This is a genomic window from Microbispora sp. NPDC004025 (assembly GCF_053604425.1).
Genome location: NZ_JBSGHN010000001.1, coordinates 827,525 through 915,826 on the forward strand (window position 1 = coordinate 827,525; position 88,302 = coordinate 915,826).

Annotated in this window: 75 protein-coding genes (1 of these 75 running past the window's edge); 49 read left to right on the forward strand and 26 right to left on the reverse strand. The window is 72.7% G+C overall.

The window, feature by feature from the left end:
- The 3 genes from ACWEQG_RS04055 to ACWEQG_RS04065 all read left to right on the forward strand — a co-directional run.
- Positions 1–380, forward strand: partial view of a PH domain-containing protein gene (locus tag ACWEQG_RS04055; protein WP_363470289.1) — the 3' portion only. The gene continues 70 nt to the left of window position 1, outside the view; the window shows 380 of its 450 coding nt (coding positions 71–450); its start codon lies off the left edge, out of view; its stop codon occupies positions 378–380.
- A 289-nt stretch (positions 381–669) separates the two neighbouring features.
- On the forward strand, positions 670–1,782 hold the full coding sequence (locus ACWEQG_RS04060; RefSeq protein ID WP_452281532.1) for a hypothetical protein: 1,113 nt from the start codon (positions 670–672) through the stop codon (positions 1,780–1,782).
- 92 nt (positions 1,783–1,874) lie between these two features.
- A complete protein-coding gene (locus tag ACWEQG_RS04065) occupies positions 1,875–2,360 on the forward strand; it encodes a hypothetical protein (RefSeq protein WP_452281534.1) in 486 nt (161 codons plus the stop codon).
- A gap of 127 nt (positions 2,361–2,487) precedes the next feature.
- On the opposite strand, the gene ACWEQG_RS04070 is transcribed toward ACWEQG_RS04065, so the two are convergent.
- From ACWEQG_RS04070 to ACWEQG_RS04090, 5 genes are all read right to left on the reverse strand, one after another.
- Positions 2,488–3,633 carry an LLM class flavin-dependent oxidoreductase gene (locus ACWEQG_RS04070; protein WP_452281536.1) on the reverse strand — a complete coding sequence of 382 codons (1,146 nt, stop codon included), beginning with the start codon at positions 3,631–3,633 and terminating at the stop codon, positions 2,488–2,490.
- Positions 3,630–4,622: an ABC transporter substrate-binding protein gene (locus ACWEQG_RS04075; RefSeq protein ID WP_452281537.1), complete on the reverse strand. Its 993-nt coding sequence runs from the start codon at positions 4,620–4,622 to the stop codon at positions 3,630–3,632. Before ACWEQG_RS04075 ends, ACWEQG_RS04070 begins: the two co-directional genes overlap by 4 nt.
- Positions 4,619–5,374, reverse strand: a complete 756-nt coding sequence (locus tag ACWEQG_RS04080) for an ABC transporter ATP-binding protein (protein ID WP_452281539.1) — start codon at positions 5,372–5,374, stop codon at positions 4,619–4,621. The genes ACWEQG_RS04075 and ACWEQG_RS04080 overlap by 4 nt, the downstream gene beginning before the upstream one ends.
- Positions 5,371–6,216, reverse strand: a complete 846-nt coding sequence (locus ACWEQG_RS04085; protein ID WP_452281541.1) for an ABC transporter permease — start codon at positions 6,214–6,216, stop codon at positions 5,371–5,373. Before ACWEQG_RS04085 ends, ACWEQG_RS04080 begins: the two co-directional genes overlap by 4 nt.
- 70 nt (positions 6,217–6,286) lie before the next feature.
- Positions 6,287–7,255 (reverse strand): helix-turn-helix transcriptional regulator, encoded by a 969-nt coding sequence (locus tag ACWEQG_RS04090; protein ID WP_452281543.1) that lies wholly within the window; start codon positions 7,253–7,255, stop codon positions 6,287–6,289.
- Between the two features lie 87 nt (positions 7,256–7,342).
- On the opposite strand from ACWEQG_RS04090, the gene ACWEQG_RS04095 reads away from it, so the two are divergent.
- Entirely contained in the window at positions 7,343–8,476 is a 1,134-nt protein-coding gene (locus ACWEQG_RS04095; RefSeq protein ID WP_452281545.1) for an epoxide hydrolase family protein, read from the forward strand.
- 33 nt (positions 8,477–8,509) lie between these two features.
- Here the strand turns inward: ACWEQG_RS04095 and ACWEQG_RS04100 are convergent, their stop codons facing one another.
- Complete coding sequence (locus tag ACWEQG_RS04100; protein ID WP_452281547.1) at positions 8,510–9,097, reverse strand: hypothetical protein; 588 nt, start codon at positions 9,095–9,097, stop codon at positions 8,510–8,512.
- A gap of 364 nt (positions 9,098–9,461) precedes the next feature.
- Between ACWEQG_RS04100 and ACWEQG_RS04105 the strand changes: the two genes are divergently transcribed.
- Positions 9,462–9,695, forward strand: a complete 234-nt coding sequence (locus ACWEQG_RS04105; protein WP_452281549.1) for a hypothetical protein — start codon at positions 9,462–9,464, stop codon at positions 9,693–9,695.
- Between the two features lie 131 nt (positions 9,696–9,826).
- The gene (locus tag ACWEQG_RS04110) at positions 9,827–10,105 is read left to right on the forward strand and encodes a DUF4031 domain-containing protein (protein WP_452281551.1); all 279 of its coding nucleotides are present in this window, start codon (positions 9,827–9,829) and stop codon (positions 10,103–10,105) included.
- Between the two features lie 14 nt (positions 10,106–10,119).
- Here ACWEQG_RS04110 and ACWEQG_RS04115 read toward each other — a convergent pair whose 3' ends face one another.
- Both ACWEQG_RS04115 and ACWEQG_RS04120 read right to left on the reverse strand, forming a co-directional pair.
- Positions 10,120–10,743: an HD domain-containing protein gene (locus tag ACWEQG_RS04115; RefSeq protein WP_452281553.1), complete on the reverse strand. Its 624-nt coding sequence runs from the start codon at positions 10,741–10,743 to the stop codon at positions 10,120–10,122.
- A gap of 65 nt (positions 10,744–10,808) precedes the next feature.
- Positions 10,809–12,134 (reverse strand): MFS transporter, encoded by a 1,326-nt coding sequence (locus ACWEQG_RS04120; RefSeq protein ID WP_452281555.1) that lies wholly within the window; start codon positions 12,132–12,134, stop codon positions 10,809–10,811.
- Positions 12,135–12,240: 106 nt separating this feature from the next.
- Between ACWEQG_RS04120 and ACWEQG_RS04125 the strand changes: the two genes are divergently transcribed.
- The 16 genes from ACWEQG_RS04125 (at position 12,241) to ACWEQG_RS04200 (ending at position 26,313) form a co-directional block, all read left to right on the forward strand.
- Complete coding sequence (locus ACWEQG_RS04125; protein WP_452281557.1) at positions 12,241–12,561, forward strand: ArsR/SmtB family transcription factor; 321 nt, start codon at positions 12,241–12,243, stop codon at positions 12,559–12,561.
- Positions 12,562–12,668: 107 nt separating this feature from the next.
- A complete protein-coding gene (locus tag ACWEQG_RS04130; protein WP_452281559.1) occupies positions 12,669–13,571 on the forward strand; it encodes an AAA family ATPase in 903 nt (300 codons plus the stop codon).
- A complete protein-coding gene (locus ACWEQG_RS04135; protein WP_452281561.1) occupies positions 13,564–14,736 on the forward strand; it encodes a vWA domain-containing protein in 1,173 nt (390 codons plus the stop codon). The genes ACWEQG_RS04130 and ACWEQG_RS04135 overlap by 8 nt, the downstream gene beginning before the upstream one ends.
- Positions 14,729–15,829: an XdhC family protein gene (locus ACWEQG_RS04140; RefSeq protein ID WP_452281563.1), complete on the forward strand. Its 1,101-nt coding sequence runs from the start codon at positions 14,729–14,731 to the stop codon at positions 15,827–15,829. Before ACWEQG_RS04135 ends, ACWEQG_RS04140 begins: the two co-directional genes overlap by 8 nt.
- Complete coding sequence (locus tag ACWEQG_RS04145) at positions 15,826–16,413, forward strand: nucleotidyltransferase family protein (RefSeq protein ID WP_452281565.1); 588 nt, start codon at positions 15,826–15,828, stop codon at positions 16,411–16,413. Before ACWEQG_RS04140 ends, ACWEQG_RS04145 begins: the two co-directional genes overlap by 4 nt.
- 81 nt (positions 16,414–16,494) lie before the next feature.
- Positions 16,495–17,295 carry an SAM-dependent methyltransferase gene (locus ACWEQG_RS04150; RefSeq protein WP_452281567.1) on the forward strand — a complete coding sequence of 267 codons (801 nt, stop codon included), beginning with the start codon at positions 16,495–16,497 and terminating at the stop codon, positions 17,293–17,295.
- 93 nt (positions 17,296–17,388) lie between these two features.
- The gene (locus ACWEQG_RS04155; RefSeq protein ID WP_363471972.1) at positions 17,389–18,423 is read left to right on the forward strand and encodes an LLM class F420-dependent oxidoreductase; all 1,035 of its coding nucleotides are present in this window, start codon (positions 17,389–17,391) and stop codon (positions 18,421–18,423) included.
- Between the two features lie 113 nt (positions 18,424–18,536).
- A complete protein-coding gene (locus ACWEQG_RS04160; protein WP_452281569.1) occupies positions 18,537–19,070 on the forward strand; it encodes a PadR family transcriptional regulator in 534 nt (177 codons plus the stop codon).
- On the forward strand, positions 19,067–19,816 hold the full coding sequence (locus ACWEQG_RS04165; RefSeq protein WP_452281571.1) for an ABC transporter ATP-binding protein: 750 nt from the start codon (positions 19,067–19,069) through the stop codon (positions 19,814–19,816). The genes ACWEQG_RS04160 and ACWEQG_RS04165 overlap by 4 nt, the downstream gene beginning before the upstream one ends.
- Before the next feature lie 5 nt (positions 19,817–19,821).
- Positions 19,822–21,612 (forward strand): FtsX-like permease family protein, encoded by a 1,791-nt coding sequence (locus ACWEQG_RS04170; protein ID WP_452281573.1) that lies wholly within the window; start codon positions 19,822–19,824, stop codon positions 21,610–21,612.
- Between the two features lie 46 nt (positions 21,613–21,658).
- Positions 21,659–22,720, forward strand: a complete 1,062-nt coding sequence (locus ACWEQG_RS04175; RefSeq protein ID WP_452281575.1) for an aminopeptidase P family protein — start codon at positions 21,659–21,661, stop codon at positions 22,718–22,720.
- Positions 22,721–22,745: 25 nt separating this feature from the next.
- Positions 22,746–23,306 (forward strand): elongation factor P, encoded by a 561-nt coding sequence (gene efp / locus ACWEQG_RS04180; protein ID WP_363471982.1) that lies wholly within the window; start codon positions 22,746–22,748, stop codon positions 23,304–23,306.
- Between the two features lies 1 nt (position 23,307).
- The gene (gene nusB, locus ACWEQG_RS04185) at positions 23,308–23,718 is read left to right on the forward strand and encodes a transcription antitermination factor NusB (RefSeq protein ID WP_346228514.1); all 411 of its coding nucleotides are present in this window, start codon (positions 23,308–23,310) and stop codon (positions 23,716–23,718) included.
- Between the two features lie 57 nt (positions 23,719–23,775).
- Entirely contained in the window at positions 23,776–24,498 is a 723-nt protein-coding gene (locus ACWEQG_RS04190; RefSeq protein ID WP_363471984.1) for a methyltransferase domain-containing protein, read from the forward strand.
- A 42-nt stretch (positions 24,499–24,540) separates the two neighbouring features.
- Complete coding sequence (locus ACWEQG_RS04195) at positions 24,541–25,785, forward strand: DNA polymerase IV (protein WP_363471986.1); 1,245 nt, start codon at positions 24,541–24,543, stop codon at positions 25,783–25,785.
- Between the two features lie 147 nt (positions 25,786–25,932).
- Entirely contained in the window at positions 25,933–26,313 is a 381-nt protein-coding gene (locus ACWEQG_RS04200) for a DUF3040 domain-containing protein (RefSeq protein WP_346228517.1), read from the forward strand.
- 134 nt (positions 26,314–26,447) lie between these two features.
- Here ACWEQG_RS04200 and ACWEQG_RS04205 read toward each other — a convergent pair whose 3' ends face one another.
- From ACWEQG_RS04205 to ACWEQG_RS04215, 3 genes are all read right to left on the reverse strand, one after another.
- Complete coding sequence (locus tag ACWEQG_RS04205) at positions 26,448–28,922, reverse strand: transglutaminase TgpA family protein (RefSeq protein ID WP_452281577.1); 2,475 nt, start codon at positions 28,920–28,922, stop codon at positions 26,448–26,450.
- A 35-nt stretch (positions 28,923–28,957) separates the two neighbouring features.
- On the reverse strand, positions 28,958–30,214 hold the full coding sequence (locus tag ACWEQG_RS04210; protein WP_363473270.1) for a DUF58 domain-containing protein: 1,257 nt from the start codon (positions 30,212–30,214) through the stop codon (positions 28,958–28,960).
- Positions 30,215–30,276: 62 nt separating this feature from the next.
- Positions 30,277–31,257, reverse strand: coding sequence for an AAA family ATPase (locus ACWEQG_RS04215; protein ID WP_452281579.1), 981 nt, complete (start codon positions 31,255–31,257; stop codon positions 30,277–30,279).
- Between the two features lie 479 nt (positions 31,258–31,736).
- Between ACWEQG_RS04215 and mraZ the strand changes: the two genes are divergently transcribed.
- The 18 genes from mraZ (at position 31,737) to ACWEQG_RS04305 (ending at position 52,847) form a co-directional block, all read left to right on the forward strand.
- Positions 31,737–32,168 (forward strand): division/cell wall cluster transcriptional repressor MraZ, encoded by a 432-nt coding sequence (gene mraZ / locus ACWEQG_RS04220; protein WP_079318531.1) that lies wholly within the window; start codon positions 31,737–31,739, stop codon positions 32,166–32,168.
- A 282-nt stretch (positions 32,169–32,450) separates the two neighbouring features.
- Entirely contained in the window at positions 32,451–33,374 is a 924-nt protein-coding gene (gene rsmH, locus ACWEQG_RS04225; RefSeq protein WP_452281581.1) for a 16S rRNA (cytosine(1402)-N(4))-methyltransferase RsmH, read from the forward strand.
- Positions 33,371–34,201 (forward strand): hypothetical protein, encoded by an 831-nt coding sequence (locus ACWEQG_RS04230; protein ID WP_452281583.1) that lies wholly within the window; start codon positions 33,371–33,373, stop codon positions 34,199–34,201. The genes rsmH and ACWEQG_RS04230 overlap by 4 nt, the downstream gene beginning before the upstream one ends.
- 827 nt (positions 34,202–35,028) lie before the next feature.
- Positions 35,029–36,759, forward strand: coding sequence for a peptidoglycan D,D-transpeptidase FtsI family protein (locus ACWEQG_RS04235; RefSeq protein ID WP_452281585.1), 1,731 nt, complete (start codon positions 35,029–35,031; stop codon positions 36,757–36,759).
- 79 nt (positions 36,760–36,838) lie between these two features.
- Positions 36,839–38,410: a UDP-N-acetylmuramoyl-L-alanyl-D-glutamate--2,6-diaminopimelate ligase gene (locus tag ACWEQG_RS04240; RefSeq protein ID WP_452281657.1), complete on the forward strand. Its 1,572-nt coding sequence runs from the start codon at positions 36,839–36,841 to the stop codon at positions 38,408–38,410.
- A gap of 63 nt (positions 38,411–38,473) precedes the next feature.
- Entirely contained in the window at positions 38,474–39,841 is a 1,368-nt protein-coding gene (locus tag ACWEQG_RS04245) for a UDP-N-acetylmuramoyl-tripeptide--D-alanyl-D-alanine ligase (protein ID WP_452281586.1), read from the forward strand.
- Positions 39,838–40,914, forward strand: a complete 1,077-nt coding sequence (mraY, locus tag ACWEQG_RS04250) for a phospho-N-acetylmuramoyl-pentapeptide-transferase (protein ID WP_363466934.1) — start codon at positions 39,838–39,840, stop codon at positions 40,912–40,914. Before ACWEQG_RS04245 ends, mraY begins: the two co-directional genes overlap by 4 nt.
- The gene (gene murD, locus ACWEQG_RS04255; protein WP_452281588.1) at positions 40,896–42,272 is read left to right on the forward strand and encodes a UDP-N-acetylmuramoyl-L-alanine--D-glutamate ligase; all 1,377 of its coding nucleotides are present in this window, start codon (positions 40,896–40,898) and stop codon (positions 42,270–42,272) included. The genes mraY and murD overlap by 19 nt, the downstream gene beginning before the upstream one ends.
- Entirely contained in the window at positions 42,269–43,741 is a 1,473-nt protein-coding gene (ftsW, locus tag ACWEQG_RS04260; protein WP_452281590.1) for a putative lipid II flippase FtsW, read from the forward strand. The genes murD and ftsW overlap by 4 nt, the downstream gene beginning before the upstream one ends.
- Positions 43,738–44,817: an undecaprenyldiphospho-muramoylpentapeptide beta-N-acetylglucosaminyltransferase gene (gene murG / locus ACWEQG_RS04265; protein WP_346228528.1), complete on the forward strand. Its 1,080-nt coding sequence runs from the start codon at positions 43,738–43,740 to the stop codon at positions 44,815–44,817. The genes ftsW and murG overlap by 4 nt, the downstream gene beginning before the upstream one ends.
- Positions 44,814–46,238 (forward strand): UDP-N-acetylmuramate--L-alanine ligase, encoded by a 1,425-nt coding sequence (gene murC, locus ACWEQG_RS04270; RefSeq protein ID WP_452281591.1) that lies wholly within the window; start codon positions 44,814–44,816, stop codon positions 46,236–46,238. The genes murG and murC overlap by 4 nt, the downstream gene beginning before the upstream one ends.
- Complete coding sequence (locus ACWEQG_RS04275; protein WP_452281593.1) at positions 46,235–46,906, forward strand: cell division protein FtsQ/DivIB; 672 nt, start codon at positions 46,235–46,237, stop codon at positions 46,904–46,906. Before murC ends, ACWEQG_RS04275 begins: the two co-directional genes overlap by 4 nt.
- Before the next feature lie 248 nt (positions 46,907–47,154).
- Positions 47,155–48,624 (forward strand): cell division protein FtsZ, encoded by a 1,470-nt coding sequence (gene ftsZ, locus ACWEQG_RS04280; RefSeq protein ID WP_452281595.1) that lies wholly within the window; start codon positions 47,155–47,157, stop codon positions 48,622–48,624.
- Between the two features lie 27 nt (positions 48,625–48,651).
- Positions 48,652–49,356: a YggS family pyridoxal phosphate-dependent enzyme gene (locus tag ACWEQG_RS04285; protein ID WP_363466989.1), complete on the forward strand. Its 705-nt coding sequence runs from the start codon at positions 48,652–48,654 to the stop codon at positions 49,354–49,356.
- A gap of 134 nt (positions 49,357–49,490) precedes the next feature.
- A complete protein-coding gene (locus ACWEQG_RS04290) occupies positions 49,491–50,018 on the forward strand; it encodes a cell division protein SepF (protein WP_363466953.1) in 528 nt (175 codons plus the stop codon).
- Between the two features lie 104 nt (positions 50,019–50,122).
- A complete protein-coding gene (locus ACWEQG_RS04295) occupies positions 50,123–50,389 on the forward strand; it encodes a YggT family protein (RefSeq protein WP_205829672.1) in 267 nt (88 codons plus the stop codon).
- 49 nt (positions 50,390–50,438) lie between these two features.
- The gene (locus ACWEQG_RS04300; RefSeq protein ID WP_142568625.1) at positions 50,439–51,302 is read left to right on the forward strand and encodes a DivIVA domain-containing protein; all 864 of its coding nucleotides are present in this window, start codon (positions 50,439–50,441) and stop codon (positions 51,300–51,302) included.
- A gap of 45 nt (positions 51,303–51,347) precedes the next feature.
- Entirely contained in the window at positions 51,348–52,847 is a 1,500-nt protein-coding gene (locus ACWEQG_RS04305; RefSeq protein WP_452281597.1) for a hypothetical protein, read from the forward strand.
- Between the two features lie 14 nt (positions 52,848–52,861).
- On the opposite strand, the gene ACWEQG_RS04310 is transcribed toward ACWEQG_RS04305, so the two are convergent.
- Both ACWEQG_RS04310 and ileS read right to left on the reverse strand, forming a co-directional pair.
- Positions 52,862–54,436 (reverse strand): GMC family oxidoreductase, encoded by a 1,575-nt coding sequence (locus ACWEQG_RS04310; RefSeq protein ID WP_452281599.1) that lies wholly within the window; start codon positions 54,434–54,436, stop codon positions 52,862–52,864.
- A gap of 255 nt (positions 54,437–54,691) precedes the next feature.
- A complete protein-coding gene (gene ileS / locus ACWEQG_RS04315) occupies positions 54,692–57,850 on the reverse strand; it encodes an isoleucine--tRNA ligase (protein WP_452281601.1) in 3,159 nt (1,052 codons plus the stop codon).
- 587 nt (positions 57,851–58,437) lie between these two features.
- On the opposite strand from ileS, the gene ACWEQG_RS04320 reads away from it, so the two are divergent.
- Genes ACWEQG_RS04320 through ACWEQG_RS04330 form a run of 3 tightly spaced genes read left to right on the forward strand, consistent with a single transcriptional unit; the run spans position 58,438 to position 60,339 of the window.
- Positions 58,438–58,833 carry a TraR/DksA family transcriptional regulator gene (locus ACWEQG_RS04320; protein WP_169978451.1) on the forward strand — a complete coding sequence of 132 codons (396 nt, stop codon included), beginning with the start codon at positions 58,438–58,440 and terminating at the stop codon, positions 58,831–58,833.
- The gene (gene lspA / locus ACWEQG_RS04325) at positions 58,806–59,417 is read left to right on the forward strand and encodes a signal peptidase II (protein WP_452281603.1); all 612 of its coding nucleotides are present in this window, start codon (positions 58,806–58,808) and stop codon (positions 59,415–59,417) included. The genes ACWEQG_RS04320 and lspA overlap by 28 nt, the downstream gene beginning before the upstream one ends.
- Positions 59,410–60,339, forward strand: coding sequence for an RluA family pseudouridine synthase (locus ACWEQG_RS04330; RefSeq protein ID WP_363466967.1), 930 nt, complete (start codon positions 59,410–59,412; stop codon positions 60,337–60,339). The genes lspA and ACWEQG_RS04330 overlap by 8 nt, the downstream gene beginning before the upstream one ends.
- Positions 60,340–60,348: 9 nt before the next feature.
- On the opposite strand, the gene ACWEQG_RS04335 is transcribed toward ACWEQG_RS04330, so the two are convergent.
- Together ACWEQG_RS04335 and ACWEQG_RS04340 are read right to left on the reverse strand one after the other, a co-directional pair.
- Entirely contained in the window at positions 60,349–61,956 is a 1,608-nt protein-coding gene (locus ACWEQG_RS04335) for a serine/threonine-protein kinase (RefSeq protein ID WP_452281605.1), read from the reverse strand.
- A 93-nt stretch (positions 61,957–62,049) separates the two neighbouring features.
- Positions 62,050–63,711, reverse strand: a complete 1,662-nt coding sequence (locus ACWEQG_RS04340; protein ID WP_452281607.1) for a serine/threonine-protein kinase — start codon at positions 63,709–63,711, stop codon at positions 62,050–62,052.
- Positions 63,712–64,037: 326 nt separating this feature from the next.
- On the opposite strand from ACWEQG_RS04340, the gene ACWEQG_RS04345 reads away from it, so the two are divergent.
- Together ACWEQG_RS04345 and ACWEQG_RS04350 are read left to right on the forward strand one after the other, a co-directional pair.
- Positions 64,038–66,866, forward strand: a complete 2,829-nt coding sequence (locus ACWEQG_RS04345) for a M14 family zinc carboxypeptidase (protein WP_452281609.1) — start codon at positions 64,038–64,040, stop codon at positions 66,864–66,866.
- Between the two features lie 31 nt (positions 66,867–66,897).
- Positions 66,898–68,328 (forward strand): M1 family metallopeptidase, encoded by a 1,431-nt coding sequence (locus ACWEQG_RS04350; RefSeq protein WP_452281611.1) that lies wholly within the window; start codon positions 66,898–66,900, stop codon positions 68,326–68,328.
- Positions 68,329–68,382: 54 nt separating this feature from the next.
- Here the strand turns inward: ACWEQG_RS04350 and ACWEQG_RS04355 are convergent, their stop codons facing one another.
- From ACWEQG_RS04355 to ACWEQG_RS04370, 4 genes are all read right to left on the reverse strand, one after another.
- On the reverse strand, positions 68,383–69,018 hold the full coding sequence (locus ACWEQG_RS04355; RefSeq protein WP_363466981.1) for a response regulator transcription factor: 636 nt from the start codon (positions 69,016–69,018) through the stop codon (positions 68,383–68,385).
- On the reverse strand, positions 69,015–70,166 hold the full coding sequence (locus ACWEQG_RS04360) for a sensor histidine kinase (protein WP_452281613.1): 1,152 nt from the start codon (positions 70,164–70,166) through the stop codon (positions 69,015–69,017). Before ACWEQG_RS04360 ends, ACWEQG_RS04355 begins: the two co-directional genes overlap by 4 nt.
- A gap of 79 nt (positions 70,167–70,245) precedes the next feature.
- A complete protein-coding gene (locus tag ACWEQG_RS04365) occupies positions 70,246–71,067 on the reverse strand; it encodes an AfsR/SARP family transcriptional regulator (RefSeq protein WP_452281615.1) in 822 nt (273 codons plus the stop codon).
- Between the two features lie 231 nt (positions 71,068–71,298).
- Positions 71,299–72,717 carry an aminotransferase-like domain-containing protein gene (locus ACWEQG_RS04370; protein ID WP_452281616.1) on the reverse strand — a complete coding sequence of 473 codons (1,419 nt, stop codon included), beginning with the start codon at positions 72,715–72,717 and terminating at the stop codon, positions 71,299–71,301.
- Between the two features lie 171 nt (positions 72,718–72,888).
- Here ACWEQG_RS04370 and ACWEQG_RS04375 point away from each other — a divergent pair, with 171 nt between their 5' ends.
- Positions 72,889–73,662 carry a MerR family transcriptional regulator gene (locus ACWEQG_RS04375; protein WP_452281618.1) on the forward strand — a complete coding sequence of 258 codons (774 nt, stop codon included), beginning with the start codon at positions 72,889–72,891 and terminating at the stop codon, positions 73,660–73,662.
- Between the two features lie 28 nt (positions 73,663–73,690).
- On the opposite strand, the gene ACWEQG_RS04380 is transcribed toward ACWEQG_RS04375, so the two are convergent.
- A complete protein-coding gene (locus ACWEQG_RS04380) occupies positions 73,691–75,790 on the reverse strand; it encodes a protein kinase domain-containing protein (protein ID WP_452281619.1) in 2,100 nt (699 codons plus the stop codon).
- Positions 75,791–76,081: 291 nt separating this feature from the next.
- On the opposite strand from ACWEQG_RS04380, the gene ACWEQG_RS04385 reads away from it, so the two are divergent.
- Entirely contained in the window at positions 76,082–77,020 is a 939-nt protein-coding gene (locus tag ACWEQG_RS04385; protein ID WP_452281621.1) for a chorismate mutase, read from the forward strand.
- A gap of 79 nt (positions 77,021–77,099) precedes the next feature.
- A complete protein-coding gene (dnaE, locus tag ACWEQG_RS04390; protein ID WP_452281623.1) occupies positions 77,100–80,621 on the forward strand; it encodes a DNA polymerase III subunit alpha in 3,522 nt (1,173 codons plus the stop codon).
- On the opposite strand, the gene ACWEQG_RS04395 is transcribed toward dnaE, so the two are convergent.
- Positions 80,584–82,791: a transglycosylase domain-containing protein gene (locus ACWEQG_RS04395; RefSeq protein ID WP_452281625.1), complete on the reverse strand. Its 2,208-nt coding sequence runs from the start codon at positions 82,789–82,791 to the stop codon at positions 80,584–80,586. The two genes, dnaE and ACWEQG_RS04395, sit on opposite strands and share 38 nt — an antisense overlap.
- Before the next feature lie 52 nt (positions 82,792–82,843).
- Positions 82,844–84,148: a UDP-N-acetylglucosamine 1-carboxyvinyltransferase gene (murA, locus tag ACWEQG_RS04400; protein ID WP_363472415.1), complete on the reverse strand. Its 1,305-nt coding sequence runs from the start codon at positions 84,146–84,148 to the stop codon at positions 82,844–82,846.
- A 101-nt stretch (positions 84,149–84,249) separates the two neighbouring features.
- Here murA and ACWEQG_RS04405 point away from each other — a divergent pair, with 101 nt between their 5' ends.
- Positions 84,250–84,735, forward strand: coding sequence for a hypothetical protein (locus ACWEQG_RS04405; protein WP_452281627.1), 486 nt, complete (start codon positions 84,250–84,252; stop codon positions 84,733–84,735).
- Here the strand turns inward: ACWEQG_RS04405 and ACWEQG_RS04410 are convergent.
- The 4 genes from ACWEQG_RS04410 to ACWEQG_RS04425 form a co-directional block, all read right to left on the reverse strand.
- Complete coding sequence (locus tag ACWEQG_RS04410) at positions 84,732–86,156, reverse strand: amidase (RefSeq protein ID WP_452281629.1); 1,425 nt, start codon at positions 86,154–86,156, stop codon at positions 84,732–84,734. The genes ACWEQG_RS04405 and ACWEQG_RS04410 overlap by 4 nt on opposite strands.
- Positions 86,157–86,232: 76 nt before the next feature.
- On the reverse strand, positions 86,233–86,730 hold the full coding sequence (ybaK, locus tag ACWEQG_RS04415; RefSeq protein ID WP_363472420.1) for a Cys-tRNA(Pro) deacylase: 498 nt from the start codon (positions 86,728–86,730) through the stop codon (positions 86,233–86,235).
- Positions 86,731–86,760: 30 nt separating this feature from the next.
- Positions 86,761–87,117, reverse strand: a complete 357-nt coding sequence (locus tag ACWEQG_RS04420) for an arsenate reductase family protein (RefSeq protein WP_452281631.1) — start codon at positions 87,115–87,117, stop codon at positions 86,761–86,763.
- A 37-nt stretch (positions 87,118–87,154) separates the two neighbouring features.
- Complete coding sequence (locus ACWEQG_RS04425; RefSeq protein WP_452281633.1) at positions 87,155–87,553, reverse strand: DUF222 domain-containing protein; 399 nt, start codon at positions 87,551–87,553, stop codon at positions 87,155–87,157.
- Positions 87,554–88,302: the final 749 nt, after the last annotated feature.

Consider the following 88,302-nt stretch of genomic DNA (forward strand, 5'->3'; position numbering starts at 1 on the left):
TGGCGGCGGTGATGGTGATCGGTTCGATCCTGATGGCGGTCGGCCTGCCGGAGCAGTTCAAGATCCCCGACCGGCTGGGCATGGTCGCCTTCGGCGTCGCGGTGGCGTGCGTGCTGCACCTGCTCGGCCGCCTCCGGGTGCGGGCGGACGAGAAGGGCATCACGGTGGTGAACGCGCTGCGGGTCCACCGCTTCGAGTGGGCCGAGGTGCTCGACGTCACGATGGCGGAGGGCGACCCCTGGCCCAGACTGGACCTCGCCGACGGCAACAGCCTGGGCGCGATGGGCATCCAGAGCACCGAGCGGGAACGCTCGCGGCGGGCGGTGGCCCAGCTCACCGCCCTCATCCGCGAACGCGGCGAGGCCCCCGACCGGCTTTAGGCGTTCCGGCAAGTCCCCCGCTCCTCCTAATGGTCGCTTGGATCGGAAATATCGGTGGTTCCGAAAATAAACGCCATGGCTCGCGTGGTGCTCGCCTCCTAGACTGTCGCCGTGTGGGGTCTAGGCGGGAATTCGCGGAATGAGCAACGAGCCTGACGCGGGCCATACAGCGAGATCCGCCCTTCCATGGGGTAAATCGCTGCAGGCCAGACGGCTGGCCTGTGATCTCAGCACCAAAGAGCTGGCCAAGCGGGCCAATTGCGATCCGGCGTTCGTCGTCTGGTTGGAAATGCTCCCGGTCCGGCCGTCGGCCGGCCTGGCGGAGCGGGTGGAGACAGTGCTGGATCTGCATCTCGATTCGGCGCCGAGGATCCGGCCCGAACCCGCCGCCAAGGGGCGGATGAGCAGGAGGGCCTTCACCGGATCGCTGGGCACGATGATCTATTACGCGGCGAGCCGCGGCGACTTCGCCGGCGCGGCCCTGGGTCCGCGGCTCAGCCGGGAGATGGTCGACGACTTGGACGCGGCCCGGCTGGCCTTCGTGGCGCGCGAGCGCGCCTTCGGCCCGGCCGAGTTGATCGCCTCGACCGCCGGTTACCTGTCGCTGATACGGCGACTGCTGCGGGAGAGCGCGCACGGCTCTCTCGGCCGTGAGCTGCTCAGGACCGGCGCCCAGTGGGCCGACTTCGCCGGCTGGCTCCACCAGAGCGCCGGCAACCCGGCCGCCGCGGCGGGCTTGGAGGATCTCGCCGTGACGTGGGCGCGAGCCGGCGGCAACGGTCAGCTGGAGGCGTACTTCCTCTGCCGTCGTTCCCAGATAGCCGTGGACGCGGACGACCGGCCGTTCGCTCTGTCGCTGGCGCGGACGACAAGGCAGGACGGCCTTCCTCCGACGATGGAGGCGTTCCTGTTGCAGCAGCGGGCCCACGCCTACAGCGGCATGGGAGTGCGGAAGATCGGCCTGCGGCTTCTCGACGAGGCCGACGACCTGATCGACGACCCGCGTGCGGACGACCACTTCGGCGGGAAGAACCTGATCAAGGCGGATTACGTGACGCACGCCTATCTCGCCGTGCAGCGAGGGAAGGTTCTGACCGACACCGGATTTCCTCGAGCCGCCATAGACGTGCTGGAGGCGGGCATGCGGAAGTGGCCGCAGGATTTCTATCACGAGGGAAGCCTGGTCTCCGCTCGCCTGGCGGTCGCCCATGCCGCTGTCGGCGATATGGAGGAATCCGCCCGTGCGGCTCTGCGGGCCGTGCGCATCGCGAGGGAAACCGGAGCCGGCCGGGCGATGGGAGAGCTCGCCGCCGTCATTCCGGTCCTGCGCGCTCATCGCCGGAAATCACGCTCGATCGAGGACTTCTTTCATTATCTGAACAGCCACGCGTTCACCACCTGACGCGATGCGAGGGCTCGCCGCGAACGGTGGCGTCACTCCTCGTGCGCGATCGACGAGACGTCTCATGCGGGTTGCCGATGTCGGAATTCTGGTTGGGGTTGGTCGGTGCGATCATCGGCGGGGCCTTCAGCACGGCCGGTTCGCTGTTGCAGGCGCGTGCCACCTACGGCGCGGTCATGCGGCAGGTCGTCGCCCAGCACGAGCTCGAGCGCCGGCTCAGGAGGGAGGACGAGATCCGGAGCGCGGCGACCGCCCTGCTGCACGGACTGTCGAGCATGTCCGCGCGGGCCCTCTCCCTCGCCGAGCAGCGGGCGTCGGGGCAGGGGCATGCCGCCGGGGCGGCGGGCGATCTCCCGCACGACCTCGCGAGCAGCGCGCGGGAGACCCGGTCGCTCGTGCTCGTGTACGAGGATCTGCTGGACGACGAGGCGGTCGATCGCGTGCTCGAAGCGTGCGCTGTCACGGCCGACCTGCCCTTCCAGCCCGAGTCGGCTCTCGGCGCGGCGCTGGAGAGGATCGATCTGGCGATGCGCACGCTGAAGGCCGTGAAGCGCGGAAAGCCTGTTCCGCCGGTATAGGGAGTGTCTGACGAATGCCGCCCGTCGCGAGCGGGCGCCCCTGGCCAGGATGAGTGGGCGGCGGCGACGCCGGCCGCTCCACCCATCCTCGGGCAGCCGCCGGTGCTCGAAGAGCACCGACGGGCCGTCAGGCGCTCAGCCGTACGGGCGCGGGCGCGTCGAGCAGGCCGCGCCGGCGCAGCTCGGGCAGCACGCCCTCGCCGAACCAGAAGGCCTCCTCCAGGTGCGGGTAGCCCGACAGGACGAACTCCTCGACGCCGAGCGAGGCGTACTCCTCGACGAGGTCGGCGACCTCCGCGTGGCTGCCGACGAGCGCGGTGCCGGCGCCGCCGCGCACCAGGCCGACCCCGGCCCAGAGGCCGGGATGGATCTCCAGGTCCCGGACCCTGGCGCCGCGAGAGCCTCCCCGGTAGCCCTCGTGGAGCGCGAGCATCCGCTGCTGCCCGACCGACTCGCTGCGGGACAGGACGGCCCGCGCCGACGCGATGTCCTCGGGGGAGATCTGGTCGAGCAGCCGCTTCGCCTCCGCCCACGCCTCCTTGGACGTGTCCCTCGTGATCACGTGCAGGCGTATGCCGAAGCGCAGCGCGCGGCCCTCGGCGGCGGCGAGCTCGCGCATCCAGTCGAGCTTGGCCGCGACCTGGGACGGCGGCTCGCCCCAGGTGAGGTAGACGTCGACGTGCCGGGCCGCCACCGGGCCCGCGGCGGCCGAGGAACCCCCGAAGTACAGCTCGGGCACCGGGTCGGGGCGCTCGGCGACCGTCGCCCCCTCGACCTCGTAGTAGTTCCCCCTGAAGTCGAACGGGCCGTCCCACGCGCCGCGGACGATCGACAGGAACTCATCCGTCCGCGCGTACCGCTCGTCCTTGCCGAGGTGGTCGCCGAACCGCCGCTGCTCGGCCGCCTCCCCGCCGGTCACCACGTTCAGCAGCAGCCGGCCGCCGGAGATCCGCTGGTAGGTGGCGGCCATCTGCGCCGCGAGCGTCGGGGACAGCGCCCCGGGCCGGAACGCGACCAGGAACTTCAGCCGGGTCGTCACCTGGGTCAGCGCGGCGGTGACCAGCCAGGCGTCCTCGCAGTAGGTGCCCGTGGGGGTGAGCACGGCCTCGAACCCGGCCTGTTCGGCCGCGCGGGCCACCTGCGCGAGGTAGTCGATGGTGGGCGGCCGGGACGCGGAGGCCGCCGCCTGCCCGTGCCGGCGCGCCAGGCCGTGCCCGCCGCCGGTGATCGCCCTGCCGTCGCCCGAGGTGGGCAGGAACCAGTGGAATCTCATCGCTGCACCTTTCCGACGACGTCGTTGAAGCGGTCGTCCACGAACTGGGAGAACGTGACGGTGCCCGGGATGAGGCCCTCGGCGGTGAACGCGTCGGCGATCTCCTGCTCGGAGGACACGACCGAGTCGTCGATCACGACGGGGGTGGCCACGGCGTTGGCGGCGGCCGCGTCCGCCACCTCGACCGGCAGCCCGGTCTCCTGCGCCCACACCTTCGCCCACTCGTCCAGGTGGGTCGCGGCCCAGATCCGCGCCTTGGCCAGCCGGGTGAGGAAGTCGCCGACGGCGGCGCGCTTGCCCGCGTCGCCGAGCGCGGCGGGAGCGGCGACCTGGAAGCCCAGGCCGTTGACGACGCCCTGACCGTCGACCAGTTGCCGGGCCTGGTGCTCGATCCTGGCCTGGGAGGCGAAGGGATCCCAGATGGCCCAGGCGTCGACGGTGCCGGACGAGAAGGCCGCAAGGGCGTCGGCGGGCTGCAGATACTGCGGCTGGATGTCCCCGAAGGACAGGCCGTCCTTCTTCAGGACCGCCAGCAGGTGGTAGTGGGCCGAGCTGCCCTTCGCCACCGCGATCTTCTTGCCCTTCAGCTGGGCCGTCGAGGTGATCGCGGATCCGGTGGGGACGAGGATCGCCGATCCCTTGGCGCTCTGCCGGTACGCCGCCACGATTTTGATCTTCGAGCCGGAGGCGGCCGCGAAGACGGGCGGGGTGTTGCCCACGCCGCCGATGTCGACGGCCCCGGCGTTGACCGCCTCCAGCAGCGGCGGGCCGGAGGTGAACTGCGACCACGTGATCGCGTACGAGGTGCCGCTGAGCAGCCCCGCGGCCTTGAGGAGGGCCTGCGATCCGGCCTTCTGGTCGCCGACCCGCAGCGTGACGCGGCCGGAGGCCTGTCCGTCCTGCCCGCCGGACGCGGCCTGGCCCGTCGAGGCGCAGGCCGTGCCCGCCGTCAGGACGAGCAGCAGCGCGGCGAGGAGTCTCCTGGTCATGCCGGTCCTTCCGGGGTGACGCCGAGCGCGGTCAGCAGCGCCGCGCGCAAAGTGAGCAGGTCGGGATGGTCGCGGTGCCGGGGGCGCGGGGCGGCGACGGTCCACTCGTGCGCCACGCGCCCGCCGTCGAGGACCAGGATCCGGTCGGCCAGCAGCAGCGCCTCGTCCACGTCGTGGGTCACCAGCAGCACGGCCGGGCCGTGCGCGGCCCACAGGTCCAGCACCAGGCGGTGCACGGTGATCCGGGTCAGCGCGTCGAGCGCGCTGAACGGCTCGTCGAGCAGCAGCAGCCCCGGCTCGCGGACGAGGGCGCGGGCCAGGCTCGCCCGCTGCGCCTCGCCGCCGGACAGCGTCAGCGGCCATGCCTCCGCCCGCTCGCTCAGACCCACCTCGGCGAGCGCCGCCTCCGCCCTGCTGACCGGGTCGGGTGCGGTCAGGCCGAGCGTGAGGTTGTCGCGCACCCGCTTCCACGGCACCAGCCGGGGCTCCTGGAAGGCCACGGCCACCGAGCCGTCCACCTCCAGGCCGCCCTCGACCTCATCGTCCAGGCCGGCGAGCGCGCGCAGCAGCGTGGACTTGCCCGACCCGCTGCGGCCGAGGAGCGCGACGAACTCGCCGCGCCCGATCGTCAGGTCGAGGCCGTCGAGCACCGTGCGGTCGCCGAAGCGGCGGGTGAGCGCGCGTACGGTGGCCTGCGCCGTGGCCTGCGCTGTGGCCTGCGCTGTGGCCTGGGCGCCCACCGGGACATTCACCGGGACAGGAACTCGCGCCGCCATACCAGTGCCCTCCTCTCCAGGAGCCGGACCAGGGCGTCGGTGAGCAGGCCGAGCGCGCTGTAGACCAGCAGGCCGACCACGATCACGTCGGTGCGCAGGAACTCCCGCGCGTCGTTGATCATGTAGCCGAGCCCGGCGTCGGCGTTGACCTGCTCGGCCACGATCAGCGCCAGCCAGGCCACGCCGAGGCTCTGCCGCAGCCCGACGAGCGTCTGGGGGAGCGCGCCGGGCAGCACGATGTGCCGTACGAGCGCGGCCCTGCCGAGCTTGAGCGTCCGGGCGACCTCGGCGAGTTTGCCGTCCACGCCCCGGATGCCGGCGAACGTGTTGAGGTAGAGCGGGAAGGAGACGGCGAGCGCCACCAGCAGCACCTTGGGCGTCTCCCCGATCCCGAACCAGAGGATGAACAGCGGGATCAGCCCGAAGAACGGCAGTGCCCGGAGCATCTGCATGATCGGGTCGACGGCGCTCTCGCCGGCCCGGCTCAGGCCGGCGACCAGCGCGAGGCCGACACCGGCGACCGCTCCGGCGGCGAAGCCGAGCAGCACCCGTTCGAGGGACACCGCGATCGCCGTGGGCAGCGTCCCGGTGCGCACGAGGTCGAGCGCGGTCGCGGCGATCTGCGACGGGGCGGCGAGCAGCCGGGCGGGCAGCAGCCCGGACGCGCTGGCGGCCTGCCACAGCAGTACGACGACGAGAGGGCTGACCCACCTGTGCCACCCCCTCCGCGGGCCGCGGGCCGTGGCGGAGCGGGGGCGCGGCCGGGGACGAGCCCGGACCGCACCCCCGAACTCGCCCTCGAGTTCGGCGACGGACATGAGACACCTCTCAGACGACGAAGGAAGATTCGTCACCAGAGTTGCCTACATTCCCTACCAAGTCAATAGGTTATGTCTCCGGGGTCCGGGCGGCGCGAGCGGCACGGGCGCCCAGGACGCGCAGATACGCCCGCAGCTCCGGCGGCTCGTGCACCTCGAACTCGCAGCCGAGCATGAGCAGGCGCGACGCGAGCCACTCCAGAGTGTCGGCCGGTCCGCGCAGGCGGCAGCTGTGGTCGTCGATCGGTTCGACGTCCCCCGCGGCGGCACCGAGCCGGCCCGTCACCTGACCGGCCGGAAGGCGCACGGTCGCCACCACCTCGTAGACGGGCGCGGACGAGTACAGCTTGGCGGCGACGAACTCGGCCGGGTCCTGTTCCGGCGGCACCCGGGCCGGGACCCGTACGCCGGTCGGGTGCGGGTCGCCGATCCGGTCGGCGCGGAAGACCCGCCAGTCGTCGCGGTCGTTGTCGTATGCCAGCAGATACCACCGGCGTCCGGCCGTGACCAGGCGGTACGGCTCGGTCAGGCGCCTGGTCTCGGTGCCGTCGCCGGACCGGTAGGCGAAGCGCAGGCGTTCGCGGTTGGCGGCGGCCCCGGCGAGCACCACCAGGGTCCGCGGGTCAACGGGCGGCTCGGCTCCGGCGAGCATCGGCACGGTCGCGGCGGCGAGCGCGCCCACCCGGTGCCGCAGCCGGGACGGCAGCACCTGCTCCAGCTTGGCGAGGGCTCGCACGGACGCCTCCTCGATGCCGTCCACCGGATGCGCGGCGGCCGTGCGCAGGCCGACGGCGATGGCCACCGCCTCCTCGTCGTCCAGCAGCAGCGGCGGCATGGCGGCGCCCGCGGCGAGCCGGTAACCGCCCACCGCGCCCATCGTGGCCTGAACCGGATATCCCAGCTCGCGCAGGCGGTCGACGTCGCGGCGGATGGTCCGGGGGCTGACCTCCAGACGCTCGGCCAGCTCGCTCCCCGGCCACTCGCGGGGAGTCTGCAGCAGCGACAGCAGAGCGAGCAACCGTGCGGACGTATCACTCATATATCAAGCATGCCGGTCATCTAGGACGTGTCCTGACCTACATGGCCTCTAGCGTCGATTCCGTCATCGTGACGCGACAGGAGAGACATGAACCCCGAGATCCGCCCGTTTCGAATCGAGATCGCCGCGGCCGACCTGGACGACCTGAACGACCGGCTGGACCGCGCCCGGTGGCCCCGTGAGCTGCCCGGCGAGGGATGGAGCCGGGGCGTCCCCGGCGCCTTCCTCCGGGAGCTCGCCCGCTACTGGCGCCAGGAGTACGACTGGCGCGGGCACGAGGCGCGGCTGAACGAGTTTCCGCAGTTCATGACCGAGATCGACGGTCAGGACATCCACTTCCTGCACGTACGCTCGGCCGAGCCCGGCGCCCTGCCGCTCGTCCTCACGCACGGCTGGCCGAACTCGTTCCTGGAGTTCGCCGAGCTCGTCGGCCGCCTCACCGACCCGCGCGCGCACGGCGGCGACCCCGCCGGGGCGTTCCACGTCGTGGTGCCCTCCCTGCCGGGCTTCGGCTTCTCCGCGCCGCCACGCGGCGCCGGCTGGACCGCGGCGCGCGTGGCGCGGCTGTGGGCCGAGCTGATGCGCCGTCTCGGCTACGACCGGTACGGCGCGCAGGGCGGGGACTTCGGGGCCTACGTCGCCCCGGAGGTGGCCAAGGCGGCGGCGGGCAACGTGGCCGGCGTCTACATCGTCAGCGGTCTCGGCTTCCCCGCCGAGAAGGACCTCCCGGAGATGACCGAGGACGAGCGGGCCGCCTATGCCCGGCTGATGGAACAGGACTGGATGAACGGCGTCGACCATCACGGGCTGCTGCGCGCGGCGCCGCAGACCTTCGCGTACGGCTGGCACGACTCACCGCTCGCGGCGCTGGCCTGGATGACCCAGAAGTTCCACGAGTTCAACGCCTCGGGCAGACCGCTGGAGCAGGTGATCGACCGGGATCTGTTCCTGACCAACGTGAGCCTGTACTGGTTCACCGGGACGTTCGGGACGTCGGCGTGGCCGTACTACGAGAGCACCGGCTTCGGCTGGCCGGAGGGCCAGACGGTCGCGCCGACCGGCGTGTACAGCGGCCCGCCCGGCATCCGCCGGCTCGCCGAACGCCACAACACCATCCTCCACTGGCCCGAGGACAACCCGGGCGGCCACCACTTCATCGCGATGGACCAGCCGGATCGCCTCGCCGCCGACATTCGCGCGTTCTTCGCCAAGGTGGGCTGACCGGGGCGGCCCGGCCGCGTCCTGTGGCGGAGGTCAGCTCGCGCCCGGGATGGTGACCTTCTGCTCCTTGAACCCGTAGCCGGTCTTCGAGGCGTCGCGCTGCAGGCCCGCCATCGAGCTCTTGCCGGCGTCGACGTCGGCCTCCGTGGCGGTGCCGTCGTGCAGCTTGCCGGTCAGCGCGGAGAACTGGTCGCTCACGCCCTGGACGGCCTTGCACAACGCCGGATTCGCCGCGGCGAAGCCCTTGGCGACTTTCAGCTGGTGCAGGGCGAAGGCGCCGGCGATCGCGGCCTTGGCGATCGTGCGCTTGCGTTTTTCCGCTCCGGCCTTGAAGCCGCCGCTGCGCAGTGGTTTGTAGATGTAGCGGTGGAAGGCGCCGAGGGCGAGACCCGCGTGCAGCGCGAACCGGGTCTTGGCGAACCGCTTGGCGTTGCCGCCGGTCGGGCACGGAGAGTTGTACTCGGTCTCGCCCGCGGTCGGCGTCACGAGCGCCGCGGGGGCGGCCATGGCGGCGTGCTCGGGCGCCGGGGCGGTGGTGCCGCCGCAGCCGGCGAGCAGCGCCATCGTCAGCACGGCGGCCGCCGCGATTGCGGTAACGGATCGGACAGTTCGTGCGCTCATCGTTCCCCCCTGTGGACGCTGTGGACACTGGACGCTGTGGACACTGACGCCATGACACTGGACGCCGTGGTCGCGGCGAGTGCGCGTCCCGGGCGACGGTTGCCGCCCCGCTGCCGACTATGCGGGCTTTTGCTGGGTTGAGGCGTTTTCATGCCATGGTCGGACGGATATTTGGCCGCCGCCTCACGGTTCGCGGAGGGCCGTGCCGTCATTCACCTATCCACGGCAATGGCGGGATGGGGATTCACATCGGATTCTCCCGGTGGCGGGAGATGGGCTGGACGCATCCCCGAAGCGATTCGGACAATAAAGGAGAAATCGCTCGATCTGCCGCATCGCGGCCTGATCGGAGAGGAGAAGGGCCATGCGAGGTGGGCGATTCAGCGTGATCATCGGTTCGGCGCTGCTCGGCACGGTCGCGCTCTGGCCGGCGTCGTCGGCGTCGGCGTCCACGGGCGCCGCTGAGGTCGCGGTCGCGCAGGCGGCCTCCGGCAGCTCGTACGCGAAGCCGAAGCCGCCCAAGTGCACCTACCGATGCACGAACCACCGGAAGTACAAATGCTGTCCCAAGTGCACGCGCGTGAAGGGGAAGTGCTGAGGGAGGTCCAGCCATGGCGGCCGGGGGGAACGCCGGGCGTCTCCTCGGCCGGCCGTGGCGCGGGGGCGGGCGGCGACGAGGTCGCGGCCCGCACCCCGGGCTATGCTCGCTCCCGGACAGGGGAGAGGTGCATGGCGGTGCTGATCGACCGGCCGAACTGGCCGGGGCCCCGTGGGTTGCTGTGGTCCCACCTGGTCAGCGACTCCTCGCTGGAGGAGTTGCACGAGTTCGCCCGCCTGCTCGGCGTGCCCGCGCGGGCCTTCGACCGCGACCACTACGACGTGCCGGAGACGGTCTACGACCGGGCCGTGGTCCTCGGGGCCGAGCCTGTCGGCAGTAAGGAACTGGTGCGCCGCCTGCGGGAGGCCGGTCTGCGCCGGCCGAAGACCCGTTCGAGATCTACATCGTAAAGGCGTCCGGCCGGTCATCGAACTCGGAGACGGGCCAGCTCCCCGGCGAGGTTCTCGCGCGCCCGCCGCTCCCACAGGTCGCGGCCCACAGGAGTGCCGAACAGGCGGGGCTTGCCGAGCAGCTCCCGCAGCACCGCGGCCCGTCCGGCGCGGAAGGCGTCGTCCGGCACGTGCCGGTACTCCTCGCGTACGGCCCCCGCGTACGCCTCGTACGCCCCGGGCGGCGCAGCGAGGATCGCCAGGTCGGCGTCGCACAGGACGGCCGCGTTCACGTCGCCGGGCTCGTAGGCGTGCCCCGCCGTCAGCCGCACGAGCCGGGCGACCTCCCGCACACGCTCCGCCGGCAGGCCGCAGGCGGGCAGCCGGGCCTGGGCGAGCTGGGAGCTGCGCTCCTCGTCCCACCCCGGCCGCCCGTCGTAGACGGCGTCGTGGAACCACGCGGCCAGCCGTACGGCGCCGGGGTCCTCCGCTTGGGCGGCGAGCGGCTCGATCGCGGTCAGGACCGCCCGCAGGTGCGCGGTCGTGTGGTAGCGCCGGTGCGGCTCCGCCCAGCGGGCGGCCAGTTCGGCGGCGAGGGCCCGCCCGGCCGGCGAGCGCGTGAGGCAGGCGGGCGGCGCCGGAGTCTGATCGTCGCTCACGCTCCGACCCTAAGCGTCCGGGCACTGGGTGTCCGGGCACTGGGTGTCCGGGGCACGTGCGGGCTTCAGGCCGTGCGGGCCGTGCGCCCCCGGACGAGGCCGGGCACCGCCGTGAGGAGGGCCAGGACGACGACCGCGCAGCCGTACACGGTCGCCGTGGCCCGCAGGCCGAGCGACGGCACCGCGAACCCCGCCGCGACCGCGGGCACGCTGAAGGCGAGGTAGCTGACGACGTAGACGGACGCGAACATCCCGGCCCGCTCGGCGGGGCCCGCCAGCGCCGCGAGCGAGCGGAACGCGCCGAGGAAGGCGCTGCCGAATCCGCACCCCGCGACGACCGTCCCGGCGAAGAACATCGGCGTGGACGCGGCGGCGAGCGCCAGCAGGGTCAGGCCGGTCCCGGCGGCGAGCACCAGCGACCCGCCCGTCATGACCCTCCTCGCCGGCAGAACGTGCACGACCAGCGACGCCACGGCCCCGGCGGCGGTGAGCGCGGTGACGACGAGCCCGCCGACCAGGTGGTCGGGAATGCGCAGGACGCCCGCCGTGAGCGAGCCGCCCAGCGACAGGTAGAGCCCGCCCATCGCCCACGTCGCGACCAGGCAGGGGACGGCCGCCGCGAACGCGCCGCGGGCGGGCCGTGGCACGGCCACCCGCGGGCGCAGGGAGACGAGCGCGTCCCGGCCCCTGCCGGGCCGGGGCGCGACCGGCTCGGGCAGCAGCGTCATCGCGGCCGCGAGCAGCGTGAAGACGGCCGTGAGCAGGACGAATATCGCCGTCGTCGGGGTGGCCGTGTAACGCACGAACAGTCCGGCGCCGAGCGCTCCCGCGGCCAGGCCGCCGGTCGGCGCGACGCCGTTGACCAGCGCGCCCAGCTGACGGACGCGGTGCGATCCCGGCTGCAGGTCCACCAGGCCCGCGCTGATCGCGCCCGTCGCCGCGCCGGTGGCCAGGCCCTGCACCGCCCTGGCCAGCAGCAGCGGCCCGACCCCGTCCGCGGTCAGGAACGCGACCATGGCGCCCGCCTCGGCCAGCAGGGCCGCGACCAGCACGGGCCGCCTGCCGACGTGGTCGGACAGCCCGCCGACGGTGAGCAGCGCGACCAGCAGCGCGAGGGCGTAGACCGCGAAGACGGCGGTCAGCGTGGCCGCCGAGAACCCCCAGCGCTGCTGGTAGATCACGTACAGCGGGGAGGGGACGCTCGCGGCGACCATGAACGCCACCAGGGTCCCGGCGAGCAGCCAGAAGCCGGCGCCGCGGGAGATCCGGCCACGAGCCCTCGTCCCCGCGGCGGCGTCATCGCCCCGTCCGGGTTCCGGACCCGGTGTCCGCGGGTCCTGATCCGCCTCCAGGATGGTCGCCGGCGTCGAGCGGTCCCCCGATGTCGTCATCACGGCACTCCCTTGGTCAATGGTTCCGGCGTGGTCGATGGTTCCAGAATTTTCGAACCGTCACACCGTACGACGAGGTGCCGAATAGTTCAACTATTATCGAACCATGCCTGGAGCCCGGGACCTGCCGCACCCCGACACCGCGACGCTGGTGCTGACCGACGTGCTGTTCGCGCTCAGCGACCCCTCGCGGCTGGCGCTCGTACGGCGGCTCGCGCAGGGGCCGCTGGAGGTGGCGGCGTGCCAGCCCACAGGGGGAGAGGTGCCGAAGTCGACCCTGTCGCACCACCTGAAGACCCTCCGCGAGGCCGGCGTGATCCGCAACGTCCCGGACGGCCGGCAGCGGTACGTGAGCCTGCGCAGGCAGGACCTGGACGAGCGCTTCCCCGGCCTGCTGGACGCCGTGCTGGCCGCGTCCCCGCAGTGAGGACGGGCAGATCTGTGCGATCGTGGCGACACGGGGCCCTGTGCCGCGCCCGGGTTTGGCGGATTCGGCCAGAGCCTCGCCGAACGCCCCCCGCGTAGCCTGTCCGTGTGCTGCGGCGGACGACCACCATCTCGGACATCGACGCGCCGGCGAGGCTGGCGGAGCTGCTCGACCACCACGACTACCTGGCCGACGAGGGCGTGACGACCGCGGCCTACCTCGCCCTGAGGATGGGACGGCCGCTGTTCCTTGAGGGCGAGGCGGGCGTCGGCAAGACCGAACTGGCCAAGACGCTGGCGGCGATCCTGGACGCGCCGCTGATCCGGCTCCAGTGCCACGAGGGCCTCGACGCCGCGCAGGCCATGTACGACTGGGACTTCCCGCGCCAGCTCCTGCACCTCAAGGCGGCCGAGGCGGCCGGGGTGGCGGACGTCGCGGCGCTGGAGGGCGAGATCTACGACCGGCGCTTCCTCATCGCCAGGCCGCTGCTGCGGGCCCTGGAGACGCAGCCCAGTGTGCTGCTCGTCGACGAGATCGACCGGGCCGACGACGAGTTCGAGGCGTTCCTGCTCGAAGTGCTGTCGGACTTCACGATCTCGGTGCCGGAGATCGGGACGATCAGCGCGGCGACCCCGCCGGTCGTCGTCCTGACCTCCAACCGCACCCGCGAGGTGCACGACGCGCTCAAACGGCGCTGCCTCTACCACTGGCTGGAGCACCCGGCGTTCGACCGGGAGGTGGCGATCCTGCGGCGGCGCCTGCCCGGATGCGCCGAGCGGCTCGCGGCGGACGTGGCGCGGGCGGCGGGCCGGATGCGCGAGGCCGGCCTGCTCAAGCCGCCCGGCGTCGCCGAGACCCTCGACTGGACCGAGGCCCTGCTCACGCTCGGCGCGGCGGAGCTCGACCCCGCCCTGGCGGCCGCCACGCTGGGCGCGCTGCTCAAGCACCGGGAGGACCAGGAGACCGTACGGGCGATGGGGCTGCTCACGCCGGGCGGCGGCCGTGGCTGACGGCGTCGCAGGCCGGAGCGGGGACGGCCCCGGGCCGGTCGCCGTGCTGGCCGGGTTCGCCCGGGCGCTGCGGACGGCCGGGGTGGCGGCCGACCACCACCGCACCCAGAGCTTCCTCGCGGCGCTCGGCCATCTCGACGCGGCCGACGGGCGCAACGTCTACTGGGCCGGCCGCCTCACGCTGTGCGCCGGGCCCGACGACCTGCCCCGCTACGACCGCTGCTTCGCCGCCTACTTCTCCGCGGCCTTCCCCGCGCCGCGCCGCGTGCGCGCGACCACCGTGTCCGTGACCCGCCCGGTGGCCACGCCGTACGGCGCGGGGGAGCCGGAACCCGCGGGCGAGCCCGGCGCCCCTCCGGCCACGGCGAGCGAGGCCGAGGTGCTGCGGCACCGGGACGTGGCGCGGATGAGCGAGGCGGAGCGGCGGGAGGTGCACCGCCTGCTCGCGCTGCTGCGCGGCGCGCGGCAGCCGCGCAGGTCGCGGCGGTACCGCCCGTCGCCCCACGGCGGTGCGACCGACGCCCGGCGCACGGTCAGGGAGATCCTGCGGCACGGCGGCGAGCCGGCCCGGCTGCGCTGGCGCGTGCGCCGGATGCGTCCGAGGCGGGTCGTCATGGTGGTGGACGTCAGCGGCTCGATGGCCGCGTACGCCGACACGCTGCTGCGCCTGGCCCACGCCCTGGTCCGCGCGGAGCCGAGGGCGACCGAGGTGTTCAGCGCGGGGACCCGGCTCACCAGGATCACCCCCGCGCTCCGCCACCGCGACCCCGGTCTCGCCATGGACGCCTGCTCGGCGGCCATCCCCGACTGGAGCGGCGGCACCCGGCTGGGGGAGGAGGTGCGGGCGCTGCTGCGCCTGCCCGATCCCCGGGGGGCCATCGTCGTGATCGCGTCCGACGGGTGGGAACGGGGCCCGGCCGACCTGCTGGGCGCGCAGATGGCCCGGCTGTCCCGGCTGGCCCGCCGCGTCGTGTGGGTCAACCCCCACAAGGGCGACCCGGCGTACCGGCCGATGACCGCCGGGATCCGCGCGGCGCTGCCGTACGTCACGGACTTCGTCGCCGGGCACAGCCTGGCCGCCTGCGAGGAACTGGCCGCGCTGCTGGCCGGCGACCGGCCCCTGCGAAGGGCCGGGGCCGCACGGAAGGAGGGCGCCGATGCGTGACGTGCTCGGCCAGGTGCTGCGCTGGTGGGAGGAGGGGCGGCGGTTCGGGCTCGCCACCGTCGTCGGCACCTTCCGCAGCGCGCCGCGCCCGCCCGGGGCGGCCATGGCCGTCCTCGACGGCGAGGCGGTGGGCAGCGTCTCGGGCGGGTGCGTCGAGGGAGCGGTCTACGAGCTAGCCGCGCAGGTCGTCGCCACCGGGACGCCGGTGCTGCAGCGGTACGGCGTGAGCGACGACGACGCCTTCGCGGTCGGCCTGACCTGCGGCGGGATCATCGATGTGTTCGTGGAGCCGGTCTCGAAACAGGACTATCCGGAGCTGGGGGAGCTCGCCGCCGACGTCGCCGCGCGGCGACCCGTGGCCGTGGCCACGATCGTCGCGGGTCCTGGCCGCGTGGGGGCGCGCCGCGTGGTCTGGCCGGACCGGGCGGCCGGCTCGCTCGGCTCGGCCCGGCTCGACGACGCCGTGGACGACGACGCGCGCGGCATGCTCGCGCAGGGCCTGACCGGCGTGCGGCGCTACGGCCCCGAGGGGGAGCGGCGCCTGGACGACCTGCGGGTGTTCGTGCGGTCGTTCGCGCCGCCGCCGCGCATGCTGGTCTTCGGCGCGATCGACTTCGCCGCGGCCGTCGCGCGGATCGGGCGCTTCCTCGGTTACCACGTGGTGGTGTGCGACGCGCGGCCGGTCTTCGCCACGGCCAAGCGGTTCCCCGAGGCCGACGAGGTCGTGGTGGCCTGGCCGCACGACTACCTGGCCGCCGCCGAGGTCGACGAGCGCACCGCGATCTGCGTGCTCACCCACGACCCGAAGTTCGACGTGCCGCTGCTGGAGGTGGCCCTGCGCACCCCCGCGGCGTACGTCGGGGCGATGGGGTCGCGGCGCACGCACGCGGACCGGCTGGCGCGGCTGCGCGAAGCCGGCCTGACCGAGGACGAACTGGCCCGGCTGCGGTCGCCGATCGGGCTCGACCTCGGGGCGCGCACACCGGAGGAGACGGCCGTGTCGATCGCGGCCGAGCTGATCCAGCTCCGCTGGGGCGGCAGCGGCAGGCCGCTGACCGAGACGTCGGGACGCATCCACGGTGATACCCCGTGAACGGCGGGGTGGTCGCCGGGCTGCTGCTGGCCGCCGGGGGCGGCAGCCGGTTCGGCGGGCCGAAGGCGCTGGTGGAGTTCGAGGGGGAGCGGCTGGCCGACCGCGGCGTGCGGGTGCTCGCCGAGGGCGGGTGCCGGCCGGTGCTCATCGTCCTCGGGGCCGCCGACGTGCCGGTCGCCGGCGCGGTCGTCGTGCCCAACCCCGGCTGGGCGGCCGGGATGGGCTCGTCGCTGCGGGCCGGGCTGCGCGCGCTGCCGCCGGCCGCCCCCGCGGTGGTCGTCGCGCTGGCCGACCAGCCGCTGGTGCGGCCCGAGGCGGTGCGCCGGCTGATCGCCGCGTTCGAGGCCGGCGCCCGCGTCGCCGTCGCGGCGTACGGCGGAGCGCCCCGCAACCCGGTGCTCATCGCGCGCGAGCACCTGGCGGAGGTCGCCGCGCTCGCCGAGGGCGACGTCGGCGCGCGTCCCTTCCTGCGCGCGCACCCGGAGCTGGTGACGCCCGTGCCCTGCGACGACGCGGGCGACCCGGCGGACGTCGACACCCCCGCCGACCTGTGTCGACTCCGTAAGGGGCGACTCCACAAGTAGCGATTCGCCCGATTCGCCGTCATCCATGGGCTCCGCCACAATGATCACGAAGGATGGTTCCGGCCGAGCGGGGAGCGCGTCATGACGGAGCAGGCACCCGGCGGGCTGGACGTCACCCGGCCCAACGTCGCCCGCATGTACGACTACTACCTGGGAGGCAAGAACCACTTCCCGCCGGACCGGGCGGCGGCCGAGCGGGTCATCGAGCTGTCGCACGGCTACGTCCGGGAGGCGGTGCGGGAGAACCGCGCCTTCCTCGGCCGGGCCGTGCGCTACCTGGCGGCCGAATGCGGCATCCGCGGGTTCCTCGACCTCGGCGCGGGCCTGCCGACACAGGGCAACGTCCACGAGATCGCGCTGGAGGAGGCCCCCGACTCGTTCGTGACGTACGTGGACAACGACGCGGTGGTGGCGGCGCACGGGCGGGCGCTGCTGGAGGGCGACCCGCGGGTGCGCTTCCTGCAGGGCGACCTGCGGCGGCCGGAGGAGATCGTGACGGCGGCGTCGGCCGCCGGCCTCGGCCTCGACCGGCCCGTGGCGGTGCTGCTGGTGTCCTGCCTGCACTTCGTCCCCGACGAGGAGGGCCCGGAGGCCGTCGTGGCGGCCTACCGCGACCTGCTCCCGCCGGGCAGTCACGTCGTCATCTCACACGTCTGCTCCGATCTCCTCCCGGAGGAGATGGCCCGGGCGGGCGACGTCTACGGCAACGCGAACGCGCCCTTCGAGGCCCGGCCGGGCGCGCAGATCGCCCGTTTCTTCGACGGGTTCGACCTGGTCGAGCCCGGCCTGGTCCCGCTGAACGAGTGGCGGCCCGGCGACGACGCGCTGCCGCCGCGCGGCGGCTTCCTGCCGGTGCTCGGCGGTGTCGCCCGCCGCCCCTGACGGTGGTCACGGTCCTTCTGGCTGGTTAGCCTTGGCATCCGTATACGGAACATCATTCGGTTACCGACGGGTTCACGCGGAAGGACGAGGCGGATGCGGATCGGAATGGCCCTCAACTACTCGGGGGGCTTCAAGGAGACCGTCGCCGAGCTGGCCGACTACGAGAAGGCCGGGCTCGACATCGTGTTCGTGGCGGAGGCGTACAGCTTCGACGCCGTCAGCCAGCTCGGCTACATCGCGGCGAGGACCGAGCGGCTGCAGATCGCCTCGGGCATCCTGCCGATCTACTCCCGCACACCGGCCCTGCTGGCCATGACGGCCGCCGGTCTCGACTACGTCTCCGACGGGCGGTTCACGCTCGGCCTCGGCGCCTCCGGTCCGCAGGTGATCGAGGGCTTCCACGGCGTGCCGTACACCGCGCCGCTCGGCCGCACCCGCGAGGTGATCGAGATCTGCCGCAAGGTCTGGCGGCGCGAGCGGCTGGAGTACTCCGGCAAGCACTACACGCTGCCCATGGAGGGCGGCACCGGCCTCGGCAAGCCGCTCAAGCTGATCAACCACCCCGTGCGCGAGCGCATCCCGATCGTGATCGCGGCCATCGGGCCCAAGAACGTGGAGCTCGCCGCCGAGCTGGCCGAGGGCTGGGAGCCGATCTTCTTCATGCCGGAGAAGGCCGGCGAGGTGTGGGGCCCCTCGCTCGCCGCCGGCCGCGAGCGCAGGGATCCCGTTCTCGGCGAGCTGGACGTGATCGCGCAGGCCGTGCTCGCGATCGGCGACGACGTCGAGGGCGTGCTGGAGCTGGGCCGTTCCATGGCCGCCCTCTACATCGGCGGCATGGGCGCCAAGGGCAGGAACTTCTACAACGACCTCGCCCGGCGCTACGGCTACGAGAAGGAGGCCGAGCAGATCCAGGACCTCTACCTGGAGGGCAAGAAGAAGGAGGCCGAGGCGCTGGTGCCCAGGGAACTGCTGGAACGCATGTCCCTGGTCGGCTCGGAGGGGCACGTCAGGGAGCGGCTGGCCGCGCTGCGCGAGGCCGGGGTCACCACGCTCAACGTCGCTCCCGTGGCCCGCACCCACGAGGAGCGCGTCGCGCTCATCGAGAAGATCCGCGACCTGGCCTCCTGAGCCGTCCGGCGGCGCGGGCGCCATGACCTGCGCCGCCGAGGGTCACCGCCGGAGTGATGTTTGACACTTCCTATGGGTAACGGCTATCTATTGGCTAACCGTTAGGGGGTGACATGCAGGACGCGGTGCTGGCGATGCTCGCCAAGGAGCCCTCGCACGGATACCACCTGCACGCCCGGCTGCGGCGCGTCCTCGGCCCCCTGGGCGAGTCGATGAACCGCGGTCAGATCTACGTGACGCTGGCCCGGCTGGAGCGCGCGGGGCTGGTCGTCTGCGAGCGGGCGGACGGCCTGCCCGAGCGGCCGGAGCGCAAGGTCTACGCGCTGACGCCGGCCGGGCAGCAACGCGTGGCGGCCTGGCTGGCCGAGGTGGGCTGGCCGAAACCGGACCTGGCGGAGTTCCATCTCAAGCTCGCCGCCGCCGCCGCGGCCAGGCTGGCCGACCCGGTGGAGCTGGTGGCGGCGCAGCGCCGGGAGTTGCTGCGTCACATGCGTGAGGCGCAGCAGGCGGCGCTGGCCGAGCCGGCGGGCTCGAGCGCCGGCCTGCTGCTGGAAGGGGTCGTGCTGCGGTTGCAGGCGGACCTGCGCTGGCTGGATGCCTGCGAGCGGGCCTGGTCCGAAGCCGACCGCGGAATCGAGGGCGGATGAACGCGCCGAGCGCCGTGGTCCGGGCCCGCGGCCTGGTGAAGACGCATGGTCAGGGGCAGGGCCGGGTCCGCGCGGTGGACGAGGTCGACCTGGAGGTGCCGCAGGGCCAGACGCTGGCGGTGATGGGACCGAGCGGCTGCGGGAAGTCGACTCTGCTGCACCTGCTCGGTGGCCTGGAGCGGCCCACCGGTGGCGAGGTGTGGATGGCAGGGCGGCGCATCGACACGCTGAGCGAGCGGGCGCTGGCGCGCATGCGGCGCCGGACGGTGGGGTTCGTCTTCCAGGCCTTCCATCTGGTGGAGGAGCTGTCGGCGGCCGAGAACGTGGAGCTGCCCGCGCTGCTGGCGGGGTGCTCGCGCCGCCAGGCCAGGCGCCGCGCGGGCCTGCTGCTGGAGCGGGTCGGGCTCGCCGACCGCGCCCGGCACCTGCCGTCGCGGCTGTCGGGCGGGCAGCGTCAGCGGGTCGCGGTCGCCCGCGCGCTGGTCAACGACCCGCTGGTCGTCCTCGCCGACGAGCCGACCGGCAACCTCGACACCGCGGCGACCCTCGACGTGCTGAGGATCTTCGAAGGTCTGCGCGCCGCGGGGCAGACCCTCGTGATCGTCACGCACGACGAACGGGTGGCGTCCACCGCGGACCGGCTGGTCTCGATGCGCGACGGGATGTTCGTCGACGACACCCGGCTGGCCGGCACCGGCACCGGGCGGCTCGGCGGGCTCGGCGGCCTGATCGGGCTGGAGGGCTGAACGCCGTGGGCTCCGTCGTGCTCGTCGTGCGTCTGGTGCTGGCCGACATGCGCCGGCACCGGGCCCAGGCCGCGATGCTCCTGCTCGCGGTGACCGCGGCCACCGCGACGATGGCGCTGGGCCTGTCCCTGCGGGGCGTGAGCGACGCGCTGTACGAGCAGACCCGCGCGGCCACCGCCGGGCCGGACGTGGTGGCGCTCTCCGGCGACACCGGGCCCGAGGTGACCTCGGCCCTGACCTCGCTGGCGGACGCTCCCGACGTGGTCGCCCACCATGGTCCCTATCGCATCGTCTACGCCGACCTCACCACGCGCGATTCCCTTTCGTCCCCGGTGGTGGTGCAGGGCTTCGCCGAGACGCCCGGCGCGGTCAACCGGCCGCTGGTGACCTCGGGCCAGTGGGTACGCTCCGGCGGCACCGTCCTCGAACGCGGTTTCGCCACCGCGCTGGGCGTCGGCGTCGGCGACCACGTCACCATCGCCGGCCGGTCGTACCCCGTCGTCGGGATCGCCGTCACCGCGGCCACCTCCATCTATCCCTGGGCGGCGCAGATCGGCCCGGGCGGCGGCCCCAGCGACTACAGCGGCCTGGCCTGGATGACCCGATCGGACGCCCGGACACTGGCGTCGTCCGAAGATCTCCCGGTGAGCTCGGCCCTGGACCTCAAGCTGCGCGACCCCGCCGCCGCCGACGCCTTCCGCCACGCCCATCGTGCCTCCGACATCAGGATCAACTTCCACTCCTGGCGGTTCACCGCCACACAGGACATGGTCATCCTCAGAGACAGCCAGCCGATCCTGGTCGTCGGCAGCTGGCTGCTCGGCTTCCTGGCCGTCACCGGAGTCGCGGCGCTGGCCGCGGGACGCGCCGTCGAGCGGACGCGCAGGGCTGGGCTGCTCAAGGCCGTCGGCGCCGCTCCCGGTCTGATCGCCGCCGTCCTGCTCACCGAGTACCTGGCTCTGGCGCTGGCCGGCGACGCGCTGGGGCTGGTGATCGCCCGCCTGACCGTGCCCGCCATCGCCAGTCCGACCGCCAGCCGGATCGGCGACGCGTACGGGCCCGGCGGCGCCACCGTCGCCACGGCGACCGTCCTCGCCGTGGCCGTGGCGGTACTGTCCACGCTGCGTCCCACGCTGCGGGCCATGCGTACGGCGACCGTCACGGCGCTGTCCGCCACCGCGCACCAGCCCCGTCACCGGCCCTGGCTCACCGCGTTGTCCGCTCTGCTGCCCACACCGCTGCTGCTCGGGCTGCGGCTGACCGCCCGCCGGCCGGGCCGCGCCGTGCTGCAGGCGGGTGCCACCGCCACCACGGTGATCGTGCTCGTCGCCCTGCTGACCCTCCACGCCCAGCCGGAGAGGGGCTACGGCCTGGACGGTTCCTCCGCCCTGCCCAACCTGCGCGGCGAGCACGACCGCCGGCTGATGCTCGCCGTCACCGTCCTGCTGATCGCGCTCGCTGTCGTGAACATCGTCACGTTCACCTGGACCACCGCCATGGAAGCACGGGCGAACATGGCCGTCGCGCGTACGCTCGGCGCCACCCCGGGACAGATCACCGCGGGGCTGTCCACCGCCCAGTTCCTGCCCAGCCTGCCCGGCGCCGTCCTCGGCGTTCCTTTGGGCGCCGGCCTGCTCTCGCTCTTCGCGGCCCGGAACGCGGTGGAACCACCTACCGCCTGGCTGCTCGGCGCCGCACTCGCGACTCTCCTGGCGACGGCGGCACTCACCGCCCTGCCCGCACGCCTGGCGGCCCGCCGGTCCGTGGCGCGGGTCCTCAGCGCCGAAACGGCGTGACCGGCCGGGGCATCAGGAGCGCCCGTGCGGGCGTAGAGTCCGGGGCGTGACGCACGCATCTCGCCGCGCGCGGCTGGCCGCGGCACTCCCCGGGCACGACACGGCCGCCGTTCTGGTCACCTGGCCGGTCAACGTCCGTTACCTCACCGGCCTCGCCAGCTCCAACGCCGCCGTGCTCGTCACCGCGACGGGCGAGGCCGCGCTCGCCACCGATTCGCGCTATCTGGAGACGGCCGAGGCCGTGTGCGAGGGCGTCGAGGTGATCGAGGGCCGCGACGTCGCGGGGGTGCTGCTCGATCGCGTACCGGACACCGCGCGGGTCGCGGTGGAGGCCGCCCACATGCCCGTGGGACAGTTCGGGCGGCTCGCCGCCGCGCACCCCGGTCTCACGCCGGTGGAGGGCCTCGTGGAGGCCGTCAGAGCCGTGAAGGACGAGGGGGAGATCGCGGCGCTGCGCCGCGCCTGCGCGATCACCGACGAGGCGTTCTCCCTGGTTATGGAGCGCATCGTCCCCGGTGTCACCGAGCGGCGGGTCGCCCGGTGGCTGGAGGCCGCCATGGTCGAGCTCGGCGCGGACAAGCCGGCCTTCGACTCCATCGTGGCGAGCGGCCCCAACGGATCGATCCCGCACCACTCGCCCTCCGACCGGCCGATCGAGCGGGGAGACCTGGTGACCATGGACTTCGGCGCCCGCTACGACGGCTACCACGCCGACATGACCCGCACGGTCGCCGTGGGCCCGCCCGCATCGTGGCAGCGCGACCTCTACGACCTCGTACGGCGGGCCCAGCGCGCGGGCCGCCACGCCGTACGGCCGGGGGCGACGGCGGACGAGGTGGACGCCGCGGCGCGCGAGGTCATCGCCGAAGCGGGTCAGGCCGAGCGGTTCGGCCACGGTCTGGGCCACGGGGTCGGGCTGGAGATCCACGAGCTGCCGTTCCTGGGCCCTGGCAGGACCGGTAGACTAGAGGATCGAGTTCCGATCACCGTCGAGCCGGGGGTCTATCTTCCGGGCAGGGGCGGTGTGCGCATCGAGGACACGCTGATCACGCGTGGTGACGGGCCGGAGCTTCTCACACTGACCACCAAGGAGCTGCTCGTCCTGTAGGGCAGCCGCACGCGGGAGACGCTACGTGGCGACGACGAACGACCTGAAGAACGGACTCGTGCTCAAGCTCGACGATGGGCAGCTGTGGGCCGTTGTCGAGTTCCAGCACGTCAAGCCGGGTAAGGGCGGCGCGTTCGTCCGCACCAAGCTCAAGAACGTCCTGTCCGGGAAGGTCGTCGACAAGACCTTCAACGCCGGCGTGAAGGTCGACGTGGCGAACGTCGACAAGCGGGACATGCAGTACTCCTACCTCGACGGCGACGACTTCGTCTTCATGGACACCGAGACCTACGACATGGTCAACATCCCGCGTTCGGTCGTCGGCACCGCCGCCAACTACATGCTGGAGAACACGACGGCGACCGTCGCCTTCAACGAGGGCAACCCGCTGTACGTCGACCTCCCGGCGGCCGTCGAGCTGACCATCTCGCACACCGACCCGGGCCTGCAGGGCGACCGCTCCACCGGCGGCACCAAGCCCGCCACGCTGGAGACCGGCGCGGAGATCAAGGTCCCGCTCTTCATCACCACCGGCGAGAAGGTCAAGGTCGACACTCGCACCGGCGAGTACCTCGGTCGGGCCTGACGTGTCGGCTCGGGGGAAGGCCCGCCGCCGCGCGCTGGACATCCTCTTCGAGGCGGAGGCCCGGCAGGTGAGCCCGCTCGACGTGCTCGCCGAGCGGGTGGAGCGGTCGGACCCTCCGGTCAACGAGTACACCTCCTTCCTCGTCGAGGGCGTGGTCCGGCACCTGGAGCGCATCGACGAGCTGATCTCGACGTACGCCGAGGGCTGGACGCTGGAGCGCATGCCGGCCGTCGACCGCAACGTCCTGCGCGGCGGGACGTACGAGATGCTGTGGTCGGAGGAGGTCCCGGAGGGCGTCGTCATCAGCGAGTGGGTGCACCTGGCCGCGGAGCTGTCGACCGACGAGTCGCCGCAGTTCGTCAACGGCCTGCTCGCCCGCTTCAAGCAGCTCAAGCCCTCGCTTTCGCTCTGAACCCCACCGCCCTCGGCACCGCCCGGCGGACCGACAGCCCCGACAGGGAGGCCGCAAGTGCGTGACGCCACACGCCGCGCCGTCGTCTGGGAGGCGTTGCGCGCGCTCCTGGCCGAGCGGACGGCCGCCACCGGGCGCGACACGCTCGACATCGTGGACGCCGGCGGCGGCACCGGCGGCTTCGCCGTGCCGCTGGCCACGCTCGGGCACGTCGTGACCGTGGTCGACCCGACGCCCGACTCGCTGGCCGCGCTGGAGCGCCGCGCCGCCGAGACGGGAGTCGGCGTGAAGGGCCTGCAGGGCGACGCCGCCGATCTCGGCGACCTGCTCGAACCCGGCAGCGCCGACCTGGTGCTGTGCCACAGCGTGCTGGAGTACGTCGAGGACCCGGCGGGCGCGCTGGGCGCGGTCCGCGGCATCCTGCGGCCGGGCGGCGTGGTGAGCGTGCTGGCCGCCAACTCGGTCGCCGCGGCCGTCCACCGCTCGCTGGCCGGCCACTTCGACGAGGCGCGCCGGGTGCTGTCGGACCCGGCCGGCCGCTGGGGGGACCGCGATCCCACGCCGCGCCGCTTCTCCCGGGAGACGCTGGCGGCGCTGCTGGAGGCGGCCGGGTTCACCGTCGGCGACGTGCAGGGCGTGCGGATCTTCGCCGACCTCGTCCCGGGCATGCTCGCAGAGAGCGATCCCGACGGCCTGGTCGCGCTGGAGCGGGCGGCGGCGACCCACCCCGTGCTCCGCGACGTCGCCACCCAGATCCACGTCATCGCGTACCGCGAGTAGAAACCATGTTCGGGTAGTGCGGTGCTCGGGTAGGGTGACGTCATGTCCCGGAACCAGCTGCTGCCTCGGGATCCCTCGCCTCCGCCGGACGGGCCGGTCGACGACAGCGGCTGCCCGATCCTGCACGTGGACATGGACGCCTTCTATGCCAGCGTCGAGCTGCTCGACCGCCCGGAGCTGCGGGGCGCCCCGGTCATCGTCGGCGCCACGGGCGCGCGCGGCGTCGTGCTCAGCGCCACCTACGAGGCGCGCCGGTTCGGGGTCCACTCGGCGATGCCGATGACGCGGGCCCGGCGCATCTGCCCGCAGGCCACGGTCATCCCGCCCCGCCACGCCAAGTACGCCGAGGTGTCCCGCGGCGTCATGGAGATCTTCCAGTCGATCACCCCTGAGGTGGAGCCGATCGCCTCCGACGAGGCGTTCCTCGACGTCGGCGGGGCCCGCCGCAGGCTGGGCAGCCCCGCGGCCATCGCCAGGACGATCCGCGCCCAGGTCGCCGAGCAGTACGGCATCACCTGCTCGGTGGGGGTGGCGAGCACGAAGTTCGTGGCCAAGCTCGCCTCGCGCCAGTGCAAGCCCGACGGCCTGCTCGTGGTCCCGGCCGGCAGGGTCGTGGAGTTCCTGCACCCGCTGCCCGTGGCCGCCCTGTGGGGGGTGGGGGAGCGCACCGAGCAGGCCCTCGTACGGCTCGGCATCCGCACCGTGGGGGACCTGGCCCAGGTGCCGGTGGCGACGCTCCAGCGTGAGTTCGGCGCCGTCGGCGCGCATCTGGCGGCCCTGGCCTGGGGACGCGACGAGCGACGGGTGGTGCCGCACGCGCCCGACAAGAGCATCGGCAACGAGGAGACGTTCCCGCACGACGTCGACGACCCCGAGACGATCAGGCGCGAGCTGCTGCGGCTGTCGGAACGGGTCGCCGCGCGGCTGCGGGCCGGCGGGCACGCCGGCCGCACGGTCAGCGTCAAACTCCGCCGATCCGACTTCACGACCATCACCAGGTCGCGTACGCTGCGCGAGGCGACCGACGTCGCGAAGGAGATTTTCGACACATCATGCGAGCTCTACGAGGCTGCGGGGCTGGAGCGGGTACGGCTGCGACTGGTCGGCGTACGCGTGGAGAACCTGGTCCCGGCCGCAGCGGCGACCCGCCAGATAAGCCTGGGAGAGCGGGAGACCGGCTGGCGGGAGGCCGAACAGGCCATGGACCGGGCGGCCCGCAGGTTCGGCCCGGACGCGGTGAAACCGGCGTCGCTTGTTCGCCGTCCATTTGGTCCAATAGGTCCATGACGTCACCTCCGGTTTGGACCGCGTTGGACGTTTTCTTTCGCCTACGTCTGAGGCCTCGTATTCTGGGGATAACCGACCGCGAGGTTCGGACACCCCGTGTCGTCCGTTGCCGTCTTCCCCTGAATGGGGCCGTCCTTGGGAGGCGCCGTGCCGCTGTCTGAGCACGAGCAGCGCTTGCTCGACCAGATCGAGCAGGCCCTCTATGCCGAGGACCCGAAGTGGGCGAACACCGTACGGATCAGCAATCCGCGCAGCCACTACAAGCGCCGCCTGGTGAAGGCCTCCATAGGCTTCGCACTCGGCGTGGTCCTGCTGATGGTCGGCGTCGTCGCGGCCCAGATCTGGCTCGGTGCCGCCGGCTTCGTGGTCATGCTGGCCACCTGTCTGTGGGGCCTGTCGAGCTGGAAACGCATGAGCGGGTTCGGCGACTCCCCGCCGTCCCGCGAGCGCGGCCGCCGTCCCCAGCAGCGGCAGAGCTTCATGGAGCGCATGGAAGAGCGCTGGCGCCGCCGCCACGACGAGCACTGATCCCCATCTGAGCCACCGCCGGTGGGCCCGCGAAGCGGGCCCACCGAGTCGTATGCGGCGAGAAATCCTCTCCCCGTGCGCCCGGCTGCCCCGTCACCCCGGCGGCCACGCGCCGGGGTGACGGGAGCGACAGGTCAGCGGCGGGCGCCGGTCAGAGTCCGGTCCTCTCCGGAGCCGGCGGGACGCCCGGGCGTCGTGGCGGTCCCGCGCTCCGGCGATGTCCCGTCGGCCTGCCCGGGCCCCGTCCGCCGGAGCCCCGTCCGCCGGAGCCCTGTCCGCCAGAGCCGGGGCCGCAGTCCCTCCAGCCGGTCGAACACGTCGAGCACGTTCTCGCCGGCCGACCGCAGCCGCAGCAGGACGGACATCGGGACCAGCGCGGCGCCCAGCCGCCGCCACCGTGAGGTCTTCGACGCCAGATCCCGCCTGATGCGGCGCAGGTCCGCGGGGACGGGGCCCGACGCCGCGGGCGCGGGGGCGTACCTGAGCCGTTCCTCCGACGTGACGACGCGGGCGAGCGACTCGGCGGCCTGCGGCCCGGGTGCGTACCGCTCGGCGATACGGCGGCCGAGCGCGCGCGGCGTCTCGCTCGGCTCCCCGGCCATGCCGAGGTCGGTGAGGATGTCGCGCAGCTCCGCCCAGGCGGCGTGGCCTCCCGCGGCCGGTCGGGTCAGCCGGCGCAGCCGCCGGCGGCGCACCAGGAGCCGCGCGGCGGCGGGCAGCAACAGCAGAGCGAGCGCGGCGGCGGCGCCGATGCCGAACGTGACCGCCGCGGGCGTGCCCGGGTCGGCCGCGATGGGCGTGCCGTCGAGGTCGCGGTCGAGCTGGCGCGGGTTGGGCCGGGCCGGCCCCGCGCTCTGGCCGGTGTCCTCGTCGTCCGACGACGGCCCCTCGGACGCGCCGGCGGTGGGCTCGGCCGTCGGCGTGACGGGCAGCGAGTACGTCGGCACCTGGGCCGTGCCCTGCCCGCCCGCCCCGGCGGGGGTGGGCTCGAACCGCAGCCAGCCGATGCCGTCGAAGAACAGCTCGGGCCAGGCGTGCGCGTCATGGGTGCGGACCGTCCACACGTCACCGATCTTGGTGCCGCCCGTGTAGCCGATCGACACCCGTGCCGGGATGCCGAGCAGACGCGCCATCACGGCCATCGCCCCGGCGAACTGCTCGCAGTAGCCCCTGCGGTCGCGCAGCAGGAAGCGGGACAGCGCCTGCGCGCCCGACCCGGACGCGCGCAGGTCGTAGGTGAACCGGCCGCTCCGGGTGAACCACTCCTGGAGCTCGACCGCGCTCTCGTACGGCGTGGCGGCGTCGGCGGCGACGCGGCGCGCGAGCGCCTCCACCCGGGGGTCGAGCCCGTCGGGCAGTTGCAGGTAGCGCTCGCTGTCGGGCAGCGTCACCGCCGTGCGCAGCTCCGTCGTGGTGGGCGCGGGCTCCTCGGTCACCACCCGATACTCCAGCCCGGCCGCCTCGTCCTCGGTGGAGAAGACCATCAGCGAGGACCGGTCGGCGCGCCAGTCGCCGTCCGCCTCGACCTGCCGGGCCGGATACGGCAGCGGCAGGAAGTTGAGCTCGTCGATGTCCTCGCTCATCGCGACCCGCATCTCGGCCCGCTTCAGCGTCACCCCGGGACGCAGTCCGGGAGGGGGCGGCAGCGGCCCCTCCGACACGCGGTCCTCCGGGCGCCCGCGCAGCGGGGCCAGCGTCCACTTCGTCCCGTCGAAGATGTCGAGGGAGTAGATCCTCAGGTAACGCGGCACGTCGTCGCTGCTGGTGTAGGTGAGCACGGTGCCGTTGCTCTGCTGCCTGAGCTGCCCGCCGAGCTTGGCGATGGCGTCGGGGATGCCGATGTTGCCGCCGCCCCCGCCGAGGCCGTTGCCCACGCCGAAGCCGAACAGCGGGTCGGGGCTGAGCGCCGGCAGCACCGCGGGCACCAGGATCGCCAGCGCGATCGCCGTGACGCCGATGCGCTTGCCCGACAGGGCGAGCCGCTCGGTGTCGGGGGCGGCGCCACGCGCCGAGCCGGCGGAACGGCGCACCACCACGACGCGGCCCCAGCGGCTCAGGCGGTCCCGCCCGTCGGTGACGAGCAGGCCGATGTAACCGAACGCCGCGACGACGAACGCGGGCCACCCGATCGGCTCCGTCATCACCGCGGCGGGCACGGTGAACAGGGCGAGCAGCGGCAGCCCGGCCAGCGCCGCCCGGCGCAGCCGTACCGCGAAGACGTCCACGAGGAGGGCGATCAGCGCCACGCCCGCCGTGGTGAGCAGGGTGATACCGGGCTGGACCGGCACCGGGGCGGCGTACCGCTGGATGTCGTCGAACCCGGAGCCGAGCAGCTCGGCGAGCAGGACGACCGAGTCCCCGGTGGGGACGGCCCGCAGCCACGCCTCCTCCGGCGTGAAGACGGCCGTCAGATAGAGCAGGACCGCGACGGGCGTCACCGCCGGCGCCACCCAGGGACGGGCGCCCAGCCGGGAGGCGGCCGCCCCGGTCAAGGTGGTGACGAGGACCGCACCCACGCAGGACCAGAACCAGGACCCGCCCTCGAAGAGGGGGTAGAGCGTGACTGTGACGGCCGACGTGGCCAGCCCCGCCGCAACCGGCAGTTTCATTGCCTCTTACCTTCCCTCCCGCCGGACCGGCCGGTTCAGGCCGCGCTCCGCTTGCTGCCGGCCTCCGGCCACACGCCGGCGAGCGAGGCGCCGGCGGGCAGGTCGAGCACCCGCCACCCGCCGCCGGTCAGCACGGACCGCGCGGTCCGCGCGTTCTCGGCGGCGGCGTCGTCCCAGGAGGCCCCGTTCCCGGAGGCCCGGTCCCAGGACGCGAGATCGAGCAGGACCGCGACGGCGGTCACGCCCGAGTGCCTGAGCTGCGCGAGGGTCCGGGCCTCCTCGGGGTCGAGCGCGCCGAGGACCGCGATGATGAGTCCCTCCCCGCCGCCCTGCCGCAGCGCGCCGACACCGTGCTCCAGTGACCGCGCCGTGCTCTGCCGGACGACGGCGAGCGTGTCGAGCAGGGACCACGACTGGCCGCTGTCCACCACATGCCGGGCGCCCTGGTCGGTGACCAGGCGCAGGGCGAGTCCCTCGGCGGACAGGTGCACGCCGATGGACGCGGCGGCCGAGACCGCCACCTCGAACGACGAGCGCGGCCCATCGCCCCGGTGCGCGTGCCTGCGGGTGTCGAGCAGCAGCGCGCCACGGCTCTGCCACTCCTGCTCCTCGCGCCTGACCATCAGCTCGCCGCGCCGCGCGGTCGAGCGCCAGTGGACCCGGCGCAGGTCGTCGCCCTGGCGGTACTCGCGGGGCGCCACGTCGTCGTCGCCCGCCGCCGCGACCGACCGCGTACGGCTGTCGCCGCCGCCGCTGTACTCGCCCGCGAGGCGCACCGGCGGCAGCGGCACCACCTCGGGGGTGACCACGAGTGTGTCGGTGACGGTGAACGACCGGGTCAGCTCGACCAGCCCGAACGGGTCGGCGATCCGCACGGACAGCGGCCCGATCGGGAAGCGGCCGCGCAGGTCCGAGCCCACCTTGTAGTCGATCTCCCGGACGCCGCGCGGCTCCATCCGGTCGAGGACGAACCTCGGCCGGGTGCCCAGCGCGTACTGCAGGGTGTCCTCCACCAGCAGCAGCCCGGTGGGCAGCCGGGTGACGTTCTCCAGGCGCAGCGTGACCGTGCTCTCCTCGCCGGTCTGCACCCGCGCCGGGCCGAGCCGCCGGGCGGAGGCCAGCCGGTATCGCGTACGCGCCACGACCATCGAGGCGAGCAGCGGCATCGCGATGATCAGCACGGCCACGCGGAGCAGGTCCTGCTCCCCGAGCACGAGGGCGCACAGCAGGGCCGCCACGCCGGATGCGAGGAACGACCGTCCCCGCGGAGTCAGAGCCTTCAGCCCGGTCATGGGCCCTCCGTCACTCGCTCACTGTCACTGCGCCGGGCGCGCGCCCGGCGCACTTGCGTCCGCTACTTGGCGTCGGGGACGGGAACGCGCCGCACCAGTTCGCCGACGATCTGCTCGGCGTGGCGGCGCTGGCCCTGCGCCTCCAGGCTCGGCAGCAGGCGGTGCGCCAGCACGGGGACGGCCAGGTCCTGCAGGTCGTCGGGGATCACGTAGTCGCGGCCGGCCAGCGCGGCGTGGGCCCGCGCGCCGCGCACCAGATGAAGGGTGGCCCGCGGGGAGGCGCCCAGTCGCAGCTCGGGGGAGTGCCTGGTCGCCGCCACCAGGTCGACCGCGTAACGCTTGACCGGCTGGGAGACGTACACCGCGCGGACGGCCCGGATCAGCGCGGTCACCTCGGCCGTGGTCGCGACGGGTTCCATCTTGTCCAGCGGCTGGGAGGCCCCGTGCACGTCGAGCATCTCCAGCTCGGCGGCCGTCTCCGGGTACCCCATGGCGATCTTCGCGGTGAAGCGGTCGCGCTGCGCCTCGGGGAGGGGATAGGTGCCCTCCATCTCGATCGGGTTCTGCGTCGCGATGACCATGAAAGGCGATTCCAGCGCGTACGTCGCGCCGTCGACCGTGACCTGGTGCTCCTCCATGCACTCGAGGAGGGCGGACTGCGTCTTGGGGGAGGCGCGGTTGATCTCGTCGCCCACGACGATGTTGGCGAAGATCGGCCCGGGCTTGAACTCGAACTCCCGCGTCTGCTGGTTGTACGCGCTGACCCCGGTGATGTCGCTCGGCAGCAGGTCCGGGGTGAACTGCACGCGCTTGACCGGGCAGTCGATCGAACGCGCCAGGGCCTTGGCGAGCATCGTCTTGCCGACGCCGGGCACGTCCTCGATGAGCAGGTGGCCCTCCGCCAGGAGCACGGTGAGAGTAAGGCGGACGACGTCGCTCTTGCCCTCGATCACTGATTCGATCGCGTTGCGGATCCGGTGGGCGGTGTCGACCAGATCCTCGAGCCGGGCTGCCGCATCGGTGACGTCGGGAGTTACTGCCACCAGGCCTCCATGAGGGTGCGTCCCCGAGAATGGGGCGTTAAACGTTCCTTTTCCATTCTGTGCACTGACCCTATGTCCCCTGTGCTTCTAGGGCGACTTTGTCCGGAAATCCGGGTGAACTGCCCACAGTGTTGTGGCCTCTCTTCACGATCGCGTTCCGTGCTCGTCCGAATCCCGTGACACGCGAACCCCGGGCCGCCCCCGCGCGCTCCACTCCGCTCCACCGGCCCCCGGCCCGGCGGTGGGAACCCCGTACGCGCCGGGGTTTCCGGCGGTGCCGACACGCCCGTGCGCGGGCCGGGGGGCGCCGCCGCGCCCCACTCCGACCCACCCCATTTCACCTGCGAAAACGCCGCGCTTTTTGAATGCGGACACGCTCAGAATCAGTTGACGGTGGGGAGAAGTGGAGTATGGTGGTGCGCAGTGGAGGGCAGGGGCTATAGCGCTGAGCGCTCCACAAGGCACAGGAGGTGGGTCCGGTGTTCCTCGGCACCCACCACCCGCGCCTCGACGACAAAGGACGGCTGTTCCTGCCGGCGAAGTATCGCGAGGAGCTGGCGGAGGGTCTGGTGATCACCAAAGGCCAGGAGCGCTGCCTCTACGTCTTCCCCGTAGAGGAGTTCCAGCGCATCACCGAGGCCCTGCGTACCGCTCCGGTTACGGCGAAGGCGGTCCGCGACTACAGCCGTGTCTTCTTCGCCAGCGCGTCCGACGAGGTGCCGGACAAGCAGGGGCGCATCACGATTCCCCAGACGCTGCGGCGATACGCCGGGCTGGAACGTGACTGCGTCGTGATCGGCGCCAACACGCGACTGGAGATCTGGGACGCCCAGGCATGGGACACCTACCTGGAAGCCCAGGAGCAGGCCTTCTCCGACCTCTCGGAGGAGGTGTTGCCCGGGATTCTGTAGACCGGTCCTTTCTTTCGATCGATTGACCCGTCGGTGACGTTCGGCGAGGTCTCCACCCGCTCCCAAGTGGCAGCTGATGCACCTTCCCCGGTGTCAGACGCCACGGCCGGCGACGCGGATGGGGACCTGGCCGGACGGGTCGGTTCCCCGGGAACCGGCATGGGTGGGGGTCCGTTGGGTAGTCACCGGCGGCACAGCCGCGAATCCGCGAGTACTGCGGCGTAATGGGGGTTGGAAGCGTTGTCGCACGAGCCCGGTCAGCCGGGTGGTCACGTTCCGGTCATGCTCGATCGCGTGCTGGAGTTGCTCGCTCCGGCGTTGTCCGGACCGGAGCCGGTGGCCGTGGACGCCAACCTCGGTCTCGGCGGGCACGCCGAGGCGCTGCTGGCCGCCCACCCCTCCCTCCACCTCGTCGGCATCGACCGCGACCCCACCGCCATCGAGCGTTCCACCGCCCGGCTCGCGCCGTACGCGGACCGGATCACTCTGGTGCGCGCCGTCTCCGACGAACTGGCCGACGTGCTCCGTGACGCCGGACGGCCCCGCGTGGACGCCGCGCTGTTCGACCTCGGCGTGTCCTCCCCTCAGCTCGACGAGGCCGAGCGCGGTTTCGCCTACTCCTACGACGCCCCCCTCGACATGCGGATGGACCGCGAGCAGGAGCTCACCGCGGAACGCGTGGTGAACACCTACTCCGCCGCGGATCTCACCCGCATCCTGCGCGACTACGGCGAGGAGCGCTTCGCGGCACGCGTCGCGAGCCTCATCGTCAAGGAGCGCGCCAAGGACCCCATCACCAGCACGAAACGGCTTGCCGATCTGGTCCGCGCGGCGATACCCGCCGCGACGAGGCGGACCGGGGGCAACCCGGCCAAGAGAACGTTCCAGGCGCTGCGCATCGAGGTGAACGGGGAGCTGTCGGCGCTCGAGCTCGCGCTCCCCGCCGCCCTCGACGCGCTGACGCTGGGCGGGCGCGTGGTCGTGCTCGCCTACCACTCCCTGGAGGACCGGCTCACCAAGCAGGTCCTCGCGGCGCGAACCAGGGACACCAGCCCTCTCGGGCTGCCGGTCCCCCTGGAGGCTCACCAGCCCCGGTTCCGCCTTCTGACGAGGGGAGCGGAGCTCCCGGACGACGAGGAGGTGGCCCGCAACCCGCGGGCGACCTCGGCCCGCTTGCGGGCGGCAGAGAGGATCCGCGAGGGATGAGGACAGAGCAGGAGAGCAGGAGGGCGGCGGGCCGCACGGCCGCACCGCCCCGCGTGCCGGGCCGGACCGCCGCGACGGCGGGCGAGGCCGTCACCGCTCCGAAGGAGCGTCGCGTCCGCCCCGGCGCGCCCACGGCCGGTGACGACCACCGGCGCGAGGCCGTCCCGGCCCCCCGCGTAGGCGGTACGGAGAGCCGTCGCCGCGAGGCCGTCCCGGCCTCCCGTCAGGGCACGGACGGCAGACGCCGGCGTGAGGCGGCTCCGGCCGCCGGACCGGGGGCGTCCACCGGATCCGTCGCGTCCCCGAAGCGTGACGGCTCCCGGACGCGTACGGCCGCTCCCCGCGCAGCCGCGTCCCGCACGGCCACCCGTCCCGCGCCGCCCGCCGAAACCCACAGCCTCACCGAGGTCGCGCCCGCTCCGCGGCGCGTCCGGCGCGGTGGTCCGGAAACCCGGCCGGCGACGTCCGCGCGTGTCACAATGGCGCGGCGGGCGTTCCGGCGGCCGCCGCGTGCGCCGTTCGTGCTGCTCGTCGTGGGTCTCATGTGCGGCGGCCTGGTGACCCTCCTGCTGCTCAACACGGTCCTCGCGCAGGACTCGTTCCGGCTGACCGACCTGCGGTCGAGCATCGACGAACTGCACGAGCAGGCCGCGGAGCAGGAGAACCAGCTCCGCCGGTGGACGCAGCCGGACGTCGTGGACGAGCAGGGCAGGGCGCAAGGCCTCGAGGAGGACAAGTCCGCGCCGAAGTTCCTCGACACGGACGGCACGGGCGGCACGGGTGGCACGGCGCAGGAGCAGGCCCAGAAGGAGGGCACGGACCGGTGAGAGACAGCGGCCGGAACCCGGGTCCCGGCCGCGGGGGTCCCAGCGGGCGAGGCGGTGGCCAGGGCCCGGGCGGTGACAGGAGGAGCCCGGGCTCCCCGGGGCGGCCGTCCCGCCAGGACGGGCCGCCGAGGCCGGGCCGTCCCGGCCGGCCGGCCGACCCCGGGCGTGACGAGGCGACGGGCGGCCCGGTACGGCGCGGCCGGAACGGCGGCGCCCCCGAAGGCGGCGGCCGGGCGGACGGCGCACGTGCGCCGCGCAGGGGTGAGCCCGGCGTGCCCGGCGGCGGTCCGCGCCGTGCCGGCGCGCAGCACCCCGGCGCAGGCGAGGGGCGTCCCCGAGGCGGCCGCGCGAGCGGACCGGGCGAGGCCGGCGACAGGCCGCGCGGCGCCGCGGCATCAGGTGACGACAAGCGGTCCGCGGCGGGATCGGGGCAGCCGCGTGCGGGCGCGCCCGGCGGCCCCGACCGGCCGCGTGGCGGCGTGCCGGGTCACGGCACGCGGGGAGCCGCGTCCGGCGTTCCCGGAAAGCCGGGCGCCAACGGCAGGTCCGGTGCCGCGGGAAAGCCGGGTGCCACGGGAAGGCCCGGTGTCTCTAGCAAACCCGGTGTCTCGAGCAAACCCGGTGTCTCGAGCAAACCCGGTGTCTCCGGGAACGGCGCTCCCGCGAACAGCGCCTCCATGACCGGTGCCCCCGGCAGGGCCGGCGCGGGCCGTCCCCGTCCCGGCGGCGCCCCGTCCGGTGCGCAGCGCCCGAATCCGCAGCGCTCGGCGGGACCGCCGCGGCCACCGGGCCCACCGCGACCGCCGGGCCCGCCGCGTCCGCCCGCCGTGCTCCGGCTGGGCAACCCCGCCCGCCGGCTGAGGGCGGCGCTGGTGGTGATGGCGATCGTGCTGTCGCTGTTCGCCGGACGGCTGGTCCAGCTGCAGGGCTTCGACTCCAAGGTGCTCCAGGCGAAGGCCGCCCAGCAGCGCGTGCAGCCGGAGACGCTGCCGGCGCGCCGCGGCTCGATCACCGACGCCGGGGGACACGACCTCGCGGTGACGGTCGAGGCCAGGGAGGTCTACGTCGACCCCAAGGACGTCGACCCGGCCAAGCGCGACCTGGTCGCCACCACGCTGGCACGGGAGCTGAACAAGCCCAAGGAGGAGATCGCCGCCGCGCTGGCCAAGACCGAGCAGCGGTACATCCCGCTGGCCCGCGACGTCGAGCCGCCGCGGGCCAAGCGCATCATGGGCTTCGAGCTCAAGGGCGTCGGCGTGAAGGAGACCTATCGCCGCCTCTACCCCGGCAACTCGCTCGCGGGCGGCCTGCTCGGCTTCGTCGGCGTCGACGGCAGGGGCCTGGAGGGCCTGGAGAGCGCGTACGACGACATCCTGGCGGGCAAGGACGGCAAGCAGAGCATCGAGCTGGGCGCCAACCGGCAGCGCATCCCGATGACGCGCAGCCAGCGCGAGGCGCCGGTGCCCGGGCGCGACGTGCGCCTGACCATCGACAGGGACATCCAGTGGGCCGCGGAGGAGTCGCTGGCCCGGCAGGTCCGCCAGACGGGCGCGCGCAGCGGCAGCGTGATCGTCATGGACGTGCGGACCGGTCAGCTCCTGGCCATGGCGAACGCGCCCCAGGCCAACCTCAACAGCTGGCAGTCCGTCCCGGCGGAGGACCGCGCCAACCGCGCCGCGTCGGAGATCTTCGAGCCGGGCAGCACCAACAAGGTCATCACGGCGGCGGCGGCGATGGAGGCCGGCGTGGTCGAACCCGACACCGCCTTCCGCGTGCCCGACCACATCCAGTGCGCCGACCGGCAGCTCAGGGACGCCCACCCGCACGAACCCGAGTTGCTCACGTTCACCGGGATCCTCGCCGAGTCGAGCAACGTCGGCACGATCATGGTAGCGGACAAGATCTCCAGCCAGCGGCTGTACGACATGTTCCGGTCGTTCGGATTCGGCGCGCGCAGCGGGGCGGGGATCCCGGGCGAGCAGGCCGGCCTGCTGCCGCAGTGGCAGACGTGGTCGGGCAGCCAGCGCTGTACCATCGCCTACGGTCAGGGCATCTCGGTCACCGCGCTGCAGATGGCCGGCGTCTACCAGACGATCGCCAACGGCGGAGTGCGTGTGACCCCCTCGATCGTGGCGGGCACCACCGACGCGCACGGGGCGTTCGTCCCCAGCCCGGCCGCCAAGGGCACCCGCGTCATCAGCGAGACCACCGCACGGCGGATCGCGCTGATGCTGGAGGCCGCGGTGGGCCACGAGGGCACGGGGGAGGAGGCCTCGATCGAGGGCTACCGTGTCGCGGGCAAGACCGGCACCGCCATGCGGTACGACGAGAAGTGCGCGGGATACTGCGGGTACACCGCCACGTTCGTCGGCTTCACCCCCGCGGACCAGCCCCGGCTGATGGCCCTGGCGGTCATCCAGGATCCGAAGAAAGGCCACTATGGCGGCGCCATCGCCGCCCCGGTGTTCAAGGACGTCATGACTTTCGCGTTGAAGAGCAGGAAGATCCCCCCGACCGGCACGAAGGCGCCCGAGATGCTCCTTCGCCCGGCGGAGTGACCGCGGAGTGACAGGAGTCGGAGTGGCCGGGACGAGCGACGGAGGGGGGTACGCTCTCGCCGTGCGTTCCCCGTCGTCCATGCGTCCCGAGGCCGTCCAGGCCCGCCCGCTGTCCGCGCTGGCGTCCCTGCTCGGCACGTCGTCGGCCGTCCCGTCGCCCGGCGCGCGTGCGGTCCGCGGCACGGTCACCGGTATCACCCTCGACTCGCGCCGGGTGCGGCGCGGCGACCTCTACGTGGCCGCGCCGGGCAACGCCCGGCACGGCGCGGAGTTCGCCGCGGACGCGCTGGCGGCGGGCGCGACGGCGATCCTGACCGACCCCGACGGCCGCGACCGTGCCGCCGCCACCGGGCTGCCGGTGCTCGTCGTGCCCGATCCGAGGGCGGTGCTGGGGCAGGTCGCCGCCTGGGTGTACGGGAAACCGGCGGCCGGCGTCACGCTCATCGGCGTCACGGGCACCAGCGGCAAGTCCACCACGACGTTCCTGCTGGAGGCGGGACTGCGGGCGGCGGGCCACCGCACCGGCCTGGTCGGCGGTGTGGAGATCCGCGCCGGCGACGTGCGTTTCACCCCCGAGCTCACCACCCCCGAGGCGACCGACCTGCAGGGGCTGTTCGCGCTGATGCGCGAGCGGGGCGTGAGCGCCGCGGCCATGGAGGTCTCCAGTCACGCCCTGGCCCTCGGCCGGGTCGACGGCCTCTTCTACGACGTGTCGATCTTCACCAACCTGTCGCAGGACCACCTGGACTTCCACCGCGACCTGGACGACTACTTCGCGGCCAAGGCCCGCCTGTTCACTCCGGAGTTCAGCCGGGCGGGCGTGGTGAACATCGACGACGCCCACGGACGCGAGCTGGCCGCCACGGCCAAGATCCCGATCACCACGTTCTCCGCCACCGGGGCGCCGGAGGCCGACTGGCGCGCCGAGGACGTGCGCCTCGGCCCCGCGGGCAGCCGGTTCCGCCTGGTCGGTCCCGGAGGGGTCGAGGCCGAGGTGTCGGTGGCCCTGCCCGGCCCGTTCAACGTGGCCAACACCCTCGGCGCGCTGGTGGCCCTGGTCGAGGCGGGGGTCCCGCTGCAGGCCGCGGTGACCGGCGTCCGCGACTTCTCCGGCGTGCCGGGCCGGATGGAGCGGGTGCCGGGCGCGGACGACGTGCAGGTGATCGTCGACTACGCGCACAAGCCGGGCGCGGTGGAGTCGGTCCTGCGCTCCCTGCGCGCGGTGCTCGGCGACGGGCCCGGCGGCCGCCTGGTGATCGTGCTCGGCTGCGGCGGCGACCGCGACCGCGGCAAGCGCCCGATGATGGGCGAGGCCGCCGTCCGCCTCGCCGACCTGGCCGTGTTCACCAGCGACAACCCTCGTACGGAGGACCCGCTCGCGATCCTCGCCGCGATGCTGGAGGGCGCGCTGCGGGTACCCATCGAGGAGCGGGGCCACGTAATCGTGGAGCCGGACCGGGCGGCCGCCATCCATCTGGCGATCCGCGGTGCCGCGCCCGGAGATGTGGTAGTTGTGGCCGGCAAGGGACACGAGCAGGGGCAGTATGCCGGGGGCCGGGTCGTCCCCTTCGACGACCGCGAGGTGGCCGCCGCGGCCATCGCGGAACGGAGCCTGGCACGGCGGGCGGCGCAGGAGGCCGCCGATGCGTGAGCCGATGCCGGGCAGTGCCCTGGCGGCCGAGTTAGCGACGCGAAAGAGAGCAGGAAAGACACCATGATCCCGTTGCCGCTGGCCCGGGTCGCCGAGATCACGTCCGGAACGCTGAACGCGGCGGCCGACCCCTCGGCCGTCGTCCGGGGACCCGTCGTGATCGACTCGCGGGCGGCCGGACCGGGCTCGCTGTTCGTGGCGATCAAGGGCGAGCGGGCCGACGGGCACGACTTCGCCCGGCAGGCCCACGACGCCGGCGCCGTCGCCGTCCTCGCCACCCGGCCCGTCGAGGCGCCGGCCGTGATCGTCGACGATCCGCTCGCGGCCCTGGCCTCGCTGGCCACCGCCGTGGTGTCGGAGCTGCCCGCCGCGACCGTGGTCGGCGTGACCGGGTCGGCGGGCAAGACCACGACCAAGGACCTGCTGGCGGGTCTCACCGCGCGGCTGGGCCCCACCATCGCCCCCGTCGGCTCGTTCAACAACGAGATCGGCCACCCGCTGACCGTGCTGAAGGCCGACGAGGCCACCCGGTTCCTGGTCCTGGAGCTGAGCGCCCGGAACGTCGGTCACATCGCCTACCTGGCGAGGATCGCCCCGCCCCGCATCGGCGTGGTGCTCAACGTCGGCGCCGCGCACCTCGGCGTGTTCGGCGGCAAGGAGGCGATCGCCCGGGCCAAGGGCGAGCTGGTCGAGGCGCTGCCCGCGGACGGGGTCGCCGTGCTCAACGCCGACGACCCGCTGGTGCGCGCGATGGCCGGCCGTACGCGCGCGCGTGTCACCTACTTCGGGCGCTCGCCCGAGGCGCACGTGCGGGCGGAGGACGAGACGCTGGACGCGACCGGCCGCGCCTCGTTCACGCTGCGCACGCCGTCCGGCACGGCGCCGGTCCGGCTGCGTCTGCACGGCGCGCACCTCGTGTCCAACGCCCTCGCCGCGGCGGCGGCCGCCCACGAGCTGGGGCTGCCGGTGGCGGACATCGCCGAGGAGCTGTCGGCGGCCGAGCCGCGCAGCCGGTGGCGCATGGAGGTCACCGAGCGGCCCGACGGCGTGACCGTGATCAACGACGCCTACAACGCCAGCCCCGACTCCGTGCGGGCCGCCATCGGCAGCCTCGCGGTCATCGGCGAGGGGCGGCGGCGGTTCGCGGTGATCGCCGCGATGCGCGAGCTGGGGGAGCACGGCGCGGCGCTGAACGAGGAGTTCGGGCGGCTGGCCGCGGACGTGGGGCTGGAGGCGCTGGTCGTCGTGGGGGAGGACGCCGAGCCCGTGCTCGCCGGCGCGCCCGCCGCGATCTACGCGCCCGACGTCGCGACGGCGGCCGGGGAGCTGGCGGACCGGCTCGCTCCGGGCGACGTGGTGCTGGTGAAGGGGCCGCGTGCGGCCGGGCTCGAGCGGGTCGCCGAGGCGATCCTCGGAGGTGACGCCCGGTGAGGAACATCCTCATCGCGGGGGCGATCTCGCTGATTCTGTCCATGGTCGGCACGCCGCTGGCCATCCGGCTGTTCGCCCGCAGGGGCTACGGCCAGAACATCCGTGAGGAGGGGCCGTCGGGGCACTACGACAAGAAGGGCACCCCGACGATGGGCGGCACGGTGATCGTCATCGCGTCGCTGCTCGGCTACTTCGTCGCCCACGGGGCGACCGTCTTCTCGGAGGTCGGCGACCCCCCGACGGCCTCGGGGCTGCTGGTGCTGTTCCTGATGACGGGCCTCGGCGCGGTCGGCTTCCTCGACGACTTCATCAAGATCTACAAGCAGCGGAGCCTCGGGCTGCGCAGCGGCGCCAAAGCGGCCGGGCAGCTCGTCGTCGGCGCGATCTTCGCGGTGCTCGTCCTGCGGTTTCCCAACGCCTACGCCGTGACCCCAGCGGAGACGCGGGTGTCGTTCCTGCGGGACATCGGGCCGTCGATCGGCCTGATCGGCTTCATGATCTGGGTCGTGTTCTTCATCGTGGGCTTCTCCAACGCGGTGAACCTGACCGACGGCCTCGACGGCCTGGCCTCCGGCGCCACCTGCCTGGTCCTCGCGGCGTACGTGCTGATCGGCAACTGGCAGCTGCGCAACAGCTGCACGACGGTCGGCTTCGGCCCCAACTGCTACTGGGTGCGAGATCCGCTCGACCTGGCGGTGGTCGCGGCGGCGGTGCTGGGCGCCTGTCTGGGCTTCCTGTGGTGGAACGCCCCGCCCGCCAAGATCTTCATGGGTGACACCGGCTCGCTGGCCCTCGGCGGCGTGATCGCCGGCCTGGCCTTCACCACCCGGACCCAGCTCCTGCTCGTCATCCTGGGCGGCCTGTTCGCGATCATCACGATGTCGGTGATCATCCAGGTCGGGTCCTTCAAACTGACCCGCAGACGCGTCTTCCGCATGGCGCCGCTCCAGCACCACTTCGAGCTGTCGGGCTGGGCCGAGACGACGATCGTGGTGCGTTTCTGGCTGATCGCCGCGTTGTGCGTGGCCGCCGGTCTCGGACTGTTCTACCTCGAATGGATGCCGAAACAGTGAACGTCGTCGTCGCCGGCCTCGGCGTGTCGGGCGCCGCCGCGGCGCGGGCCCTGGCCGCCCGCGGCGAGCGTGTGATCGTGCTGGAGGCCGCGGACGGCGAGCGGCAGCGCGCGACGGCGGCCGAGCTCGCCGAGCTGGGCGTGGAGGTGCGCTTCGGCGAGCCCGCCCTGCCCGACGGCGCCTCGCTCCTGGTCACCTCGCCGGGCTGGCGGCCCGCCACCCCGCTGCTCGTCGCCGCCGCGGACGCGGGCGTCGAGGTCATCGGGGAGGTCGAGCTGGCCTGGCGGCTGCGGGAGGAGCCGGCCGCCCCCTGGCTCGCGCTGACCGGCACCAACGGCAAGACCACCGCCGTCCGCATGCTCGCCTCCATGCTGTCCGCCGCCGGGCACAAGGCCCTGGCCGTGGGCAACGTCGGCGTCCCCATCGTGGAGGCCGTGGACGGGCCGTACGACGTGCTGGCGGTGGAGCTGTCGAGCTTCCAGCTCCACTGGTCCTCGACCCCGGCCCCGCTCGCGGCGGCCGTGCTCAACGTCGCGCCGGACCACATCGACTGGCACGGCTCGATGGAGGAGTACGCCGCGGCCAAGGCCCGCGTCTTCGCGCACGCCGACACCGTGGTCTACAACGCCGACGACCCGTGGTCGTCCCGCCTGGCCGAGCCGTACGCCTCGCGGGTGGGCTTCACGCTCGCCGTGCCCAGGCCCGGGCAGCTGGGAGTCGTGGAGGACCTGCTCGTCGACCGGGCCTTCGTGGCCGACCCGGCGACCTCGGCGGAGGAGCTGGCCTGTCTCGCCGACGTGCGGCCGTTCGCCCCGCACAACGTCGCCAACGCGCTCGCCGCGGCCGCCCTGGCCCGCGCCTACGGTGTGCCGCCCGAGGCCGTACGCCGCGGCCTGCGGGAGTTCACCCCCGACCCGCACCGGATCGAGCACGTCGCCCGGGTCGGCGAGGTCGACTACGTGGACGATTCCAAGGCCACCAACCCGCACGCGGCCGCCGCGTCGCTGGCCGCCTACGAGTCGGTCGTGTGGATCGCGGGCGGGCAGCTCAAGGGCGCCGAGGTCGACGAGCTCGTACGGCAGGCCGCGCCCCGGCTGCGCGGCGCGGTGCTGCTGGGGACCGACCGGGACGTGATCCGCCGGGCATTGACGCGACACGCCGCGAATGTCCCCGTCGTGGACGTGCCGGGGCAAGACACTGGGGTCATGGACCGCGTCGTCGCCGAAGCAGCCCGGCTCGCCACCCCGGGCGACACCGTGCTGCTCGCCCCCGCCGGGGCCTCGCTGGACATGTTCACCTCGTACGGAGCGCGTGGGGAGGCCTTCGCCCGAGCCGTGCAGCGGCTGGCGGACCGGTGACGGGCCCCGCGACCGGCCCCGCCGGCGCCGCCCCCGCGCGGAAGACCGACCGCCAGGGTTCTGAGCGCCAGGGTTCCGAGCGCCAGGGTTCCGAGCATCAGGGGCCCGAGCCCATCGGCTGGGCCGCCGCCCAGCTCGCCGCGCTGCGCGAGCTGCTCGGCCGCCCGCTGACGTCCTACCACCTCGTGCTCGGCTGCAGCGCGCTGCTGCTGGCGCTCGGCCTGATGATGGTGCTGTCGGCGTCGAGCATCGAGGCGCTGCAGCGGACCGGCGACCCGTTCTACTGGTTTCTCAAGCAGGTCACGTCCGTGGCGATCGGGCTCCCCCTGATGTGGGTCTGCTCCCGGCTGCCGCAGCGGTTCTTCCGCCTGGCCGGCTATCCGCTGATGGGCCTGTCGATCCTCGGCCTGCTGATGGTCATCTTCCTCGGCCAGGAGCTGCTGGGCGCCCAGCGGTGGATCGTCATCGGCCCGTTCTCGGTGCAGCCGTCGGAGCCGGCGAAGCTGGCGCTGGTGCTGTGGGGGGCCGACCTGCTCGCGACGCGGGCGCGCGCCGGGCGCATCGAGTGGCGCCAGCTGCTGATCCCGCTGATGCCGGGCGTGGCCCTGCTGGCCGTCCTGGTCATGCTGGGGCGCGATCTCGGCACGACGCTCGTGCTCATGATGATCTTCCTCGCGCTGCTGTGGGTGGTCGGCGCGCCGGTGCGGCTGTTCGGCGGGATCCTCGCGCTGCTCGTGCTGGCGACCGCCACTATGATCATCGTCGAGCCGTACCGGCTCGGCCGTCTCACCGGCTTCATGCACGTGTGGGAGACGGCGCAGGACGAGGGGTTCCAGTCCGCCCAGGGGCTGATGGCGATCGGCTCGGGCGGCTGGTTCGGCCTCGGGCTCGGCGCGGGCCGGCAGAAGTGGAACTACGTCCCGCACGCGGAGAGCGACTTCATCTTCTCCATCCTGGGCGAGGAGCTCGGGCTGATGGGGACGCTCGTGGTGGTCGCGCTGTTCGGCCTGCTCGGCTACGCCGGCCTGCGCATCGCGATGCGGACGAAGGACCCCTTCGTCCGGCTGTCGGCCGCCGCCACCACCGCCTGGATCGCCGGGCAGGCCGTCGTCAACATCGGCGCGGTCATCGGGGTCTTCCCGGTCACCGGCATCCCGCTGCCCCTGGTGTCGTACGGCGGATCGGCGCTGCTGCCGACGCTCGCGGCGCTCGGCATGCTGCTGTCGTTCGCCAAGCAGGAGCCCGGAGCGGCCGAGGCGCTGGCCGCCCGTGGCCCGGGACCGGCCGCGCGGGCTCTAAGCTGGCTTGGCCTGAACGGCCGCGCCAGGCGGCGGCCCGCGGCCTCGCGGGCACCGTCCCGGCGGCAGGCGGCACAGAAGGCACGGCCGCGGACGGCACGAAACGGAACGCCGCGGGAACGGACGCGGGAGAATCCGCGAGAACATCCGCGAGAACAGGGAGTGACATGAGGGTGGTCCTCGCCGGCGGCGGGACGGCCGGCCATATCGAGCCGGCGCTCGCGCTGGCCGACGCGCTTCGCCGGCTCGACCCGGGGATCGGCATCACCTGCCTCGGCACCGAGCGCGGTCTGGAGACCCGACTGGTGCCCGCCCGGGGCTACGAGCTCGAACTCGTGCCCGCGGTGCCGCTGCCCCGCTCGCTCAGCCCTCAGCTCCTCACCGTGCCCGGCCGCCTCGCCGGGGCCATCGGCAGCGCCGCGGGCATCCTCGACAGGGTCGGGGCCGACGTCCTGGTCGGCTTCGGCGGGTACGTCGCCACGCCCGGCTACCTCGGCGCCCGGCGGCGTGGGGTGCCGATCGTGGTCCACGAGGCCAACCCCCGGCCCGGCCTGGCCAACCGGCTCGGTGCCCGCCTCACCGAGCACGTCTTCACCGGCCACCCGGAGGCCGCGCTCCCGAACGCCGAGTACATCGGCATCCCGCTGCGCCGCGAGATCAGCATGATGGACCGGCTGTCGATGGGCGACAAGGCGCGGTCGTACTTCGGGCTGGAGTCCGACCGGGTGACGCTGCTGGTGTTCGGCGGCTCGCAGGGCGCGCGCTCCATCAACCAGGCGGCGCTGGAGGCCGCGCCCTACCTCCGGGCGGCCGGCGTCCAGGTGCTGCACGTGATCGGGCCCAAGAACACCGTCGAGGTGGAGCCCCCGCCGGGCGACCCGCAGTACGTGATCCTGCCGTACGTCGACCGGATGGACCTCGCCTACGCCGCCGCCGACCTCGTGCTGTCCCGCGCGGGCGCCATGACCTGCGCCGAGCTCACCGCCGTGGGGCTGCCCGCGGCGTTCGTGCCGCTGCCGCACGGCAACGGCGAGCAGCGCCTCAACGCCGAGCCCATCGTGCGGGGCGGGGGCGGCCTGATGGTCGACGACGCGAACCTGTCGGCCGCCTGGATCGTCCAGACGCTGCTGCCGATCCTGAACGACCCCGAGCGCGTGGTCGCGATGTCCGAGGCCGCGTCGCGGATGGGCCGCAAGGACGCCGACACGGCGCTCGCCCGCAAGGTGCTGGAGATCGCTCACCGATGAGTCTCGTCAAGCTCGTGGATCCCGTTCCCGCTGCCGACCTGGGGCGGGTGCACTTCATCGGCATCGGCGGCGCCGGGATGTCGGGCATCGCCCGGATCCTGCTCAAGCGGGGCGTGCCGGTGTCGGGCAGCGACGCGCGGCCCTCGGAGCTGCTGACCGAGCTGCGTGAGCTGGGCGCCGCCATCCACGTCGGCCACGCCGCCTCCCACATCAAGAACGTGGACACGGTCGTGGTGTCCACCGCGATCCGCGACTCCAACCCCGAGCTGGGGGAGGCGCTGCGGCAGGACCTGCGGGTGATCCCGCGCGCCGCCGCGCTGGCGTCGGTCATGACCGGCCGCACCGGCATCGCCGTCGCCGGCACGCACGGCAAGACCACGACCACCTCGATGCTGACGGTGGCCCTGCAGAAGTGCGGGGAGGACCCGTCGTACTGCGTCGGCGGGCAGCTCGTGACGACCGGGCTCGGCGCCGACGACGGCGCGGGCGAGGTGTTCGTGGCGGAGGCCGACGAGAGCGACGGCTCGTTCCTCATGCTCGCGCCGGACATCGCGGTGGTGACCAACGTCGAGGCCGACCATCTCGACAACTACGGCGACCCCCAGGCCGTCCATGACAGCTTCGCCCGCTTCGTCGAGCGGATCGGGGCGCTGCTCGTGGTCTGCGCCGACGACCCGGGCGCCGCCGCCCTCATTCCGGTCGCGCGCGAGCGCGGCCTCACCGTGGTGACGTACGGCGAGAGTCAGGGCGCCGACCTGCGCACGACCGACGTCGTGCCGCGCGGCCTCGGCGTGGAGTTCGCCGTGGAGCTGGGTCCCGCCGCGCCCGGGGGAGCGGGACGCGGCGAGGTACGCCTCGCCGTGCCGGGCCGGCACAACGCGCTCAACGCGACCGCGGTGATCGCCGTGGCCCTCCACCTCGGACTGCGCTTCGACGACGTCAAGGAGGGCCTGGCCGCCTTCGGCGGGGCCAAGCGGCGGTTCGAGTCGAAGGGCGAGGCCGGGGGCGTGACGGTCTACGACAGCTACGCCCACCACCCGACCGAGCTGACCGCCGACCTGCGCGCCGCCCGCGACGTCGTGACCGGCGACGGCCGGGTCATCGCGGTCTTCCAGCCGCACCTGTACTCGCGCACGCGGTTCTTCGCCGACGAGTTCGGCGCGGCGCTCGGCCTCGCCGACGAGGTGGTCGTGCTCGACGTGTACGGCGCGCGCGAGGACCCCGAGCCCGGGGTCTCCGGCGCCCTCGTCGCGGGGAAGGTCCCGCTTCCCGCCGAGCGGGTCGTCTACGCGCCCGACCGGCAGGCCGTGCCCGCCCTCGTCGCCGGCCGGGCCCGTGCCGGCGACATCGTGCTCACCATGGGCGCGGGAGACGTGACGGAGCTCGGCCCGAAGATCGTCGCGGAGCTGTCCGACCGGTGAGGCGGGCGGTCCGGCGTTCGGCCCTCGCCACCCTGCTGACCGGCGGGGTGGTGGGCGTCGCCACGTGGGTCGTGTTCTTCTCGCCGGTCCTCGGCGTGCGGGAGGTCGAGATCACCGGCAACAGCCGGATCCCCGCCGAGCAGCTGCGCCAGGCCGCGGGGGTGCGCACCGGCACCCCGCTCGCCACCGTGGACCTCGCCGAGGTCGAACGGCGGCTGCGGGCGATGCGCGCGGTCGAGTCGGCCGCGGTCGACCGCGGCTGGCCAGGGACGCTGCGCGTCAGCGTGGTCGAGCGCGTCCCCGCCGCCGCCGTGCCCATGGGCCCGACGACCGCGGTGATCGACCGGTACGGCGTCGTGCTGCAGCAGGTGACCGTGGCTCCGCCCCTGCTGCCGGTGCTGCGCGTCCAGCGGGCGGCCGCGGACGATCCCGCCACCAGGGCCGGGCTCACCGTGTTGCGGGCGCTGCCGGAGAGCGTGCTGGAGCGGCTGCGGGAGCTGCGCGTCCCCTCGCCCCGGTCGATCACGCTCAAGCTCACGGACGGCCGTACGGTCGTCTGGGGGGACGCGGGGCGCTCGGCGCAGAAGGGACGTGTCCTGCTCGCCGCGCTCGCCAAGCCGGGTACCAGCTACGATGTCAGCTCGCCGCAGGTGGTGACGGTCAGGTGAGATATCTCACGGGCCGGGAACGCATGATCCGAATCCGGCTCAGGGCGGGGCATCGTGCGAATAGGACAGCCCGCGACACGCCGGACGGCCTTGCGGCGCGGTTAGTTGACCCTGGGGGATGCGCAACCCTACTGTCCGTATCAATCCTCAGGTTGACATAACTCTAAATCTCAACTTGAGGGTGAGAGTTCAGAAGACACGCGGGCCCCGCCCGCATGAAACGCAAACGAGCGGAAAGGCCCCTCGTCGTGGCAGCACCGCAGAACTACCTCGCGGTCATCAAGGTCGTCGGCATCGGCGGCGGCGGAGTGAACGCCGTCAACCGGATGATCGAAGAGGGACTCAAGGGCGTCGAGTTCATCGCCATAAACACTGACGCCCAGGCGCTGCTGATGAGTGACGCCGACGTGAAGCTCGACGTGGGGCGCGAGCTCACGCGAGGCCTCGGCGCGGGCGCCAACCCCGAGGTCGGCCGCAAGGCCGCCGAGGACCACCGGGAGGAGATCGAGGAGGTCCTCAAGGGCGCCGACATGGTCTTCGTGACCGCGGGCGAGGGCGGCGGCACCGGGACCGGCGGCGCGCCGGTCGTGGCCAGCATCGCCCGTTCGCTCGGCGCCCTGACGATCGGCGTGGTCACCCGGCCCTTCAGCTTCGAGGGCAAGCGCCGGGCCATGCAGGCCGAGGCCGGCATCGAGACCCTCCGCGAGGAGGTCGACACGCTGATCGTCATTCCGAACGACCGGCTGCTGTCGATCTCCGACCGCCAGGTGAGCGTGCTCGACGCGTTCAAGGCCGCCGACCAGGTGCTGCTGTCCGGTGTGCAGGGCATCACCGACCTCATCACCACGCCCGGTCTGATCAACCTGGACTTCGCCGACGTGAAGTCGGTCATGTCCGGGGCGGGCTCGGCCCTCATGGGCATCGGCCATGCCAGGGGCGACGACCGGTCGGTCGCCGCCGCCGAGATGGCGGTCTCCAGCCCGCTGCTGGAGGCGAGCATCGACGGCGCCCACGGCGTGCTGCTGTCCATCGCGGGCGGCTCCGACCTGGGCCTGTTCGAGATCAACGAGGCGGCGCAGCTCGTCAGCAACGCCGCCGCGCCCGACGCCAACATCATCTTCGGCACGGTCATCGACGACGCGCTCGGCGACGAGGTGCGGGTCACGGTCATCGCGGCCGGGTTCGACGAGCCCGCGCCGGCCAAGCCGGCGGCCGCGCCGCTGTCGCGGCCGCAGCAGTCGTCCCGGCCCGCGCAGGCCGCGCCGCCGGCCCGGCCCGCGCCCGCCCCGGCCAAGCCGGAGCCCGCGCAGCCGCCGGTACGGCCGGTGAGCGGCACGGCGGGCACGGCACAGCCCGCGCAGGCGCACCCGGTGAACACCGCGCAGCCGGTGAACACCGCGCCGCCGGTGACCCAGCTGCCGGTGAACGCGCAGCCGGTGAACGCCGCGCCGCCGCAGGCCCAGCCCGTGAGCCAGCCGGTCCAGCAGGCGGCGTCCGCGCCGCAGGCGCAGCAGGCCGACGCCGTCACGCCGTTCCCGCGCGACGCGCAGGCCGACGGCGGACGCGACCAGGGCGTCACCGGGCCGCTGTCGATCCCGCGCCCCGCTCCCGAGCCGCCGACTCCGATCACCTCCAGGACCGCGCAGCCGGGTCCCCGGCGCCCGGTGGTGTTCGAGGAGCAGGAGGAGGAGCTCGACGTACCGGACTTCCTCAAGTGACGCCGACCGTTCGTACGGCCGGGGGCGCTGTCCGTGGGTGACCGGCGCGAGGAGCTGGCCGCGGCCCTGGCCGAGGTGGAGCGGCGTGTCGAGGACGCCTGCCGGGCCGCGGGCCGGTCGCGGTCGGAGATCACCCTGATCGCGGTGACGAAGACGTACCCGGCCTCCGACGTGCGGCTGCTCGCGGAACTGGGTGTGTCGCACGTCGGCGAGAACCGCGACCAGGAGGCCGCGGCCAAGGCGGCCGAGTGCGCCGGCCTCGGCCTCACCTGGCACTTCATCGGCCAGCTGCAGTCCAACAAGGCCCGCTCCGTCGTCTCCTACGCCCACATGGTCCACTCGGTGGACCGCTCCCGCCTGGTGGACGCGCTCAGCCGCGAGGCCGTACGCGCGGGGCGCGAGGTGGACTGCCTCGTCCAGGTCGGGCTGGGCGACGGGGCCGGGCGGGGCGGCGTCGCGCCGGAGGAGGTGCCGGCGCTCGCCGGGCTCGTCGCCAAGGCGGAGGGGCTGCGCCTGCGGGGGGTCATGGCGGTCGCCCCGCTGGGGGAGGACCCGGCCGCCGCGTTCGCCCGGCTCCGCGCCGTCGCCGAGCGCGTGCGCGAGGAACATCCCGCCGCGGACGTGATATCGGCCGGAATGAGTGGAGACATCCCTCAGGCTGTGATGAACGGCGCGACACACCTGCGAGTCGGTACGGCGTTGCTCGGCCGCAGAAAGCCCTTCGTCAGGTAATGTCCCCCAAGTGGACCATGGTGTCCGCGCTCAGGTAGAGGTCGATCAGCGGTGAGCTCAAAGGGGGGTACGGCTACCGCCCTGGCCTTCCGAAGGGACCTTGAAGGCACCAGTAACGCGGAGGACGACGAGCGATGGCCGGCGCGATGCGCAAGATGGCGGTCTACCTCGGTCTCGTGGAGGACGACCGCTACGAAGACAGGTACGCGGCAGAGTACGGCACCGACGAGGAGTACGGCGACGAGGAGTACGAGTCGCCGCGGCGCGGCTTCGCCGCCCCCTCGGGTACGCACTCCGGGCCCCTGGAGCGCGAGGACGACACCGAGACGGCCGTCCCCGCTCCGCGTCCCCCCACGACCGTGCTGGAGCGCCGTACGACCGATCTGGCGCGTATCACCACCCTGCATCCCCGCACGTACAACGAGGCGCGGACGATCGGCGAGCACTTCCGCGAGGGCACGCCGGTCATCATGAATCTGACAGAAATGGTCGACAGCGACGCCAAGCGCCTTGTCGATTTCGCGGCAGGTCTCGTCTTTGGCCTACACGGCAGCATCGAACGTGTTACCAACAAGGTGTTCCTGTTGTCCCCCGCCAACGTTGAGGTGACCGCCGAGGACAAGGCCAGAATCGCGGAACGCGGCTTCTTCAACCAGAGCTAGAGTTCCATACATGAACAGTGACCGGCTGAGCGGCGCCCGTGCGGCCCGAGGACGGCTGGACCGAGGGGAGGCGGGGCTCGACTGTGGGGATCATTAGCGAGATCTTGGTCATCGCCCTGACCCTCTTCCTGGTTCTGCTGATCGGCAGAATGATCATAGATACGGTGCAGGCGTTCGCCCGCGCCTGGCGGCCCACCGGGGTCGTCCTGGTGCTGGCGGAGGTCGTTTACACAGTGACTGACCCGCCTCTCAAGTTCCTCCGCCGTTTCATTCCGCCCCTCAGGTTGGGTACGGTGGCCTTTGACCTGAGCTTCACAGTGCTGTTCATTGTGGTTTTGGTCTTGATCCAAGTCGTGAACGCGCTTCGTTGATCGGGTACCGTCCGACCGGACAGACTCCAAGCGCGCCAAGGAGACCCAAATGCCGTTGACGCCCGCCGATGTGCGGAACAAGCAGTTCAGTACCACCCGGCTGAGGCCGGGGTACGACGAGGAGGAGGTCGACGCGTTCCTCGACGAGGTCGAGGCCGAGTTGGACCGTCTCATCCAGGAGAACGAGGAACTCCGCGCGAAGCTGGCCGAGTGCCTCAGGGGCAAGGTCCCCGGGGGCATGGGCATGCCCGGCTCCATGCAGATGGCTCCCGCTCCGGTGGCCGAGCCGAAGCCCGAGATGATGGCCCCCCAGCCGGAGCCGATCAAGCCTCCGGAGCCGGCCCGCCCCGAGCCGGTGCCCGTCGGCATGGGCCTGCCGCCCGCCGAGGACAACATGGACACCGCGGCCCGCGTGCTCGCCCTCGCCCAGCAGACGGCCGACCAGGCGATCGCCGACGCCCGTCGTGAGGCGGACGAGACCGTGACCCGCGCCCGGCGCGAGGCCGACGACATCCTCGGCAAGGCCCGCCGTCAGGCCGAGCAGATCATCGGCGACGCCCGCGCGCGCGCCGAGACGCTTGAGCGCGACGCGCAGGAGCGGCACCGTCAGGCCATGGGCACCCTGGTGCAGACCCGCGACGAGCTGGAGCGCAAGGTCGAGGAGCTGCGCAGCTTCGAGCGCGAGTACCGCAGCCGCCTCAAGCTCTACCTGGAGAACCAGCTCGCCGAGCTGAACGTCGCCGGTGAGGGCAGCGGAGGCTTCCCGATCGTGGGCGCCGCCCCGGCCATGGCCCACGCCGTCGCCCCCGGTCCCCAGCAGATGGGCGCCGCCCCCAACCCGTTCGGACAGGAGCCCTCGCAGCACTCCGGCGCCTTCCCCGGTCCCGACGGCCCCCACAACGACCGCCGGTAAGCAGTGGCGGGTCCCACAGGGACCCGATAGCTCGGAGAACCCCCCGTGATCCTCATCAGTGCCGCACTGGTCCTCGCCGCAATCGTCCTGCTCATCGCGGGCGTCGTGCTGGGGACACCCCCTCTCGTGATGTGGTCGATCGTCGTCAGCGTGCTGTCGGCGGTCTGCCTGCTGATCGGAGCACTGCTGAGGCGCCACGAGCTGTTCCCGGCCGGCGGGCGTGCCGCCGAGGGAACGGCTCCCACCCCCCCGGGTTCGTCCGTGCCCCAGCTCGCGCACGCCGGTGCCGTGAGCGGGGCGTACGGCGGAGCTCTCGCCGGGGCACCGGCGCATCCGGTGGCGACGCCCATGGTGGCGGCACCGCCGGTCACGCATCACGGGGCACTGCCCCCCCAGACCTTCCCGTCCCCGCCGCCCCAGCGGACGGGACCGATCATGCGGCCCCCGGCCGCCCCGGGGCGCGGCCTCGCCCCCGACGCGATCGTCCTCGTGATCCCCGGGCGCAAGCGCTTCCACCTGGCCACCTGCCGTCAGCTCGCCGGGCGGGAGACCGAGGAGCTGACCCACGAGGAGGCCCGCGAGGAGGGCTTCACTCCCTGCACCACCTGCCTCCCCGAGGCCTCCGCCCGTGTGGCCGAGCCGGAGGAGGCCGCTCCCACGACCACCACGCCCGCGGCCGGGACCACCGGCACGACCGGCAGGGAACCGACCCGTCCCACGCCCGCTGACCCGGAGCCGCCCATCGCGCGGCTTTCTCAGCCCGGCGTCCCGGGGCCGCGCCTGCCCGAGTCGCCCGTTCCGCCCGCGCAGTCGGAGGACACGCAGTCCGAGGACACGCAGTCCGGTGACGAAGAGCGTGAAGAGTCCCCTGAGACGCCGCGGAAGGCGTCCGGCGAGACGACCGGCGAGGCGGACGCGCCCGGGGGCCCGGAGGCCGACGCCGGCGCCGAGGACGACGGGCACACACCGGTGGACTGGTTCGGCCGGAGCGGTGCGCGGCCGTCCGACGCCGACGCCGATGCTCCCGCGCCGGGACCCGCCGCCGCCACACCGCCGTCCTCGCCCTCCGCCACGTCATGGTCCGCACCGGCCTGGTCTCCGCCGGCGGCGGGATCGGCGCAGGGCCCGACGGACGACGAGACGGACGAGTCGATCACCGACACCGCGGAGCACGACTGGTTCAGGCCCGGCAGGGTCCCCCTGCCGTGGGATTCCGCACGGTCCACGGCCGCCGACGCGGCCAAGGACGCCCCGTCGTCCGGGGACGGCGACCCCGATGGAAACACGGCCGGGGACGACGCGCAGGACCGTGACGACCAGACCTCCCAGGACCAGACCTCCCAAAACAAGGGCGGCCCCGGTGCGGACGCCCCCACGTCCCCGCCCGCGGGGACCGGAGAGCCGGTGGAGCCGGCAGAGACCCGCGAATCCGGGCGCGCCGGATTCGCGGCCTCGGCCGGCTCCACCTCCGGCCCGGCACGTCCCGGAGCGGCCGCGGCCGACGCCGACGAGGCGGGCGGCAGCGAGAAGGCCACCACCGAGTAGAGCCGGGGCGCCGCTCAGCGGGCGGCGCGGAGAAGGTCCACCGCCCGCTCCGCGACCATCACGGTCGGCGCGTGGGTGTTGCCGTGCGGGATGCGGGGGAAGACGGACGCGTCGACGACGCGCAGGCCGGACACGCCGTGCACCCGCAGTTCGGGATCGACCACGCCGCCGGTCTCGGTGCCGATGCGGGCGGTGCAGGCCGGATGGTAGGTGTGCTCCACCGTCCGGCGGACGTCCTCCTCGAGCCGGTCCCGCTTCAGGATGTGCGCCCCGGGGTGCAGTTCCCTGCCGAGGAACCCCCGCAGCGGCCCGGCCGCCGCCACCTCGCGGGCCCGCTCGACGGCCGTGACCATCGCCTCCATGTCCTCCGGTTCCGCGAGGTAGTTGAACGTGATCGCCACCTTCTCCCGCGGGTCGGCGCTGCGCAGCCGCACACGGCCGGTGCTGGACGCGCCGACCATGGAGCAGCCGATGCTGAACGCCGGGCGCGCGTAGGAGGTGAACCCGTGGTTGTAGAAGTAGCCCGGCGCGGCGATGAACTGCATGTACGGCGCGTCGTCGCCCGAGCGGGTGTGGAAGAACGCCCCGGCCTCGCCGATGTTGGACGTCAGCAGGCCGCGGCGCCGCACCAGGTAGTCGAGCAGTTGCACCGGTGACTGGGCGCCGGCGAGTGTTCCCTTGGCCGTCGTCTCGAAGACGACCATGGACATCGGGTGGTCCATCAGGTGGGCGCCGACGTTGGGGTTGTCCACCACCACCGGGATCCCGTGCTCGGCCAGGTGGTCGGCCGGTCCGATGCCCGACAGCATCAGCAGCTGGGGGGTGTTGAACGCGCCGGCCGACAGCACGACTTCACGCTCGGCCCGGTAGGACTCGCGTCTGCCCGCGCGGACGACCTCGACACCGGTCGCGCGTCCGCCCTCGACGCGCAGTCTGAGGACGTGGGTGTCGGTGAGCACCGTCAGGTTCGGGCGCTTGCGCGCGGGACGCAGGTAACCGTCCGCGGTGGTCCAGCGCTGCCCGCGGCGCTGGGTCAGCTGATACAGCCCGGCGCCCACCTGCTCGGCGCCGTTGAAGTCGTCGTTGCGCGGGATGCCGGTGCCGACCATGGCCGCCACGAGACGTTCGCTCAGTTCGTTCGGCGAACGAGGGTCTTCGACGTACAGCGGCCCGTCGGCGCCGTGGTACTCGCCGGGGCCGCGTGAGTTGCGCTCGGCCCGCTTGAACAGCGGCAGCACCTCGTCGTAGGACCAGCCGGTCGCACCGTTCGCGGCCCAGCCGTCGTAGTCGGAACGGTGGCCGCGGATGTAGATCATCGCGTTCTGGCCGCTGCAGCCGCCCAGCATCTTCCCGCGCGGGTGGTAGAGGACGCGCCCGCCCAGATGCGGTTCCGGCTCCGTGTAGAACTCCCAGTCGTGCCTGGTCCTGAACTGTTTGGCGAAGGCGGCGGGGATCCGGACGTTCGGATGACGTCCGGAGCCGCCGGCCTCGATGAGGAGGACCTTGACCGCCGGGTCCCGCGTCAGGCGCCCGGCCACCACGGCCCCCGCCGACCCTGCCCCGATCACGACGTAGTCGTAGCTGCCCACCGTCTCCTCATCTCGTCGATCGGCTGTGACAGGCCGTCGCACCCGTGCTGTCGGACCCGTGCTGGTCAGAACCGTGCTGGTCGAACCGTGCTGGTCGGAACCGTGCTGTCGAGAAGGAGTCAGCGTTGACTCGATTCATGACAATAAGTTCCGGCGGGAGACAACACAAGGCCGCAGTTTGATAGGAGAAGAGGCGACTCTTGGTGTCACCGGGGCCGGTGGACCGGCCCCGGTGACATCGGGCGACAGCCCGGCTCAGGCCTTGCGCAGGCGGAAGGACAGGCCGAGGTCGGCGTCCTCGTGGACCGGCAGGTCCTCGTCCGGGGCGCCTTCCGCGATCCGGGAGGCGAGCACCTCGTCGGCCACGGCGCCTGCGGCTCCGCGCAGCGCCTCGGCCAGCTCGCCCTCGGCCGACCACCACAGGTCGATGCGGTCGGTGATGGACAGCCCGGTAGACTTGCGGGCCTCCTGGACGAGCCGGACCACGTCGCGGACCAGGCCGGCCCGGCGCAGTTCGTCGGTGATCGCCAGGTCCAGGGCCACGGTCTCGCCGGTGCCGGTGTCCACCGCGCCGGTCTCCACGGCCCAGCCCGACTTGGGCTGCTCGGTCACGATCACGTCGTCCGCGCCCAGCTCCACCGTGCCCAGCTCCCCGGCCTCGACCGTCGCGGTCCCGCCCGAGCGCAGGGCCCGGGCCAGCGCCGCCGGGTCGGCCGCCGACACGGCGGAGGCGACGAGCTTGGTCTGCGAGCCGAACCGCTTGCCGAGGCTGCGGAAGTTGGGCTTGACCGTGAACGTCACCAGGTCGGCGGAGAACCCGGACAGGTCCTCCAGCCGCTGGACGTTGAGCTCGTCGGCGATCAGCTCACGCAGCTCGCCGGGGAGCGCGGCCCAGCCGGGGGCGCCGACCAGCGCCCGGCCGAGCGGCTGGCGGGTCTTGACCGACGAGGACGCGCGGGCCGAACGGCCCAGCTCGACCAGGCGGCGCACCAGCGCCATCCGCTCCGACAGCTCGGGGTCGAGCAGCGCGGTGTCCACCTCGGGCCAGGTGGCCAGGTGCACCGACGCCGGGGCGTCCGGGTCGCGCAGCACGTCCCACAGGTAGTCGGTGAGGAACGGCACCAGCGGGGCCATGAGCCGGGTGACGGTCTCCAGGCACTCGTACAGCGTCGCGAAGGCCGACACCTCGCCGGACCAGAAGCGGCGGCGCGAGCGGCGGACGTACCAGTTGGACAGGTCGTCCAGGAACTCGGTCAGCCGACGGCCGGCCCGGGCGGTGTCGAACTCCTCCATGGACGCGGTGACCTCGGCCACCGTGCGGTGCAGCTCCGCCAGCGCCCACCGGTCGATCAGCGGCCGCTCGGCGTACGCCGGGGCCTCGGCCACCCGAGAGGGGGACCACGACTCGGCGTTGGCGTAGAGCGTGAAGAACGACGCGGTGTTCCAGTAGGTCAGCAGGACCTTCCGGACGATCTCCTCCAGCGCCGCGTGGCCGATCCTGCGCGGAGCCCAGGGGGAGCCGGAGGTGGCCATGTACCAGCGCAGGGCGTCGGCGCCGTGCTGGTCCATCAGCGGCATCGGCCGCAGCACGTTGCCCAGGTGCTTGCTCATCTTGCGGCCGTCCTCGGCGAGGATCAGGCCGAGGCAGAGCACGTTCTCGTACGACGACCGGCCGAACACCAGCGTGCCGACGGTCATCATCGAGTAGAACCAGCCGCGGGTCTGGTCGATCGCCTCGCAGATGAACTGGCCGGGGAAGGAGCTCTCGAAGACCTCCTTGTTGACCAGCGGCGCGCCCCACTGGGCGAACGGCATGGCACCCGAGTCGTACCAGACGTCGATCACGTCGGGCACGCGCCGGGCCTCCGCCTGACACGACGGGCAGGGGAAGGTCACGTCGTCGACGTACGGGCGGTGCGGGTCGAGCGCGGTCAGGTCGCGGCCCGCCAGCTCGCCCAGCTCCTCCAGCGAGCCGACGCAGGTGACGTGCTCCTCGTCCCGGGAGCAGACCCACAGCGGCAGCGGCGTGCCCCAGTAGCGGGACCGCGACAGCGCCCAGTCGACGTTGTTACGGAGCCACTCGCCGTACCGGCCGTGCTTGATGGTCTCGGGGAACCAGTTGGTGCGCTCGTTCTCCGCGAGGAGCCGGTCCTTGATCTCCGTGGTCCTGATGTACCAGGACGGCAGCGCGTAGTAGAGCAGCGGGGTGTGGCAGCGCCAGCAGTGCGGGTAGCTGTGCTCGAAGTGCTCGCCGCGGAACAGCAGGCCGCGCTCGCGGAGGTTGTCGGTGAGCGGCTCGTCGGCGTCCTTGAAGAACAGGCCGCCCACGAACGGCACGTCCGGCAGGAAACGCCCGTCCGGGCCGATCGGGTTGACCACGGGCAGGCCGTACCGCTTGCAGACCGTCATGTCGTCGGCGCCGAAGGCGGGGGCCTGGTGGACCAGGCCGGTGCCGTCCTCGACCGTGACGTACGTGCCGAGCACGACGTAGTGGGCGCCCTCGATGTCGACCAGGTCGAAGGGGCGCCGGTAGGCGGTGTGCTCCAGCTCGGAGCCCTTGAAAGTGGCCAGCACCTCGGCGTCCTCGCCGAGGACCCGCCGCAGCAGCGGCTCGGCCACCACGAGCACCTCGTCCCCGCGCCGGGCCGCGACGTACGTCACGTCGGGGTGCACGGCGACCGCGGTGTTGGACACCAGGGTCCAGGGCGTGGTGGTCCAGATCAGCAGCGAGGCGTTCAGCTCGGCCAGCGGGCCGGACACGACGGGCATCCGCACGTACACCGACGGGCTGGAGACGGTCTCGTAGCCGCCGGGCTGGCCGAGCTCGTGGTCGGACAGGCCGGTGCCGCAACGGGGGCAGTACGGCGTGATGCGGTGGTCGCGGAACAGCAGGCCCTTGTCCCAGACGACCTTGAGCGACCACCAGACGGCCTCGACGTACTGGGGGTCCATGGTGCGGTAGGCCTGGGACATGTCGACCCAGTAGCCCATCCGCTCGGTCATCTCCTCGAACGCGTCCACGTGCCGCAGCACCGACTCGCGGCAGCGCGCGTTGAACTCGGCGATGCCGTACGACTCGATCTCGGGCTTGCCGGACAGGCCGAGTTCCTTCTCGACGGCGACCTCGACGGGCAGGCCGTGGCAGTCCCAGCCGGCCTTGCGGGGGACGTGGTAGCCGCGCATCGACTTGTAGCGGGGGAAGACGTCCTTGAAGACGCGGGCCTCGACGTGGTGCACGCCGGGCATGCCGTTGGCGGTGGGCGGGCCCTCGTAGAACACCCAGGACGGGCCGTCGGCGTTCTGCTCCAGCGAGCGCTCGAAGACCTTCCCGTCCCGCCAGCGTTCGAGGACCTCGTGCTCGAGGGCCGGCAGGTCGACCTGCGCGGGAAGTGAGCGGAAGTGATGGGAAGACATCGTCGGGCGGAACCTCCACGCGGTGGCTGTGACAGCGCTGCTGACATGGCGTGAAGGGACGAAGCCGCCGAACGGCTCCGCGGTACCACCCTTCTTGACGCCCGGCCGGTGGCGGGCGCCCTCTCGTTTCTCTCCGCTGCCGGTTCTACTCGGCCGGGACGGCCTTTCCTCCGGCGGCTCCGGGGTGATCTTCCCTCTGCGGCCCGCCCCGGGCTCACACCGTCCCCGGGTCGCTGAGCGGGCGGATGCGGAGGTACTCGTCCCCATCAACGCCTTGCAGACTAAGACGATAACGCAACCCGGCCGTGAGGGCTTCCCGATATGCGGGCGACGATCCGGGTGAGACGCGGCTCGTCGCGGGAATACGGGGGAGGACGCCGGCGGCACCAGACGCGACAAAAGATCGAAATAGAGGGCGACGAGGAGGAGCCAGCCGAATATGCCATCCGGGTACGGGTGGGGTAAAAGCCTCGGCGAGTCCGTTGCCGATCCGTTATCGGCGACTTATTCTGCCCGGACCGGCCCGATGTGCGCCCTGCCCGAGGGGCACGGGCTCGAAGGGTTCCTGGGCGAAGGGGAGGCCCGCAATGACGACGCGCACGGCGAGAACCGCCATCGGTGAGGACGTCTGGTCCGAGGAGGAGCTCGCCGAGGTCCGGGAGCGGCTGCGGCACGAGATCGAGGAGTTGCGCGCCGACATCGCGAGGGCGGAGGAACAGCTCGCGTCCGGTGACGTGAGCCAGGGCGCGGGGGACGATCCGGCCGATGCCGGGGCCAAGACGTATGAGCGTGAGCGTGAGATCGCCCTTACCCTGAATGCGCGCGACCTGCTCGCGCAGAACGAGCGGGCGATCGCCCGCGTCGAGGCAGGGACTTACGGAGAGTGCGAATCGTGCCACAAGCCGATCGGCAAGGAGCGCCTGAGGGCATTCCCGAGAGCGACGCTGTGCGTAGCGTGCAAGCAGCGGGAGGAGCGCCGCTGAGCGGCTCGGTCCCCGCGAGGCCCGACCGGGCGCGGAGGATCGCCCTTCTCGCCGTCCTGGCCTCGATCGTCTACGTGCTCGACCAGGTCAGCAAGTTCCTGGTCGTGGAGTTCCTGGAGCACGAGGAGCCGCTCACCGTCGTTCCCGGCGCGCTCGTGCTGACCGTGATCCGCAACGCCGGCGCCGCCTTCAGCATCGGCACCGGCATGACGATCGTGTTCACGGTGATCGCGCTGGCCGTCGTCGTCGCGATCGTGCGTACGGCGCGGCAGTTGCGCAGCCTGCCCTGGGCGATCACGCTCGGCCTGCTGCTGGGCGGCGCGGTCGGCAACCTGACCGACCGCGTCTTCCGGTCGCCGGCGCCGTTCCAGGGGCACGTGGTCGACTTCATCCAGGTGTTCCCCGTCACCCGGTTCCCGGTGTTCAACGTCGCCGACTCGGCCATCGTGTGCGGCGGCGTGCTCGCCGTGTTCCTCGCCTGGCGCGGCTACCAGATCGACGGCACTCGCCAGACGGAGGAGCAGGACGAGGAGCACACGGACAAGCAGGCCGGCGAGCGGGCGGGGGAGCGGGCCGATGGGTGACCAGCGCAGCCTGCCCGTCCCCGACGGTCTGGAGGGCGAGCGTCTCGACGCCGCCCTGGCCCGGCTGTTCGGCTTCTCCCGCACCCGCGCGGCCGAACTGATCGCCTCGGGGGACGTGCTGGTCGACGGCGCCGTCCCGGCGAAGTCCGATCGCGTCCACGCCGGGGCCTGGCTGGACGTCACGATCCCGCCGCCCCCCGCGGCGCCGATGCCCGTGGCCGAGCCCGTCCCGGGCATGACGATCCTGCACGAGGACGACGACGTCGTCGTCGTGAGCAAGCCGATCGGCGTCGCGGCGCATCCGACCGTCGGCTGGACCGGCCCCACCGTGATCGGCGGCCTGCTCGGCGCCGGCCACCGGGTGTCCACGAGCGGCGCGGCCGAGCGCCAGGGCATCGTCCACCGGCTCGACGCCAACACCACCGGCGTGATGGTCGTCGCCAAGAGCGAGCGGGCCTACTCCCACCTCAAGCGGGCGTTCAAGGAGCGCACCGTCGACAAGCGTTACCACGCGCTCGTCCAGGGGCACATGGACCCGCTGCGCGGCACCGTGGACGCGCCGATCGACCGGCATCCGTCGGGCGACGGGCGCTTCGCGGTGGTGGCCGGAGGCAAGGACTCGGTCACGCACTACGACACGATCGAGGCGTTCCGGGCGGCGTCGCTGCTCGACATCAAGCTGGAGACCGGCAGGACGCACCAGATCCGGGTGCACATGGCCGCGCTCCGGCATCCGTGCGTGGGCGACCTGCTGTACGGCGCCGACCCCACCCTCGCCGCCCGTCTCGGCGTGAGCCGGCAGTGGCTGCACGCCGTCTCGCTGTCGTTCGAGCACCCGGCGACGGGGGAGTGGATGACCTTCACCAGCGACTACCCCGGCGACCTGGCCCGCGCGCTGGAGATCCTCGCGGACGAGGGCTGACGGGACCTGTCACGCCCCCCAGTCGTGCTCCGGCTGGGTGTAGCCGTCGGGGATGTCAGCGGTGTCCTCGTCCGTGGTGGCCGTGTGGCCCTCGCCTTTTCCCGGGCCTCCACTCTTGCCCTGGGTCGGCGCGACGGATCCGCCGCCCTTCCCGGACTTGGGTGTGGAGGGCTTCCCCTTGCTCGATCCGTTGCCCGGCCCGTTGCCGGGGTGGTTCGCCTGGCCGGAGCCCTTGGGCTTGGACGCGGCCCCGTCGGGCTTCCCCTTGGGCTTCTCCTTGGGCTTCGCGCCGCCGGTCCCGGAGGTGGAGTCTTCTGCGAACCTGTTCCCGGGCCCGCCGCGGTGGTCCGGGCGCTGCCCGCCCCCGGGATTCGCCACCGGCTGGGTGGCCGTCTTCCTTTCCGCCCCTCGGCTCTCGGTCCGCCTGCCGCTCTTGGCGGCCTCGGCGGTCGTGACGGCCTCGGGGGTCTTGGTCGCGAAGACCGTCACCGTGGGCGTGCTCACCACGGTGGTCCCCCGGGGGTCGGCCGGAGGCCGGGCGGTGGCGAACGCGACGGCGCCCGCCGCCAGGCCGACCAGCGCGACGAGGGCCCCCGAGCCCGCCGCCAGCGCCCAGGGGCTGCGGCGTCCCTCCACCAGCACGTGGGCGGGGACCGGGGTCGGCGCCGGGGTGATCCCGGGGAGAGACGCGGGAGTGGGCGCGGGAGTCGGGGCGGTGCTCTCGAACCCGGGCATCAGCCGGGCGAGCCTGGGCGGCTGCCGCGGGCGCGGCACGACCGGGCCGGTCACCTGGCCGGTGGCCACGGCGTGCAGATGCTGCGCGGCGTAGTCCGCGCTTACCCTGTGGTCCGGGTCCTTGACCAGCAGGCCCTCGATGACCGGCGCCAGCGGGCCGGCGTTGTGCATCGGGCCGGCCTCCTCGTACATGACCGCGGCCAGCGTCGCCAGCGCGTGGCCGCGGTTGAACGGCGAGCGCCCCTCGACGGCCAGGAACAGCGTCACCCCGAGCGACCACAGGTCCGACGCCCGCTGCGCCTGCCGGCCCGCCGCCCGCTCCGGGGCGATGAACGCCGGGGTGCCGATCAGCATGCCGGTGCGGGTGACCGGCGAGTCGTCCTCCATCGCGGCGATGCCGAAGTCCGTCAGCACGACCCGGCCGTCGTCGGCGAGCAGCACGTTGTCGGGCTTGACGTCCCGGTGCAGCACACCGTTCGCGTGGGCGACGCGCAGCGCGGCCAGCACCTGCGACCCGATCTCCGCCACCCGCCGGGGCGGCAGGGGGCCCTCGTCGCGGATGACCGACCCCAGCGTCCGGGACGGGATCAGTTCGAGGACGATCCAGGGGTAGCCGTTCTCCTCGAACGCGTCGTACACTGCCGCCACGCTCGGATGGCTCAACCGTCCGGCGGCCCTGGCCTCGCGGAAGGTCCTGATGGTGAAGACCTCCCGCTCCGGGCCGGTGAGCTCGGCTGAGGCGAGCAGCTCCTTGACGGCGACCTCCCGTTCGAGCACCTGGTCGACGGCTCGCCACACGGTGCCCATGCCGCCCCGCCCCAGCGGCTCGATCAGGCGATAGCGTCCTGCCACGACACGTTCGGAGGTCTGCGCTTCAGCCATGATTGTCGCGCTACCCCACTTGGGCGAACGCATGCGACATCATTGCTCTTCGGGGACGAAATCTCCCTTGACCTGCGGATCTTAACCGAATCGTTATTTCGGTCGGAAGGTACGCTCGAAGACGCGAAAATAGGACAAACCGGAAGTCCATCGGGAGTCGGCGACCTGCCAGTAGAGGGCGACGCAGCGGCCGTCGTCGAGCCTGAAGGCGCGGTCGAGCACCCGCACCCTGCCGGCGTCGGTCCTGTGCGTGAACTCCCAGTCCGCGGCGGGCACGCCGAGGTATTCCGTGTCCGTGACGCCGATGCGCTCGTAGTCGCGCAGGTACCCCTTCTTGGTCGAGGCCGCCTCCACCGTGCGCACCGCGGCCATCGGATCGGTGGTCTCCCACGGGGTCAGGTCCACCTGCAGGTAGTCACGCCCGCTCGGGTGGTGGAAGCGCACCCGGGTGGCCTCCCTGCTGTACGGGACCCAGCCGGAGGGCAGGGCGATCGAGAAGCCGAGCCGGTCGCGGTGGACCTTCCAGCCGGCGGGCAGCGCGGCCGCCGTCGGCGTGGGGGGTTCCGGGGAGGGTTCCTCGGACGGTTCCTCCGACGGCTCCTCGGTCGGTGTCTCCGAGGGTTCCGGTGTCGGCTCGGCGTCGCCCGAGGTGGGATCCGAGCCCGAGGTGGGGCCGTAGTCCGTCGGCGTGAGGTCCTCGGCGGCGGTCCCGCCGCCGGTCCGCGTGCTGTAGCCGTACCAGCCGCCCGCGGCGAGGGCCACGAGCAGCAGCGGTAACAGGACGAACAGCGCCACTCTGCCGGCGGAGCCGCGCCTCGCGGGGCGCGCGCCCGGTGCGGTGTGCGCGCCGTACGGATGGGCGCCGTACGGCGGAGGGGGGCCGGTCGGGCTCTGACTCCAGGGGCCGGGCTGGGGCCCGGGTCCCGGGGGAACGGGCTCCTGCCCGGCCGACAGGGCCGCGTTGAGCAGGGCGGCGGCCTCGGCCGCGCCGATGCGCCGGGCGGGGTCCTTGCGCAGCAGGCCCTCGAGCGCCGGCGTCAGTGCGCCCGCCCGCAGGGGCGGGGCGGGATCGTCGTGCAGGATGGCCGCCATCGTGGCCACGGGGGAGTTGCGGTCGAACGGGGTTCTGCCCTCGACCGCCGCGTACAGCGTGGCGCCGAGGGACCACAGGTCGGACTCGGGGGTCGCGGGGTGACCGTTCAGCCGCTCCGGGGGCATGAACGCGGGGGTGCCGGTGATGCCGCCGGTCATGGTCAGCCCGGCCTCCTCCGGCATCGTCGCGATGCCGAAGTCGGTGAGCACCACCCGGGTCTCTCCGTTGAGCAGCACGTTCTCCGGCTTGACGTCCCGGTGGAGCACTCCCGCGGCGTGCGCGGTGCACAGCGCGTCGAGCACCTGCAGGCCGATCGCGGCGACCCGGGCGGGCGGGAGCGGGCCCTGGTCGCGCAGCACCTGGCCCAGCGACCGCGACTGCACCAGCTGCATCACGATCCAGGGACGGCCGTCCTCCTCGATCACGTCGTGGACGACGACGACGTTCGGGTGGTCGATGCGGCCGGCCGCCCGCGCCTCCCGGATGGTGCGCCGGTTGAAGGTCTCCCTGTCCTCTTCCGAGGTGGGGTGGTAGAGCACCTCTTTCACGGCCACCGTGCGGTCGAGCAGATCGTCGTGGGCGCGCCAGACGACGCCCATGCCCCCGCGGCCGATCGGTTCGAGCAGGTGGTACCTGCCCGCCACCCGACGCTCCTCGTCCACCCTGTCCTCCTCCAAATCTTCTGAATGGTCCCACAGGCGGGCGTGCGGCCGTCCGCCCCGAACCCGGCGGGACCGGAGGAAGCGCGCGGTGAACGACGGGCGAACCCGATGCCCACTTGTTATCGGACGTTATATAAGAGGGATTCGGTCAGGCAGTGGCGCGACGACATGCGAAAACGTGACTTCTCACACTTTCCGTCGCGGTGCGGTTATATTTCGCGCGCCTTGTCCGGTTTATTCCCTTCTAATACTGTCCGCAGTGACTTTGTCGTTTCCCGAACCGGTGCTCCCCCCGAGACATCCCCCGTCCCCCGCCTGGAGGCGAGATGCGGTTACGCACGACGTTGTGCGGAAGATCCCCCTACGGCATGGCGCTCGGCGCCGCGGTCCTGGTGTCGGCCGCGCTCACGCTGACGCCGGCGTCCCCCGCGCAGGCCGACCCGGCCGGCAAGGCGCCCGCACGGTGCGGCACCGACCCGGACGCCCACCTGGCCGCAGTGCCCGCTCCGGAGCAGTTCTTCGGCTTCCCGCTGGGCAAGGGGCAGCCCCGGGTGCTCACGACCGAAGAGATCAAGAAGTACGTGGACGCCGTGGCGGGCGCCTCGGACCGCGTGGTCACGGGCACGGTGGCGCACAGCGTGACCGGCCAGGAGCTGCCGTACGCCATCGTGTCCGACTCCCACAACATGGTCCCGGGGCAGCTCAAGAAGATCGCGGACCAGATCCGCTCGCTGCGCGACCCGAGGTCGCTGAAGGCGGACAAGGCGGCGCGCATCGCCGCCGGCTCGCCCGCCATCGTGTGGATCGCCGGGAACGTCCACGGCGGCGAGAAGAGCGGCGCCGACGCCGCCCTCAAGACGCTGTACGAGCTGGCCGGCGGCCTGTCCTGCGATGTCGCCAAGCGCAACGACAACCTGGTCACGGTCATCATCCCGACCCAGAACCCGGACGGCCGCGACGCGAGCCGCAGGCAGAACGAGTACGGCTTCGACCTCAACCGGGACTGGTTCGCCCGCACCCAGCCGGAGACCGACGGCAAGATCGAGATGCTCCGCCGGTTCCCGCCGCAGGTCTTCGTCGACGCGCACGAGATGGGCGGGCGGCAGTACTTCTTCCCGCCCAACGCCGACCCGATCCACCATGAGATCCCCGACCAGCCGGTGGACTGGATCAACCGCATCGGCGCGGCGAACGCCGCGGGCTTCGGCTACAACGGCGCCTGCGGCGGCGCGGTCACCACCGAGTGCTACTTCAACTACGCGACCTACGACCTGTTCTACATGGGCTACGGCGACAGCGTCCCGGCCGCCGGCTTCGGCGCCGCCGGGATGACGTTCGAGAAGGGCAGCTCGTCGGCGGTCGAGGACCGGGTGCAGCAGCAGTTCGACACCCAGTGGGCGACGACCGGCTGGGCCGCCGACAACCGGCGCGAGATCCTGGACGGCTACTACTCCATCTGGCGGACCGCGCTCGCCGAGGGGGCCGCGGGCACGCTGGAGCCGAACGAGGTCGTCCAGCCGTCCAACACGGTCCGGTTCCCGGTGCCCGACGTGACGGTCCGGTCCTACTTCCTGCTGCCCGACCGGCAGCTCGGCGACGTGCGCCGGTTGGTCGAGCGGCTGCGCCGAATGGACGTCGAGGTCTACCGGGTGAGCAAGCCCGTCAAGGTGCCCTCCGCGCGGGTCTTCGGCGGCCGGACGGCCAGTGGCGTGACCGTCCCCGAGGGGGCCTACTGGATCCCGATGGACCAGCCGCAGAAGCACTGGATCCAGGCGGTCATGGGAGAGGACCCGTACGTCCCGTTCCCCTACTTCTACGACGTCTCCTCGTGGAGCAACCCGCTGCTCGCGGGCGTGAACGCCATCTCCACCGGCGACGCCCTGTCGCCGAAGGCCGACCTCGTCAAGGACGTCGAGGGCGGCGTGGTCTCCGCCGCGCCCCGGGGCGGGTCGTACTCCTACCCGATGGACTCGGCCGCCGCCTCCGAGCTGACCTTCCGGCTGCTCGGCGCGGGCGTGCCGCTCACGCGTGACGCCGGCAGCGGCGTCGTCGGCCTGCCCGCCGCGGCGACGAACCGCGGCGAGCTGGACAAGCTCGCCCGTTCGCTGGGCGTGACGGTCGAGGGCCGCGCCGCCCCGGCCTCCGGCGCCGCGCTGCGCGCGCCCGACGTCGGCCTGTTCGCCGGCACCGGCGTCTCCACCACCTCCGGGTCGTACGGCGAGGCCCGCTACGTGCTCGGCGACCGCTGGGGTCTCGACCTCAAGCCGGTGACGACGGCCGACGTCAACGGCAACACCCCGGCCTTCACCGGGCGGACCGTCCTGCTCGTCCCGGACGGCAGCAGCTCCAACGGCGGGCTCACGGCGCAGGGCCTGGCCAACCTCAGGCAGTGGGTGGCCGCGGGCGGCACGTACGTCGGGCTGCGCAACGAGGGCACCCGCGTCGCCAGGGCCGCCGGCCTCACCTCCACGACCGAGAAGGCCAAGCCGACCGGCTACCAGGTCATCGGCTCGCACTTCCGGGTGGACGTGACCCCCGGCACCCAGGTGTCCCTCGGCCGCCCGGCGGAGGACTTCCAGTTCAACAACGGCGACCCGATCCTCAGCCCCAGCCAGACCGGGGTCAACGTGCTCACCTACCCCTCCGACGACACGTTCTGGTCCAACGGCTACACCGTGGGCGCCGAGGCGCTCAAGGGCACCGTCTCCCTGGTCGACGAGCCGACCGGCGCCGGACACGCCGTGCTGTTCGCCTACAACCCGCTGTTCAGGGCGTATAACGAGAACGGCATCCACCTGCTCGCCAACGCGCTGCTGTATCCGGCAGGCGCGTCGCAGGCGTCGCCGCAGGCCAAGCAGCGAATCGCCCCGGCCCCGGATCCGCTGCGCGTCGCCGCGGCGGCGACGGAGGAGCCGCCGAACCTCGGCGGTGAGTGGCGGCCGATCGTCATCCAGGTGGCGGACGCCGATCTGGCGCGGACCCGCGCGGTGGTCGAGCGCTACACGGACACGGCGCTGACCGCGTCCGCGGACGGCTCGTCCTACGTCACGATCCCGAACCCCGACGGCCTGTCCGCCGACGAGCACCCGTTCGTCCGCGACCTGGTCCGCGATCTCGGCGCGGCGGGCATCCCGCTCCGCTCCGTCGTCGCCTGACCCTCGCCTGACCCCACCGAAAGGAACACACATGACATCGTCCCGTTCGCGCCGGGCGGCGCGGATCGGCGGCGCCGCGCTCGCGGCCGCGCTGCTGACCGCGACCCAGACGACCACGGCTCTCGCGGCCCCCGGCAACCCCGGGGAGCCGCGCTACTCCGCGGGCGCCCCCTCGCTCGGCGACCCGTACTTCCCCGACCAGGGCAACGGCGGCTACGACGTGCGGCACTACGACGTCACGTTCTCCTACGACCCCGCAACCAAGGTCATGGACGCCACGACGGTGATCACCGCGGTCGCCACCCAGGACCTCGACCAGTTCGACCTGGACTTCCAGGGCCCGGAGATCACATCGCTGACAGTGGGCAAGCACCCGGCCGGCTACCGGCGGGACGGGCAGGAGCTCATCGTCACGCCGCGGCCGAAGCTGAAGACAGGGGAGACTTTCACCGTCACGGTGACGTACACCGGGACGCCGCCGGTCATCACCGACCCCGACGGCTCGATCGAGGGCTGGGTGCCCACCGACGACGGCGTCTTCGTGCCGGGCGAGCCGCAGGGCGCGCCGGCGTGGCTGCCCTCCAACGACAGCCCCGCCGACAAGGCGACGTTCACCTTCCGGGCGACGGTTCCCGAGGGTGTCACGGTGGTCGGCAACGGCCGCCTGGTGTCCAAGACGACCGCGAACGGCAAGACGACGTTCGTGTGGGACTCGGCCGAGCCGATGGCGACCTACCTCGCCACGGTGACCCTGGGGAACTTCGTCGTGACCGAGACGACCACGCCGAGCGGCATCCCGGTCTACACGGCCGTGGACCCGCGTCTGGTGACCCAGTCGGCCGCGGCCGTCGCCCGGATCCCCGACATCCTGGAGTACTTCTCCTCGATCTTCGGGCCGTACCCCTTCAACCAGGCGGGCGCCATCATCGACCGCGCGCCGAACGTCGGCTACGCCCTGGAGAGCCAGACCAAGCCGATCTTCTCCAGCGCGCCCAGCGTCGGCACGATGGCGCACGAGCTCGCACACCAGTGGTACGGCGACAGCGTGAGCGTCGGCAAGTGGTCCGACATCTGGCTGAACGAGGGCTTCGCGACGTACGCGACCTGGCTGTGGACCGAGCACACCGGAGGCGCCACCGCCCAGCAGACGTTCAGCGGCGCGAGCAACTACGGCCGGGCGGCGACCTCGTCGTTCTGGCAGATCGTCACGGCCGACCCCGGCCCCGAGGACATGTTCGGCAACGTGCCGTACAACCGCGGCGCGATGACGCTGCACGCGCTGCGCGGCAAGATCGGCGACGCCGCGTTCTTCACGCTCATCAAGGACTGGGCGGCTCGGCACCGGTACGGCAACACGAGCACCGCCGAGTTCGTCGCGGCGGCGGAGAAGGTCTCGGGCATGGACCTGAAGGCGTTCTTCGACGTGTGGCTGTTCCAGAAGGGCAAGCCCGCCTCCTGGTGACCCCTCACCGGCGGCTCCCGTTCGCGGGAGCCGCCGGTTCCGGGTGCGCGCGGTTCAGGGACGCAGGTGCAGGGCGAGCTGGATCCGGTCGCGCAGGCCCAGCTTGCGCAGCACGCTGGACACGTGGTTCTTGACGGTCCCCTCGGTGATGAACAGCCGCGCCGCGATCTCCCTGTTGGCGGCCCCGGCGGCGACCATCCGCGCCACCTCCACCTCGCGGGCGGACAGCAGATCCTGGCCGCGGAAGGCGACCGGGCTCACCGGCAGATGCCGCAGCTCGGCGACCAGGCGGGCCGCCACCGGGCTGCCCAGCACGGTCTCCCCGCGGCTCACCCGGTGCACGGCCGAGACCAGCTCCTCCGGCGAGCAGTCCTTCAGCAGGTAGCCGGTCGCGCCGCCGCGCAGCGCGCCGAAGATGTACTCGTCCTCGTCGAACGTGCTGAGCACGACGACCGCCACCTCCGGGTGCTCGGCGGCCAGGCGGCCGATCAGCTCCACTCCGTTCATGCCCGGCATGCGCATGTCCACCAGCGCCACGTGCGGGCGGCGGCCGGAGATCACCCGCAGCGCCTCGTGCCCGTCGGCCGCCTCACCCACGACCTCGATGCCGTCCTCGACGTCGAGCAGCTTGCGCAGCCCCTCGCGCAGCAGTGCCTGGTCGTCCACCAGCACGACCCTGACCGGCGTCATGCCCGCACCTCCGACAACGGCAGCTCCGCGCGCAACTCGAACCCTCCGCCCGGCCTGTTGGCGCCGGCCAGCGTGCCGCCCAGGGCCCTGGCCCGCTCCGCAAGCGACGTCAGCCCGAAACCGCCGGCCGGCCGGTCGTCCCTGCCCTTCCCGTCGTCGCTCACCATGAGCACGACGCGGTCGTCGCCGAAGGCGAGCGTGCCGCGCACGTGCTCCGCCTTCGCGTGCCGCAGCGCGTTGGTGAGCCCTTCCTGCAGCACCCGGTAGAGGACGAGCTCGGTGTCGGGCTCGAGCCGCCGCTCCTCGCCCCGCACCTCGAAGCTCACGCTGATGCCGGTGCCGTCGAACGACGCCGCGAGCCGTCCGAGCGCGGCGCTGCCGACGCGGCCGTCCAGCGCGAGCGGCCGCAGCGCGCGCACCCAGCGCCGCGCGTCGGTCAGCGCCTCCGCGGTGAGCTCCTTGGCCTGGCGGACCTCCGCCCAGGCGGCCTCGGGGCGTCGCTCGCGGAAGCGCTCGGCGTTCTCCAGGCCCATCTTGATGACCGTGAGGTGGTGGCCGACCGAGTCGTGCATCTCCGCCGCCATCCGCGCCCGTTCCTCGGCCACGGCCAGCTCCCTGATGCGTTCCAGCAACCCCTGGGCCTCCTCGCGCCTGCGCCGCGCCTCCAGCGTGGAGGCCGCCATGCCGAGGCCGACCGCCGCGAACACCGCCATCGTGGCGGCCTGGGCGAAACCTTCCGTGACCGTCCTGCCCTCGATCAGGGGCACGACCGCGCACAGGGCCGTGACGCAGGACAGGAGAGCGGTCGCGACGCGCATGCCGTACACGAAGGCGAGGTTGGCCATCGCGATGAGGACCAGGGGCATGTGCGTCTCCACGGACCCCGTGACTCCCAGCGCGAGCGTCGCCGCCAGGAACAGCGGCGCCACCCAGCGGCGGCGCGCCGCCCGCTGCCACGGCAGCGCCGGCCAGAGCGCCGCGACCAGCACGACGTTGGCGGCGAACAGCACGTACTCCGGCAGGCCGCTGCCTCGGCCGGTCGCGACCGCCTCCGCGAGGCCGATGGTCAGCAGGGCCGTCATCGCCCAGAACGCGACGTTCAACAGGGACGGCCGATCGGCGTCGCGCAACCAGTCGAAACGCGCCATGACTCGACCCTAGATCTCCGCGGCGCGAATGTGACCGGCCGCCGGAAAAACATGACCGTGGTCATGGCCGCGGGGCGCGCTAGAAGACGGGCTCCGGCTGGGGGGCGACGGTGCCCCGGACGGCGTCGCAGTCCCGGCGGAGCACGGCGACGTGGAGTTCGTGCAGCTCGGCCGACGGGTCGAGACCGAGCTGGTCGCCGAGCACGGCCGTGGCGCGTCCCCAGGCGGAGATCGCCCCGGCCACGTCCCCGCCCAGGTAGTAGGCGCGCATGAGGTGCGCCCAGCTGGTCTCGCGGAAGGGGGCGTCGCCCAGCACCTCCAGGATCTCGGGGATGAGATCGGTCGTGCGGCCCAGGCCCAGGCGGGCCTCCACGAGGCGCTCCCGCACCGTCAGGTGCAGCTCGGCGAAGGCGGTGAACCGCGACCGCAGCAGTTCCGAGGCGGTGCAGTCCTGACCGATCGGCCCCTGCCACAGATCGAGCGCCCCGCTGAGCGCCTCCTCCGCCGCGCGGGGCTGCCGGTCGCGCAGCCGGGCGAAGCCTTCCATGGCGAGCCGCCTGAACATGACCGCGTCCACCTCCTCGGGCACGGCGAGCAGGCGGTAACCGCCTTCGCCGCCGCCTCCCCGCAGTGTGACCAGGCGGTCGCGCAGCCCGAGGGCCGCCAGCCCGGTACGCAGCCGGGCGACGTGCAGTCTCAGGTTCTTGCGGGCCGAGCCGGGCGGATCCTCCCACAGGTATCTCATCAGTTGCTCCACCGGCACCGAGCGTCCCTCTTCGAGCAGCAGCGCGGCGAGCAGCCCCCTCACCGGGGCCGATCCGATGGCCAGGGACGCGTCGTCGTCGCCGACCTGAACACGTCCCAGCAGGCGGAAGAGCATGTCGTGGCCTTTCTCGGGCACTCGATTCTGCGGCCTCATGGAGGGCCGGAACACCGCGCGGCGGGTGGGAAGGGCCGGGACGGCCGCGTGAGCGCGGGGGCTCGCCTTCTCACGTCCCACGGCCAACGCGTCGCTCCCAGCGCGTCCACGTTGACGGGCCTGGCCGTTGTTCTCATCCTGCCGGTGTACGAGACGGACGAGGATAGCCAGTTGACCGGCATTAACGGTCTTTAGTGGACAGGTGTGCGCGCCTCAGCAGGGGCAGGCCACCGTGTGGTCCAGGCAGCGGGTGATCTTCGCGAGCGTGCGGGACAGCACCGCCTCGGTCAGGTGGTTGTGGCTGACGAGGAAACCGTTCCGGGGTCGCACCAGGCCGCTCCACTCGTACCGCGCGGTGGTCGGCGTCACGATCCCCCGCCGTTCGAACGCCAGGGCGATCCGGCCGGCGGGCACGTCGGGACGCAGTTCGACGTGCACGTGCGACCCCGACCGGGTGCCGCTCAGCCGCTCCACGGCCGGGTGATCCGCCAGGGCCTCCACCACGAGCTGCCGCTTGGCCTGGTACGCGTGACGCAGCCGGTCGACGCGGGCCCGGGTCTCGGCCGAGCCGAGCATCTCGGCCACGGCGCGCTGCGCCACCGTGACCGTGCCCGACTGCCGCAGCGACAGGTGCTCGGCCAGCTGCCGCAGCCGGCGCCCGCGGGCGAGGATGTAGCCGGTGCACACCACGTCCGGGAGCAGCCGGCACAGGCAGCCCACGTAGAGGACGTCGTCGGTGCGGTCCCGGCTCAGGTCCCACAGCGACTGCGGCCGGATCGCCTCGGTGAAGTCGTGGTCCCGGTCGTCCTCCACGATCAGCGCGCCACGGGTGACGGCCAGCTCGACCAGCGCGCGCCGCCGCGACAGGGACAGTTCCACCCCGAGCGGCATCTGGTGGGAGGGGCGCACCACGACCGCCCCCGCGGCGCGGGGCACGGCCTCCACCAGCGCCCCGTCGGCGTCCACCGGCACGGGCACGGTGACGACGTCGTGCTGGCGCAGCAGCCGGATCACCGTGGGCAGGCAGGGATCCTCGACCGCCGCGACGGTGCCCGGCTGCATCGCGACCGCCGCCACCAGGTCCAGCGACTGCCGGGCCCCGGTGGTGATCAGCACGTTCGCCGGATCGGCGTCCAGTCCGCGTACCGCCCGCAGGTGCGCGGCCACCGCGCGGCGTAGCACCGCCTCGCCGGGCCCCTCCACCACCTCCGGGATCCGGTGCGCGGCCCGGCGCCACGCGGCCCGCCACACCGGCACCGGGAAGTCCTCCCCGGACGGCTGGTCGGGGGACAGGTCGACGAGCGTCCTGCGGGCCCGGTCCGTAGGCGGCTTGCCCCGGTGCGGCTCCCCGGCGGCCTTCTCCGGCCGGGCCCGCCTGACGTAGGTCCCCGACCTGCGCCTGCTCTCGATCAGGTTCTCGGCTTCCAGCGTGCGATAGGCCTCCTGCACGACCGGCCGGGACACCCGCAGCAGCTCGGCGAGGGTCCGGCTGGACGGCAGGCGGGTGTCCGGCGGCAGGCGGCCGTCCAGGACGGCCTGCCTCAGCTGCCTGGCCAGTTGCGCCGCCATCGACTCGGCAGAACCACGTGCCAGCTCGACATAGATCGACAGAGTCGTCGACGTCCGCATCATGCCCCTTCGGCTGTCCTCCGTCGCGTTCCAGGAGAAGGCAATCTCAGACGACTTTCAGTTCGCTTACAGAAGCGTTGCAAAACGCGGCGGGCCTTGAACGCGCGGACGCTCGGGAGCGGCCCCCGCCCCGGGCTTGAACCTGCCGCAACGGGAGGTCGTAGCGTTGCGGGCGTGATCGGGGCAGACGACGCCGGACGGCGGTGGTCCATCGGCGAGCTGGCGCGCGCGACCGGGATGACGGTGCGAGCGCTGCACCACTACGACGAGATCGGGCTGCTGACCGCGAGCGAACGCACGCCCTCGGGACATCGCCGGTACAGCGAGCGCGACCTGCGCCGACTGTACCGGGTGCGGGCGCTGCGCGCGCTCGGCCTGTCTCTGGAGGAGGTCGCGGCCGTCCTGGCGGGCGCCGCGGACGACCCGGAGTCGCTGCGCCACCTACTGGCGGCGCAGCTGAGCAGGCTGGAGGAGCACGCGCAGCGGATCGAGGCGCTCCGGGGCCGGGTCGGCGAGATGCTCGGCCGGCTGGACGGCCCGTCCGCCCCCGATCCCGGCTGGTTCATGACGACCCTGGAGATGATGTCGGTGTACGAAAGCCACTTCACGCAGCAGCAGCGGGAGCGACTGGCCGAGCGCAGGGACGCGCTGGGAGCCGAGGCCGTCGAGGCGGCCAAGCACGAGTGGACGGGACTCGTCGAGGAAGGGCTGCGGCTCATCGAGAGCGGCGTCCCCGCGGACGACCCGCGCGCCCGGGACCTCGTACGCCGCTGGGACGCGCTGGCGGGCGGATTCCACCCCGAAGGACCGGCCGGCGCGGAGACCAAGGCGGCCGCGCGGAGGCTCTGGCAGGACAACAGCGCGGAGATCGGCCGGAGCCTGCCCTGGCCGGCGGAGCGGATGACCGGGCTGGTCTCCTACCTGGAGCAGGCCCGCCGGGCCGGCTGAGGTCCGGGGACCGAGGCGCCCGGTCCCGCTACTTCTTCGCCGGCTTGAAGGTCGCGGCCATGGTCTCGAAGAGCTTCTTCTTCTTTTTCCAGTCCTTGTCCTGGGTCTTGTAGAGCAGCGCGTAGCCGTTGTTCTTGTCGGTGACGAAGCCGCGGTCGATCACCCGGGACCGGTAGCGGCTGTCGCCGAAGGTGAACTCCCAGTCGGCCGCGGTCTTCCAGTAGCCCTTGACCTCTCTGATGGCGATGAGCTTGTAGCCGGGGAAGTTCCGGCTCATGCCCGGTACGTCGCGCCGCCAGACCTTCAGCGCGTCCGACTCGGGGCTGGAGGTGTGGTGCACCTCCAGGTAGGTGTGGGAGTCCCCGCGGAAGCGAACCTCGCCGTTCCCGCTGCCGTCGGCGTGCCACCCCTTCGGCAGCGCGATGGAGAACCCGCTCGGGTGCTTGTACTTGTGCCAGCCGTCGGGGACGTCCCCGGGACCGGGGTCGTCGCTGCTCGGGGAGGGCTCGGGGGACGCCGACGCCGCCGGCTCGTCCGAGGAGGACGCCGACGGCTCGGCGGAGGACGGCGCGGCCGAGGAGGGCGCCGAGGCGGAGGGCTTCTCGGTGGTCTTCCCGGTCGACGGGTCCGACCCGGCGGCGGGTTTGCCCCCCGGGTCGCTCCCGCCCGACCGCACCCCGAAATACCCCGCGACGCCCGCGATGACCAGCAGCGCGGGGATGAGGACGAGCGCGACCTTCAGCAGTCCGCCCGGCGACTTGGGCTCGACCGGGGTGGTGGACGCGGCGTGCCACGCCGCCCCGCCCTGCCCCGGCGGCGCCGCGGGCTGCTCCTGCCGCAGCCCGGCGAGCCGGTCGCCGGCGTCGGCGATCCCGCGGTCCTCCTGCGCGACCGCACCGCCGGCCGTGCCGACCTTGGTGGTGTCGTCCTTGTCGTCCTTCCCGCCCTCCTCGTCCTTGCTGTCCTTGTCGTCCGTCGCCTCGTCGCCGTCGACGGAGGGCGTCGTACGGGCGGGCGGGGCGGCCTGCACGCCGGTCTCCGGCATGGGCGCCGGGGCGTCCTCCGCCCGAGGGGGCGCGGGGTCGTCCTGGACGACGGGGATGGGCGAGGTGATCTCACCGGGGCCCGCGGCCGCGTCGCCGGGCTCCGCGGACTCCGCGGGCTCCACGGGTGGCGCGGGCGGCGCGGGACGCTCGGCGCGCCGCGCCGGGGGCTCCGGCGGGGAGGACACGGGCGGGTACGGCGCCGAGCCCCGGGGTGCCTTGCCCTCGGCCGCCGCTGCGGGCCGGGACGGCGGCGGGGCCAGCGGGGCCAGGTCCCGCGACGCCCGCTTGAGCAGACGGGTCAGTTCCTCGTAACCGGGCCGGTCCGCGGGCTCCTTGCCGAGCATCCGCAGCAGCACGGGACCGAGCGCGCCCGCGCGCCGCGGCAGGGCGGGGTCCTCGTTCAGCACGGCGTGCATCGTGGCCATCGCCATGCCGCGGTCGTGCGGGGGCTTGCCCTCGACCGCCGTGTACAGCGTGGCGCCCAGCGACCACAGGTCCGACTCGCGCTGCGCGGCCTCGCCGCGGAGCCGTTCGGGGGCGATGAAGGCGGGGGTGCCGACCAGGCCGGTGCGGGTCATCGTGGAGTCGGCTTCGAGCCGGGCGATGCCGAAGTCGGTCAGGACCACCCGGCCGTCGTCGGTGAGCAGCACGTTCTCGGGCTTGACGTCGCGGTGCAGCACGCCCTGCCGATGCGCGGCGCGCAGCGCGTCCAGGATCTGCAGCCCGATCTCGACGGTCCGCTCGGGGGACAGCGGGCCGTCCTCCCTGATCACCTGCCCGAGCGAGCGGGACGGCACCAGCTGCATGATGATCCAGGGCCGGTCGTCCTCCTCGATCACGTCGTGGACGACCACCACGTTCGGGTGGGTGAGACGCCCGGCGGCCCGGGCCTCGCGCATGGTCCGGCGGTTGAGGTCGCTGAGCTCGTCGCCCATGGCGCTGTCGTAGCGGACCTCCTTCACCGCGACCGCGCGGTCCAGCAACTCGTCGTGGGCGCGCCAGACGACGCCCATGCCACCCCGGCCGATCGGCTCCACCAACTGGTACCGGCCTCCGACGAGCCGGCCTTCCGCACGCGACACTCGAACCCCTTCCTGGACTCATGAATCGTCCCACGGATGGCAAAGGGATCAACCGCGTCCATCGCCGACGATCCCGAAATCCGAGACAGATCGGTTCGAGTCGTGGCCCGTCGCTGCTAAGGTCCTAGTTATGGGTACGTACAGCTCGTTTACGAGGCCGGCTCCGGGAGGGCCGGTCGCGTGACGATGAGCTAGCGACCATCCGGAGCCGGCTTGAGGCAGGGACGCCAGCGTCTCTGCCTTTTTCGTTTCGCACGTCCGGTTTTCGCACGCGGCCACGGAGGAACCCACATGTCGAAGGCAGCCCAACTCGACCGCGACGCCGTGCGGATCGGTGATCTCGTGATCGGCGACGGGCTACCCGTGGTGGTCGTCGGCGGTCAGGACGCCCGCTGGCTGCGCCTGCGCGGCGACGGCGGCCCGCCCGCTGAGGTCGCGGTCGCCGAGGCCAGGGCGAGCTGGGCGGGCCCGCTGCTGGTGGAGCCCGCCTCGGCCGCCGACCTGCCCGCCGTGGCCCGGCACGCCGACGGAGTGGTGGCCGGGGCGGCCTGGGCGTGCGATCCCGGCCTCGTCCGCGCCGCGGCCCGGCTCGGGTTGCCCGTCGTCCTGCAGCGGGGCGTCGTGGGCGGGCGTACGGCGACGCTGGAGGAGTGGCTGACCGCGGTGGACGACTGCGCCGCCGAGGGCAACGAGGCGATCGTGCTCTGCGAGAGCGGCGGGCGCGCGGAGCCGGAGGACGCCGCCCCCGACCTCGGGCTCATGCGCGCGGCGCGGGAGCGCACCGGCCGCCCCGTGCTCGCCGGGCTGGGCGGCGACGGCGCGCTGGCGGACGCGGCGGTGGCGGCGGGGGCGGACGGCCTGCTGGTCGGCCCGGGCGCGCCCGTGCGGGCCCTCGCGGCGGCGCACGAGGCGGCGACCGTCGTGGCGGCGGTCGTGCGGCCGGAGGCGCCCGAGACCATCGACGGGGCCCGGAGCGCGATCGACCGCGTGGACGCGGCCCTCGCCACGCTCCTCGAACGCCGGGCCGGGCTGGCCGGGCGGATCCAGCGCCTCAAGCCCGTCGGCGGTTTCCGGGGCCGGGACATGGAGCGCGAGCGCCGCCTCGTCGCGGCCATGGCCCGCCGCGCCCCCAGCCTCGGCGCCGGGCTGCTCGCCCCGATCATGAACGCCGTGATCGAGGCCGGACTGCGCCTGTCGGAGGAGACGCGGGACGGCGAGGACCGGAGATAAACTCTGCTTCACCTGAGTCCCACTGGTTCGCGATCACGGCGTAGGCTCTGGTCCGCGGTCCGGTGACGATGGGGGTCTCATGGGTGATTCGTTTGTGCATCTGCACGTCCACACCGAGTACTCGATGCTCGACGGAGCGGCGCGGCTGAAGCAGATGTTCAAACTCGTGGGCGAGCTGGAGATGCCCGCGATCGCGATCACCGACCACGGCAACATGCACGGCGCCTACGACTTCTACAAGCAGGCGACCGCCGCCGGGGTGAAGCCCATCCTCGGCATCGAGGCGTACGTCGCGCCCGAGTCGCGCATGCACAAGAAGCCGGTGTTGTGGGGTGAGCCGCACCAGAAGAGCGACGACGTCTCGGCGGGTGGCTACTACACCCACATGACGATCTGGGCGCGGAACAAGGCCGGGCTGCAGAACCTGATGAAGCTCAGCTCGCGCGCCTACACCGAGGGCTTCGTCCGCAAGTGGGCCCGGATGGACGCCGACATCCTCGCCGAGCACGCCGAGGGCCTTATGGCCACCACCGGCTGCCCCTCCGGCGAGGTGCAGACCCGCCTGCGGCTCGGCCAGTACGACCAGGCGCTCAAGGCCGCGGCGAAGTACCAGGAGATCTTCGGGAAGGACAACTACTTCCTGGAGATCATGGACCACGGCCTCGACATCGAGCGGCGGGTCCGCGACGGCCTCATCCGCATCAGCCGGGAGCTGGACATCCCGCCGGTCGTCACCAACGACTCCCACTACACCTACGAGTCCGACGCCGCCGGCCACGACGCCCTCCTGTGCATCCAGACGGGCAAGCAGCTCAGCGACCCCGACCGGTTCCGGTTCGACGGCAGCGGCTACTACGTCAAGTCCGCCGACGAGATGCGGGCGGTCGACTCCTCCGACATCTGGCAGGAGGGCTGCCGCAACACGCTGCTGGTGGCCGAGAAGGTCGACCCCGAGGGCTTCTTCCCGTACCACAACCTGATGCCGACCTACCCGATCCCCGAGGGGCTGACGGAGGAGGAGTACTTCCGGCAGCAGGTCTGGGAGGGCATGAAGCGCCGCTTCCCGGGCGGCGTGGACGAGGAGCACCGCGCCTGGGTCGAGAACGAGATCGGCGTCATCCTCCAGATGGGCTTCCCGAGCTACTTCCTCGTGGTCGCCGACTTCATCATGTGGGCGAAGAACAACGGCATCCGGGTCGGTCCCGGCCGTGGCTCGGCCGCCGGCTCGCTGGTCGCGTACGCGCTGGGCATCACCGACCTCGACCCGATCCCGCACGGCCTGATCTTCGAGCGGTTCCTCAACCCCGAGCGCGTCTCGATGCCCGACATCGACATCGACTTCGACGAGCGCCGGCGCGCCGACGTGATCCGCTACGTGACCGAGAAGTGGGGCGCCGACAAGGTCGCCATGATCGCCACGTTCGGCACCATCAAGGCGAAGGCGGCCGTGAAGGACGCCGGCCGCGTCCTCGGCTACCCGTACGCGCTGGGCGACCGCATCTCCAAGGCGTTCCCCCCGGCCGTGATGGGCAAGGACATCCCGCTGTCGGGCATCTTCGACGCCGACCACCCGCGCTACAACGAGGCGGGCGAGCTGCGCAAGCTGTACGAGGAGGACGTCGACGTCAAGGCGACGATCGACCTCGGGCGCGGCCTGGAGGGCCTGATCCGGCAGACCGGCGTGCACGCCGCGGGCGTCATCATGTCGGCCGAGCCGCTGACCGACCACATCCCGATCATGCGCCGCGACTCCGACGGCGCGATCATCACGCAGTTCGACTACCCGACCTGCGAGACGCTCGGCCTGCTGAAGATGGACTTCCTGGGCCTGCGCAACCTCACGATCATCGACGACTGCCTGAAGATGATCGAGGGCAACACCGGGAACAGGATCGAGCTGCTCGACCTCCCGCTCGACGACACCAAAACGTACGAGCTGCTGGCCAAGGGCGACACGCTCGGCATCTTCCAGCTGGACGGCGGCGGCATGCGCACGCTGCTGCGGCTGATGAAGCCCGACAACTTCGAGGACATCTCCGCGGCCCTCGCGCTCTACCGGCCCGGCCCGATGGGCGCCAACTCGCACACCAACTACGCCCTGCGCAAGAACGGCCAGCAGGAGATCACCCCGATCCACCCCGAGCTGGAGGAGCCGCTCAAGGACATCCTCAGCACGACCCACGGCCTGATCGTGTATCAGGAGCAGGTCATGGCCATCGCGCAGAAGGTGGCCAACTACACGCTCGGCGGCGCCGACCTGCTCCGCCGCGCGATGGGCAAGAAGAAGAAGTCCGAGCTGGACAAGCAGTTCGAGTTCTTCGAGAAGGGCATGAAGGAGAACGGGTTCTCCGCCGCGGCCATCAAGGCCCTGTGGGACATCCTTCTCCCGTTCTCCGACTACGCGTTCAACAAGGCCCACACCGCCGGATACGGCCTGGTGTCGTACTGGACCGCCTACCTCAAGGCCAACTACCCGGCCGAGTACATGGCGGCGCTGCTGACCAGCGTCAAGGACGACAAGGACAAGTCGGCCCTCTACCTCAACGAGTGCCGTCGCATGGGCATCACGGTGCTCCCGCCGGACGTCAACGACTCCGACTTCGACTTCACCCCGCGCGGCACCGACATCCGGTTCGGCCTGTCGGCCATCCGCAACGTCGGCGCGAACGTCGTGGACGGGATCATCGCGGCGCGCAAGGAGAAGGGCAGGTTCACCGACTTCAAGGACTTCCTGCGCAAGGTTCCGGCGGTCGTCTGCAACAAGCGGGTCATCGAGTCGCTGATCAAGTCGGGCGCGTTCGACTCGTTCGGGCACGTCCGCAAGGGCCTGCTGATGGTCCACGAGCAGGCCGTGGACGCGATCATCGACATCAAGAAGAACGAGGCCATCGGCCAGGACTCGCTGTTCGGCGCGATCGACGGCGGCGAGGACCAGACCTTCGACGTGCAGATCCCGCCGGGGGAGTGGGACAAGACGACGCTGCTGCAGTTCGAGCGGGAGATGCTCGGCCTGTACGTCTCCGACCACCCGTTGTTCGGCGTCGAGCACATCCTGTCGGCGGGCGCCGACTGCTCGATCGCGGCGCTGCAGGACGACAGCCGCCCCGACGGGCAGGTCGTCACGGTCGGCGGCATCCTGTCGGGCCTGCAGCGCAAGGTGACCAAGAAGGGCGACACCTGGGTCCTCACGATGCTGGAGGACCTGGAGGGCTCGATCGAGGTCATGATCTTCCCGTCGGCCTACCAGCTCTGCGCGACCGTGCTCGCCGAGGACGCGATCGTCTTCGTCAAGGGCCGGATCGACAAGCGGGAGGACGTCGCGAAGATCATCGCGATGGAGGTGACCGCGCCGGACCTCACCGTCGAGTCGGGCGGGCCGCTGGTGGTGAGCATGCCGATCAACCGCTGCACGCCGCCCGTCGTCGGCCGGCTCAAGGAGGTGCTCACCACTCACCCGGGGACCACGGAGGTCCACCTCCAGGTGCACAACGGGCCGCGTACGACGGTCATGCGGCTGGACGACCGGCTCCGCGTGAGCCCCTCGCCGGCCCTGATGGGCGACCTCAAGCAGCTGCTCGGTCCGGCCTGCCTGGCCGGCTGACCGGCCGCTCGGCCTCCCGCTCCCGCTTCTTCTTCTCCTTTTTCTCCTTCTTGCGCTGCTTCTCCAGCGCCTCCTTCAGGCCCGGCGTGAACCCGCCGCCGAACCGGGCCATGTCGGGCGGGACGAAGCCGTACACGGGGACGTCCCGTAGCGCCGCGCGCATCGAGTCCACCCAGATCGGACCCGGCAGCGAGGCGCCCTGCACCGAGCCGTAGTAGCGGCCGCCGATGGTGACGCCGGTGAGCGGATAGCGGTAGGAGCCGCGGATGTCGCCCACGCTCACGGCGGCCGCGAGGCCCGGGGTGTACCCGGCGAACCAGGCCGAGGTGTACCCGTTGTTGGTGCCCGTCTTGCCCGCGGCGGGCCGCCCGATGGACTGGCCGCGCATCGTGCCCTTGGTGAAGACCCCCGTGAGCACATGGCTCACCGCGTCGGCGACCTCGGGCTCGATCGCGCTCACGCACGCCGGCGGAATTTCGGTGCGGGTGCCGTCGCGTTCCACCACGGCGGTGATGGCCAGCGGCCGGCAGTAGCGGCCACGGGCGGCCAGCGCCGCGTACGCCGCCGCCACGGTGGTCGGGTCCATCTCGTTGGCCCCCAGCGTGAACGTCGGCACCTCGTGCAGCGGCGCGCCGTCCGCCCGCCTGATGCCCAGTGACCTGGCCGTCTGCACGACGTCGCACAGGCCGACCTCGCGCTCCAGCCGCATGTAGAAGATGTTCACCGACTGCCAGGTGCCCATCTCCAGGCTGTACGGCCCGCCGCCGCCCTCGCCACCCGCGTTGTGGATGACGGTTTTCGGGTCGTTGACGGCCCTGCCCGAGCAGTCGCGATAGCCGTACGACGGGACGTACGAGCCGGGGATCGTGAAGCCGTCGCCGAACCGCATCCCCTGCTTGAGTGCGGTGGCCAGCGTGAACACCTTGAACGTGGAGCCCGCCTGCAGGCCGAGCCCGCCGCCGTGCGCCGTGTCGGCCGCCAGGTTGTAGGTGGTGGCGGGCCCGAGGTCCCGGTCGTGCGGGTTGCGCCCGTACCGTTTGCTCACCGCCATCGCGCGGATGTGACCGGTGCCCGGCTCGATCATCGTCTCCGACGCGACCTGGTTGTCACGCGGTCTGACCCGCGCGGCGATGGCACGCGCCGCGGCCCGCTGCGCGACCGGGTCGACGGTCGTCCAGATGGTCAGCCCGCCCCGCTGCAGACGCCGCTCCCGGTCGGCCCTGGTGTAGCCGAACGCGGGGTTGCCGAGCACCTCGCGTTCCACGTACACGCAGAAGAAGGGGTAGGCGCTGCCGGCGCAGCCGCCGGGCTCGGGCCGCAGGCGCAGCCCCAGCGGCTCGGCGGCGGCGGTGCGCGCCACGTCGCCGTCGATCACCCCGAGCTCGGCCATCCGGTCCAGGACCAGGTCGCGCCGGGCCCGCAGCCGGTCCCTGTGCTCGTCGCCCAGGGAGGGATCGGTGTCGTACGGCGTGCGCACGGCGCCGGCGAGCGTCGCGGCCTGCGTGAGCGTCAGGTCGGCGGCGTCGACGCCGAAGAACCGCTTGGCCGCGGCCTGCACGCCGAACGCCCCCGCGCCGAAGTAGGCGATGTTGAGGTAACGCTCGAGGATCTGGTCCTTGGTGTATTTGCGCTCCAGCGCCAGCGCGTACCGCAGCTCGTCGAGTTTGCGGCGGAACGAGCGCACGAGGGCCTGCGCCCGCTCGTCCTCCGACTCGGCCTGGTTCAGCATGATGTTCTTGACGAGCTGCTGGCTGATGGACGAGCCGCCCTGCCGGATCCCGCCGGCCCGGGTGTTGGTGACGAAGGCGCGCAGCGTGCCCTTGAGGTCGAGGCCGCCGTGCTCGTAGAACCGGGCGTCCTCGATGGCGACGATGGCCCGGCGCATGACCGGGGCGACCGCGCTCAGCGGCACCGACTGCCGGTTCTGGTAGTAGAACTGCGCGATCTGACGCCCGTTGCGGTCGAGCAGCCGTGTCACCTCGGGCAGCGGCTCCTCGCGCAGCGGCGCGGGCAGGTAGGTGAGAGTGGACGCGGCGCTCCTGGCCGCCAGGCCGGCTCCGCCCACGAAGGGCATGGCCAGCCCGGCGACCAGGGTGCCCCCGGCTGTGCCGCACAGGCCCAGCGCGAGGACGGCGCGCCCGACGGTGACGCCGAGAAGACGAGAGGTCACGGGATATCAGTGCGACCTCCGGCGTTTGTCCAAACCCGGGAGCCGTAAAGCTTTACGTGATCCTGTTGATCTTCAATCCGAGCGAGGTGAACTGTTCGAACGGTCTGTGGTAACCGCGTTCGATGTGGTTGACGCCCCGCAGGGTCGAGGTGCCCTCGGCCACGGCGGCGGCCAGCACCGCGGAGAACCCGGCGCGGATGTCGGGGAGCGTGACGTCGGCCCCGCGCAGATTGGAGACTCCGCGTACGACCGCCGAGTGCTTGGCGTTGGTGTCGTGGTAGCGGCACGCCGGGCCGCCCAGGCACTGGGCGAACACCTCGATCTCGCACCCCATCTTCTGCAGCGCGGGCACGTACACGAGCCGGTTCTCGAACACCGTCTCGTGCAACACCGACATGCCCTCGGCGCGGGTGAACAGCACCATCAGCGGCGTCTGCCAGTCCGTCATGAAACCGGGGTGGGTGTCGGTCTGCACCGCCGCCGCCCGCAGGCCGTCCGGGGCCGAGGCGCACAGCCACTCGTCGGTTATCTCGAACCGCGCGCCCATCCTCGCCAGCGTGGTGATGGCGGTCACGAGCCGGTCCTGGTGGCAGCCGTGCACGCGCACCTCGCCGCCCGTCACCAGGCCCGCCACCAGGTAGGAGAACGCCTCGATGCGGTCGCCGGCCAGCCAGGTGGAGGCGCCGTGCAGCTTCTCGACGCCCTCGATGACGATGCGCCGGTCCGGGCTCAGCTCGATCATCGCGCCCATGCGCTGGAGGAACAGCGCCAGCTCCACCACCTCGGGCTCCATCGCCGCGCCCTTGATGACGGTCTTGCCCTCCGCGAGCACCGCCGTCATGAGGATCGTCTCGGTGGCGCCCACGCTGGGGTAGGGGAGCGTGATGCGGTTGCCGCGCAGGCGGCTCGCCTTGGCGGTGATGCCGTTGTCGCCGACCTCGATCTCCGCGCCCATCGACCGCAGCGCCTCGACGTGGAAGTTCACCGGCCGCCTGCCGATGGGGTCGCCGCCGACGAGGGGGACGAACGCCTCGCCCGCCAGGTGCAGCAGCGGGCCGAGCATCAGGATCGGGATGCGGTTGAGCCCGGTGTACTCCTCCGGCACGCGCGGCCGGATCTCGCTGCCCCGCTCGATGGTGATCTCACCCGGGGTGATCTCCACATGGATGCCGAGGGCTTCGAGCATGGCGGCGGTCAGCCCCACCTCGCCGACCTCGGGGGCGTTGTGCAGCGTGCTCGGGCCCGTCCCGAGCATCGCCGCCACCATGTGCTTGGAAACCGCGTTCTTCGATCCCCGGACCTCCACGTCCCCCCGCAACGGGCCGGACGGGTCGATCTGCCATACCTCTTCGCTCACTCGGCCTCCTTGGCCAACACCGATGCCGTGCGTCCCCTGCACCCGGCTTCAGCAAGAGTAACGGGATCGGTCCCGATTACCATGTGGGTACTATCGGGACGGTGCGGCATCTGAGGGGCAATCTGGCTACGACCGTCGTGACCGTCCTCGTGCTCGCCGTTCTCGGCGTGGTCGCCGGGTACGTCTGGTCGGCGCTCGCCCCCGCCACGCGGTACGTGCTGGTCGACGGGACGCCGCACCTGGCCGACCCGGAGACGCAGTCCCTCATCGAGGCCGACGGCTGGTTCGCCGCCGTCACCGGCGCGTTCGGCCTGGTCTGCGCGGTCGCGGGGTACGTGCTGTCGCGCGACCGGCCGGTCGAGGTCCTCGTGGGGCTCGCGAGCGGCGGGCTGCTCGCCGGGTACGTCGCGATGCTGGTCGGCGGCACGGCCAAGGGCGTGGTCCAGGCGGCGGGACCGGACGGCTACACCACCACGGCCTCGCTGGACCTGACCGCGTACGGCGTGCTGTTCGCCTGGCCGCTCGTCGCCACCGCGGTCTTCTGGGTCATCGAGTTCGCCGTGACGTACAACCAGCGCGGCCGCTAGGCCTCGTCGCTCCTGTCGAGGACCGGCTCGGTCCGCCACAGACCGGTCGCCTGCTCGAAGGCGTGCCCGAGACGCAGGACGTCCATGTCGGCCCACGGCCTGCCGACGATCTGCAGGCCGACCGGCAGGCCCTCGGGCGTGAACCCGCACGGCACCGACATCGCGGGCGCGTGCAGCACGCTGATCCAGTAGCACGAGCGCATCCATGCCAGGTAGTCGGGCATCTCCACCCCCGCCACCTCCGTGACGTACGGCTGCTCGACCGGGAACGGCGGCACCTGGCTGACGGGCGCCACGAGGAATTCGTACCGGCCGAAGAACTCCCGCATGCGGTGGAACAGCCCGGTGCGCAGCCGCTCGGCCCGGGCGAGGTCGGCCCCGGTGACCTTCCGCCCCTGCTCCACGTTCCAGGCCACGTTGGGACCAACCTCGGGCAGGTCGCCGAAACTGAGCGCGTAGTACCACGACCGGTAGACGCGGAACGCCTCGTCGGCGTCGGACAGGTCCAGGTCCACCTGCTCGACCTTGGCGCCCAGCCCGGCCAGCGTCTCGGCCGCCCGCGCCGTCGCCGCGGCCGTCCGCGGGTCGACCGGGAGGCCGCCCAGGTCGGGGCTGAAGGCGACGCGGACGCCGGCGAGGTCCATGTTGGCGGGGTGCAGGTCCAACGGTGCCGCGAACGCCGAGCCGTCCTCGCGAATCGAGAACGGCGAGACCGGGTCGAACCCGGCGACGGCCGACATGAACAGCGCCAGGTCGGCGGCCGTGCGGGCCATCGGACCCGGCACGCTGAGCGTGAACCAGGCCGCCGTCGCCGACTTGGCGGGCACCCGCCCGGGGGTGGGCCGCAGGCCCGCCACGTTGCAGAACGACGCGGGGTTGCGCAGCGACCCGCCCATGTCGGAGCCGTCGGCGAGCGGCACCATCCGGCACGCCAGCGCCGCCGCGGCGCCGCCGCTGCTGCCGCCCGCGCTCTTCGACAGGTCGTAGGGGTTGCGCGTCGCCCCGAACACCTCGTTGACCGTGTGCGAGCCGGTGCCGAACTCCGGGGTGTTCGTCTTGCCGAGCGCGATCGCGCCCGCCTCGCGGATGCGCCGCACCAGCGGGTCGTCCTCGGTGGGCACGTGGTTCGCGAAGGCCGGTGAGCCGTACGTGGTCCGCACGCCCGCGGTGTCGGCGAGGTCCTTGTGCGCGACCGGGATGCCGTGCAGCGGGCCGCGCACGTGCCCGCGCCGCAGGTCCTCGTCGGCGCGCGCGGCCTGGTCGAGCGCCCGCTCCGCGGTCAGCGTGACGACGGCGTTGACCCGCGGGTTCGTCTCGTCGATGCGCCGCAGGCAAGCCTCGGCCAGTTCGACCGCGCTCACCTCGCGGGCCCGGAGCAGCGCGGCCATCTCGGTCGCGGTGAGGCCGGCCAGTTCGTTCATATCTCCCCGTTCCCTACGGTCTCCGGCCAGTTTCACGGCCTGCGAGCCGGACGGGCGACGGCAACACTCGACAGGTTCAGGCCTTGGCGATGGGGGCGGTCACCGCCTGGGCGAGCCGGATGAGGTTGCCCGGCGCCGTCTCGATCTGCAGGCCACGCCGCCCGGCGGAGAAGTAGATCGTCTCGAAGCCGAGCGCCGACTCGTCCACCACGGTCGGCAGCCGCTTGCGCTGCCCGAGCGGGCTGATGCCTCCCACCACGTAGCCGGTGACCCGCTCCACCTTCGCCGCGTCGGCCATCGCCGCCCGCTTGCCCTTCAGCGCCGCGGCGAACGCCTTGAGGTCGAGCTTGCCCGCGACCGGCACGACCGCGACCGCCAGGCCCGCCTCGGTCTCCGCCACCAGCGTCTTGAAGATCTGCTCGTACGGCAGGCCGAGCGCGTCGGCCGCCTCCTCGCCGTACGCCTGGGCGTTCGGGTCGTGGTCGTAGGGGTGAAGGGTGAACTCCGCCTTGGCCTGCGTGAGGGCGACGGTCGCCGGAGTGCCCTGGCCGCCCTTGCTCTTGGTCTTGCTCACGGCGGCAAGCCTAGTGCGGACGCCCCTTCGTCACCGCAGGGCGGAGCGTACGGCCTCGGGGGAGCGGGCGACCACGGCGGTCCCGTCGTCGGCGGTGATGATCGGCCGCTGGATCAGGATCGGGTGAGCGGTCATGGCCTCGATCCACCGCCCGCGAGCCGCCTCGTCGCGCGGCCACGACTCGATGCCCAGCTCCGCCGCGACGGGCTCGCCGAGGCGGGCGACGTCCCAGGGTTCCAGCCCGAGACGCCGCAGCATCTCTGCGAGCTCCTCCGCGCTCGGCGGGTCCTCCAGGTAGTGCCGAATCGTGTACCCGGCGCCCTCGGCGTCCAGCAGGGACAAGGCCGACCGGCACTTCGAGCAGGCCGGATTGATCCAGATCTCCATGGGGTCATTGTCCCGCGCCGCGGTGCGAGCGGGCCCGTCAACGCTGCCGGAAAGGCGCGAACCGGCCGAGGTAGGTGAAGGCCCAGCGGTCGTTGCCGGCCCTCCGGCGGGTGTAGCGGTCGGGGTGCTGGTAGCGGTCGCGGTTGTGGAACTGGCAGGCCGGGCCCAGGAGTTTGAGGTCGGTCAGGCCGCCGGTGCTCCAGTTGTCGGCGTGGTCGATCTGGCATTTGGTGGCGGGGAGGGGGCAGCCGTCGATCCAGCAGGTGGCGTAGCGGGCGAAGACGGCCCGCCGCTGGGCCGGGGTGGCCAAGCGGACCTTGCGGCCCATGTCGAGCACCTGTCCGTCGGCGTCCATGACCAGGCGCATGAGGGTGGAGGTGCGGGCCAGGCGGTGCACGCCGGCGATGGGCAGCACCTGCCCGGTCGCCAGCAGCAACCCCGGCGCCGTCCCCAGCAGTGGACCCCACGCCGCGCCCGGCCCTGCCCCCGGCAGCCCTCCGGACTCCGCTCCCGGTGGCGACCCCGGCTCTGATCCCCGGGCGCCGGGCGTCCCCGGCTCTGGTCCGGACGTGCCGGACGGGGTTTCCGTGCCTCCCGGCCCATGCCGGGCATCCCCCGCAGGCCGAGGCCCGGCGTGGGTGTGAGGGGCACAGGTGTCCCCAGGAGGATCAGGCGAGTGCCACTTGCCCCACCGTGACTCCCGCGAGTGCGACTCCTGCCGCTGTGGCGTGCTCTGCTGCGACGAGCCTCGCTGTGACTCCCTCCGCTGTGGGCTTTTCGCCTGCGCGCGTCTGGTCGCGTCATTGCTGGGCTGCACGTCACGGGGCCCGGTCGCCGGGTCTGCGCCGTTGGCGGCGCTCTGGTCGGCGTTCTCCACGGCGGCCCCTGCGGATACGTCGGCATCGGCGCCTACTGCGGAACCGGCTGCCTCGGCCTCCTCGGCGTCACCGCTCTCCGCAACGTCGACAGGGTCGGCGGGGCTAGTGCTGCCGACGTCAGTCGGGTCGTCCTCCTCGGCGGAGGCACTGATGTCCTCGCTGTCCCGGCCGGCCTGGCTGTCCCGACTGTCCCGGCTGTCCTCGGGGTGGTAGGCGCTCGCGGGGTGGCCGGCACTTCCAGCGTGCTCGGGGGCGTGCTCGGGGGTGGGGTCGGTGGGGAGGGATTCGGCGTTGACCAGGACCAGAA

Bases quoted from the DNA above. Each gene is read 5' to 3' on its own strand.
- ACWEQG_RS04110 (WP_452281551.1), top strand. From the start codon at position 9,827: ATGGCGGTGCTGATCGACCGGCCGAACTGGCCGGGGCCCCGTGGGTTG.
- ACWEQG_RS04210 (WP_363473270.1), bottom strand. From the start codon at position 30,214: ATGACCGGGCTGAAGGCTCTGACTCCGCGGGGACGGTCGTTCCTCGCA.
- ileS (WP_452281601.1), bottom strand. From the start codon at position 57,850: ATGTCTTCCCATCACTTCCGCTCACTTCCCGCGCAGGTCGACCTGCCG.
- ACWEQG_RS04355 (WP_363466981.1), bottom strand. From the start codon at position 69,018: ATGACGCCGGTCAGGGTCGTGCTGGTGGACGACCAGGCACTGCTGCGC.
- ACWEQG_RS04205 (WP_452281577.1), bottom strand. From the start codon at position 28,922: ATGAAACTGCCGGTTGCGGCGGGGCTGGCCACGTCGGCCGTCACAGTC.
- ACWEQG_RS04240 (WP_452281657.1), top strand. From the start codon at position 36,839: ATGCGTCCCGAGGCCGTCCAGGCCCGCCCGCTGTCCGCGCTGGCGTCC.
- ACWEQG_RS04090 (WP_452281543.1), bottom strand. From the start codon at position 7,255: ATGAGTGATACGTCCGCACGGTTGCTCGCTCTGCTGTCGCTGCTGCAG.
- dnaE (WP_452281623.1), top strand. From the start codon at position 77,100: ATGGGTGATTCGTTTGTGCATCTGCACGTCCACACCGAGTACTCGATG.
- ACWEQG_RS04335 (WP_452281605.1), bottom strand. From the start codon at position 61,956: ATGGCTGAAGCGCAGACCTCCGAACGTGTCGTGGCAGGACGCTATCGC.
- murD (WP_452281588.1), top strand. From the start codon at position 40,896: ATGGATGCCGAAACAGTGAACGTCGTCGTCGCCGGCCTCGGCGTGTCG.
- ACWEQG_RS04165 (WP_452281571.1), top strand. From the start codon at position 19,067: ATGAACGCGCCGAGCGCCGTGGTCCGGGCCCGCGGCCTGGTGAAGACG.
- ACWEQG_RS04120 (WP_452281555.1), bottom strand. From the start codon at position 12,134: ATGACGACATCGGGGGACCGCTCGACGCCGGCGACCATCCTGGAGGCG.
- ACWEQG_RS04290 (WP_363466953.1), top strand. From the start codon at position 49,491: ATGGCCGGCGCGATGCGCAAGATGGCGGTCTACCTCGGTCTCGTGGAG.
- ACWEQG_RS04195 (WP_363471986.1), top strand. From the start codon at position 24,541: ATGTCCCGGAACCAGCTGCTGCCTCGGGATCCCTCGCCTCCGCCGGAC.
- ACWEQG_RS04155 (WP_363471972.1), top strand. From the start codon at position 17,389: ATGCGGATCGGAATGGCCCTCAACTACTCGGGGGGCTTCAAGGAGACC.
- ACWEQG_RS04060 (WP_452281532.1), top strand. From the start codon at position 670: ATGCTCCCGGTCCGGCCGTCGGCCGGCCTGGCGGAGCGGGTGGAGACA.
- ACWEQG_RS04075 (WP_452281537.1), bottom strand. From the start codon at position 4,622: ATGACCAGGAGACTCCTCGCCGCGCTGCTGCTCGTCCTGACGGCGGGC.
- ACWEQG_RS04070 (WP_452281536.1), bottom strand. From the start codon at position 3,633: ATGAGATTCCACTGGTTCCTGCCCACCTCGGGCGACGGCAGGGCGATC.
- ACWEQG_RS04350 (WP_452281611.1), top strand. From the start codon at position 66,898: ATGACATCGTCCCGTTCGCGCCGGGCGGCGCGGATCGGCGGCGCCGCG.
- ACWEQG_RS04360 (WP_452281613.1), bottom strand. From the start codon at position 70,166: ATGGCGCGTTTCGACTGGTTGCGCGACGCCGATCGGCCGTCCCTGTTG.
- ACWEQG_RS04370 (WP_452281616.1), bottom strand. From the start codon at position 72,717: ATGATGCGGACGTCGACGACTCTGTCGATCTATGTCGAGCTGGCACGT.
- ACWEQG_RS04085 (WP_452281541.1), bottom strand. From the start codon at position 6,216: ATGTCCGTCGCCGAACTCGAGGGCGAGTTCGGGGGTGCGGTCCGGGCT.
- ACWEQG_RS04095 (WP_452281545.1), top strand. From the start codon at position 7,343: ATGAACCCCGAGATCCGCCCGTTTCGAATCGAGATCGCCGCGGCCGAC.
- ACWEQG_RS04105 (WP_452281549.1), top strand. From the start codon at position 9,462: ATGCGAGGTGGGCGATTCAGCGTGATCATCGGTTCGGCGCTGCTCGGC.
- ACWEQG_RS04230 (WP_452281583.1), top strand. From the start codon at position 33,371: ATGAGGACAGAGCAGGAGAGCAGGAGGGCGGCGGGCCGCACGGCCGCA.
- ACWEQG_RS04100 (WP_452281547.1), bottom strand. From the start codon at position 9,097: ATGAGCGCACGAACTGTCCGATCCGTTACCGCAATCGCGGCGGCCGCC.
- ACWEQG_RS04245 (WP_452281586.1), top strand. From the start codon at position 38,474: ATGATCCCGTTGCCGCTGGCCCGGGTCGCCGAGATCACGTCCGGAACG.
- ACWEQG_RS04330 (WP_363466967.1), top strand. From the start codon at position 59,410: ATGGGTGACCAGCGCAGCCTGCCCGTCCCCGACGGTCTGGAGGGCGAG.
- ACWEQG_RS04320 (WP_169978451.1), top strand. From the start codon at position 58,438: ATGACGACGCGCACGGCGAGAACCGCCATCGGTGAGGACGTCTGGTCC.
- ACWEQG_RS04410 (WP_452281629.1), bottom strand. From the start codon at position 86,156: ATGAACGAACTGGCCGGCCTCACCGCGACCGAGATGGCCGCGCTGCTC.
- murG (WP_346228528.1), top strand. From the start codon at position 43,738: ATGAGGGTGGTCCTCGCCGGCGGCGGGACGGCCGGCCATATCGAGCCG.
- rsmH (WP_452281581.1), top strand. From the start codon at position 32,451: ATGCTCGATCGCGTGCTGGAGTTGCTCGCTCCGGCGTTGTCCGGACCG.
- ACWEQG_RS04300 (WP_142568625.1), top strand. From the start codon at position 50,439: ATGCCGTTGACGCCCGCCGATGTGCGGAACAAGCAGTTCAGTACCACC.
- ACWEQG_RS04345 (WP_452281609.1), top strand. From the start codon at position 64,038: ATGCGGTTACGCACGACGTTGTGCGGAAGATCCCCCTACGGCATGGCG.
- ACWEQG_RS04385 (WP_452281621.1), top strand. From the start codon at position 76,082: ATGTCGAAGGCAGCCCAACTCGACCGCGACGCCGTGCGGATCGGTGAT.
- ACWEQG_RS04150 (WP_452281567.1), top strand. From the start codon at position 16,495: ATGACGGAGCAGGCACCCGGCGGGCTGGACGTCACCCGGCCCAACGTC.
- ACWEQG_RS04140 (WP_452281563.1), top strand. From the start codon at position 14,729: ATGCGTGACGTGCTCGGCCAGGTGCTGCGCTGGTGGGAGGAGGGGCGG.
- ACWEQG_RS04125 (WP_452281557.1), top strand. From the start codon at position 12,241: ATGCCTGGAGCCCGGGACCTGCCGCACCCCGACACCGCGACGCTGGTG.
- ACWEQG_RS04160 (WP_452281569.1), top strand. From the start codon at position 18,537: ATGCAGGACGCGGTGCTGGCGATGCTCGCCAAGGAGCCCTCGCACGGA.
- murC (WP_452281591.1), top strand. From the start codon at position 44,814: ATGAGTCTCGTCAAGCTCGTGGATCCCGTTCCCGCTGCCGACCTGGGG.
- ACWEQG_RS04420 (WP_452281631.1), bottom strand. From the start codon at position 87,117: ATGGAGATCTGGATCAATCCGGCCTGCTCGAAGTGCCGGTCGGCCTTG.